Origin of the sequence: Pseudomonas sp. MEJ108, assembly GCF_030208985.1 — a bacterium.
Classification (GTDB): Bacteria; Pseudomonadota; Gammaproteobacteria; order Pseudomonadales; family Pseudomonadaceae; genus Aquipseudomonas; species Aquipseudomonas fragariae.
Map to the genome: position 1 here is coordinate 1 of NZ_JARVSW010000040.1, position 115,343 is coordinate 115,343.

Genomic DNA, 115,343 nt, shown 5'->3' on the forward strand with positions numbered 1-115,343 from the left:
AATACAGGGCTCAGGCGGCGAGCTAAAACTGTCCAACTTTCGGGGGGCAGTCCACTCCAGCGTGGGAATGCCTTTCGTGACGCTCCGCGTCACAGATCTACGCCGCGCCACCTGCTCAAGGTAGGACGCAGAGCGTCCAGAACGGCATGCCCACGCGGAGCATCGGCACAATGGTGTTCATGCGGACACCTGCAGGCGGATCAGAGCATCAGTTTGATGACGTGTTCGGAAGGGTCGCGGGACTTGCCGGATTTTTCGAGTTCCTGCAGGTAGTCTTCCCACAGCGAAGCCTGCCGTGTGGCCAGTTCGTACAGGTATTCCCAGGTAAACAGGCCGCTGTCATGGCCGTCATCGAAAGTGAGTTTCAGCGCATATTGCCCGGCGGGCTCGACCTTGGTCAGGCCGACTCCCAGTTTGCCGAATTGCAGGATCGGCCGGCCGTGGCCCTGAACTTCGGCAGAAGGGGAATGCACCCGCAGAAATTCGGCGGGCAAATGGTATTCCTCATCCGGCGCGTATTTCAGCGTCAGGGTCTTGGAGGCTTTATGCAGTTGGATGGCGGTTGGGAGCATTGAGAACAGCCTCAAGTTTTAAGCTGCAAGCTTCAAGCAGAAGCAAAAAAGCTGCAAGCGTGAACAACCGCTTGCAGCTTGCAGCTAATAGCTTGCAGCTTCAGAGAATATAACGCGACAGGTCTTCGTTTTCTGCCAGGTCACCCAAGTGACTATTGACGTATTCCGCGTCGATCTCGATCGGCGCTGCGTCAGGGCTGATGGCCAGGTCACCGGCGCTGAACGAGACTTCCTCGAGCAGGCGCTCAAGCAGCGTGTGCAGGCGGCGGGCGCCGATGTTCTCGGTCTTCTCGTTGACCTGCCAGGCGATCTCGGCCAGACGCTTGATGCCTTCAGGCTTGAACTCGATCTTCAGGCCTTCGGTCTTGAGCAGCTCGCGGTACTGTTCGGTCAACGACGCATGCGGCTCGCTGAGGATGCGCTCGAAGTCCTGCGGCGACAGCGCCTTGAGTTCGACGCGGATCGGCAGACGGCCTTGCAGCTCGGGGACCAGATCACTCGGCTTGCTCAAATGGAACGCGCCCGAGGCGATAAACAGGATGTGGTCGGTCTTGACCATGCCCAGTTTGGTGTTCACGGTGCAGCCTTCGATCAGCGGCAGCAGGTCGCGCTGCACGCCTTCACGGGACACGTCGACACCGCCCGAATTACCACGCTTGGCCACCTTGTCGATTTCGTCGATGAACACGATGCCGTGTTGTTCGACCGCTTCCAGCGCCTTGGCTTTCAGCTCTTCTTCATTGACCAGACGGCCCGCTTCTTCTTCGCGTACCAGCTTGAGCGCTTCCTTGACCTTGAGTTTGCGGCTCTTGGTCTTGCCCTTGCCCATGTTGGCAAACAGGCTCTGCAACTGATTGGTCATCTCCTCCATGCCAGGCGGCGCGGAGATATCGACACCAACGGCTTCGTTGATCTCGATCTCGATTTCCTTATCATCCAGCTGGCCTTCGCGCAGACGCTTGCGGAACAGCTGACGGGTATTGGAATCGCTGCTCTGCGCCGGGTCTTCGTTGAAGCCGACCCGGGCCGGTGGCAGCAGGGCGTCGAGAATGCGCTCTTCGGCAGCATCTTCGGCACGGTGACGCACCTTGACGATTTCCTGTTCGCGCAGCAGCTTGATCGCGGCATCGGCCAGATCACGGATGATCGACTCTACATCACGACCCACATAACCCACTTCGGTGAATTTGGTGGCTTCGACCTTGATGAACGGCGCGTTGGCGAGTTTGGCCAGACGACGGGCGATTTCGGTTTTGCCGACACCGGTCGGACCGATCATCAGAATGTTCTTGGGGGTTACTTCAACACGCAGCTCTTCCGGCAACTGCATGCGGCGCCAGCGATTGCGCAGGGCAATGGCCACGGCGCGCTTGGCATCGTCCTGGCCGATAATATGGCGGTTGAGTTCATGGACGATTTCGCGGGGAGTCATTGACATGGTTATTCACGGTCCTCTGGTACGGTCAAGTCGATGGGGCCGCAAGATGTGCGGCCCGGCAGCGGCTTAGCCGGCGAGGTCCTGCTCCTCAATGGTGATGTTGTGGTTGGTGAACACGCAAATGTCGCCGGCGATATGCAGGGAAGTCTCGGCAATTTCGCGGGCCGACAGGTCGGTCTTGAGCAGCAGGGCGCGTGCCGCGGCCTGAGCGAATGCGCCGCCGGAGCCCATGGCGATCAGTCCGTCCTCGGGCTCGACCACGTCACCGTTGCCGGTGATGATCAGCGAGGCGTCCTTGTTGGCGACGGCCAGCATGGCTTCGAGGCGGCTCAGTGAGCGATCGGTGCGCCAGTCCTTGGCCAGTTCGACGGCTGCACGAACCAGATGCCCCTGGTGTTTTTCCAGTTGGGCCTCGAAGCGTTCGAACAGCGTGAATGCATCGGCGGTCGCGCCAGCGAATCCGGCGATCACTTCACCGTGATACAGGCGGCGTACCTTTTTGGCGTTGCCTTTCATGACGGTGTTGCCCAGAGAAACCTGGCCGTCGCCAGCCATGACGACTTTACCGTGGCGGCGCACTGAAACGATGGTGGTCAAGGGAGAGTCTCCACACTGCGGGGCGAAAATGCCCTGATGCAAACTCATATGGGGGTGTGGGTGAGTATTTCAACCTTGGGGATGAATCGGGGGGGAATGACCGTATGATTCTTGTCCCAACCCTATAAGCGGACCGGGCGACGCTTCGTTTGTCCGCGATCTCCCGGTTTTTGTAGCGGACAGAAGGCCGTTTTGATTCTGCCCAACGGGCGTAGGAGCGGACTTGTCCGCGATGGGCTGCGAAGCGGCCCCCAAACAGGCTGCCTCGGCTGGGTCTGATACACCGATGCGGCTGGTTTTGCTGCCGGTTCCCGGCAGATCGCGGACAAGTCCGCTCCTACGCCCTTCGGGCAGAAGCTCCGTTCTCCGTACTCATCGAAAACACGCGATGAGCACGGAAACAGCGGCGCTTTGGCTAGCGGCTCTGGCGCTGTTGCAACAACAGGTTACTAAATCCGCCGCTTGCCAGTTGTTTCTGGGCAGTGGTCAGTTGTTCGCGGTTGCTGAACGGGCCGACCAGTACGCGATACCAGGTTTCATCCTTGACGGTGCCCGACTCGACGGTAGAGGTCTGGCCCAGCAGGATGATTTGCGCGCGGACCTTCTCGGCGTCAGCCTGTTTGCGGAACGAGCCCGCCTGCAGGAAGAACGTCGTCACCGCTGCCGGCTTGGTGGTCGCAACCGGTGGCGCCGGCGGAGGCGTCAGGCCGCTGAGGGCTGCCTGGGCACGTGCCGTGTCGATCTTGGCTGCCTGTTCCGGCGAGACCGGTGCTGTCGGTGCCACAGGCGGCGGGGTTTTCTCCGGCACGGCCTCGTTCGGCACGATCACTTCCGATTCCGGCAGCAATGTGTAGAAGTCGTACTTGGGTTTGACCGGCGCCGTAGGGCTTGGCGGTGTCTTGTTCGCTTCGGCGATCTTTGCAGCCTTGGCGTCTGCCCTGACCCGCTTGACGTCATCGCCACCGGGTTCGAGCTTCATCAAAAAGACCACGAATGCGCCCACGGTCAAGCCAATCGCCAGCCACAACCATCCTGGAATCGGCTTCTTCGCGGGTGCCTGGTAACGGCTGGCGCCCCGCTTGGGTGCCGGTTTCTTCTTCGCAACTGCCAACTTACATACGCTCCAGAGTTTCCAGACCCAACAGGTCCAGGCCTTGCTTGAGGGTGCGGCCGGTCAGTGCAGCCAGGCGCAGACGGCTCTGTTGCTGATCGGGGTTTTCCGCACCAAGGATCGGGCAGTTTTCGTAAAAGCTCGAAAACAGACCCGCAAGGTCATACAGGTAAGCACAAAGTACGTGCGGTGTGCCTTTTTCTGCGACGTTGTTCAGTGTTTCGGTGAACTGCGCCAGACGTGCGGCCAGTTCCTGTTCCTGCGGCGCTGCGAGGACGATCTGGCCCTTGCTGGCGTCAAACGCGCTGCCCAGCTTGCGGAACACGCCGGCCACACGGGTGTAGGCGTACAGCAGATAGGGCGCGGTGTTGCCTTCGAAACTGAGCATCTGATCGAAGTTGAAGCTGTAATCGCTGGCGCGGTGCTTGGACAGGTCGGCGTATTTCACCGCACTGATGCCCACGGCCTTGGCAATGCTGCGCAATTCCGCTTCGGCGACTTCCGGGTTCTTTTCCTTGACCAGCGTGTAGGCACGTTCTTCGGCTTCATCAAGCAGGTCGATGAGCTTGACCGTACCGCCATCACGGGTCTTGAACGGGCGGCCGTCGGCGCCGTTCATGGTGCCGAAGCCCATGTGTTCGAGCTGCATGCCGTCATGCACGAAACCGGCGCGGCGCGCCACTTCGAACACCTGCTGGAAGTGCAGGGCCTGACGCTGGTCGACGAAATACAGTACGCGATCGGCCTTGAGCACCTTGCTGCGATAGCGGATCGCTGCCAGGTCGGTGGTGGCATACAGATAACCGCCACCGGCCTTCTGCACGATGACCGGCAACGGCGTGTCATCGGCGGTGCGGAATTCTTCGAGAAACACGCATTGTGCGCCATTGCTCTCGACCAGCAGGCCCGTGGCTTTCAGGTCGTTGACGACATTGGCCAGGTCATCGTTATAGGCGCTTTCGCCCATCACGTCGGCCGGGGTCAGCTTGACGTTGAGGCGCTCGTAGGTCTCCTGGCAGTGCGACAGCGAGATGTCCTTGAAACGCGTCCACAGCGCCAGGCATTCGGCATCGCCGGCCTGCAGCTTGACCACCAGGCCACGGGCACGCTCGGCGAACTCTTCGGACTCGTCAAAGCGCTGCTTGGCGGCGCGGTAGAAGTTTTCCAGGTCGGACAGCTCGTCGCTGGTCGCCGGCTTTTCCTGCAGATAGGCCAGCAGCATGCCGAACTGGGTGCCCCAGTCGCCCACGTGGTTCTGGCGAATGACCGTGTCACCGAGAAACTCGAGAACGTTCGCTACGCCGTCGCCAATAATGGTCGAGCGCAGGTGCCCAACGTGCATTTCCTTGGCCAGATTGGGTGCCGACAGATCGACCACCACGCGCTGTGCAGCGCCCGCCTTGCGGACCGACAGTTTTTCCGGGTCGGCCAAGGCAGCGTCGAGGCGTGCGGCGAGCGCGGCGGTGTTCTGGAAGAAGTTCAGGAAGCCCGGCCCGGCAATTTCGACCTTGCTGATCTGCTCGTCGGCCGGGAGTGCGGCGATCAGTTTTTCAGCCAGATCGCGCGGTTTCATGCCGGCAGGCTTGGCGAGCATCATCGCGATATTGCTGGCGAAGTCGCCGTGCGTCTTGTCGCGGGCGTTTTCCACCTGAATCGCCGGCGTCAGCCCTTCTGGCAAGACGCCCTCGGTGACGAGACGGGTCAGGGCTTGTTGAATCAGCTGGCGAATCGTGTCTTTCATGGTGCTCTCTTCGACCGCAAGCGCGGTGGCGCTTCGATGCGCGGGTGGAAAAACTCTGCATTATCCGTTGCTCAAGCCTGCTTGCCAACGGCGTGACTTAATAAAGATCCACGGGATCCACATCCAGCGACCATCTGACCTGTCGACCGCTGGGCATTTGCTCCAGCGCGAGCAGCCAGGTGGCAAGCAATTTATGCAGTGGCGCGCGGGCGCTGGACTGCACCAGCAGTTGCGCGCGATAACGCCCGGCGCGGCGTTCCATCGGGGCCGGAACCGGGCCCAGCAGCTCTATGCCGCCCAGCGCCATTTGCGCAACCAGTTGCTCGGCATCGCTGCAGGCCTGATCGAGAAAGGCCTCGGCCTGTCCCGGCTTGTGCGCTTCGGCGCGCAGCAGTGCGAGGTGTGAAAACGGTGGCAGACCCGCTGAACGGCGCTCGCTCAAGGCCTGTTCGGCAAAGGCGAAATAACCCTGTTCGGTCAGCTGGATCAGCAACGGATGGTCGGCCAGGTGGGTCTGGATGATCACCTTGCCAGGCTCTTCGGCGCGCCCGGCACGGCCTGCCACCTGCACGATCAGTTGCGCCATGCGCTCGCTGGCGCGGAAGTCGCCGGAAAACAGCCCGCCGTCGGCGTCCAGAATCGAGACCAGGGTGACCCGGGGAAAGTGATGGCCCTTGGCGAGCATTTGCGTGCCGACCAGAATGCACGGCTGACCGCGCTGGATCGTCGTGAACAGCTGGTTCATGGCGTCCTTGCGCGACGTGCTGTCGCGATCGACACGCAGCACGGGGTAGTCCGGAAACAGAATCGCCAGGCGTTCTTCGGCGCGCTCGGTGCCGGCGCCTACCGGGCGCAAATCCACCTTGCCGCACGACGGGCACTGCCGCGGTACGCGCTCGACATACCCGCAGTGATGGCAGCGCAGTTCGCCCGAGCGCTGGTGCACGGTCATGCGTGCATCGCAGCGTTGGCAGCCGGACATCCAGCCGCAGTCGTGGCACAGCAAGGTTGGCGCAAAGCCGCGACGGTTGAGGAACACCAAAACCTGCTGGCCTGCCGCGAGCGTCTGGCCGATGGCCTGCTGCATGGGCCCGGAGATGCCGCTGTCCAGCGGTCGGCTCTTGACGTCCAGGCGCATGAAACGCGGCTGTTGTGCGCCGCCCGCGCGCTGATTCAGGCGCAACAGGCCATAGCGGCCGGTGTAGGCGTTGTGCAGGCTTTCCAGGGACGGCGTGGCCGAGCCCAGGACAATCGGAATGTTTTCCTGACGCGCCCGCACCAGTGCCAGATCGCGGGCGTGATAGCGCAGACCTTCCTGCTGTTTATAGGAACCGTCGTGTTCTTCGTCGATGATGATCAGGCCGGGGTTTTTCATCGGCGTGAACAGCGCCGAACGCGTGCCGATGATGATGTCCGCCTCGCCATCGCGAGCCGCCAGCCAGGCGTCCAGCCGTTCGCGGTCGTTGACCGCCGAGTGGACCAGCGCAATGCGCGCATTGAAGCGCTGCTCGAAGCGCGCCAGGGTCTGCGGGCCGAGGTTGATTTCCGGGATCAGCACCAGCGCCTGCTTGCCGGCTTCGAGGGTTTCGCGGATCAGTTGCAGATAGACTTCGGTCTTGCCGCTGCCGGTGACACCGGCCAGCAGAAACGCATGAAAGCTGTCGAATCCGGCGCGGATCGCTTCGTAAGCGGCGCGTTGTTCGGTGTTGAGTGGCAATTCAGGCTGGGCCAGCCAGTGTTCATGGCGTGCGCTGGGCGCATGGCTGCGGACCTCGACGTACACCAGCTCCTTGGCCAGCAACAGGTTGAGGCTGTCCCTGTTAAGCATTAGCTTGCTGAGCAGTTGATGCGCCACTCCGTGCGGGTGCTGGGCAAGGGTGGTCAGGGCTTCGCGCTGCTTGGGCGCGCGGGCGATGCGCGGATCGTCGACGCTGGCACCCGGGGCCACATGCCAGAAGCGCTCCTGGCGACTTTCGGCCAGTTCGCCCTGACGCAGCAGCACCGGCAAGGCCCAGCTCAGTGTGTCTCCGAGGCTGTGCTGGTAGTACTGCGAGGTCCACAGGCACAGCTTGAACAGTGCGGGCGGCAGCGGCGCTTCACTGTCGAGCAGGGCGATAGCCGGCTTCAGCTTGTCGGCGGGTACTTCGCTGTGATCGACCACTTCCACCAGAATGCCGATCATTTCCCGACGTCCGAACGGCACTCGCAGACGCATGCCCGGCTGCAAGGCGCTGCGCGACACGCCCGCGGGGGCGCGGTAGTCGAACAGGCGGCGAAGCGGCGAGGGCAGGGCAAGGCGCAGGATGGCGTCGGGCACGCGGTGTTTCCCTGTGGTGATAAGTGATGACGGATGCGCGATCTTAGCAGACGACCGGTGTGAAGGTTCGCTTGCGTCGTTGCAATTGTCTGGTACTATCCGCAGCCTATTTCCGTGCGGTATTCAACAATAGTGTTGGGTGGCGGCGCGTTAGACCGAGGAAGTACCGATGAAAGCTGATATCCATCCAGTTTACGAAGCCATTGACGCTACCTGCAGCTGCGGCAATGTCATCAAGACCCGTTCCACCCTGGCCGCTCCTCTGAGCCTGGACGTGTGCAACGAGTGCCACCCGTTCTACACCGGCAAGCAGAAGATGCTTGACGTTGGCGGCCGTGTCGACAAGTTCAAATCCCGTTTCGGTGCGTTCGGCGCAACCAAAGCGAAGTAAGACTGGCTGCCCTATGGGCATCTCCAGGCTGCTTGAAAAGGCGCTCCTTGTGGGCGTCTTTTTTATGCCCGCGATTTGGGTGTCCGCTGCGCAGGCCTTCTGCCCCGCACCTGCCTCGTTGCCGATTGCACAGGTGCAGCGTGTGGTCGACGGCGACACGTTAAAGCTGACCGATGGCCGCAGTGTGCGGATGATCGGGCTCAATACGCCTGAAACCGGCAGGAAAGGCCGGTCGGCCGAACCGTTTGCCGAGGCGGCGAAAAAGCGCTTGCAGACGCTGGTGAATGAAAGCGGCGGCAAGGTCAGGCTGCGTATCGGCCAGCAGGGCAAGGATCATTACGGTCGCACGCTGGCCAACGTCTATGACCGTAAGGGCGCCAACCTCGAGGCGCAGTTGCTGAGTGAAGGTCTGGGCTATCTGGTGGCCGTTGCGCCCAATGTCAGGCTGGTCGCTTGCCAGCAGGGCGCGGAGCGTCAGGCACGTCAGGCGCGGCTGGGTGTGTGGCGCAATTCGCCGGTGCAGTCCTCGACCCGGCTGAGCAAAGGCGGGTTCGCGATTGTGTCCGGTCAGGTCAGGCGTGTGCAGCGCAATCGCGGCGGTATCTGGATCGAGTTGCAGGGCTCGCTGGTCCTGCGTGTCGCGCCTGCCCACCTGAATGCGTTCGATACGGCGATGCTCCAGCGCCTCGAAGGGCAGCAGGTCGAAGCGCGTGGCTGGGTAGTCGACCGCTCCCGGCGCGCGGGCCTGAAAGCCGGGCAGTCCCGCTGGCTGCTGCCACTGACCCATCCCGCCATGCTGAGCCCTCCCCGCCGTTAGAAGCGCCCTCCAGGCCAGTGATCCGACGAGCGTGACCGAGTGTTCACGTATCAGGCCTCTAAGCCTGTGCCTATTGACAGCAGTGACTGGCCAGTCTTGTTAGGACTATGCATCTTGCGTATCCTCGGCGGTCCGTCTGTCCCACAGTAAAAAAAGCGGAATCCAATACATGTCAGATCTGAAAACTGCCGCGCTCGAATACCATGCCAATCCTCGTCCGGGGAAGCTGAGCGTCGAACTCACCAAGCCGACCGCAACCGCTCGTGACCTGGCTCTGGCCTACAGCCCTGGCGTTGCTGAACCCGTGCGTGAAATTGCCCGTGACCCCGAGCTGGCTTACAAGTACACCGGCAAAGGCAATCTGGTAGCAGTTATTTCTGATGGCACCGCGATTCTCGGCCTCGGCGATCTGGGGCCATTGGCTTCCAAGCCGGTCATGGAAGGTAAGGGCGTTCTGTTCAAGCGCTTCGCCGGTATCGACGTTTTCGATATCGAAGTCGATTCCGAAAGCCCGCAGGCGTTCATCGACACCGTCAAGCGTATCTCCATCACCTTCGGTGGCATCAACCTGGAAGACATCAAGGCGCCTGAGTGCTTTGAAATCGAGAAGGCGCTGATCGAACAGTGCGACATCCCGGTTTTCCATGATGACCAGCACGGCACCGCTATCGTGACGGCGGCCGGCATGATCAACGCACTGGAAATCGTCGGCAAGACCCTCGAATCGGCGAAGATCGTCTGCCTGGGCGCTGGCGCTGCAGCCATCTCCTGCATGAAGCTGCTGGTGAGCATGGGCGCGAAGATCGAAAACATCTTCATGGTCGACCGTACCGGCGTTATCCACTCCGGCCGTACCGACCTGAACCAGTACAAGGCTGCATTCGCTCACGCTACCGAGAAGCGCTCGCTGACCGATGCACTGGATGGCGCTGACGTATTCGTAGGCCTGTCCGGCCCTAACCTGCTGAGCGCTGAAAACCTCAAGCTGATGGCCAAGGACCCGATCGTGTTCGCTTGCTCGAACCCTGATCCGGAAATCTCCCCGGAACTGGCTCACGCCACGCGCAGCGATGTGATCATGGCCACTGGCCGTTCGGACTACCCGAACCAGGTCAACAACGTGCTGGGCTTCCCGTTCATCTTCCGTGGTGCTCTGGACGTTCGCGCCAAGCGCATCAACGAAGAAATGAAAATCGCTGCGGCCAACGCCTTGCGCGAACTGGCCAAGCTGCCTGTGCCACAGGAAGTCAGCGACGCCTACGGCGGCATCAAACTGGAATTCGGTCGTGAGTACATCATCCCGAAACCAATGGATACGCGCCTGCTGGGCCTGATCGCCGATGCAGTGGCCAAGGCCGCCATCGAAAGCGGCGTTGCCACCCTGCCTTATCCGAAGCACTACCCGCTGACCAGCGTGGATGACGTGTTCAAGGGCTGATCCCTGAGCCAATAAAAAACCCCTGCAGCGATGCAGGGGTTTTTTTATGCCTTGGATACCCTGCACTTGTGGGGCATTTTCGGGATTGAACTGGCCTCTTCGCGAGCAAGCTCGCTCCCACGGGACCTGCGTATAACCGTCAGGGCGGAGCATGGGCACGATGGTGATCTGACTGACGACTATCGTTCCTCACGCTCCAGCGTGGCAATGCCTTTCGTGACGCTCCGCGTCACAAGCCTGCGCAGTGCTATCAGAACAAATCGATTGGCGCGGACTCATCTGCCGGTAACGGGCTGCCCGGTGCACTGCTGCCGCCCAGTTCGTTGACGCTTGGCGGTGTGTCTTCGCTTTTGAACAGCTCGAAGAATGCGTTCGGCGTGCTTGGCGTAGCGGCGCGGCCACTCAATGGGTCGACGCGCAGGCTGAGAATGCCTGGCGGTTCGGCCTGTTGATGCGGCGGCTTGTCCTTGAGCGCAGCGCTCATGTAGTCCATCCAGATCGGCAGCGAGACCGTCCCGCCGAATTCGTGACGGCCAAGGCTTTCAGGCTGATCGAAACCACTCCACACCGTCGTCACGTAGTCTGCGTTATACCCGGAGAACCAGGCATCCTTGGAATCGTTGGTGGTACCGGTCTTGCCGGCGATGTCCGGTCTGTTCATGGACAGCGCGCGGCGCCCGGTGCCGCGCTTGATCACGTCCTGCAGCATGCTGTTCAGAATGTACGTGGTGCGGCCATCGACAATGCGCTCGGCAACGGCAGGCGCTTGCGGCTGGGCTGGTGCGCCCGGTGGACCCGCAACCACGCTCGGGCTGTCATGTACCGCAAAGGTCGAAGTATTGGGCGCGGTATTGACGTCATTGGCCGGAACGCTTGGCGGGTTGGCGACAAACAGGGTCTGGCCGTCACGGTTCTCGATGGTCTGGATCAGATAAGGGCTGACCTTGTAACCGCCGTTGGCGAAGGTCGCCCAGCCGGTGGCGATTTCCATCGGGGTCAGTGTCGCCGTACCCAGTGCCAGCGACAGGTTGCGCGGCAAGTCCTGCTTGGAGAAGCCGAAGCGGGTGATGTAGTCGATGGTGCTGTCGATGCCGAGGGCCTGAAGCAAGCGGATCGATACCAGGTTACGAGATTTGTACAGCGCCTCGCGCAGGCGGATCGGCCCGAGGAAGGTGTTGGTGTCATTTTTCGGACGCCATACCTTGTCCAGGTATTCGTCGACAAAGACGATAGGCGCGTCGTTCACCAGGCTGGAAGCGGTGTAGCCGTTATCCAGCGCCGCGCTGTAGATGAACGGCTTGAAGCTGGAGCCCGGTTGACGTTTGGCCTGCATGGCACGGTTGTAGTTGCTCTGCTCGAACGCGAAGCCGCCGACCAGCGCACGAATGGCACCGTTCTGCGGATCAAGCGATACTAGTGCGCTCTGCGCGACGGGAATTTGACTGAATTTCAGCGAGCCATCGTCCTGGCGCAGCAGACGAACCAGGTCGCCGACCTTGGCAACGTCACCCGGCTGCTTCGGATTGGCGCCCAGGCTGTTGGTATTCAGGTAAGGCCGCGCCCACTTCATGGTGGCCCAGTCTACGGTTTCTTCCTTCTCGCCGTTGTGGGTCAGAACGCGCAGACCGGTCTTGTCAACCTGGGTCACGATGCCGGGCTCGAGGCCGTTGATCATGCGCTGCCTGGTCAGTTCCTGTACCCAGTTGGCGCGGGTCATGCCCGGGAAACGGCTTTCCGGACCACGGTAGCCGTGGCGCTGGTCATAATCGATCAAGCCTTGCTGGATGGACTTGTTGGCGTGTTCCTGAAGGTCGCTCGGCACCGTCGTGGTGACGCGGAAGCCTTCTGTGTAGGCCTCGCTGCCATAGCGGCCGACCATTTCTGCCCGCGCCATTTCAGCGATGTACGGCGCATTCACTTCCGGCGTCGGCACGTGATAGCTGGCGTTGAGCGGTTCGTTCAGCGCTGCCTGGTAAGCGGCCTGGTCGATCTTGCCCAGACGATACATGCGGCCGAGGATCCAGTCGCGACGTTCCTTGGCACGGGTCGGGTTGGCCAACGGGTTGAAGCGTGACGGTGCCTTGGGCAGACCGGCAATCATGGCCATTTGCGCAAGGCTTACATCGCGAATCGATTTGCCATAGTAGACTTGCGCCGCTGCCTCGATCCCGTAGGCGCGGTTACCCAGATAAATCTTGTTGACGTACAGCTCGAGAATCTCGTCCTTGGTAAGTTGGCGCTCGATTTGCAAGGCCAACAGGATCTCGGTGGTTTTGCGCGAAAAGCTGCGCTCGCTGGTCAGGAAGAAGTTTTTCGCGACCTGCATGGTGATGGTACTGCCGCCTGACTGGATATGGCCGCTCTTGACCAGTTGAGTGGCGGCGCGCATCAGGCTGCCCGGGTCGACGCCGTAGTGGTTGGCGAAGTTGTCGTCTTCGGCCGACAGCAGTGCGTTGATGAAATTGGGCGGGATTTCCGCGAAGCGAATCGGCGTGCGGCGCATTTCACCGAACTCGGCAATCAGCTTGCCGTCGCTGGTGAACACGCGCAGGGGGATTTGCAGTTGAATGCTTCGCAGCGCGTCAACGGAGGGCAGGGTCGGGCTCAGGTAAAGAAACGCGCCGCTCAGGCCAAGCAACAGCGAGCAGAATACCGCGACGAGGGACCACCAGAAAAACTTCAGCAGGCGTATCAAGGCTTTTGGATTTCCAGAAAAAATAATGGGTTAAGCGCAGGCATTTACAAATGAACATGCCTTGAAGCTTTGTTAAATGAAAAAAACGCTGGGCATTATAAGCATTTTTCGTCCCCACGCGTGATTTGCGCTACTGTCAAGGCTGTCGACAGTGACGTTGGCCCGAAATAACTCCGTAAGTGACGGAAACTCATAGGAATCAGGTTGTGTTCGAACTCTTCAGTAAGAAGGCCAACACCCTTCTAGGGATCGATATTAGCTCCACCTCGGTAAAACTCCTGGAATTGAGTCGTTCCGGCACCCGTTACAAGGTCGAGTCTTACGCAGTAGAGCCGTTGCCGGCCAACGCTGTCGTCGAAAAGAACATTGCCGAACTCGAAGGGGTCGGGCAGGCGTTGTCTCGCGTGCTCGCCAAGGCCAAGACCAGCGTCAAGAACGTGGCGGTTGCCGTGGCCGGTTCGGCGGTGATCACCAAGACCATCGAGATGGACGCCGGTCTTTCCGACGATGACATGGAAAACCAGCTCAAGCTTGAAGCTGACCAGTACATCCCCTATCCGCTGGAAGAAGTCGCTATCGATTTCGAAGTGCAGGGCTATTCGGTGCGCAATCCCGAGCGCGTCGAGGTGTTGCTGGCTGCTTGCCGCAAGGAGAACGTCGAAGTGCGCGAGGCCGCCCTGGCGCTGGCCGGGCTGACCGCGCGCGTGGTCGATGTCGAGGCCTACGCGCTTGAGCGCTCGTTCGGACTGCTGGCCGCGCAACTGGGCAACGGTCATGACGAGCTGACGGTGGCCGTGGTCGATATCGGCGCCACCATGACCACCCTGAGCGTGCTGCATCATGGCCGGATCATTTATACCCGCGAGCAGCTGTTTGGCGGGCGCCAGCTGACTGACGAAATTCAGCGCCGCTACGGGCTCTCCATGGAGGAAGCCGGGCTTGCCAAGAAGCAGGGCGGCTTGCCCGACGACTACGTCAGCGAGGTGCTCGACCCCTTCAAGGAAGCGCTGGTGCAGCAGGTTTCCCGCTCCCTGCAGTTCTTCTTTGCGGCCGGTCAATACAACTCCGTGGATCACATCATGCTGGCAGGCGGCACGGCTTCGATTTCAGGGCTGGAGCATCTGATCCAGCGGCGCATCGGCACTCCGACCATGGTCGCCAACCCGTTTGCCGACATGGCCCTGAGTTCCAAGGTCAATGCCGGCGCCCTGGCCAGTGATGCGCCGGCGCTGATGATCGCGTGTGGCCTGGCGTTGAGGAGTTTCGACTGATGGCGCGGATCAACTTATTACCGTGGCGCGAAGAGCTTCGCGAAGAACGAAAGAAACGCTTCCTGACTGCCTTGGTCGGCGTGTTGGTGGTATCAGTCGGCATTCTGTTTCTGATCGATCGGTACGTCAGCAACGCCCTCGAGCATCAGATGGCGCGCAATGCGTTTCTGCAGACACAGATTGCCCAGCTCGATATCCGCATCAAGGAGATCAGTGATCTCAAGGCCCGTCGCAAGCAACTGCTCGAGCGCATGAAGATCATTCAGGACCTGCAAGGCAACCGCCCGATCACCGGGCGCGTCTTCGATCAACTGGCGCGGACCCTGCCGGATGGCGTCTATTACTCGCAGGTCAAAATGACCGACAAGCTGATCGCCATCAATGGTGCTGCCGAGTCGAACAACCGGGTTTCCGACCTGATGCGTAATCTTGAAGCTTCCGACTGGCTGGAAGCGCCGAGCCTGACCGAGGTCAAGGCCACGACCGCCGGTGCTGTGGATCAGGCCAACGTCTTTCAGTTGACCGTACGCCAGACCCAGCCACCGGTTGCCGCTGCCGCAGGAGCCAAGCCATGAATATGTCCGAATGGCTGGAAGGGCTGCGCAAGGTCGATCTGAGTGAACTGGACCTGAACAACCTCGGCTCATGGCCTGCGGCGATCAAGGCCATTGCCGGGGTGCTGGTCGCGGTCATGATTTTCGCTCTGGGCTATTTCTTCTTTATCCAGGATCTGGAAACCCAGCTGGAAAGCGCGCAGGGCAGCGAGGTGACGCTCAAGGAGCAGTTCTCCAACAAGGCCTTCCAGGCGGCCAACCTCGAGCCGTACAAGAAGCAGATGGAAGAAATGGAAAACACCTTCGGTGCCCTGCTGCGGCAATTGCCCAGCGACACCGAAGTGCCTGGGCTGCTTGAGGACATCACCCGCACCGGACTGGGAAGCGGGCTCGAGTTCGAGGAAATCAAGCTGCTGCCCGAGGCGGCCCAGCAGTTCTACATCGAGCTGCCGATACAGATCACCGTGGTCGGTGGTTATCACGACCTGGCGACCTTCGTCAGCGGCGTCGCCAGCCTGCCGCGCATCGTCACGCTGCATGATTTCGAAATCAAGCCGGTCGATCCCAAGGTGCCGACCAAGTTGCGCATGAGCATTCTGGCCAAGACCTACCGCTACAACGATGAAGGGCTGAAGAAATGAGGGCGGCGCGATTGCTGTGCGTCAGTGTGGTTCTGGCAGGGCTGGCCGGTTGCGGTAATGACAATGATTTTGCCGATCTTTCTGAATTCATGGATCAGGCCAGAGCCCGCCCGAGTGGCAACATCGAGCCGCTGCCCAAGTTTCGGCCGTATGAGGCGTTCACCTACAACGCCTCCACGCTGCGCAGTCCTTTTCAGCCGCCGGTCAAGATCGACCTGCTCAACCGCCAGAAGGGGTCACGGCTGGTGGCGCCGGACGAACACCGGGTCAAACAGTTCCTTGAAGGCTTCAATATCGAGTCGTTCGAGATGGTCGGCACGATGGGCAACGAGTCAGGGACATTCGCCCTGCTGCGCGGTGCCGGAGGTGTTCATCGCGTCAAGGTGGGCGACTACCTGGGGCGTAACAACGGCCGGGTAGTGTCGATCGGCGACGCGCAGGTTGATGTCATCGAAATTGTTCCTGATGGAGAGGGGGCGTGGCTGGAAAGGCCGCGCACGATCGCCCTCAAAGAACGCTCATGAAGTGGGCAAGGCCAAGTATGCACAGTAGCGCTCAACGGAAATTGATCATGACCCGGATTCTCTCGATTATCGGCGTGTCGTTATGCATCGCGATGCTGTCGCCGGTTCTCCAGGCTGCCAACCTCAAGACCCTGGATGTCGCCGCCCTGCCGGGTGACCGCATCGAGCTGAAGCTGGCATTCGACGCCCCGGTGCCTGCACCGCGCGGTTACACCACCTCGCAACCGGCGCGCATTGCGCTGGACCTGCCGGGTGTTACCAGCCAGCTGGCGACCAAAAGTCGTGACCTGGGCACCGGCAATGCGCGCAGTGTGGTCGTGGTACAGGCTCAGGACCGTACCCGGGTGATCATCAACCTGACCACGCTTTCGCCGTACAGCTCCCGCGTCGATGGCAACAACCTGTTCGTGGTCATCGGCCAGGGTGCCGGCGCCGCGCAAGCCTCCCAGCCGACCACCGCGATGGGCGCGCAACGGGTCGCGGTGCCACCGCCCACACCGGCATCCGCCAAGCCGTTCATCCCCGCTGGCGTCAAGGCCATCAGGAATGTCGACTTTCAGCGTGGCGAGCTGGGTGAAGGCAATGTGGTCATTGACCTGAGCAACCCCAGCATTGCCCCGGATATTCAGGAGCAGGGCGGCAAGATCCGCGTGGACTTCGCCAAGACCCAGCTGCCCGAACCGCTGCGCGTCCGCCTGGACGTCAAGGACTTCGCCACGCCGGTGCAGTTCGTCAGTGCTTCGGCGACAGGTGACAAGGCCAGCATTCTGATCGAGCCGTCGGGCGCCTTCGACTACTCGGCGTTCCAGACCGAAAACAAGCTGACGATCAGCGTGCGCCCGTTGACCAACGAGGATCTGGACCGCCGCGCTGCCGACAAGCCGGTGTACACCGGTGAAAAGCTGTCGCTGAACTTCCAGGACATCGATGTGCGTTCGGTGCTGCAGCTGATTGCCGACTTCACCAACCTCAATCTGGTGGCCAGTGATACGGTCCAGGGCGGTATCACCCTGCGTCTGCAGAATGTGCCATGGGATCAGGCGCTGGATCTGGTGCTGAAAACCAAGGGCCTGGACAAGCGCAAGGTTGGCAACGTTCTGCTGGTCGCACCAGCCGATGAAATTGCCGCCCGTGAGCGTCAGGAGCTGGAATCGCTCAAACAGATCGCCGAGCTGGCGCCCCTGCGCCGCGAACTGCTGCAGGTCAATTACGCCAAGGCAGCCGACATCGCCAAGCTGTTCCAGTCCGTGACCAGCGCCGAGTCCAAGGCCGACGAGCGCGGCTCGATCACGGTGGACGACCGGACCAACAACATCATTGCCTACCAGACCCAGGAACGACTCGACGAACTGCGTCGTATCGTGTCGCAACTGGACATCCCGGTACGCCAGGTGATGATCGAGGCGCGCATCGTCGAGGCCAACGTCGATTACAACAAGCAGCTCGGGGTACGCTGGGGCGGGTCTACCAACACCAGCGGCAGCGGCAAATGGACAACCTACGGGCTGGATAATAACGGCGACGAGGCCGGTAACACTGGCAGCAGTGTGACCTCCAACGTGCCGTTCGTGGACCTGGGCGCTGCTGATGCGACGACCGGCATAGGCCTGGGCTTCGTGACCAACAACACGCTGCTGGACCTTGAGCTGAGTGCCATGGAGAAAACCGGTAACGGTGAAATCGTCTCCCAGCCCAAGGTGGTCACTTCCGACAAGGAAACCGCCAAGATCCTCAAGGGCACGGAGATCCCGTATCAGGAATCCAGCTCCAGCGGTGCGACCACCGTGAGCTTCAAGGAAGCTTCCCTGTCGCTTGAAGTGACGCCGCAGATCACGCCGGACAACCGCATCATCATGGAAGTGAAGGTCACCAAGGACGAGCCGGACTACCTGAATGCGGTACTGGGCGTACCGCCCATCAAGAAGAACGAGGTCAACGCCAAGGTGCTGATTTCCGACGGCGAAACCATCGTCATCGGTGGTGTGTTCTCGAATACGCAAAGTAAAGTTGTCGATAAAGTGCCATTTCTTGGCGATGTACCGTATCTTGGCCGGCTTTTCAGGCGCGATGTGGTATCCGAGTCCAAATCCGAGCTGTTGGTATTTTTGACTCCGCGTATCATGAACAACCAGGCGATTTCTGTGAGTCGTTGATTTTGTGCGAAATTTAATACTTGTGGGGCCGATGGGTGCTGGCAAGAGCACCATCGGCCGTTTGCTTGCCAAAGAATTGCGACTGCCGTTCAAGGATTCCGACAAGGAAATCGAGCTGCGTACGGGCGCCAATATTCCCTGGATCTTCGACAAAGAAGGCGAACCGGGTTTTCGTGATCGCGAGCAGGCCATGATTGCCGAGCTGTGCGCCGCCGATGGCGTGGTTCTGGCGACCGGCGGTGGTGCGGTCATGCGCAGCGAAAATCGCCATGCACTGCGCGCCGGCGGGCGCGTGGTTTATCTGCACGCCTCGATCGAGCAACAGGTGGGGCGCACCGCGCGTGATCGCAATCGGCCTTTGCTGCGTACCGCCGATCCTGCCCGGGTACTGAGCGAGTTGCTGGCCATCCGTGACCCGTTTTATCGGGAAATCGCCGATATCGTGATTGAAACCGATGAGCGGCCGCCCCGAATGGTGGTTCTTGAGATACTGGCGCGACTGGCAGAGCTTCCTCCCCGTTAAAGCGCAGGCGAAAATGCGCTATTCTCGACGCCCGGAAAACAGCGACGGTGCATGGCCTTGCGTCATGACCTGCTGAAGCACAAACCGTCCAATCGGTAATCAATGTGGGGACACATGCAGACACTTAAGGTCGAGCTTGGTGAGCGTAGCTACCCGATCCATATTGGCGAAGGCCTGCTGGATCAGCCAGAGCTCCTGGCCCCGCATATCGTCGGGCGCCAGGTAGCTATCGTTTCCAACACGACAGTGGCACCGCTGTACCTGGAACGCCTGACGCAAACCCTGGCCGGTTACAACGTTCTGCCGATTGTTCTGCCCGATGGCGAGGCGTTCAAGAACTGGGAGACCCTGCAGACCATTTTCGATGGCCTGCTGACCGCCCGTCATGATCGTCGTACCACGGTCATCGCCTTGGGTGGCGGGGTGATCGGCGACATGGCCGGGTTCGCTGCCGCCTGCTATCAGCGTGGCGTGAACTTCATCCAGATCCCGACCACGCTGCTGTCTCAGGTGGACTCGTCGGTCGGCGGCAAGACCGGCATCAACCACCCGCTGGGCAAGAACATGGTCGGTGCCTTCTATCAGCCGAGTGTGGTGCTGATCGATACCGCATCGCTCAATACCCTGCCCGAGCGTGAGCTGTCCGCCGGGCTGGCGGAAGTCATCAAGTACGGCCTGATCTGCGACGAACCCTTTCTGACCTGGCTCGAAGAGCACGTCGATGCACTGCGCGGGCTGGACCAGGCGGCGCTGACCGTGGCCATCGAACGTTCCTGCGCCGCCAAGGCGCTGGTGGTCGGCGCCGATGAGCGCGAGTCCGGTGTTCGTGCGACATTGAACCTGGGTCACACATTCGGGCACGCCATCGAGACGCATATGGGCTATGGTGTCTGGCTGCATGGCGAGGCGGTTGCTGCCGGTACGGTCATGGCGCTGGAAATGTCCTCGCGCCTGGGCTGGATCAGCACGCAGGAGCGGGATCGCGGCATTCGCCTGTTTCAGCGTGCCGGGCTGCCGGTCGTGCCGCCGCAGGACATGACGCAAGACAATTTCCTCGAACACATGGCGATCGACAAGAAAGTCATCGACGGTCGCTTGCGTCTGGTGCTGTTGCGCCGGATGGGTGAAGCGGTTATCACGGACGAATATCCAAAAGAAGTATTACAGGCCACTCTGGTTGCGGATTATCGCGCCCTGGTGGATCAGCTCAGAGGTTAACGGAAACCCCATGACTAGTTTGCATGCCGACGAGGCCTTCCTCGGCCATTATCAGTTGAGTCATGACCCCTTTGCGGCGCGGGTACCTGGCTTCAAATTCTTTCCTGCCCAACGCAAGCCTGTGCTGGGTCAGCTTCATCATCTGGCGCGCTACAGCCAGTTGCTGCTGGCGGTCACCGGGCCTCAGGGCAGCGGCAAGACCCTGCTGCGCCAGGCGTTGGTGGCGAGTACCAACAAGCAGTCGGTGCAAAGTGTCGTGATTTCTGCGCGCGGTGCCGGCGATGCTGCGGGCGTGCTGCAGCAGGTCGCGCAGGCGCTGAGCGTCGCCCAGGCTGAAATGCAGTCGATCCTGTCGCAGGTCGTGCAGCTCGGGCTGACCGGTCAGGAAGTCTACCTGCTGGTTGACGATGCGGAACAACTTGGCGATTCGGCGCTCGAAGCGTTGCTGGGTCTTGCTGCGGGAACGCCTGAAGGGCGTCCGCATGTATTCCTGTTTGGAGAGCCATCGCTGCTCGATCGTCTCGATCAGATGTGTGCCGACCTGCAGGGCGATGTCGAAGGCGAACGCTTTCACGTCATCGAGCTGCAACCCTATACGGAAGAGGAAACCCGGGAGTATCTGGCTCAGCGTCTGGAGGGTGCAGGGCAGGGAATCGCGTTGTTCACCGCCGACCAGATCACCGATATTCATGAACAGTCCGATGGCTGGCCTGGCGCAATCAACCAGGTAGCCCGCGATTCAATGATCGAGGCGATGATCGCGAGTCGTTCCGCGGTCAAGCGTCCAAGTGTGGGGTTCAAAATGCCGAAAAAACACGTATTGGCCTTGGGTGCCGTTGTCATAGTGGCCGTGGCAGCAGCCGTGCTGATCCCGGGTCGCGGCGACAAGACGGGTACACCCGCCAATGCCCCGGCTTCCGCTCAGGCGCAGCTGCCGCTGGGCGAAGGCAAGCCAACTGCTCAACAATCGAACAACGGCAGCCCGGCCATCGAATTCGCTGGCAATTCCCAGCCGATGCCGTTGCCGATGAATGGCAACCAACCGGTGATGCGCGGTCCTCTGGCCGAAGCCGCCGGTTCCAGTGATTCCGACGAAGACGCCGTGCCGACAGGTTCGCCTGCCCAGCCGCCGACCGTGACCACTACTGCGCCTCCAGCCGGTGTTCCGGCAGGTCAGGCAGGTCAGGCCGCAGCGCAGACGCCTCGTTCGTCCATCCCTGCGCCGACACCTGCACCTGCACCTGCGCCAGCGGCCAAGCCGGCACCTGCGCAGACTCAGGTTGCTACGGCCAAGCCTGCCCCGGCTCCGGCTGCCAAACCGGCTGAAAAACCGGCAGCGGCCGCCGCCAAACCGGCTGCCGGCGGTAACTGGTACAGCAGCCAGGCACCAGGCCACTACGTGGTGCAGATTCTCGGCACCAGCTCCGAAGCGACGGCCCAGGCCTACGTTGCAGAGCAGGGTGGCGAGTATCGTTATTTCAAGAAAACCCTGCAGGGCAAGCCGCTGTACGTTGTGACGTACGGCAACTTTCCTGACCGCGCTGCCGCCCTGGCAGCCATCAAGGTATTGCCAGCCAAGGTTCAGGCTGGTAAACCTTGGCCTCGTACTGTCGCCAGCGTCCAACAAGAGCTCGGCGCCACTCGTTGAAGTCGCAGCGGCCCTACCCGGGCCGTTTGCCGACCTGCCTGACTTAACCCGCCTGCGCGCGCGGCCTATCGGCCCGCGCCTTGCGGCGTCTGCGTTACAAGCGCCTTACAGTCTCCCGTCGCGTCAGTCAGATTCATGAAGAAATACTTTGACTAGCACAGCGACCCGTTTTAAAACTTTCATAATTGCGACATTGATTATCAGCCAGTCGTCGTTAAATTTGTGAGCCCTTGTGTCGCTGTGTACAATGACCTCCGTTTTGCCTGTCCGAAGCTGGCGCACGTTCGGCGTGACAGGCAATTGGTTGAATTAAAAGGAAATTTGCCTCGCATAGAGGCAGCCTGGTGAGAAAGTGTCTATGAAAGCAGGTCTGTACCAACCAGATGAATTCAAGGATAACTGCGGCTTCGGCCTGATCGCTCATATGCAGGGCGAGCCCAGTCATCACCTGTTGCAGACGGCCGTTCAGGCCCTGACCTGCATGACCCACCGTGGCGGTATCAACGCCGACGGCAAGACCGGCGACGGTTGCGGTCTGTTGATTCAGAAGCCCGATGGCTTCCTGCGTGCGATTGCCAAGCAACACTTCGACGTCGATCTGCCCCGCCAATATGCTGTGGGCATGGTGTTCCTCAATCAGGACGACGCCAAGGCCGACGCCGCACGCGAAAACATGAACCGTGAAATCCTCGCCGAAGGCCTGGATCTGGTGGGCTGGCGTCAGGTGCCGATCGATACCAGCGTTCTGGGTCGCCTGGCGCTGGAGCGCCTGCCGAAAATCGAGCAGGTATTCATTGGCGGTGAGGGCCTGAGCGATCAGGAGTTCGCCATCAAACTGTTCAGTGCGCGTCGCCGCTCGTCGGTGTCCAACGCCGCCGATACCGATCACTACATCTGCAGCTTTTCGCACAAGACCATCATTTATAAAGGCCTGATGATGCCGGCCGACCTCACGGCCTTCTTCCCGGACCTGAGCGACGAGCGTCTGCAGACCGCTATCTGCGTGTTCCACCAGCGCTTTTCCACCAATACCCTGCCGAAATGGCCGCTGGCGCAGCCGTTCCGTTTTCTCGCCCACAACGGCGAGATCAACACCATCACCGGCAACCGCAACTGGGCGCAGGCGCGGCGCACCAAGTTCACCAACGATCTGATGGACCTGGACGAGCTGGGCCCGCTGGTCAACCGCGTGGGTTCTGACTCGTCGAGCATGGACAACATGCTCGAGCTGATGGTCACCGGCGGCATCGACCTGTTCCGTGGCGTGCGCATGATCATTCCGCCTGCGTGGCAGAACGTCGAGACCATGGACCCGGATCTGCGGGCGTTCTATGAGTACAACTCCATGCACATGGAGCCGTGGGACGGTCCTGCGGGCGTGGTCATGACCGAAGGTCGTCATGCGGTCTGCCTGCTCGACCGCAACGGCCTGCGCCCGGCGCGCTGGGTCACGACCAGGAACGGCTACATCACCCTGGCGTCGGAAATCGGCGTGTGGGATTACAAACCCGAAGATGTCATCGCCAAGGGCCGTGTCGGTCCGGGGCAGATCTTTGCCGTGGACACCGAAACCGGTCAGATCCTCGACACCGATGCCATCGACAACCGCCTCAAGTCGCGTCACCCGTACAAGCAATGGCTGCGCAAGAATGCCCTGCGCATTCAGGCCACCATGGAAGACAACGACCACGGTTCGGCTTTTTACGACAGCGAGCAGCTCAAGCAGTACATGAAAATGTACCAGGTCACGTTCGAAGAGCGTGATCAGGTACTGCGCCCACTGGGCGAGCAGGGGCAGGAAGCCGTAGGCTCGATGGGTGATGACACGCCAATGGCCGTGCTGTCGCGTCGTGTGCGCTCGCCTTACGATTACTTCCGTCAGCAATTCGCGCAGGTGACCAACCCGCCGATCGACCCGCTGCGCGAAGCCATCGTCATGTCGCTGGAAATCTGCCTCGGTGCCGAGCGCAATATTTTCCAGGAGTCGCCGGAGCACGCCTCGCGCGTGATTCTCAGCTCGCCGGTCATTTCGCCAGCCAAATGGCGCTCGCTGATGAACCTGGAGCGTCCAGGGTTCGAACGCCATATCATTGACCTGAACTACGATGAAAGCCTGGGCCTTGAAGCCGCTGTGCGCAACGTTGCCGATCAGGCCGAAGAGGCCGTGCGTTCCGGTCATACGCTGATCGTGCTGAGCGACCGACACATTGCGCCGGGCAAACTGCCGGTGCACGCCTCGCTGGCGGTCGGCGCGGTTCACCACCGTCTGACCGAACAGGGTCTGCGCTGCGACAGCAACATCCTGGTCGAAACCGCGACGGCGCGTGACCCGCACCATTTCGCCGTGTTGATCGGCTTCGGCGCCTCGGCGGTCTATCCGTTCCTGGCCTACGAAGTGCTGGGCGACCTGATCCGTACCGGCGAAGTGCTGGGCGATCTGTACGAAGTCTTCAAGAACTACCGCAAAGGCATCACCAAGGGCCTGCTCAAGATCCTCTCGAAGATGGGCATCTCGACCGTTGCGTCCTACCGTGGCGCACAATTGTTCGAAGCCATCGGTCTGTCCGAGGAAGTCTGCGACATGAGCTTCCGCGGCGTGCCGAGCCGCCTGAAGGGCGCGCGCTTCGTCGACATCGAAGCCGAACAGAAGGCGCTGGCTGCCGAAGCCTGGAGCCCGCGCAAGCCGATCCAGCAAGGCGGCCTGCTCAAGTTCGTGTTTGGTGGCGAATACCATGCCTACAACCCGGACGTGGTCAGCACCCTGCAGGCTGCCGTGCAGCAGGGTGACTACAGCAAGTTCAAGGAATACACCTCGCTGGTGGACCAGCGTCCGGTGTCGATGATTCGTGACCTGCTGCAGGTCAGGACAATCGATCAGCCGCTGAACATCGACGAAATCGAGCCGCTGAGCGAAATCCTCAAGCGCTTCGACTCGGCCGGTATTTCTCTGGGTGCCTTGTCGCCCGAGGCCCACGAAGCGCTGGCCGAGGCGATGAACCGCCTGGGCGCGCGCTCCAACTCCGGTGAGGGTGGCGAAGACCCGGCCCGTTACGGCACGGTGCGCAGTTCCAAGATCAAGCAGATTGCGACGGGCCGCTTTGGCGTCACGCCCGAGTATCTGGTCAATGCCGATGTGCTGCAGATCAAGGTCGCGCAGGGCGCCAAGCCGGGCGAGGGCGGGCAACTGCCGGGTGGCAAGGTCAATGGCCTGATCGCCAAGCTGCGTTATGCGGTACCGGGCGTGACGCTGATTTCGCCGCCGCCGCACCACGACATCTATTCCATCGAAGACTTGTCGCAGCTGATTTTTGACCTGAAACAGGTCAACCCGGCGGCGCTGGTGTCGGTCAAGCTGGTGGCAGAAGCGGGCGTCGGTACCATTGCCGCCGGTGTCGCCAAGGCCTATGCCGACCTGATCACCATTTCCGGTTACGACGGCGGCACCGGTGCATCGCCACTGACCTCGATCAAATACGCCGGCGCACCGTGGGAGCTGGGGCTGGCCGAAACCCACCAGACCCTGCGTGGCAACGACCTGCGCGGCAAGGTTCGGGTACAGACCGACGGTGGTCTGAAAACCGGCCTGGACGTGATCAAGGCCGCCATTCTCGGGGCCGAAAGCTTCGGTTTCGGCACCGCGCCGATGATCGCGCTGGGCTGCAAATACCTGCGTATCTGCCACCTGAACAACTGCGCCACCGGCGTAGCGACTCAGAACGAAAAGCTGCGCAAGGACCACTACATCGGCACTGTCGACATGGTGATCAACTTCTTCACCTACGTGGCAGAAGAAACCCGCGAGTGGCTGGCCAGGCTGGGTGTTCGCTCGCTGGAAGAGCTGATCGGCCGTACCGACCTGCTGGACATCCTGCCGGGCGAAACCGAGAAGCAGCAGCATCTGGACCTGACACCGTTGCTGGGCAGCGACCATATTCCGGCCGACAAACCGCAGTTCAGCCAGGTGGATCGCAACCCGCCGTTCGACAAGGGCCTGCTGGCCGAGAAGATGGTGGAGATGGCCAAGCCGGCCATCGAGTCGCTCAGCGGCGGCGACTACGAACTGGATATCTGCAACTGCGACCGTTCCATCGGCGCGCGCATCTCTGGTGAAATCGCCAGACTGCACGGCAATCAGGGCATGAACAAGGCACCTGTCACCTTCCGCTTCAAGGGCACTGCCGGTCAGAGCTTCGGCGTGTGGAACGCCGGTGGCCTGAACATGTACCTGGAAGGCGATGCCAACGACTACGTCGGCAAGGGCATGACCGCTGGCAAGCTGGTGATCGTGCCGCCCAAGGGCAGCCCGTTCAAGACCAACGAAAGCGCGATTATCGGCAACACCTGCCTGTACGGCGCAACTGGCGGCAAGCTGTTTGCGGCAGGTACGGCAGGCGAGCGTTTCGCCGTGCGTAACTCAGGTGCCCACACCGTCGTTGAAGGCACTGGCGATCATTGCTGCGAATACATGACGGGTGGTTTCGTCTGCGTACTGGGCAAGACCGGCTACAACTTCGGTTCCGGCATGACCGGCGGTTTCGCCTACGTGCTCGACATGGACAACACCTTCGTTGACCTCGTCAACCATGAACTGGTCGAGATCCAGCGTATCAGCGGCGAATCGATGGAGGCTTACCGCACTCACCTGCAAAGCGTCCTGAATGAATACGTCGCGGAAACCGACAGCGAATGGGGCCGCAATATCGCGGAAAACCTGGACGACTACCTGCGTCGTTTCTGGCTGGTCAAGCCCAAGGCTGCCAACCTGAAATCGCTGCTGTCCAGCACTCGGGCGAATCCGCAGTAAAAGCAGCTGCTAGCGGTTAGCTTCAAGCCGCAAGTTTGCCACCCTGTGAATTGAACTGAATTGATTTCTTGCAGCTTGAGCTTGTCGCTTGAAGCTGCCGCAAAGAGGCTCCAGAGAATGGCTGAACGTCTCAGTAACGACTTCCAGTTCATCGACGTCGGACGTAAAGACCCGAAGAAGAAACTGCTGCGTCAACGCAAGAAAGAGTTCGTGGAAATCTACGAGCCTTTCAAGCCCCAGCAGTCCGCCGATCAGGCGCACCGCTGCCTGGGTTGCGGCAACCCGTACTGCGAATGGAAGTGCCCGGTGCACAACTTCATTCCCAACTGGCTCAAGCTGGTCGCCGAGGGCAATATCCTCGCGGCTGCGGAATTGTCGCACCAGACCAACACCCTGCCGGAAGTCTGCGGCCGTGTGTGCCCGCAGGATCGCCTGTGTGAAGGTGCCTGCACACTGAACGACGGTTTCGGTGCGGTGACCATCGGTTCGGTCGAAAAGTACATTACCGATACCGCCTTTGCCATGGGCTGGCGTCCGGACATGTCCAAGGTCGTGCCGACCGGCAAGCGCGTCGCGATCATCGGCGCAGGGCCTGCGGGCCTGGGCTGTGCCGACGTGCTGGTGCGTGGCGGCGTAACCCCGGTGGTGTTCGACAAGAACCCGGAAATCGGCGGTCTGCTGACCTTCGGCATTCCGGAATTCAAGCTGGAGAAATCCGTGCTGAGCCATCGCCGTGAAGTGTTCACCGGCATGGGCATCGAATTCCGTCTCAACACCGAAGTCGGCAAGGATGTCACCATCGATCAACTGCTCGCAGAATACGATGCGGTGTTCATGGGCATGGGCACCTACACCTACATGAAAGGTGGCTTCCCCGGTGAGGATCTGCCGGGCGTGCACGATGCGCTCGACTTCCTGATCGCCAACGTCAATCGCAACCTGGGCTTTGAAAAGGCCCCGGAAGACTTCGTCGACATGAAGGGCAAGCGGGTCGTGGTTCTGGGCGGTGGCGATACGGCGATGGACTGCAACCGCACCTCGATCCGCCAGGGCGCCAAGTCAGTGACCTGCGCCTACCGTCGCGACGAAGAAAACATGCCTGGCTCGCGCAAGGAAGTGAAAAACGCCAAGGAAGAAGGCGTGAAGTTCCTCTACAACCGTCAGCCGATCGCCATCATCGGCGAGGGCAAGGTTGAAGGCGTGAAAGTGGTCGAGACGCGCCTGGGCGAACCGGATGCCCGTGGTCGTCGCAGTCCCGAGCCGATTCCGGGCTCCGAAGAGATTATCCCGGCAGAAGCCGTGGTCATCGCCTTCGGCTTCCGCCCAAGCCCGGCACCCTGGTTCGAGCAGTTCACCATCAGCACCGACAGCCAGGGCCGTGTCGTGGCCCCGGAACAGGCGCAGTACAAGCACCAGACCAGCAACCCGAAGATCTTCGCCGGTGGCGACATGGTGCGCGGCTCTGACTTGGTGGTGACCGCTATCTTCGAAGGCCGTAATGCGGCTGAAGGGATTCTGGATTACCTGGGCGTCTGAGCCTTGTGTTGCCGGGGTGTGTCGTTGCTGACGCGCACCCCGATAACAAGCGTCTACCCTTCATAGGCACTGTGCCAATGTCTCTGACATCCCGCCTTTCACTTCTTCCCTGAACTCGGTGCAACTCGCTCGGCAGGGCGGGTTTGAGATCTTTTGAAATAAATCCGATTCTCCGATCACGACCTGTCCGTAAGGGGCGTGATATTCGATTGTTAACGCTTGTTTCCGCCCCCGGTCACTGCCCCCGGAAAGCATTAGGCTCTTGCGCTTTCATCGGGAGGTCAATTGCCACACAGGCACTCCCGCCCTCCATGTCGCTATAAGGAAATAGCCGTGTTGAAAGCAGCACCCAGGGGCAAGCTTGCGCGCTCCACTGAACAGCAATCTCTCGGGCCGGACAGGTTCACGCCCAGTAGCATTGCCGTTCGCGAACACCGGAACCGGGAACGGGCAGACCGCATCATCGACCAGTTCGTCGAGCGCTTCACAGAAAAAGATTTTTTTCCGGATGACGGCGATGACGCCTTGTTTGCCTTGCTGGTTCAGTTGCCTGAATGGCCAGCAGACCTGTCGATCAGGATTCACAACGAAAGCGACGAAGTGCTCGCGGTTTTCCTGAAGGGCAGCGATGACAGCGTCGTTCAGAGCAGTATTCTCCTGACGCTAAACGCTGACGCTTATATTGCGCCGGATGATGTTCCGATCTCCGATGATGAGCCGCTGCTGCACTTGATCTTCGGCCAGTTGCCTGTGGGTTCTGACCTCGGGACGGGAGGTAACTTTCCGGGCAGCAACAGTGTCGCCGGACGAATAGTAACCCTGCGTGAGCAAATCGCCGGGTTGGCAAAAGACCAGAGGCCGCTGTTGTTCGATGCCCTTGTGGCGGCGAATGAGGACGTTTCAAAAAGCCAGCTGGATACCCGCACGCGTAACCCTCTTCTGCCCCTATGGGTTCGTCAGCAGGCTTTTCTGACTCCCGCGCTGGGCGTGCTGTGTGCCTTATGCCCAGAGGTTCCGGTAGCACGCCTCGAGGAATTGCTGGATCAGATGCCGTTGACGGAGCAGGAAGAAACCGGCTTTCTGGAGAGAACACTATTGCCGGACGCTTTTGGCGAAGCGCTGAACATTTCTCTGGATGAGTGGAGCAGCAGTCTGGCCATTGATGGTCTGGCGCGAACGCGCAGCTTCAATACCTATACGGATGAGCTGGCCCGCCGCCTTGCCAGTCAGCTGCTGACGGACACCCTGGGACGAGCACTGGTGATCATCGAGTACGGCATGAGCCTGTATGTCACGCCAGGCCCTGACGATACCAGCATCGTTTTGCTGCATGACGACTACGGCAATTACCGTGCACAGGACACCGGCAACGGTGAAATCACTTCATTCAAGGAGGGCACCGACAGCTTTTATCTGGCGATCAGTGCGCAATTGAAGGCCGAAGAACGAGCATTGCTGGGCATGCAGTTCGAACAGGACGTGAAGGGGTTTCGCGAGCTGCTGACCCGTCTTGCCATCAAGGAAAATCGCGGCTGGTTTGACCCCGGAAAGCCGACCGAAATCGAAAGCGGGTTTCTACCCGAGTGGTTCGCGGCCGCGGCCGATGTCGAAAAGCATCGCTGGAAAGCGGCGGTGCAGGATTACACTCAGGCATTGCTCGAAGCTCAGGCACCGGACCTGCTCGATCCTTCCGGATACGGAGAGCCCGAGCAGTTGCGCAACTACGCGCGTGAGAAACTTCGGGCGCGAATCCTGCTCGACCACGGGGTTGCAGTCGACCCTGACGCTGTCATTGTGCACACCGCGAGCATCGAGATTGACCCAGGCATTATCATCGATACGGATTACACCTACGTCGGTCCTTCAGAGATCGAGCCGAATGTTGAAACGCAGCAGCGCAGCCTGACGGAGCTGTCTCTGGAAAACATTGCCGTTACCGATATCAACTTTCTGCTCACCGGTCGCGCGTTTGACGATCATGGACAACTGATCAGCTTTTTGAGCGCCGGTTATCTGTTCAGCCTGATTCGTGATCTGAACGTCGGCGAAAACCATGTCCGATTCCTCAACACCGAGTTATTGACCTCGACAGCCGGGCAATGGCACCGCGAACGTTTCGCGAGCGTCATGCGCGCACAGATGCGTCTGGACGCCCTCGAAGCAAAAATGGCCGGAGACTTTCTTGGCGATGGAGGGCTCCCTCCCGAGTTGGCGAACAGAGGTTACAAATGGCTCGCCGCCGTACTGGATCACCCGTCTGAAGGTGGCGATCGTGCGGCGGTGGAGGGGCACCGCATTCAGGTCAGTCAGTTGTCGATCAATGGTGTGACATTGAGCGGCATGCTGCTGGTCGGCGCGGAGTCTCTTTCCAGCGTGGCCAGCCTGGTGCTGTTCACCCCGCAGGTGCCCGACGGTAAATGCTTCCGGGAAATGAGCGATGCGCAGGCACTTCAGCAGCAAGTACTGCTTGAGCCTGAATTGCTGGACTATCTGGTGAGCAGGGCTCCTCTGGCGTCCCGGGGCCATGTCAGGCACGTCCTGACCTCTGGCCGTGACACGCTGTTCATGGCGCTGCAGCCCTGCACCGGTAGTTTTCTCGATGCAGTTTACGAGTCTGAAGTCGCACGGGTGATTTCTGCTGTCGACGAACAGACCAATACCACATGGGAAACCAATTGGGAGAGCGCCTGGGAAATCACCAAGGCTGTTGGCGATATCGTGCTCACCTTCGCACCTTTCAAGGTGAGGCTGCCGATGGCCGCGCTGCGCAGTTTTTATGCCATATGGCAGGGCGTTGCCACAACGGCTGATGACAAGGCAAGCGCCCCGCTGTATTTCGTTCAGGCGGCGCTGCTACTGGCGGATGGATTGGCGCTGCCCAAGGGGCGACAGGTCAGGACGCCCGCAGCGACCTCCATTGGTCGCTCTGTGCTCGACCCGAGAACAGCCGTGGCAAGAATCCCCGGCGGTTTGAAATTACGCGATGACGGTTTTTACAAAGGCGTTTACGAAAAAAGCCGGGAAGACGCGCCGAGCCGTTTTTATGCCGTGCAACACGATAAGGCTTATGCCGTCAGGTACGACGCCGATTCCGCAGTCTGGCGGGTGATCGATCCGCGCCGGCCGGATGCGTATTACCAATTGCCGATTCAGCTCGACAGGCAAAATGTGTGGGTACACGCCTCGGCAGGTTTGCGCGGTGGCAAGAAGCATTCAAAACCCAAGTCCTCCAGTGGCTCGGGCAGTGATAGCGGATCGCCGGAAAACGGTAGCCGCGTCAGGAGGTATAAAGTTGATCTGGAGGGATTTTTTGAAAGTCGCAACTTCAAGAACGCTCAGAAAAACATCGAAGATGACCTCGTCGTTGCAGTCAGGAAGGCAACAGAGCGATTCGAACTGGACGGTAACGGCAGTCTGCATAAACATGGCAAAACAGGTTTTTCGCTCGATCTTCCCGGTGTTGGCAGGAGTACCGGCAGGGGAGCCTGGCGCTTGATACTCGAACCCGGTGAAAAGGGCATCATCAGGGCTGTCGACGTCAAGGATCCGCACAAATAGCTCAGACCTGCGCAGCGCAAACCGCTGAATTGGCTTGGCAAATCGCCTCGATAGACAAAAGGCACGGCTCTCGCCGTGCCTTTTGCGTCGAGCTCTGAGAAAATGCCGGCACTTTTATTGCGGATGCCGACATGACTGCCCTGAAGAACGACCGTTTCCTTCGCGCTTTGCTCAAGCAACCCGTAGACGTCACGCCGGTATGGATGATGCGTCAGGCAGGTCGTTACCTGCCGGAATACCGCGCCAGCCGCGCCAGTGCCGGGGATTTCATGAGCCTGTGCAAGAACCCGCAGTTCGCCTGTGAAGTCACCCTGCAGCCGCTGGATCGCTACCCGCTGGACGCGGCGATTCTGTTCTCCGACATCCTGACCATTCCTGATGCGATGGGCCAGGGGCTGTACTTCGAAACCGGCGAAGGCCCGCGTTTCAGGAAAACCGTGAGCACACTCGCTGACATCGAAGCACTGCCGATCCCCGATGCGCAGCAGGATCTGGGCTACGTGATGGATGCGGTCAGCACCATTCGCCGCGAACTCAACGGTCGTGTACCGCTGATCGGTTTCGCCGGCAGCCCGTGGACGCTGGCGACCTACATGGTCGAGGGCGGTTCGTCGAAGGACTTCCGCAAGTCCAAGGCCATGCTCTACGACAACCCGCAAGCCATGCACCTGCTGCTCGACAAGCTGGCGCAGTCAGTCACCTCCTACCTCAATGGCCAGATTCTGGCCGGTGCGCAGGCCGTGCAGATCTTCGACAGCTGGGGCGGCAGCCTGTCTTCGGCGGCGTATCAGGAGTTCTCGCTGGCCTACATGCGCAAGATCGTCAGCGGCCTGATCCGCGAAAACGACGGGCGCAAGGTGCCGGTCATCGTCTTCACCAAAGGCGGCGGTCTGTGGCTGGAAAGCATCGCCGACATCGGTGCAGACACCCTGGGGCTGGACTGGACCTGCGACATCGGCGAAGCGCGTCAGCGTGTCGGCAGCAAGGTTTCGCTGCAAGGCAACATGGACCCGACCGTACTCTACGCCCGCCCGGAAGCCATCCGCCAGGAAGTCGCACGCATCCTTGCCAGCTACGGCAGCGGCACCGGCCACGTCTTCAACCTCGGCCACGGCATCACCCCTGAAGTCGACCCGGCCAATGCCGGTGCGTTCATCAACGCGGTACACGAGTTGTCGGCGCAGTATCACGTGTAGTTGCCGGGCTGACGATGTTGGTTTTTGAGAGCTGAACCTATGGGAGAGGAATAGAAAAGACTATTCCTCTTGCTGATTCTCAGGGCTGATCGCTGGTCATCGGACGACGGTAGTGCTCTTAGGGACAAGGAGTGATAAATTGCCGGCAAGCAAGCCGGCAAAAATAGCCGGTTAAAAATTACCCAGCCCCTATAAATAGGGGCATTAGGTGGGGTTTAAAACCGGCAAATGGCATTCACACCGTACATTCCCCAAGACAAAGCGCCCGATGACTTGCAGGATCAGGTCGTCCAGATCATGCGGCTCGATGCGGCCCTCCACGCGAAAATTCCGGGCCCGCTGCGCTTGCCGATGATGAATCTGCTTCGGGTGGTGAATTCTTACTACAGCAACAAGATCGAGGGTAACTCCACGATTCCCGCCGACATTCTGCGTGCCGAGGATGCGCCTCAGGAGTTCAAGGGTGCAAAGGACCTGCAGGAGATCAAGCGTCACATTGAAGCCCAGCGTCGACTTACCGATGAGCCTATCAATCAGGTCGACGTGTGCACGAAGAGCGCTATCTCACGCATGCACCGCGAGTTCTATGTTGGCGTGCCCGAAGATATGCTGGATATTCAACTCAATGAGAAGGGCGATACCGTGCGTATGGTCCCCGGCGAATTCCGGCATCTGGGGGTTCGCGTCGGCAAGCACATCCCTCCAACCGTCGAGCAGATGCCCACATACCTCAACGATTTTGAGCGAATGTACCGCCTGGACTGGATTCACGGCCTTTCGGGCTTCTTTGCGGCTGCAGCGTCGCACCACAGGCTGATGTGGATTCACCCATTTATGGATGGCAACGGTCGCACCGGCCGCCTGTTCACGGATCAGTACCTCAAGGCAGCTGGCTTTGGTGGGTATGGTCTGTGGTCCATGAGCCGTGGATTTGCCCGCAACGTCACCGCCTACTACGAGATGCTTGGCGCCGCCGACCACCCGCGCAAAGGTGAGCTGGACGGGCGGGGTGAGCTTTCGGATAGTGGCCTGTTGCGCTGGACCCGTTTCTTCACGGAGACTGCCCTGGATCAGGTGCAATACTTCAGCGCGCAGCTTGAACCGGAAAGGCTTGACGAGCGGATCGACGTTTATTTCGAGATGCGCAGCCGTCGCGCGCTTTCGGACAGCAAGGGCGAGACTCTTCCTGAACTCCGTATAGAGGCCCGAGATGTCTATAAGGCGTTGCTCTACCAGGGCGATCAGCAGCGCGCTGATATTCAGGCCCGCTTGGGCGTCGGCGAGCGCACCACACGCAGTCTGTTGAGCCAGATGGCCAAAGAGGGATTGATAACGTTGGACGGCCGCAAGCCGGTAGCCCTGAACCTATCCCGGCACTCGATCGAGTTCCTGTTTCCCTACCTCTGGTAACCCTGTACGCACCAGGGTCATCCTTCCCTTTTCAGCGCCGACGACTACGTCGGCGCTTTCGCATCCGCAAAGCCCTCCCGCAGCGAACCGCTGCGTGGCAGGAATCGGCCCTGTCGCTCGCTTTGCGGTTTGCCGTCGGCATAGCTCAAGCGGCCGTTGACCCAAACACCGTCGATGCCCTGCGCCGCTCGCTGAGGGTCCTTGAAATCCGCCACGTCGCGCACGGTTTGCGGATTGAACAGCACCAGATCCGCCCAGTAGCCCTCGCGAATAAGGCCGCGCTCGTGCAGGGCGAAGCGCGCGGCCGACAGCCCGGTCATTTTGTGTACGGCGGTGTGCAACGCAAACAGCCCCTTGTCGCGGCTGAAATGCCCGAGCACCCTCGGGAACGCGCCCCACAGGCGCGGATGGGGAAACGGGTCTTCCGGAAGGCCATCGGAGCCGATCATCGCCAGAGGGTGAGACATGATGCGCTCGACATCGCTTTCATCCATGCCGTAGTACACCGCACCCGCAGGCTGCAACGTGCGTGCGGCGTCCAGCAATGACAGCCCCCAGTCGGCGGCAATGTCCTGCAGATCCCTGCCACCCTGATCCGGGTGCGGCGTAGACCAGGTGATGGTGATGCGAAATGCGTCAGTGACCTGTTTGAGGTCCAGCGTCGAAGAGCTGGCCGCATAGGGATAGCAGTCGCAACCTACCGGATGGTCCTGCGCGGCTTTTTCCAGGGCTGCCAGCAGTTGCGGGCTGCGTCCCCAGTTGCCGGCACCAGCGCATTTCATGTGCGAGATGATGACCGGTGAGCGCGCATGGCGGCCTATATCGAATGCTTCCGCCATGGCCTCCAGCACCGGCTCGAACTCGCTGCGCAGGTGGGTGGTGTAAATCGCGCCGAACGCGCTGAGCTCTTCCGCCAGTTGTTTGACCTCGCTGGTTTCGGCCGAGAACGCAGAGGCGTAGGCAAGGCCGGTCGATAACCCCAGCGCGCCGGCTTCCAGGCTGTCACGCAACTGTTCGCGCATCGCGGCAATTTCTTCCGGACTGGCGCTGCGCAACAAGTCATCCATGTGGTTGCTGCGCAAGGCGGTATGGCCGATCAGGGCCGCCACGTTCACCGCTGGCCTGGCGTTTTCAACCGCTGCGCGGTAGTCGGTGAAACGTGGATAGATGAACGCAGCGGCGTCGCCCAGCAGGTTCATCGGGTCGGGCGGATTGCCGCTCAGCGAGACCGGCGACGCGCTGATCCCGCAGTTGCCGACGATGACGGTCGTTACGCCCTGGCTGATTTTCGGCAGCATGTCGGGTTTGCGGATCACCACCGTATCGTCGTGGGTGTGGACATCGATAAACCCTGGGGCCAGCACGCGACCGGCCGCATCGACTTCTTCCCGGGCTTTGCCGTCGGTCAGACTGCCGATGCGCTGAATGCGCCCGTCGCTGATCGCCACATCGGCGCGTACCCCCGGTGTGTCACTGCCATCAATGACCAGTGCGTCGCGGATGATCAGGTCATAAAACATGGTTCAGTCTCCCAGCGGCAGGCCATCTTCGCCGCCACGGTATTCATCCAGCGCAAGCTTGATCCGGCGCAGCCGCTCCTGGTTGTCTTCAGGGCTCGACAGCGCCAGTTCAGTGGCCAGCACATCGATGGTCAGCAGCATGCCGTAACGCGCTGCGGTGGGTTTATAGATGAAATTGGTTTCAGCAATCTGTAACGGCAGCACGACCTCGGCCAGTTGTGCCAGCGGTGAATCAGGCAGGGTGATGGCCAGCACGCGGGCACCGTAGCTGCGCGCCAGGGTCACGGCGTCGAGCAGTTCCGGCGTGCGTCCGCTGAGCGAGCAGACAATCAGACTGTGTTGCGGGCCAAGCGTAGCGGCGACCATGCGCATCATCACCGGGTCGCGGCAGGCGGCCACCGGATAACCCAGGCGCACCAGCCGGGTTTGCAGTTCCTCGCTGCACAGGCTGGAGCAACCGCCCATGCCGAATGTGTGAATCATGCGTGCATCGGTGACGCAGGCGATGGCGGCGGCAAAGCGTGTTGCATCGAAGCCTGCCAGGTGCTGGCGCAGGGTGGCTTCGATGTCGTCGACAATCCGGGCGAAAAAGGCCGACTGCTCCGGCGCCGGTTGCGGATGCAAAAAGCGGCTGCCGACGCCGCTGGCCTGAGCCAGTTGCAGGCGCAAGTCGCGCAGATCCCGGCAACCGATGCTGCGCGCAAAACGTGACAGCGTCGCACTGCTGACCTCGGCGCGGCTGGCCAGCTCATCCAGACTGGCACTGGCCGCGAAGGCGATATCGCTGAGCAACAGCCTGGCGATTCGGCCTTCTCCCGCACTGAAGGAATCCTGACGGGCACGTATCTGGTACAGAATGTCCACTCAAAGCACCTGCGCCAGGCCCAGCGTCAGGGCGAAAGCGACGACGGAAATCAGCGTCTCCAAGACCGTCCAGGTCTTGAACGTTTGCGCAACGGTCATGTTGAAATACTCCTTGATAAGCCAGAACCCACCGTCGTTGACGTGGGAAAAGATCACCGAGCCTGCACCCGTCGCCAGCACCAGCAGTTCGGGGTGTGGATAACCCAGCCCCATCGCCACAGGTGCGACGATGCCCGATGCCGTGGTCATCGCCACCGTCGCCGAGCCGGTGGCAACGCGCATCAGTGCCGCGAACAGCCAGCCCATCAGCAGGGGCGACAGATGAAAGTCCTGCGCCAGGCCGACGATCTCATTGGTCACGCCGCTGTCGATCAGAATGCGGTTCAAGCCGCCACCGGCACCTACCAGCAACGTGATGCTGGCGGTCGGTGCCAGGCACTCGTTGGTGAATTTCAGGATAGAGTCGCGGTTGAAGCCCTGGGCTATGCCCAGCGTCCAGAAACTCAGCATGGTGGCCAGCAGCAGGGCAATCACCGAGTTACCGATGAACAGCAGAAAGCTGTTGAACGCGCTGCCTGGTGTACTGATCAGGTTGGCCCAGCCACCCAGCAGCATCAGCACCACTGGCAGCAGAATCGTGGCCATGGTCAGGCCGAAGCTGGGCAGCTTCTGGCGTGGCTCGCGGTCGAGAAACTGCTTGGCCAAAGGGTTTTCAGCCGGCAGGTGGATGCGCGGGACAATGAATTTGGCATACACCGGACCGGCGATGATGGCCGTGGGGATGCCGATCAGGATGGCGTAGAACAGCGTTTGTCCTACCGACGCCTGATACGCCTGCACCGCGAGCATCGCAGCAGGGTGCGGCGGCACCAGCGCATGCACCACCGAAAGACCGGCGACCATCGGCAGGCCGACCATCAGAATCGACACCCCGACACGCCGGGCTACGGTAAAGGCGATCGGCACCAGCAGAACGAAGCCGACTTCGAAGAACAGTGGCAAGCCCACCAGAAACGCAATGCAGACCATGGCCCAGTGCGCGTTACGTTCGCCAAAGCGATCGATCAGGGTGCGCGCCACCTGCTCGGCGCCGCCAGACTCGGCCATCATCTTGCCGAGCATGGTGCCCAGCGCCACGACCAGCGCGATATGCCCCAGCGTTTTGCCAACCCCCGCTTCATAAGAGGCGACCACGCCACTGGCCGGCATTCCCGCAACCAGTGCCAGACCGACCGAAACAAGCGTGATGACGATAAACGGATTGAGGCGGTAACGCGCGATCAGCACGATCAAGGCGATGATGGCGACAGCGGCGTAGACCAATAGCGAAATACCGGGTGACGGCGACATAGCGACGATTCCTTGCAAAGTGGGTAGGCGAGGGCGCAACACCAACAGCTGAAGCTGTCAGCCTGAAGGCGACTCGGGAGTACTCGGCAGGGATGACGCAATAAGGTGGAGCAGGGGCATTTCAGGGCGATCACAGGTATTCATTATTTTTATCTCTGTTTTCGTTATGAAAATAAATTACACGAAAATGAAATACAAACAAATATATGAAAATAATTTTCTTTTTTGGGTCGTGCCTCGCTAATGGGAGAGAGGCGCTGAGGCGCGGCCTACCGCTGCGTCAGCAATTGCTCCGCATAGCGCGCAACGACATGGCCGAAAGCAATAGAGGTATTAGCGGTGCCCGAGCGCAGGCTGTCTACAAGGTTAGCGAGTTCCGCATCGCTGGCGCTGGATATGAACTGTTCATCGAACACACCCGTGATGGCCTCCTGACGTCTTTTGGTCAGATACGCGATATCGAGTGCGAGCTTTTCGATCATCGTCGTGGCGGGAAGGTCGGTGTGGGATGTGCTCTGGATTTTCCCTGTCAGCAAGTAACGGAAGCGCTGTTCGCAATCGTCCTCTGTCGGAGAGATGTGCAGGTCTTCATCGAACCAGTTGCCCTTGTAGTGGCCGCAGTGCAACGGGCTTCCTGGTGTGGTCTCGCGCAGGCAGGACGCATGAAGATTGCTGAACTCCAGTGCCAATGGCAGATAATGATCCTGCGGTCTGAAATGTTCGATGTGACTGCTATCAAGTTCTATTTCCCTGCCGCAATAGCAGCATGAGAAGTTCTGCTCTTGCAGCAGGCGATCATGCAGGTCGCGTTTTTGCGGGTTCTGCAAGGTTGGATAAGTGGGCGTCCAGTCTTCGTTTGCACTGGCTTTCCATTCGGTGAATGACGCAGGCTCAGTTCCTTTGATGATGCGTCTCATCGTCCAATGATCTCCTTGCGTTTGAGTAGCGCCTCGGCACCCGCGAACTCTGGTAGATCGGGCGCCTTCTTCTTCAGTGCATCAAGCTGCGACCTGGCTTTTTCAAGCTCGTTGTTTTCCAGAGTGCTGAATAGCTGATCGAGCAACTCTTCAATTTCAGGCTCACGCTGAGGCACGCCCATGACTTCTTCCAGAATGCTGCTGGAGTCCAGGCCGTAGGTTGCTCTTGGGTGAGAGCCGTCATGGTTATTCAGCAGGATGACCTCGCCCGGTTGCAGGCTGCCGATGACCTGTGGCGAGTGGCTGGCAGCGATGAACTGAATGCTGGGAAATGCTTTTTTCAGCGCGGGTGCAATGGTGCGTTGCCAGCCGGGGTGAAGGTGGATGTCCAGTTCATCGATCACGATGATGCCGTTTGTCTTGCTTAGAACATCCTTCCCCATGTGCGGATTTAGCAGGCAGATACGGCGGGCAATATCGGCGAAGAGGGCGACCATTCCGCGTTGCCCGTCGCTCAGGTCGTTGAACGGGGTTTTTCGGTCATCAATGTCCACCATCAGCCCCCGCATTTCCATGTCGTACTCTATGCCCTTGGACTCCGGCAGTGCGCACTGGATAGCTGAATTGATCCAGGTGAGTTCGTCGGTGAGAATGCCAGGGAAACCCGTTCTGGCCAGTCTTTGAAAGCGCTCCAGTGTCTTGCCGATGAACCAGGTCTCGAAGTTTTTCAAGTTGGAAGCGGCATCGAACCAAGAGGTGTAGGCATCCAGTCTTGATGGTTTGCTCTGTGCAGCATGCTCAGCGGTTACACTCATCGTCAGCCAGCGTCGATTGGCTTGATAGACGGCGAATACAGGCAAATCCCCGTGAGTAGCGCCGTCGATGCTGATCAGATTTTCCGAAAATACGAGACTGTTCAGCGCGCTAAAATTTGTCTGAAGACTGCTGCGTTCTAGCGATACGTGCCATTCCTGATGCTCAAACGCGCCACCTTGGGCAGTCAACACAAGAGGATAGCTGCGCTCAAAACGAATCCTGTCTTCGAACTTTACTAACTCGAACCGAACATCGGACTCGGCTATCGATGGTTGATGGACGCCAATGCTTCCAAGTAGATTCCCGAAGCATCCCGCCACCCCCAGCAATAACGACGTCTTCCCACTGCCATTAACCCCCACCACCAGATTGAACCCAGGCTGGAAGTCGAAATGAGCATCTTCGTAGCAACGAAAATTCTGCAGGTGGAGGCGGTCGAGGCGCATGTCGGTTTCCTTTACCAGAACTGGCGGATGCGCCAGTGTACCTTGGCTAACCCTATGCGCCATCGCCCTATGTGTGACTAAACCTGCGACCCCAGCGGCTGCAACCTTGCCAACCTCAACGCCACACCAAGGGCGATCAGCAGCAACACGCCTATAAACACCCCGATACCGTTCCAGCCTGCGTAGTGCCAGAACACGCCGCCGCCGGTGCCGGCCACGCTCGAACCTGCGTAGTAACAGAACAGGTACAGGGACGCGGCCTGGCCTCTGGCGGTGGTGGCCCTGCGTCCGACCCAACTGCTGGCCACTGAATGTGCGCCGAAGAAGCCGAAGGTGAAGATCAGCACACCGACGATCACCAGTGGCAGTGGGGTGAACAGGGTCAGCAGCAGGCCGGCCAGCATCATCACGATCACGGCCCAGAGCACCTGTCGGCGGCCTAGGCGGTCAGCCAGCGAGCCGATCTTTGCTGAACTGTAGATGCCCGACAGGTACACCACGGAAAACACACCGACCACGGCCTGGCTCAGGTTGTAGGGGGCGCTCAGAAAGCGGTAGGCGATGTAGTTGAACAGCGTAACGAATGCGCCCATCAGCAGAAAACCGGTCAGAAACAGCAGCGGCAGGCCTGCATCGCGAAACTGCACGACAAAGCCGTCGAGCAGACTGCGAGGGTGCAGCGAGCGCGGGCGGAAGTTGCGTGACGCCGGCAGGATCTTCCAGAACACCGCTGCGGCGATCAACGCCAGCCCACCGATGACCAGCATCGCCGTGTGCCAGCTCACGTAATCAATCAGGACTCCGACGATCAATCGGCCGCTCATGCCGCCAACCGCACTGCCACCGATATACAGCCCCATCGCCAGGCCGAGGTGCAGGGGGTGTATTTCCTCGCTCAGGTAGGTCATCGCCACCGCTGCCAGTCCGCTCAATGACAGGCCTACCAGTGCCCGAGTGATGAGTACGCCCTCCCAACCGGGCATCAATGCACTGGCGATGGTGAACACCGATGCGCAGAACAACGCCATGACCATCACCGACTTGCGCCCGAGCCTGTCTGATATAGGCCCGGTGATCAGCAGGCCGATGGCGAGCATTGCCGTGGCAACTGACAGGATCAGGCTGCTCTGGGCTGCCGAGAGCGAAAACTCGCTGGACAGTGTCGGCATCATCGGCTGTACGCAATACAGCAGGGTGAAGGTCGAAAACCCGCCAGCGAACAACGCCAGAGCCGTGCGTTTGAAAAGTGGCGTGTTCTTTTCGATGTAGGTATCGCCCGGCAGTGTCGACGACTGTATGGACGAGGTGTTCAAGTCGGGGGTGGGCGGGGCAACGGCAGGGTTCACAAAGACCTCGGGGCACGGTTGAGCAGGCAATGAAAAAATCATATAGCTCGCTAATCATTCCATCCAATATATTGTTCGACCTGTTTGATATTTAAAACGACTTAATGGAGGCCGCATGGAATTGCGTCATCTGCGTTACTTCATCGCGGTTGCCGAGGAGCTGCATTTTGGCCGCGCAGCCCAGGCGCTGGGGATTTCGCAACCGCCGCTCAGCCAGCAGATTCAGACGCTGGAGCAGGAACTGGGCACGCGTCTTTTCGAACGCACCAACCGGCGTGTCGAGCTGAGCGAATCCGGGCGGCTGTTTCTCGACGAAGCACGGCTGGTGCTGGCACAGGTCGACAAGGCCACTGATGTTGCCCGGCGTGCGCAACTGGGTGAAATCGGCGAGCTGAAGATTGGCTTCACTTCGTCTGCGCCGTTTACGTCGAGCATCCCGCAGGCGATTTTTGCTTTCCGTCAGGCCTGCCCGGATGTGCACCTGACCCTGACCGAGATCACCAGTCAGGAAGTGGCGGCAGGTCTTGAGGACAAGACCATTCAGGTCGGCATCATGCGCCCGCTGGCATTGCCCGATTCACTGGTGGTGTTCGAATTGCTCAGTGAGCCGCTGGTGGCGATCATGCGTGCCGACCATCCGCTGGCGGCAGAAAGCGAGGAAGGGATCTACATGGCGGCACTGGCCGCCGAGCCGTTCGTGTTCTTCCCGCGCACTTATGGCAGCGGTATCTACGCGCAAGTCCTGAGCCTGGCGCGCGCGGCCGGGTTCAGCCCGCTGATCACCCAGGAAGCGGGCGAAGTGATGACCATCATCGGCCTGGTCGCAGCAGGCTTGGGCGTCACCGTACTGCCCGCGTCCTACCGGCGAATGCGCATCGACGGCGTGGTCTACCGCAATGTCCTCGACCCCGGCGCAACCAGCGCGGTGTGGCTGGTGCAACGCAAGGACGAACAATCGCCCATGGCCAGGGCGTTCACCGAGCTGTTAACGCGCAACGTAGGGTGATTCAAAGGCACGGATGATAGGACGCGGAGCGTCCAGAACGGCATGCGATGCGGAGCGTCGCACGATAGTTGAGATTCTGGCCGCAGGCCGTGGGGGCGCTTCGCAGCTGGTCTTAACTTCCCGAAGCTCCCACGTCCTCCTGGCTGAAGCCCGCTTGGTACTTAAAGATCGGACGCATAACGTCCAGAACGCCATTCCCACGCGTAGGGAAGGGTAGGTGTGTGGGCTGGCGCGTGAGGAACGACAGGCGGCTCAGAGAATACCCTTAGCCCCAACGCCTGAAGATCAGCGAGGTGTTCACGCCGCCAAACGCGAAGTTGTTGTTCATCACGTATTCGTTGCTCATGTGCCTGGGTTCGCCGACGATGTAGTCCAGTTCGCCGCACTGTGGGTCGATATCGACCAGGTTGAGCGTATGGATGTAGCGATCGCTGTTGAGCATTTCGATGCTGAACCATGATTCCAGCGCGCCGCAGGCTCCCAGCGTGTGACCGAGGAAGCTTTTTTGCGAGCTAAGTGGCATGCGCGGGCCGAACAGGCTGCTGGTGGCCAGGGTCTCGGCGATGTCGCCTTGTTCGGTGGCGGTGCCGTGACCGTTGACGTAACCGATGGCGTCGGGCGACAGGTTGGCGTCTTCGAGGGCCAGCTCCATCGCGCGGCGCATGGTGGTCTGCTCGGGGCGAGTGCTGTGCGCGCCGTCGGCGTTGCTGCCGAAGCCGACTATTTCGGCGTAGATGTGCGCCCCCCGTGCCTGGGCATGCTCAAGCTCTTCAAGCACCAGCATGCCGCCGCCTTCACCGATCACCAGGCCGTCGCGCCCGCTGTCGTAGGGGCGTGGTGTGGTGTGGGGCGCGTCATTCTTCAGGCTGGTGGCGTACAGCGCGTCGAAGACCATGGCCTCGGTCGGGCACAGCTCTTCGGCCCCGCCCGCCAGCATCAGCGGCAGACGGCCGAACTTGATTGCCTCATAGGCATAGCCGATGCCCTGACTGCCGCTGGTACAGGCGCTGGAGGTCGGAATCAGGCGTCCGGTCAGGCCGAAGAAGATACTGATGTTGGCGGCGGTGGTGTGCGGCATCATCCGCACATAGGAATTGGCGTTCAGGCCCACGGCCACCGAGTTGATCAGCATGTTGCCGAAGGCCTTGATCTCGTCGGTGCTGCCGGTGGACGAACCGCAGGCCGTGCCCATGCGCCCATCGCGAATGATCGGGTCATTCAGCAGCCCGGCGTCGATCAGGGCCTGCTCGGCAGCCGCCACGGCCAGGCGTGACACGCGGCCCATGCTGCGCAGTTGCTTGCGCGTCCAGTGCCCCGGCACGGCGAAATCGTCGATGGGACCAGCCAGGCGAGTATTGAGCTCGGCAAAGCGGTTCCACTCGTCCATCCGGCGAATGCCGCTGCGATTGGCCGTAAAGCGTGCATCGATAGTCGGCCAGTCGCTGCCTACCGAGGTGATGCCGGACATGCCGGTCACTACCACACGCTTCATCAGCACAGTCCCCCGTTGACGGCCAGAACCTGACGAGTGATGTAGCTCGCTTCGGTCGACATCAGAAAATTCACCGCACCCGCCACTTCCTCGGGCGTGCCCATGCGTTGTGCCGGAATCATTTTCAGCAGTTCGTCCACCGGCACGTTCTCGTCGAGCATGGCGGTATCGATCAGCCCCGGCGCGACGCAGTTGACGGTGATCTTGCGCTTGCCCAGTTCGATAGCCAGGGCCTTGGCAGCACCGATCAGCCCTGCCTTGGAAGCGCTGTAATTGACCTGGCCGCGGTTGCCGATCAGCCCGGAAACCGAAGTGATGCAGACGATGCGCCCTGCTGCACGACGGCGAATCATCGGCATCGTCAACGGGTGCAGGACGTTATAGAAGCCGTCCAGGTTGGTGCGCAGCACCTGATCCCAGTCATCGTCGCTGAGCGCCGGAAACGCGCCGTCGCGGGTCAGCCCGGCGTTGAGCACCACGCCGTAATAGGCGCCGTGCGTCTCCACGTCCTGTTCCAGAACGGCCTTGCAGGCGGCCCGGTCCGAGACATCGAATTGCAGCACGCGTGCCTGACGGCCCAGCGCAACGACTTCGGCCTGCACCGCTTCGGCTTCGCTGCGGCCGGTGCGGCAATGCAGGATCAGGTCGTATCCGGCCTGCGCCAGACGCAGGGCGATGGCGCGGCCAATGCCACGGCTGGAGCCGGTGACCAGTATCGATTCAGTCATGCCGGGGCTCCTTCAGCCAGGTAGTCAGCAGTATTGGGCGGGCAATATACATTGAGTCGGGCAAAAGCCTCGATACCCGGTCCGGTGAGGGTGCATTCGAACATGCCCATGCCGTTGTCGTCCTGCAGGGAGCGCACGGCATGGATGTGCAGTTCACTGCCCAGCGGGAAGCGCGTCACGTTGCAGTCGAACTTGCGACTGCCAAGCAGAAAACCCAGCTTGACCGCTTCGCCCTTGTTGCGCGCCTTGCAACCGGCATAGGCCGCGACGCTCTGCGCCATCAGCTCGATGCCCAGCCATGCCGGCAGGCTGCCGTCGGCTTGATTGAACAGGCCGTCGGCGCGTACGGTCAGGCGGGTTCGAATCTGCTCTTCGTCAAAGCTCAGCACCTGATCGATGAGAATCATGTCGCCGGCATGGGGGATGAGTTCGGCGAGCGGCCACTCGGTCATGGGGCATCTCCGATAATCAGGCTGATGTTGTTGCCACCGAAGGCAAACGAATTACTCATCATGTAACGAGCGTTTTCAGGTGTCAGGCGCGAGCCTGCGTGTGTCCAGTGCAGCGCAGGCAAGAGCGGATCGGCCTCGCCGTCCCACAGGTGCGGGGGCAGGGCCTGTTCGGTATTCTGCGGCGCCAGGCTCAGCCAGCAAAACGCCGCTTCCAGCGCGCCTGCCGCGCCCAGGGTGTGGCCGCTGAGCGGTTTGGTCGACGAGCAGGGCACGCCGTTCGGAAATACGCCCTGCACGGCCAGGCTCTCCATCGCGTCGTTGTGCGGCGTGGCGGTGCCATGCAGGTTCAGATAACCGATCTGTTCCGCCTCGAGTCGGGCATTGCGCAACGCTTGCAGCATGGCATCGCGCGCACCACGCCCGGTGGGTTCGGGGGCCGAGATGTGGTGAGCGTCGCAGCTGGCACCTGCGCCCAGCAGGGCAATCGAGTGCCTGCTGTCGGCTTCACGAGTCATCAGGAACAGCGCGGCCGCCTCGCCGATATTGATCCCGTTGCGGTTGCTGGAGAACGGGTTGCAGAGCTGCGGCGACATGGCCTCGAGTGCCGAGAATCCCTGCAGGGTCAGCCTGCACAGGCTGTCGACGCCGCCGCACAGCACGGCATCGCACAGGCCCATGTCCAGCGCCCGACGCGCACTGAGCAACGCCCGCGAGCTGGACGTGCAGGCTGTCGAAATGACGTAGGCCGGGCCGCTCAATTGCAGCCAGGCGGCGAGAAAATTCGCCGGTGCGCCCAGTTCCTGTTGCCGATAATCGTAATCGTCGGGGAAGGTCCGCTCACGCAGCCAGACGGCCATGCTCTCGCTCGCTTCATCAATGCCCGAGGTGCTGGTGCCGATGATCACGCCAATCCGTCCGGCGCCGAAGCGGGTGATAGCCTGGCTGATGTCATCCTCGATCTGCAGGGCGGCAGCCAGCAGCAACTGGTTATTGCGGCTGTGATGCAAATGCACGGCAGCCGGAATGGGCGGCAGTGCGGATTTGACCGCGCCGACCGGCAACGCACGTTCCGGCACCCAGCCGCTTTCGAACACCATGCCCGAGCTGTCGCCTGCGAACAGCCTGCGCGACACCTCTTCACGGCTGTCGCCCAGCGAGCAGATCAGGCCCAGCGCGTTGAGATAGGCAGTCATGGCAGGCTCTCATTGTTCAGCGGTGTCACCTTGTAGCTCAGCCGGTCCTTGAGGCGGACAGTGAACGCGTTGGCCGATTGATATTCGACCAGCCAGCGGTCATCCAGACGACGCTGCATTCCCTGGCGGTAAGCGGTCGGGTAGCGACCATGCATTTCCAGGTCCGGGGTCATGGCGAACATCAGCGCAGCGAACAGCTCGCGGGCTTCGGGATTGGGCGGCAGCAAACCATCGGCCTGCCATTTTCCGTCGATCAGCAACTGGCGCGCCTGGGGAATGCCCAGCGGGTCCATCATCGACCAGCGCAATCCGCCGTTTTCACGCTGGATGATCAGCAACCAGTCCTGATGCTGATCGGCCTGGCGACGCTCGATGTGCAGTTGCATCGGCAATTGCAGGGTCGGTGCGCTGGTCGGCAGCGGGGCTTGTGCCGCACAGCCGCCGAGCAGCAGGAAGGCTAAAAACAGTACGCGAATCATGATGCTCCCACTTCCAGGGGTTTGCGGGCCACGACATTGACCAGCGTTTCCTCACGCTGCCCGAACGGCCTGGGCTTTTGCAGTTTCAAGACTTCGAGCAGGCCGAAGTCCCTGGCGCGGCTCCACCACAGGTAAGGGTACGAAACATTCTGTGCATCGAACTCGAAACCCTGATCACGGATCATCTGCAGATACTGCGCCGCGCTTTTCTGAACATGCATCGGGTGGCGGAACAGCCAGCGAATCACCCAGGTGTCGATGTACGCCTCGGTCGACTCGGCGAACAGCAGATAACCGCCCGGTTTGAGCACGCGATAAAACTCGGCCAGCGCCCGTTCCTGATCGACCAGATGATGGAAAGTCTGGTGGTAGAACAGCAGATCGACGCTGGCGTCGGGTACTTGCAGGGCTGCGCAGTCGCTGCCGATCAGTTCGACCTCTACGCCTCTGGCCCGCGCCTCTTCACGACTCATGTCGAGGCTGTGCGGGTCGGCGTCGACACCGATGAGCCTGGAGGGCTGAAAAACCTTGTTCAGGTGCTGGAACGAGCGGCCTTGCCCGCACCCGGCGTCGAGCAACACCGGCGCAACCGGCGGCGCGCTGGCGAACAGGCTGCGCAAGTCGTCTATCGCCACGCGCAGCACGCGGTACTGCCAGATGTTGCTGCGCAGAAACCACAGGCCGAAGCGGGTTTCCTCGACATAACTGTCACTCAGGAACGGTCGATTCATGAGCCACTGCCCGCGCAGATTTCCGAGAGCGTGCGCAGGCGGCGCTTGGGCTCGCTGACAAACGGATTGCGTTCGTCCCAGGCATAACCGGCCAGAATCGAGCTGATCATGCGGCGGATGTCCGGAGCGCTGCCGGGGTAGAAGATCACGTTCTGGAACGTACCGTCGTACCAGCCTTCGACACAGGCGCGAAAGGTGTCGACGCCACGTTTCAATGGCACCGCGAACTCGCTTTCCCAATCCACGTTTTCGCCCTGCAACTGCCGGCTCAGCACGCCAGCCGCCATGCTTGCCGAACGCATGGCGATGGTCACGCCCGAAGAAAACACCGGGTCGAGGAATTCCGCCGCGTTGCCCAGCAGCGCAAAGCCCTTGCCGTGCAGGGTCTTGACGTTGGCCGAGTAGCCGCCGATGGTTCTCGCCGGCGTGTCCCAGACCGCGTTTTTCAGCACGCTGGCCAGTTGCGGTGTTTCAGCGATAAAGGTGCGCAGGCAGGCATCCAGATCCTCGGGCTTGTCCTTGAAGCGTTCAGCCGAGGCGACCACGCCTATCGAACAGCGGCCTTCGCTGAACGGAATCGACCAGAACCACACATCGCTGTGCTGCGGATGGATGCTGACGAGAATCTTGCGGCGGTCGAAGGGCGGGCTTTCGATGCGGTCTTGGATATGCGTGAACACCGCCTGGCGCACGGGGAAACCCGACGGCGCTTCCAGATCCAGCAAGCGCGGCAGCACGCGGCCATAACCGCTGGCGTCGAGCACGAAGCTGGCCTGCACGCTGTATTCGCTGCCGTCCTCGCGCCTCACACGCAAAACCGGCTGCGGGCCGTCGAAGTCGGCACTGACGATCTCTTCCTGATAGCGGATTTCCACGCCTTGCAGCGCGGCCTGATCGGCGAGCAGTTTGTCGAACTCGCTGCGCTGCACCTGAAAGGTCGTCGGCCTGCCGTTGCTGAACGTATCGCCGAAGTCGAAATCGCTGTATTGCTCGCCACGCGCGAAGGCTGCGCCATTCTTGGGCTGGAAACCGGCGGCCTGCACCGCCTCCAGCATTCCGGCTTCTTCGACGAAGTCCAGGCAATGGCACAGCAGGCTTTCACCGATGGAGAAGCGCGGAAACAGCTGACGCTCGATGATCAGCACGTCATGGCCCTGGCGTTTGAGCAGGGCAGCCGCTATTGAACCGGCCGGGCCGGCACCGATGACGACGACCTGACGAATTTCCCTATCAGTGATGGGCACAGGTATTCCTTTTCGGTTGGGCGGTGGCAGGGAGTGACGACAACGCTGCAAGACTCATGCGTGTTGCCCTTCAGTAGTGGCTGGCGAATGAAGCGCTTTACGCGGGCTGGCCCAGGGCGCCAGCAGGAAGCTGAACGCCAGCCCCAGACTGACCGACAGGCCGAAGTTGCTGATCGCCGGGGTGCTGGAAACGGCCAGCAGCCCGAACGACAGCCAGGTGGTGAGCGCCGCCAGCAGCGTGCCCAGCAGGCTGACCGCCGCGCCGCCTATCTGCTCGCGCATCAGGATGGCGTAATCGACGCTGATCGCCGTGACCAGCAGCAGGCCGAACAGGCTGAACAGGGTCAGCGGCTGACCGAGCCAGCCCAGGCTTGCGAGGCTGCACAGGGCCGCCAGCAGCGGCAGGGCGACGATGCGCAACGCACCACCGAAGCCAAACGGAGTGATCAGCAGCAGGACGATCAGTACGCACGACGCCAGCTTCAATTCCGCTGCACTGATCTGTGTGTGGGCAAACACCTCGTTGAGCTCACCCAGGCGGTCGACCAGTTGCACGCCCTCCAGCCCGATGGCCTGCACGCGCAGCAACGCCATGCTGTTCATGCCGCGCAGGCTGACGATACTGGCGACACCTTGATCGCCATTGTCATCGCGGGTCGGTCCCAGCCAGAGCGTGCGCCACGGCTCGCTCAGCGGGCCTTGAAGCGCCTGATCGACGTCTTGGGTCGGCAGTGCCTGTAATTGCGCCAGTTCAGCCTTCAAGGCGCTGGCCGGAACGCCAAGTTGCACCAGCGGTGCCCAGTATTGCGGCAATTTGCCCAGTGCATCGCGGGTGGCCTGTTGTTCGGCAGGCGAATCGAGCAACTGGTTGAGCGCCATGTAGCCTTGCAGCTTGTCCATGCTGACCAGTTGGTCGAGCCGTTGGGTCAGTTCGGACTGCCGATCCAGCAACTGCTGTTGGTCCTTGCCGCGCACCAGAAAAAACTGGCTGGTGGGCTGATAACCGGTGATCCGTGCGATGGCCTGGGCTTCATCGGTCAACGTCTGAGGCGCTGCCACCCACTGGCGGATATCGTTCTTGGTGGTCAGGTGCCAGAGCCCGCCGCCACAGAAGGCCAACAGCAGCACCAGCAGGATCGGTGTGCTGATGCGCAGCAACAAGGCGGCGCGGCAATCGAGCATCAATTGCGCCAGTTTCAGCGGCCACTGGGCAGGGCTGATCTCGACATTGGCGAGCAGCGCGGGCAGCAGGCACACCGCCGTCAGGTAGGCGCCGATCAGGCCGGCCGCCGAGAACACCGCAATTTGCGTGAGTGCCGGGAACGGCGTCCAGGCCAGCGCCAGGTAGCCGATGCAACTGGTGATCAGGCTCAGGCTCAGGCCCGGCAGGGTCAGGCGCAAGGCGGGCCAGCTGCGCCAGGGCTTGAGGCTCCAGCTCTTGGACAGGTAATGCAGCGGGTAATCCACCGCCACCCCGATCAGGCTCGAGCCCAGCACCAGCGTCATGACATGCATGCTGCCGAATAGCGCGACGCAGGCCACCGCGCCGAAGAGCATGCCAACCACCACCGGCACGAATGCCAGCAGCACGCTCCAGCGGCGGAAGGCGAGCAACAGCAGCAACAGGATACCGACCGTTGCGCCACCGCCGACCCAGGTGATTTCCCGGCTGGCCTGCTTCTGCCCGTCGGCAGCGTAAAGCAGCCCGCTGGCCGCGAGCAATTGCCCCCCCGCCTGACTGGCCTGCACCCGCGCTTGCGCCAGCAGGTCGGCAACCTGGCCGGGCAGGTGCATATCGAAGGCATCGGTTCGGGTGCGCGAACGCAGCAGTACCCAGCTTTTACCCTCGGCAGTGGCCACCAGCGCGCCGCTGGCCAGATCCGCCTCGACCGAGCCCTGTTTCGGCAGACCGTTCTGGATACGTCCGGTCAGCCCCAGCCAGTCATCCTGACCAGGCACCAGGCTGAACCCGGCAAACGGGTCGAACAGCGTCTGTACGCGCTGTTCGATGAAGGTTTTCGGGTCATCGATCAGCAGTGTGCGGTCCGCTGTCGGCAACATGGCGATGCGCCCTTGCAGCAACTGGGTGCGCAGCGCGGGCAGGTCGGCCTGCAGCGACCACTGGACCTTCTCGAACAGGCCGGTCGACTGCCATTGTTCAGCCAGGTTACGCGCCAGTTCGACGGCCTTTTGCCGATCGCTGTGGCCTACCAGCACCAGCATTTCGCGGTTGAGCGGTTCCTGCATGCGCTTTTCGGCGCTCACGACCAGTTCGTCGTTATCGGTGCCCGGCACCAGCTCCATCAGGTTGGCCGACAGCGGCGAGCGGTCGTGCCACTGCCAGCCAGCCAGCGCCAATACGCCCGCCAGAATCAGCAGGAACAGTCGCGGCAACAGCCGCTCAGTCTTTGAAGTCATTACGCTGCGCATCGGTCAGGGTCGTGGCACTGCTGCTGTCGATCATTTTCAGGACCGTGCTGTCGCCCTGGGTTTCCAGCAGCTCGATACGCTGCACCAGTTCGCCGCCGTCGATGTTGATCTGCTTGAACACTTGTTGCAGCAGCATCGAGCGTGGCGTCAGGGTGAGGTGCCAGGCAGTCGCTTCGCCCTTGAGCTGCAAGTCGAAATCCCGTTGCAGGCCGCTGCTGTCGCCTTGCAGGACCGCCAGAAACAGACGGTTCTGCTCGGAGCCGGCGTTCTTGTTCGGCACCGGCTTCCAGGTGCTGACATTGCCAGCGGTTTCACGACGGGCAATACCGTCGGCATTGATGCGGTAATCCTGCTTGAGCGGTGTTTCCAGCAGCCAGAGCAGCCCGAAATCCCTGGCGAGCACGAAGCGGCCCTTGCTGAGCAGCGGTTGCGGCAGGGCGCGCAGGTGTTTTTCCTGAACGAAACGACCCTGCACCACGGCAGGTTTGGCGAGCTGGTCGCTCAGTTGTTGCAGGTCGAAAGCCTGCGCCAGGGACGAAAGGCCCAGCAGACCCAGCAGAGTCAAGGTGCGAAGCGGGCGGTTCATGGCGAGGCGCTCTCTATTGTGCTCTCAAGGGCATTTTTCACGGCATCGATGAACACTTGCGGCGAAGCCAGTTGCATTTCCCGGCTCTGGCTGTCGACGGCGACCTGCACAGTACTGGCGCGGGTCAGGCGCTCACCGGTGTGTGCATCGGTGATCAGGTAATTGATTTTCAAGCGGTTCTCCCACTCCACCAGACTGGCGCGCACGTTCAGTGTCTGACCGAACACGGCGCTGCGCACATAGCGCAATTGCAGATCGATCACCGGCCAACCATAACCGGATTCGAGCATCTGCATGTAGTTATGGCCGATATGATCGAGCAACGCGCAACGCGCTACTTCGAGGTACTTCACGTAGTGCCCGTGCCAGACGATGTTCATCATGTCGACGTCGAAAAACGGCACGACGATTTCAGTGTCGATGTGCAGAAAACCCTTACTGCGCATGTAACCTCCTGTGGCGACCCGCGCTGATTTTACAACGCAGCCCCCGATCGCCGAGCGCGATCAGCTCATGAGCCCGATTCATCGGCAGACTTCCAGAATGGGTAGAAATTGAACCACTGCTGCGGCGCTTCCAGGCAATAGTGACCAAGACGCTCGGCATAACGCGTGGCCCACTGCTCGATGACCTGAGCGCGGTCGCTGCGCCGCCACTCGATGGCGTCGGCGAACGGTTCGAGAATCACTCGGTAGCCTTTCGCACCCTTGAGGCAGAAGAACAGGTTGACCGGGCACTTGAGCAGACCGGCCAGCAGCCAGGGGCCTTGCGGGAAGTTGGCCGGCTGACCGAGAAAGTCGACCCGCACATTGCGCCCGCCGTGCAGCGCGACGCGGTCACCGGCGATGGCCAGCCACTCGCCTTCGTCCAGGCGCTGGCTGAGCTGCAGCATGATGGCCGGATCCAGCTCGCTGACCTGAATCAGGCGCAGATGAGTCGCGCCGGCTTCGCCGAGCAGGCGATTGAAACGTTCGGCGTGCTTGGTGTGCACCAGCACGTTCATGGTGACCTTTTCGCCGAGTTCGGCCAGCGCACGGCACACTTCGAGGTTGCCCAGGTGCGCACCGACCAGCATCTGTCCGCGTTGGCCACGCAGGTTCTGGCGCAGCAGGGCCTGGTCGACGATCTCGATCTGATCGATACCCAGCCTGCCGTTCCACACGTCGAGCTTGTCGAGCAAGGCATCGGCAAATGCCATGAACTGCCCGAACACCCGGCGCTGGCCGGGCCGCAGTTCGGGCTTGCCGCTCCAGTCGGCCAGGTGCTGCTGGTATTGCCAGATGCTGTGCCGGGCACGTCGGCCGAAGACAAAGAAATACAGAACGATGCCATACAGCACCGGGCTGAGCAGGCGCCGGCCGAGTACCCGCATGCCCCAGGCGGTGAGCTTCATGAGCATGAAACTGCCGCGCTCCTGATGACTGGCCCAATGCTCCCTGGGCGACTTGTCGATGCTCATGGCCGCCACCGTCGCCACAGGATCATGGGCAGGCGTACCAGCATGCCGAAGAACAGTTTGGCGTGCATTTTCGAAATCAGAGCGTTGTCGTGAAACAGGCGGAAATGCGACAGGCCGTCCTGCGGGTAGTGAACCCGTGTCGGCAGCCAGCGCATCGGCTGGCCGCGCCAGGACAGGCGCACGAGAATTTCCGAGTCGAAATCCATGCGCCTGCCGATCTGCACGCGGTCGATCAGCGCCAGCACCGGCGCCAGCGGATAGAGGCGAAAGCCGCACATGGAGTCGCGAATGTGCAACGACAGGGTATTGATCCACACCCAGACGTGGGTCAGGTAGCGCGCATACAGACGGCCTTTGGGCACGCTCTCGTCGAACTGCGGATAGCCGCAGATCAGCGCATCCGGGTGCTGGCGTGACTGCTCCAGAAACAGCGGAATATCACTCAGATCATGCTGGCCATCGGCATCGACCTGCAACGCATGGCTGAAGCCCAGCCTGAGCGCCTCGCGGAACCCCGCCATCACCGCGCCGCCCTTGCCCTGATTGACCGGCAGGCGCAGCAGGTAGATAGCCTCGCCCTGTGCCAACTGCTGTAACACGGCTTCGCAGGCCGGGCTGCTGGCATCGTCGACCAGGATGCACGGCAACCCGGCGTTGCGCACGGCCTTGACCACGTTGGGCACGGCCAGCTCGTGGTCAAACACCGGAATGATCACGCAAGGCTTATGCATGGTCGTCCTCCAGGAGGATCCGGCCACTGGAGCAGGGCGCGTTGTCGGCGTTGCGAAAGGCGAAGTGCAGCTTGGAGCGTGCCGCATCGAAGCGCAGCGTCAGCGTGAGACGGTCGCCGGGGCGCACCAGCTGCTGGAATTTGAGCACCTCCATGCCGGCGAATCCGCATGGCAGGTCGAGCAGGCGCCGGCCCAGACTGATCGCCCAGTCGACCTGCACCACGCCCGGCAAAATCGGCGCCTTGGGAAAGTGGCCGCTGAAAAACGCCAGATCGGGCGGGACACTCAAGTGCAGGTGCAGCTCGCCTTCGACGTTCTGTTGCTCAAGCACTTCCGGTTGTTTCGAGCGCGGCGCCAGCAGCAGCGCCTCGACGTCTGCTTGAGGCAGCTTGCCCTGGGCGTTGAGCGGCATCTGCCGCAGCAGCCGCCAGCGACGCGGCAGGGCGATGGTTTCGCAATGCGGCTGCAGGTGCTGTCGCAAGGCTTCGGTGAGCGCCCGGCGGCCTTGATTGCGCAGGGCCAGCAAGCCCGCGGCGCTCAGCACCAGCAGCGCGCCCAGCGAGGCACGGTTTGCCTGCACCAAGCCAAGGCGTGCTTCACTCACCCACGGGTGAGCCGCGAGGGCCTGCTCGATCAGCGGCAAGGACACGCGCTTCTCTTCGAGTTTGACGATGCGGTCCAGCCTGCCCAGCAGTTCAAAGCGCCCGTCTGCGCCGATCAGCGCCGCATCGGCGGTCTGCTCGACATGGCCGGGCGGCAGATAGGGCGAGCTGATGCGCAGCGCACCTTGCGCATCCTGACTCAGCTCTACGCCGTCGAAGGCCTGCCAGCGCTGCCCGCCCTGACGCCAGGCGATGCCGCCGGTTTCCGAGCTGCCGAGAATTTCCGTCGGCCACTGGCCGAGGCGTTGCTGCAGGCTCTGTGCGGCGTCGGCCGGCAATGCACCACCGGAAGAGAACACCCGGCGCACGGCCGCAAGACTGTGCCAGTCGAGATTGTCGCCCATGCGTTTGAGCAGCGCGGGGCTGGCGACCCAGGCGAATGACGGGTATTCACGGCTGGCGCGTTGCAGGTCTTCGGCGAACGGCAACTGACGGCGCACGAACGGGCGTGCCGCGCACAGCGGCCACAGCAAACGAAACAGCAGCCCGTAAATATGTTGCGTCGCCACGCTGCCGATCATGCATGCCGAGCCGAGCTCCGCGCCCCACAGCTGTTCCAGCCCGCAGACTTCGTTGGCCAGTTGCCGCAGGCGCTTCTCGATCAGTTTGGGCTCGCCGCTGGAGCCTGAGGTGCACAGGCTCAGCCGGCATTGGTCGAGGTCCAGCGCTGCCGCCGGGAGGGGCGCGGCACGCAGATCGCTCAGCTGGGTGTCACCTGGCAGGTCGGTCAGCCAAAGGTCGACCTGATTCGCCCAGCGCTCGCGGGTCTGGCCCTGCAAGTCGGCGGGCAGCAACACATGCACGTCCGCGCGCCAGGCCGCGAACAACGCAATGGCCAGGTCGGCGGCATCTTCGAGGTGCACTGCAAGGTGGGTGATGCCACGCGCTTGCAGCCCAGCGGCCACGCTGAGCGCCTGATCACGAAACTGCGCGTGGTCCAGGGTCGGGGCCAGCGTCAGCAGCCGGTCGGGCAGCGCATCGAGCAGCAGGTGTTCCAGGTTCAACCAGTTCATGCGATCCATTTCATTTGCCGCCCGCAGAGGGTGGGCGGACGATCCATTCGACAGCGAACAACACGCCCATCAGGCCGTAGGAAATCAGGCCGGTGTACAGCGTCCACCATGACAACGGTGCCCACAGCGTCAGGATGGCTGACGTGAGGCCGTTGACGAGAAAGAACAGGCACCAAATCTGCGTGACTTTACGGGTGTAGCGAATACCGGCCTCAGGCAGATCGGGGCGGTTCAGGCGCGCCATCTTTTCCACGATCGGCGGGCCGTAGACAAGGCTTGAACCGAACAGACCGAGCATGAAGGTGCTGACCAGTACCGGATACCAGCGCAGCATCATGTGACTGTCGAGGGCGCCGAGCACCACGCAAAAGATCAGCGCGACAATCGCCATCGCCAGGCTGCCTTGCCTGCGCTCTCCGGTCAGGGCGCGCGCCAGCCACAGGCTGCCGAGCAGCAGCGCGAACTGCCAGGGGGCGAAATGCTCGGTCCCCCAATAGACGGCGAATGGATACAGCACGCCGGCCAGCACCAGAATCAGGCCAATCAGCCGCTTCATTCGGCGGTATTGACCAGTTTGTACACGGCTTCTACCACGTCCTTCACGGTTCTCACCGACTTGAACTCTTCAGCCGCAATCTTCTTGCCGGTCTTGCGTTTGATGTGATCGATCAGGTCCACGGCATCGATACTGTCGATCTCCAGGTCCTGATACAGGTTGGCTTCAAGCGTGACTCTCTCAGGCTCCAGTTCGAACAGTTCCACCATTGCGGCGCGCAGGATTTCGAAGATGTCTTCACGGGTTTGCATGTTCAATTCTCAGGCCGGTTGTCTGGCGCTGACGAAGGCCGCAAGGCTGTCGACGCTGGCGAAATGGTTACGGGTGTCCTTTGCATCGGCATCGATCCTGATGCCATAACGCTTCTGGATGGCCAGGCCCAATTCGAGTGCATCCACCGAGTCCAGTCCCAGTCCTTCGCCAAACAGCGTCATATCGTTGCCGATATCTTCCGGGGTGATGTCTTCGAGGCCCAGGGCATCGATGATCAACAATTTAATGTCCTGGTGCAGATCGCTCATCTGAGGCGAGCTCCTTGGTGAAATAGTCATGCAGGTAATCGTTGAGCTTGCGGGACGCCAGGGGCGGTGGGCCTAGCGCACTGAAGGCGGTTGGGTCTATATCGGCACCGACGCGCAAAGTGAAGTGCACGCGGCGTTGCGGAATGCGATACCAGGGCTCGGCCTTGGTCAGGGTGGTCGGCTGGACCTTGATCGTCACCGGGGTGATGACGCTCGCGCCACGCAGCGCAATGGCGGCCGCGCCGCGGTGAAAGACCGGCGGCTGACCTGGCTGGGTGCGCGTGCCTTCCGGGAAGATGATCAGTGTCTGGCCGCTTTGCAGGCGCTCTACGGCGGCGTCGAGCATGTCCATGCTGCCATCGTTGCTGATGTAACCGGTGGCGCGCACAGGGCCGCGGGTGAACGGGTTCTCCCACAGGCTGCGTTTGACGACGCAGTTGGCGTCCCGCACCAGCCCGATCAGGAACACCACATCGATCAGTGACGGGTGGTTGGCGATGATCATCTGTCCGGGGCGGCCAAGCTTTTCGGCGCCTTGCACGTCATAGGTCAGCACCCGCATGCGCGCCATGATGCGGATGAACAGCCAGAACAGGCGGCTGATGGTCCGCCGCGCGCGGCGTTGATGGCTGGCCACATTGCCAGGCAGGCAACCCAATACTGGAAAAACGAACAACCGCAGACACAAACCGCTCAACCCGAACAGGGCAAAGCTGATGCCTGTTGCCAACAGACGCCAGTAATAGGCGTCCCGACCTTTTTTCAGTGACTGCGTTGCCAGTTCCATAACCGGTTATTCCAAGGGTGCAGGCAGACGGATTGATCAGTGTGCAAGGCCCGCAGCAGGTTCAGGGCGTGAGGCCACTGAGTGCGCGTTGTGCCTTGCGTATCGGTGTTCAGAGACAGCTGCCACTCATTCCCCGGCGTCAGCAGCAAGCCGACCGCGTAGGGAAAGGGCACGTCATCAATCCATTGGGCATAGGCTTGCGGCGGCTGTTCTTCAGTCACCACAAGCAATACTGCTTCTGCTCCCTCGGCCAGCAATGCTGCGGCCTCGAATGCTCCATACTCCAGCCCGTCGCCTGTGGCGGCCAGGGCTGTCATCTCACTTGTTTCACCGCGCATGATCGACCACAGACCAATGACGGCGTTATGCACTGAAAGGCTGAACTGGGTCGGTGAAAGCGGCTCGCTGGCGGCCAGATCACGCAGGATTTCAAAGGTCCTCGGGGTTTCTCCGTGGCGCGAGACAAACACCAGCGGGACGCGCCCCAGCCCTTCAGTCAACGGCCAGCCGACAGCAAACGCCATTCTTGCCATACGGCCCAGGCGGCGGCGTTGCATCGCAGGAAGAAAAGACACGTCTGGCGCTGCGTCACTGGTTTCCAGCAACGTCGGATCGAGGCTCCACCGCTGCCAGTCTTCCGCGCTCGCCAGGCCCGGCGCCCAGGCTTGCCATCGTGCAATGTTGAAGGTGATCAAGGCTTCTCTTCCCGCCCCTGCGGGCTTGTTTCTCGCTACATCGATATCAGGTCGATATCAGCCTGGGTGCGGTAATTGACCGAGTGCGCGCATTATCCCGATGGGGCTCATTACTAGCAAATTTGTTACATAAAAACCGTTTACAGGCGTGTATTTTAAGGTTGAAGTCGTTTTTCTGTATGACAACCGGCTGACAACTGTTTTTGCGTTAAGCTCACCGTTGTCATATGCGCTGTCTAGACTCGACCTCCTCTTACGGTCGTTATCGGCCACTGCTGCTGTTTCTTCATCTTTCAAGGAATCCAAAGCATGCGTCGCGTGGTATTCAATCAGAAGGGCGGTGTCGGCAAATCGAGCATCGCCTGCAATCTGGCTGCAGTCAGCGCTCACGAAGGCTATCGGACGTTATTGATCGATCTCGATGCCCAGGCCAATTCGACTCAGTACCTCACCGGCCTCACCGGCCAGGACATCCCGATGGGGATCGCCGAGTTCTTCAAGAACACGCTGTCCGGCTCACCGGTCGCCAAGAAGAACCATGTCGATATCTACGAAACACCGTTCGACAACCTGCATGTGGTCACGGCGACTGCAGAGCTTGCTGACCTGCAGCCCAAGCTTGAGGCCAAGCACAAGATCAACAAGCTGCGCAAACTGCTCGACGAGTTGAGCGAAGATTACGAGCGTATTTATCTGGATACGCCTCCCGCGCTGAATTTTTATGCAGTTTCGGCGTTGATCGCGTCCGATCGGGTACTGATCCCTTTCGACTGCGACAGTTTCTCGCGACAGGCGCTGTACGGGCTGATGCGCGAGATCGAGGAACTGAAAGAGGACCACAACGAAGGTCTTCAGGTGGAAGGCATCATCGTCAACCAGTTCCAGCCCAGGGCCAGCCTGCCGCAGCAGATGCTCGACGAACTGATTGCCGAAGGCTTGCCGGTGCTGCCGGTCTACCTCAACGCCTCGGTAAAAATGCGCGAGTCGCATCAGGCCAACCTGCCGCTGATCCACCTCGACCCACGGCACAAACTGACCCAGCAGTTCATGGAACTGCATCACCTGCTCGAGACCAACGCCCATCCGTGATGGGCCACCGCGAGAGCAATCGTCATACGCAAGTCCGCTCTTGATTCTGGCCGAAGGCCGCAGGAGCGACCGGGGCGGCGATCCGCCTTGTTCGCGAAGGCTCGTCATGCAGAAGTCCGCTCTGGATTCTGGCCGAAGGCCGTAGGAGCGACCGGGGCGGCGATCCGCCTTGTTCGCGAAGGCTATATTCCTGACGCAGAAAATCCATCGACTATGACGCCCTCTTCGCGGACAAGTCCGCTCCTACAGGACACCGCAAACTCCCGTAGGAGCGATCGGGTCAGCGATCCGCCTTGTTCGCGAAGGCTCGTCATGCAGAAGTCCGCTCTTGATTCTGGCCGAAGGCCGTAGGAGCGAACTTGTTCGCGAAGGCTATATTCCTGACGCAGAAAATCCATCGACTGTGACGCCCTCTTCGCGGACAAGTCCGCTCCTACAGGGCACCGCAAACACCCGCAGGAGCGACCGGGGCGGCGATCCGCCTTGTTCGCGAAGGCTATATTCCTGACGCATAAAATCCATCGACTATGACGCCCTCTTCGCGGACAAGTCCGCTCCTACAGGGCACCGCAAACTCCCGGTTCGCTCCTAAGCCCTTTGACGGGCGTTCTACCGCGCAACTCTCGCTACGTCAGCGGCCTCAATACATCAGGCGTGAAGCTGCCGTCCTTCATCGAACGGGCCAGGTGTTCGGCATTGTGGCGGGCAGTGTTGGCCAGTTCTTCGGGGATGGTGATGGTCGCGTCCATGTCTGCCCGGACATGCTCCTGCGAGGTGGTCAGCGTATTGCTGCCGGTTGCGCAGCCACACTGCACCTCATGACCCTGCGTGGCGACCGCCACGAGTTCGTCGATGTAGGTGGGGTTGCCCTGGGCGATGAAGCCAATCTCCTTGCAGGCCGGGCACCACACCGGGTCTCCCATGCGCGCTACACGACGCCGCTCGATGACTTCGCTTGCCGATGCGGCCAGCACGAAGCCGCCGGTGGTGGTGAGATCGCCTTCCCTGACTATAAATGACATGGCGCTACTGCCTCTGGGTTACGGAAAACCTCAAGGCTAGGCGCAAACACGGATTCCGATAGCTCCCCTGGCCCTTTAAAGACCGGTCCTACGCAATTACCAGCCGGGCGTTTCGAGCCTGTTGCACGCGCAATGACGCGCTTGGCGAAACGCCCGTTCCTCTATCGTTACTCCAGCCGTAATGATTCGACGCGTTGCTTGATTGATGCCCGACCGCCATCGCTCTTAAGGTGGCCGACGACAGCAAAATCGTGGAGCGATCATGACAACAACAACTTTCCCCGACGCACGCTGGACACGTCGTCGCAGCGAGAAGCAGCGGCGTCTGGAGCAAGTGCGGGCGTTGGCCGACGGTGTGGTGTTGCCGACCGACAACATCGTCGCGGCGCTGGAGGCCTTGCTGGTTTCCGGTGATCGTGTGGTGCTTGAAGGCAACAACCAGAAGCAGGCGGACTTCCTCTCCCGCGCGCTGGCCAAAGTCGATCCGGGCAAGGTGCATGACCTGCACATGATCATGCCGAGCGTCGGCCGCGCCGAGCACCTGGACCTGTTCGAGCAGGGCATTGCGCGCAAGCTGGACTTCTCGTTCGCCGGTACGCAAAGCTTGCGCATCAGTCAGTTGCTGGAAGACGGCCTGCTGGAAATCGGTGCGATCCACACCTACATCGAACTCTATTCACGGCTGGTGGTGGACCTGATCCCCAACGTGGTGCTGGCGGCAGGCTTCATGGCCGACCGCGCCGGGAACATCTACACCGGACCCAGCACCGAAGACACCCCCGCACTCATCGAACCGGCGGCATTCAGCGACGGCATCGTCATTGTCCAGGTCAATCAACTGGTCGATGACGTCAGCGAGCTGCCACGCGTGGACATCCCGGCCTCGTGGGTCGACTTTGTGGTGGTCGCCGACAAGCCGTTCTATATCGAACCGCTGTTCACCCGCGACCCGCGCCATATCAAGCCGGTGCATGTGTTGATGGCGATGATGGCGATTCGCGGCATCTACGAGAAACACAACGTCCAGTCGTTGAACCACGGCATCGGTTTCAATACCGCCGCCATTGAGCTGATTCTGCCGACCTACGGCGAGTCGCTGGGCCTGAAGGGCAAGATCTGCCGCAACTGGACACTCAATCCGCACCCGACGCTGATCCCGGCCATCGAAAGCGGCTGGGTCGAGAGCGTGCATTGTTTCGGCACCGAGCTGGGCATGGAAAATTACATCGCCGCCCGCCCGGACGTGTTCTTCACCGGACGCGACGGCTCGCTGCGTTCCAACCGCCAGCTCTGCCAACTGGCCGGGCAGTACGCGGTGGACCTGTTCATCGGTGCAACCTTGCAGGTCGATGGCGACGGGCATTCCTCGACAGTCACCCGTGGTCGTCTGGCCGGCTTTGGTGGCGCGCCGAACATGGGCCATGACCCACGCGGCCGGCGTCATGCCACGCCCGCCTGGCTCGACATGCGTCAGCAGCACGATGACGGCCCGGCTGCCTACCTGGAGCGCGGCAAGAAACTGGTGGTGCAGATGGTCGAGACGTTCCAGGAGGGTGGCAAACCGACCTTCGTCGAAACCCTGGACGCCGTCGAGGTAGCGAAGAAAAGCGGCATGCCGCTGGCGCCGATCATGATCTACGGCGACGACGTGACCCACCTGCTGACCGAAGAAGGCATCGCCTATCTTTACAAGGCGCGCAGCCTTGAGGAACGCCAGGCGATGATCGCGGCGGTGGCCGGCGTGACCGTGATCGGTTTGCGCCACAACCCCAAGGACACCGCGCGCATGCGCCGTGAAGGGCTGATCGCGTTGCCCGAAGACCTCGGGATCCGCCGCACCGATGCCAGCCGTGAACTGCTGGCCGCCAAGAGCATTGCCGACCTGGTTCAGTGGTCCGGTGGCCTCTACAACCCGCCTGCCAAATTCAGGAGCTGGTAATGAGCGCACTTCAATGGACACCGCACCCTGCTTCGCTGGCCGAGCGACTGGCCGATCTGGCGGTCGACGCCTTGATCGACGAAGCCGACCTGTCACCCAAACCGGCTCTGGTAGACCGGCGTGGCAGCGGTGCGCACACCGATCTGCATCTGGGGCTGATGCATTCCTCGGCGCTGTCGTTGTGGCCGACCTTCAAGTGGATGGCTGACGCCGCCACGCAGTTCGGTGTCGTGGGTCAGCCATTGCGTGAGGCACTGGGCAGGCTGGGCCGTGAAGGCGAAGCCACGATGCTGCGCACCACCAGCGGGGTGAATACGCATCGCGGCGCGATCTGGGCGCTGGGCCTGCTGGTGACCGCTGCCGCGCTGGATGCTCAGGAGTGTGCGCCCGAAGCCGTCTGCGCGCGCGCTGCCGCTCTGGCACGGATCAAGGACCGCCAGGTGCTCACGCAGAACAGCCACGGTGATCAGGTGGTTCGTCGTTACGGCGTCATGGGTGCCAGGGAGCAGGCGCAGCAAGGGTTCCCGGCGGTCAGGCTGTTCGCCTTGCCGCAACTGCAACGTAGCCGTGCGGCAGGCAGCGGCGAGCAGAACGCCCGGCTGGACGCGCTGTTGGCGATCATGACTACGCTGGACGACACCTGCGTGCTGCATCGCGCCGGCATCGAAGGGCTGAATGCCATGCAGCAAGGCGCGCAGCGCGTGCTGGACGCTGGAGGCAGCGCCAGTCTGGCCGGCCGCCGTGCACTGAACGCGCTGGATCAGCACCTGCTGGCCCTCAATGCTTCGCCCGGTGGCGCGGCGGATCTGCTGGCTGGCTGCCTGTTCATCGATGGCCTTGAGCCTGCGCTCGGCCTTGTTTCGAGGAGTGCCTGAAATGGAAACCCTGTCTTTTGAATTTCCTGCCGGACAGCCGCCCAAGGGCCGTGCGCTGGTGGGTGTGGTGGGCTCCGGTGATCTGGAAGTGCTGCTGGAGCCCGGTAAGCCGGGCACCTTGTCGATTCAGGTGGTGACGTCGGTCAACGGTGCCGCGCTGCGCTGGCAGCATCTGTTCGAACGCATGTTCGACGGCCAGACCCCGCCTGCGCTGAGCATCGATATTCATGACTTCGGCGCGACGCCCGGCGTTGTGCGTCTGCGCCTGGAGCAAGGCTTCGAGGAGATCGGTCATGACTGATAACGCACGGTTGCTGAATCAGCACAGTTTCATCGAACTGGGTGCCCGACAGCGCGCCCGTGCCTTGCTGGATGCCGGCAGTTTCCGCGAACTGCTCGGTCCGTTCGATCGGGTCATGTCGCCGTGGCTGGCCATGCAGGGCGTGGTGCCTCAGGCGGATGATGGCGTGGTGGTCGCTAAAGGCACTGTCGATGGTCGGCCAGTGGTCATCGCCGCCATCGAAGGTTCTTTTCAGGGTGGCAGCATGGGCGAAGTCGGCGGTGCGAAGATGGCCGGTGCGCTGGAACTGGCCGCCGAAGACAACCGCAACGGCATTCCTACCGCCGCGATCGTGCTGCTGGAAACCGGTGGCGTGCGTTTGCAGGAAGCCAATCTGGGCCTGGCCGCGATTGCCGAAATTCATGCCGCGATAGTCGACCTGCGTCAGTACCAGCCGGTGATCGGTGTGTTGGCAGGCAGCGTCGGCTGCTTTGGCGGGATGTCCATCGCCGCAGGGCTGTGCAGTTACCTGCTGGTGACTCAGGAAGCACGTCTGGGCCTGAACGGTCCGCAGGTGATCGAGCAGGAAGCCGGCATCGAAGAATACGACTCCCGCGACCGTCCGTTCATCTGGAGCCTGACCGGTGGCGAGCAACGCTTTGCCAGCGCTCTGGTGGATGGTTTTGCTGCCGATGATGTCGCCGATGTGCGCCAGCAGGTCAGCGGCTGGCTCAAGCAGGGCGTGCCCGACACGCATCGCAGCAGTCAGTACCCACTGTTCCTGCAACGCTTGGCCAGCCTCGACACTGAACCGCAAATCGATCCGCAAAGCGTGCGCACCCTCTATCAAGGAGCCCGGTCATGAGTCATTCACAACGGGGTTTGAACTGGTTCAACGCCTTGAGCGCAGGTGCCCGTGAAGTCACTGGCCTGCCTGCCTCACTCAAGGTGGCGGATGGCGTACTGGGCGAACAGCCGGTGCGCTTTCTGGCCGTGATTGCCGATACCGACAACCGCTTTCCCCGGGCGCGTCAGGGCGAAGTCGGCCTGCTGGAAGGCTGGGGCCTGGCCAAAGCGGTGGACGAGGCTATCGAGCAGGATCGCGACCGCGCCGAAAAGCGCGCACTGATTGCCATCGTCGACGTCCCGAGCCAGGCCTACGGGCGTCGCGAGGAAGCGCTCGGTATCCATCAGGCACTGGCCGGGGCTGTGGACAGTTATGCGCGAGCACGTCTGGCCGGGCATCCGGTGATCGGCCTGTTGGTCGGCAAAGCGATGTCCGGCGCATTTCTGGCCCACGGCTATCAGGCCAATCGATTGATCGCGCTGCGTGATCCCGGCGTGATGGTGCATGCGATGGGCAAGGCCTCGGCAGCCCGCGTAACCCTGCGCAGCGTCGAGGATCTGGAAAAGCTCGCCGCCAGCATTCCGCCGATGGCTTACGACATTGACAGCTACGCCAGCCTCGGCCTGCTGTGGGAAACCCTGACGGTCAAGCAGATCGAACAGCCCGCTGCGGATGACCTGGTTCAGGTGCGCAACGTGCTGAGCAGTGCGATCAAGGACGTACAGGCCCGCGGCGTCGATCTGAGCAGCCGCCTCGGCGCGAGCAACCGTGCGGCGTCGGTCAATGTGCGCCAGTTGCTGCGGGCGCAATGGTGATCAGCAACACGGGTGCAGTGCTGCCCCATGATTTGTTGTGGGGCATGCCGCTGACTGCGTTGCCGGACGATGCGCCCCAATGGGCGGTCGAGGCCGTGCTGGCCGGGCAACCGGTGGTGGTTCGGCGCCAGGCAATGCCCGCCGGGCAGGTGGCGGTGGGCTTGCGCGGTCGCGGTCGGGAGCAGCGCTATGCCGCGAGTATGCCGTTGGCCGACGTCTGCCGAAGGGTCATGCCCGAGCAGTTGATCGACGCCCCGACCGAGATTCATCAGCAATGGCCGGCGTTGCAGGCGTTGCGCCAGATCCGTCCGGTCATGGAGGCGCTGGAGCTGGACTGGGGCGTCGGCGGCAGTGCCGGATTCGAGCTGGCCAGCGGTATTGCGGCGTTGCATCAGGACAGCGATCTGGACCTGATTCTGCGCACCCCCGGACGCTTGAATCGCCGCTGTGCCGCCGAGCTGGTCGAAGCGCTGGAAACCTCGGTCTGTCGGGTCGACGTCCAGCTGCAACTTGAGTCTGGTGCCGTGGCGCTGCGTGAGTGGGCGCGGCCAACGGGGCGGGTGCTGCTCAAGACCGCCACCGGCGCGCGGCTGGTTGCAGACCCGTGGCACCTGCGTCAGGTGTGCGCATGAGCAGCCTGTGGGTATTTCCCGGTCAGGGCGCGCAGCAAGCCGGCATGCTGCATCAGTTACCGGACGATGCCGTGGTGCGCGACTGCCTGCAGGAAGCCGCCGATGCGCTGGGTGAAGACGTGCTGGCGCTGGACACCGCCGAGGCACTGCAAGCCACGCGTGCCGTTCAGCTTTGCCTGCTGATCGCTGGCGTCGCATGCGCACGGGTGCTGCAGGCGCGTGATTGTGTGCCGGACTACCTGGCCGGGCTGTCCATCGGTGCTTATCCGGCAGCGGTGGTTTCGGGGGCGCTGGCCTTTGACGACGCCGTGCGCCTGGTCGCGTTGCGTGGCGAGCTGATGCAAAGCGCCTGGCCGCAGGGTTACGGCATGACCGCGCTCATCGGCCTGGACCAGACGCAGGTAGAAGCGCTGATCGGGCAGGTACACAGCGCGAATACACCGGTATTTCTCGCCAATATCAACGCCGACAACCAGATGGTGATCTCCGGCAGTGCCGAGGCGATGCATCAGGTCGGTCAGTTGGCCAAGGCTGCCGGAGCGGCAGCGGTCAAGCGTCTTGCGGTCAGCGTGCCGTCCCATTGCGCCTTGCTGGACGCTCCCGCGCAACAACTGGCCGAGGCCTTTTCAAGGGTCGCGCTGCAGGCACCCACGCTACGTTACCTCAGCGGCAGCACGGCGCGGCCGGTGCTGAGTGCCGAGAAGCTGCGTGACGACCTGGCCTTCAACATGTGCCGGGTCATCGACTGGCGCAGCACCGTGGAAACCGCCTGGGAGCGGGGCGTGCGCCTGCACATCGAATTGCCGCCCGGCAGTGTGCTGACCGGGCTGGCACGCAAAGTATTCCAGCAGGGCAGCGCGCTGGCTTTTCAGGCTGCGCGCCTGGACAGCCTGGTCGCGCTGTCGCGCGAGGAGGGTCGCCGCACCCCATAGAGCCGCCGTGCAGCTGCTACGAAGGACAAAAACAACAACTTCAGCAATGCAAACAGAGGAATAACAACAATGATTATCTACGGTGTTGCACTACTGGCCATCTGCACGCTTGCGGGCGTGATTCTCGGCGACATGCTCGGCGTTCTGCTGGGCGTGAAATCCAATGTGGGCGGGGTCGGGATCGCCATGATCCTGTTGATCTGCGCGCGCCTGTGGATGGAAAAACACGGCGGCATGAGCAAGGACTGCGAAATGGGCGTGGGTTTCTGGGGCGCGCTGTACATCCCGGTGGTGGTGGCGATGGCTGCGCAACAGAATGTCGTCACCGCGCTCAAAGGCGGGCCTGTTGCCGTTTTGGCCGCCGTCGGTTCGGTGGTGTTGTGTGCCTGCACCATTGCTTTGATCAGCCGTACCAACCGGGGCGAGCCATTGCCCAAGGAAGAGCCGCTGCTGACGCCTGAAATCGCCCCGGCCGGAGGTCGCTGATATGTGGGACCTCATCGAAAAGGGACTTGAACACAACGGCCTGATCACCGCCTTCGCCTTCGTCGGCATCATCATGTGGGTCTCGGTAGTGCTTTCCAGGCGCCTGACGTTCGGCCGGGTGCATGGTTCGGCCATTGCGATTGTCATCGGGCTGATTCTGGCCTGGGTCGGCGGCACCTTGACCGGCGGCCAGAAAGGGCTGGCCGATATCACGCTGTTCTCCGGCATCGGCCTGATGGGCGGGGCGATGCTGCGTGACTTTGCCATCGTGGCCACCGCCTTCGAAGTGCAGGCCACCGAAGCGCGCAAGGCCGGGCTGATCGGGGTAATCGCCTTGCTACTGGGCACGATTCTGCCGTTTATCGTCGGCGCGAGCATTGCCTGGATGTTCGGCTATCGCGATGCAATCAGCATGACCACCATCGGTGCAGGGGCGGTGACCTACATTGTCGGCCCAGTGACCGGTGCTGCGCTGGGTGCCACCTCCGATGTAATGGCGCTGTCGATTGCCACCGGCCTGATCAAGGCGATTCTGGTGATGGTCGGCACGCCGATGGCGGCGCGCTGGATGGGGCTGGACAATCCGCGCTCGGCGATGGTTTTCGGTGGTCTGGCGGGGACTGTCAGCGGCGTTACCGCAGGGCTGGCGGCAACCGACCGGCGTCTGGTGCCCTACGGCGCGCTGACCGCCACGTTCCACACCGGTCTCGGCTGTCTGCTCGGGCCATCGGTGCTGTACTTCATCGTGCGCGCCATCGTCGGCTAGGCTCTGTACTAAAAGTGGCTGCGCTCGGTGATGCTTCGTTAAAAACAGGCTCGGATGCGAGTCCAATCGGAATGCTCATTTACAACACGTAGAGTCCGTTCCTCGCCTGTTTTTGCCTCGCCTGACCTTCGCTCGCCGACTTTTCGTACAGAGCCTAGGTCAGGTGGTCTGTTCCAGCAGCCGGTGGGTGTACATCCGGCACTCGGCCAACAGCGCGAGCAGGTTGGGATCGCGCTGCTTGGACTTGAGAAAAACAATGCCGATGTGTTGCTGCATCCGGTAGCGGCTCTGCAACGGGATCAGGCGCACGCGGTTTTCATAGACCGCGGCGATTCTTCCCGGCAGCAGTGCATAGCCGACGCCGGAGCTGACCATGCTCAGCAGGGTGAAGATGTCATTGACCTGCATCGCCACCTTGGGCTCGAAACCGGCCTGCTGGAACACCCGGATCCCATCGCGGTGCGTGGCGAAGCCTTGGGTCAGGGTGATGAACGTCGCTTCGCGCAGGTCGCTCAGGTCCACTTCAGGGTGTTCGGCGAACGGTGAGTCGGTGGGGACGGCGAGAAAGATGTCGTCGGAAAACAGCGCCAGATGCTCGCAGTCCGGGTCATGGGTGCTTTCATCCAGCGACACCAGCATCGCATCGACTTCCATGTTCTTGAGCTTGTAGAGCAGGTCCATGTTCGAGCCCAGAATCAGGTCGATATTCAGCTCGCTACGGCGGATCTTCAGGCCCATGATCAGCTGCGGCACCGTCTTGACGGTCAGCGAGTACAACGCCCCCAGCCTGAACCGCGCCGCCGAGAAGCCTGCTGCCTGACGGGTCAGTTCCACCGTGGCGAGCACATCCTGGACCAGTTTCTGTGCACGTTCTTCCAGCACATACGCGCTTTCCAGCGGCGTCAGGTTGCGTCCCTCGTGCTTGAACAACGGGCAACGCAGCGCGCTTTCCAGCGAATGAATGGCGCGGTGCACGCTGACGTTACTGGTCTGCAACTCCTCCGCCGCCCGCGCCAGATTGCCGGTGCGCATGAAGGCCAGGAATATTTCCAGTTTCTTGAGCGTCAGTTCGTCATCGATCTGCATGTCGTGGCGCTTATGGTTGAGGTGCGCTGATTGTGCCCTGTAATGACAGATACGTTGCTCTTTGTTTCAATAACCGGGAGCGTCTGTCATCAGTATTTTCTCTAGGCGAGGGCAATAAGCGGATGTACTACGGAGAAAAATTCAACGCCTGGTCGCACCTGGTTGGCGCCGTACTGGCGGCCGTCGGTGCGATCTGGCTATTGGTCATGGCCAGCCTGCATGGCGATGTCTGGAAAGTGGTCAGCATGGCCATCTATGGTGTGTGTCTGGTGACGCTGTACAGCGTCTCGACGGTCTACCACAGCGTCAAGGGACGCTCGAAATCGATCATGCAGAAGGTCGACCACTTTTCGATCTACCTGATGATTGCCGGCAGCTACACCCCGTTCTGTCTCGTGACATTGCGCGGCGCGTGGGGCTGGACCCTGTTCGGCATTGTCTGGGGGCTGGCGCTGATCGGCATCCTGCAAGAGATAAAACCGCGCTCCGAAGCGCGAATCATGTCCATCGTGATTTACGCGGTGATGGGCTGGATCGTGCTGGTGGCCGTCAAGCCACTGCTGGCTGCGCTCGGTGTATCGGGTTTCATCTGGCTGGCCGGAGGCGGCGTGCTGTACACCGTCGGCATCCTGTTCTTCGCCTACGACCAGATCCGCCACTTTCACGGCATCTGGCACCTGTTCGTCATTGCCGGCAGTTTGATGCACTTTGTGGCGATCTGTTTTTATGTGCTGTGAAAGTGGCCAGGTTCAGGCCTCAATGGCTGTGTAAATGCAAATCCTTGTGGGAGCGAGCCGGTGTCTGACTCTGAGCGTGCAGCGCTTTTGAGGACGCATCAAATGATCAAAAATCGCCCCACAACTGCTGCGCCACGCTGAGCGCGACCACGGGAGCGGTTTCAGTGCGCAGCACGCGCGGGCCGAGGCGTGCGGCGTGGAAGCCGGCTTCTTGCGCCTGAGCGACTTCCGCATCGTTCAGACCGCCTTCCGGACCAATCAGAAAAGCCAGGCTGGCGGGCTTGTCGTGGCTGGTCAGGGGTTCGGCCACCGGGTGCAGGACCAGTTTCAGGTCGGCCTCGGTGTGCTTGATCCACTCGGCCAGCGGCATCGGCGCATGAATCACTGGCACCACGGAGCGGCCACATTGCTCACAGGCGCTAATTGCGATCTGCTGCCAGTGCGCCTGGCGCTTCTCGGCACGTTCGTCCTTGAGGCGCACCTCGCAGCGTTCGCTGACAATTGGCGTAATTTCGCTGACGCCCAGCTCGGTGGCTTTTTGAATGGCCCAGTCCATCCGCTCGCCGCGCGACAGGCCTTGACCGAGATGAATGCGCAGGCCTGACTCCACCTGCCCCGCGAAGCTTTCGGTGAGCTGCACATGCACGCGCTTCTTGCCGACTTCCAGCAACGTGCCGCGAAACTCCTGGCCCGACCCGTCGAACAGTTGCAGCGCGTCACCTTCGGTCATGCGCAGCACGCGGCTGATGTAATGCGCCTGGGCCTCAGGCAGTTCATGCTCGCCCAGACTCAGCGGCGTTTCAGTAAAAAAGCGCGACAGTCTCATGGTGTGTCTCGGTTCCGGTGTTCATTCTGTGAGGGTGTCGTCACCCGGCTCGCTCCCGCATGTGCAGCCAGGCCCCTGTAGGAGCGGACTTGTCCGCGAAGGCGTCAGTCATGACGCCGCAATTTCAGCCCTTAACCCGGATCGCGAAAGTCCGGATGAAAGTTCTCGCGCACGGCAACACTGACACTGCTGCGCGTCGCGATATCAATGCCTTCGCTGGCTACCTCGGCGAGGAAGTCGATCTGCTCCGGCGTAATCACGTACGGCGGCAGGAAATACACCACACTGCCCAGCGGGCGCAGCAGTGCGCCACGTTCCAGCGCATGCTGGAAGACCTTCATGCCGCGGCGTTCCTGCCACGGGTAGGCGGTCTTGGTCGCCTTGTCCTGAACCATTTCGATGGCGATGGCCATGCCGGTCTGACGCACTTCCGCGACGTGCGGGTGATCGACCAGATGCGCAGTGGCCGTCGCCATGCGTTGCGCCAGGGCCTTGTTGTTCTCGATGACGTTGTCCTGCTCGAAGATATCCAGGGTCGCCAGCGCCGCCGCACAGGCCAGCGGGTTACCGGTGTAACTGTGCGAGTGCAGAAACGCACGCAGGGTCGGGTAGTCGTCGTAGAACGCGTCGTACACATCGTCGGTGGTCAGGCAGGCGGCCAGCGGCAGGTAGCCACCGGTCAGCGCCTTGGACAGGCACAGGAAGTCCGGACGAATGCCGGCCTGTTCGCAGGCGAACATGGTCCCGGTACGGCCGAAACCGACAGCGATTTCGTCGTGGATCAGGTGTACGCCATAGCGGTCGCAGGCGTCGCGCAGCAGCTTGAGGTAGATCGGGTGATACATGCGCATGCCGCCCGCGCCCTGGATCAGCGGCTCGACGATCACCGCTGCAACGCTGGCGTGGTGCTCGGCGAGGGTCTGCTCCATGGCGGCGAACATGTTGCGCGAATGCTCTTCCCAGCTCATGCCGTCCGGGCGGTGGTAGCAATCGGGGCTCGGCACCTTGATGGTGTCGAGCAGCAGCGCCTTGTAGGTTTCGGTGAACAGCGGCACGTCACCGACTGACATCGCCGCCATGGTCTCGCCGTGGTAGCTGTTGGTCAGGGTGACGAAGCGTTTCTTGTCCGGCTGGCCGCGATTGAGCCAGTAGTGGAAGCTCATTTTCAGCGCGACTTCGATGCACGACGAGCCGTTATCGGCGTAGAAGCAGCGGGTCAGGCCGTCAGGCGTGAGTTTGACCAGCCGTTCGGACAGCTCGATCACCGGCTGATGGCTGAAACCGGCGAGGATCACGTGCTCCAGCTGGTCAACCTGATCCTTGATGCGCTGATTGATGCGCGGGTTGGCGTGTCCGAAAACGTTGACCCACCAGGAGCTGACAGCGTCCAGATAACGCTTGCCCTCGAAGTCTTCAAGCCATACGCCTTCACCACGCTTGATCGGTATCAACGGCAGATTTTCGTGGTCTTTCATCTGGGTGCAGGGGTGCCACAGGACCTTCAGGTCACGTTGCATCCACTGGTCATTGAGGCCCATTTTCAATCTCCGGGTAGCGACTCGCCTGATGCGAGGACGAACAATCGCGCAAGCCTATGCAATGCCCGGCTGCGGAACAACCTTTGATGCAGTTTTAACGGCCGATGGACATTGCTGGCGGCTATTTGATGGCTCGCGTATCCTGCGCAGCGAGTCGATGTGTCGGGCTGACTTGCCCTATCTTCCCTATGTTTTCTGGAGTTCGCCGAATGCTTTCTGGTTGGCTGCGCGCCTGTGCGCTGATAGTGGCAGGGTTGGTCAGCGTTTCGACGCTCGCCGATGAAAAACAACGAACCGCCATTGTCGTCGGTGGTGGTCTGGCAGGTTTGACTGCTGCCTATGAACTGCAGGCCAAAGGCTGGCAGGTGACGCTGCTGGAAGCCAAGCCGAGCCTGGGCGGACGCTCCGGTCTGGCGACCAGCGAGTGGATCGGCAACACCAAGGCTCAGCCTGTGCTGAACCGCTACCTGGACAGCTTCAAGCTGCCTACTGTGCCTGCGCCTGAATTCGTGCGCACGCCCAGCTACCTGATCGACGGGGTGTACTTCACCCAGGCTGACCTGGCCGTCAAACAGCCGGCGACCGCCGAAGCCATCAAGCGCTACAACGACACGCTGGATAACCTCGCGCGTTCGGTGGACGACCCGGAAAACCCGGCGTCCAACAGCACGCTGTTTGCGCTGGACCAGATCAACGTCGCCAACTGGCTGGACCGCCTGAACCTGCCTGTCACGGCGCGTCAGTTGATCAATCAGCAGATCCGTACCCGCTACGACGAGCCTTCGCGCCTGTCGCTGCTGTACCTCGCCCAGCAATCGCGGGTGTATCGCTCGGTCGACGAGCGTGACTTGCGTGCTGCACGTCTGCCCGGTGGCAGCGCGGTGCTGACCCAGGCGTTCGTCAAGCAACTCAAGACCGTCAAGACCAACTCGCCGGTGACGGCAGTCATTCAGGAAAAGGACAAGGTCACCGTCAAGGCTGGCGCGACCAGCTACACAGCCGACTACGCAGTCATGGCCGTGCCGTTGCGTTCGCTGGGCAAGATCCAGATGACGCCTGCACTGGACGCGCAGCACATGGGCGCGATCAAGAGCACCAACTACGGCTGGCGCGACCAGATCATGCTCAAGTTCAAGACCCCAGTCTGGGACAGCAAGGCGCGCATGTCCGGTGAAGTGTTCAGTAACACCGGTCTGGGCATGTTGTGGGTAGAGCCGGCGCTTAAAGGTGGCGCCAACGTGGTGATCAACCTGTCGGGCGACAACGCGCGCATCATGCAGGCCTTCGGTGACAAGCAGATGGTCGATCAGGTGTTGATCCGTCTGCATGCGTTCTACCCTGAAGCTCGCGGTGCGTACACCGGCTATGAAATCCGCCGCTACAGCGTCGATCCCTCCACTGGCGGTTCTTACCTGGCGTTCGGCCCCGGTCAGATCAGCAAGTACTGGCGTCTGTGGGAGCGGCCGATTCTGCGCGTAGCCTTTGCTGGCGAGCACACCGACACCTTGTACCCCGGCACCCTGGAAGGCGCCCTGCGCAGTGGTCAGCGTGCAGCCGGTCAGGTGCAGGATCTGGCCGCTGGCAAGTCGTTCGAACCGGTCAAGGTTGCGCCGCCGAAAGCTCCGGCCCCGGCTGCGCAGAAATCCGAAGGCAATTTCTTCAGCAATCTGTTCGGCGGTTCCTCCGACAAGCCGGCCGAACCTGCCAAGCCGCAGGCTGACAAGCCAGGCTTCTTCTCGCGCATATTCGGCGGTGGTGAGCAACCGGCGCCGGCACCTGCTCCGGTTGAGAAAGCGGTAGAGCCGGCTCCAGCGCCTGCACCGGCTGCCGCTCCGGCACCCGTGGTTGCGCCGGTTGTTCAGCCTGCCAAACCGCCGGTAAAAGCCGAGCCAGCGAAGAAGCCAGCGACCAAGGCTGAGCCTGCGAAGAAAGTGCAGAGCAAGGAAGCGGCCAGGAAAGAAGCGGCTAAAAAAGAGGCTGCGAAGAAGGAAGCGGCCAAAAAAGAGGCCGCGAAAAAGGCTCAGAGCAAACCGGCTCCAGCCAAGACCCCTGCTGACGCAGCGCCTGCAGACGCCAACAACTGACCAGCCGATGGCTGACTGAAAGGGATGCGGTTCATACCGCATCCCTTTTTTTATGCACGCTCGATTCGTTCTATCCCTGTGGGTTGACCTTGTCGGGCCTCGGCGTGCCGTTCATCGGCATCGAAACGCCGATGGTCATTGCAAAGTGTTACTGGCGGCCAATTATCGGGATGCTGCTGCAGCGAGGACAGCCTGACACCGCTGAACAGGGGTTCAGGTGTTGGGGAAAGCAACAGAATCGAAGTACGAGCTGCCCACCAGACCTATCGTATTGTTCGATACGTCCGAGCGAAATTTTGCGCTTTCATTCGATAGATAAAAAGCTAGTCTGGTAACACTTCTGACAAGGTACTGGTAATGCAGCTACGTAATTCATCCTCTCGCTACGGTCTGGTCAGCATGGTGCTGCACTGGGGTGTGGCTGCTGTCGTGTTTGGAATGTTTGCGCTGGGGCTGTGGATGGTCGGGCTGGATTACTACGATACGTGGCGCAAGGCGGGCCCTGATCTGCACAAGAGCATCGGCATCACGTTGTTTGCAGTCATGTTGATCCGTGTGGTCTGGCGCCTGCTCAGTCCGCCACCACCGCCGTTGACCAGCTACAGTAAGTTGACGCGCATCGGTGCCGCATTCGGCCATCTGTTTTTGTACGTCGCACTGTTTGCCGTGATGTTCGCCGGGTATCTCATCTCCACCGCCGACGGCGTGGGGATTCCGATATTCGGCCTGTTCGATGTGCCCGCGCTGGTTTCGGGCCTTCCTGATCAGGCAGAAACGGCTGGCTGGATTCACCTGTATCTGGCCTGGGTCATCGTGATATTCGCGGGGCTCCATGGTCTTGCTGCATTGAAACACCACTTCATCGATCGCGATGTGACCCTCAAGCGTATGCTGGGTCGTAATTGATTGTTCAACCAAAACGGGAATAAACGCATGTTGAAGAAGTCTCTCGCCGCTCTGGCTCTGGGTACCGCATTGTTGTCTGCTGGCCAGGCCATGGCTGCCGACTACGTTATCGACAAGGAAGGTCAACACGCATTCGTTGACTTCAAGATCAGCCACCTGGGCTACAGCTTCATCCACGGTACCTTCAAGGACTGGGACGGCACGTTCAGCTTCGATGCTGCCAAGCCTGAAGCCAGCAAGATCAATGTCGAGCTGAAAACCGCCAGCCTGTTCACCAACCACGCTGAGCGCGACAAGCACATCTCCAGCAAGGATTTCCTGGACGTTGCCAAATACCCGGAAGCCAAATTCGTTTCCACCGCAGTCAAATCGACTGGCGAGAAAACGGCTGACGTCACTGGCGACCTGACCCTGCACGGCGTGACCAAGCCAATCGTCATCAAGGCAACCTTCAACGGCGAAGGCAAGGATCCATGGGGTGGCTACCGTGCCGGCTTCAACGGTACTTCGACGCTGAACCTGAACGACTTCGGCATCAAGGGCCCAGGCCCTACGTCGCAGACGCTGGATCTGGACATCAGCTTCGAAGGCGTACAGAAGAAGTAATTGCACGCTTGATCGACAAAACGCCGACCCTTGGGTCGGCGTTTTTGTGGGTGCTGCCCAGGATCGAACGCGGAGCGTCCAAGGCTGCGCTACTACGCGGAGCGCTTATCTTCATATACAAGCCCTGAAAAGCTCGGAGGACGGCGCTTTCAGGTTTCTGCCCGCAGGGCGTGGGAGCGAACTTGTTCGCGAAAGGGCCTGTATATTCACCGAAAATGCATCGTCTGAGCTGAAGCCTTCGCGAACAAGTTCGCTCCTACGGCCTTCGGCCAGAATCAAAAACAGATTTACGTATACGCAGAGTGCGGGAGCGATCATCTCGCACGACGATCATCGATACAACAAACAAAAACGCCCCGAGCAAGTCGGGGCGTTTTTAGTGTTGCGTGGCTGTCAGCTGTCGCGGTTGCGGGTCAGCAGGGCCGGTTTTTCACCGCGTGGACGGCTCGGCAACTGGTCCAGTTGCTCGGCAGACGGGAAGCGGTCGATCTTGGATTCCTTGTGCACGATCTTCGGCTGAGGCTGGCCGTCGCGGGGTGCGCGTGCGACCGGCTCCTGACCTTCACGTGGCAAGGGTTGCTCTTCACGTGCCGGGCGACGGCCACGTGGCTGACCATCGCGCGAGCGTGGTGCCGATGAGCCCGAGCCGTTGCGCTTTGGTGCGCCACTGCCGGAGCCGTTGCGAGCGCCACCGGCAGGGCGACCCGGATTGGCCGGGCGAGCTGCGCCGCCAGCGGCCGGTGCGGCTGCGCCAGGCGCGGCGGCAGGGCGACGACCACGGTTCTGGCCTTTGCCCTGATAAGGACTGACGTAGTCAGCGCGGTTGCCGAAGTTGTCTACTTCGTCGTCACGGAACTCGTCCGGTGCACGATCGGCTGCCGGACGCGGTGTGGCGGGTTGCGATGCACGCTGTTCGCTGCGAGGCGTGCCCTCACGAGGTTTTTTTTCGCGTGGCTGCCTTGCAGGGCGTTCGCCAGTGGCGGATGCAGCGGCAGGTTTTTCCTTGCCTTTATCCTTGCCCTTGTCGCGACGACCACCGTTGTTCTTGTCGCCATCGCCACGTGCAGGACGTGCGCCACGCGAGTTGCGAACATCCGGACGCTCACGCACTTCCGGCTTCTCAGCCTCGACTGCGGTGATGTCGAAGCCCATCAGGTCGCCGTCGGCGATCTTCTGCTTGGTCATGCGCTCGATGCTTTTGAGCAGCTTCTCTTCGTCCGGCGCAACCAGCGAAATGGCTTCACCGGAGCGACCGGCACGGCCGGTACGACCGATACGGTGCACGTAGTCTTCGTCGACGTTGGGCAGCTCGAAGTTGACGACATGCGGCAACTGATCGATATCCAGGCCGCGTGCGGCGATATCGGTCGCGACCATGATGCGTACATCACCTGCCTTGAAGTCAGCCAGGGCCTTGGTACGGGCGTTCTGGCTCTTGTTGCCGTGGATCGCGACAGCCGCAAGGCCGTGCTTGTCCAGGTATTCGGCCAGACGGTTGGCGCCGTGCTTGGTGCGGGTGAAGACCAGCACCTGTTCCCAGGCACCGACGGTAATCAGGTGCGCCAGCAGCGAACGCTTGTGGTTGGCTGCCAGGCGGAAAACCCGTTGCTCGATACGCTCGACCGTGGTGTTCGGCGGCGTGACTTCGATGCGCTCGGGGTTGTGCAGCAGCTTGCCAGCCAACGACGTGATGTCATTGGAGAAGGTGGCCGAGAACAGCAGGTTCTGACGCTTGGCCGGCAGCCGCGCGAGGACCTTCTTGACGTCATGCACGAAGCCCATGTCGAGCATCCGGTCTGCTTCATCGAGCACCAGGATTTCGACGTGGGAGAGGTCGACACTGCCTTGGCCGGCCAGGTCGAGCAGGCGGCCGGGGCAGGCCACCAGGACGTCCACACCACGGGACATGGCCTGAACCTGCGGGTTCATGCCGACGCCGCCGAAGATGCAGGCGCTGACGAACTTCAGGTCGCGGGCATAGAGCTTGAAGCTCTCGTGCACCTGTGCGGCCAGTTCGCGGGTCGGGGTCAGGACCAGAACGCGCGGTTGACGCGGGCCGTGACGCTGGGATTTGTCCGGAACACCATTGGGAAACAGCCGCTCCAGAATAGGGAGGGCGAAACCGCCGGTTTTACCAGTACCGGTCTGTGCCGCAACCATCAGGTCGCGACCTTGCAACACGGCGGGAATGGCCCGCTGTTGCACGGGGGTAGGCTGGGTATAGCCGGCTGCCTCGATGGCGCGGACTAAAGCCTCGGAGAGACCGAGGGAAGCAAAGGACATGAGTAATCCTGTTCTGTTGGAGCTTAAGCTCAAGGGATGTCTTGCCTGGCGCGAATGGCGTGTAAAGACAACGCGATCCCGTCCGGTCCTGCCGGGTCTTCAGTGCATTCCGTGACGTCTGCGCTTGATGAAAATTGCGCTGTTGGCGTGAACGGATGACGATTGCAAGACCGGGCGTCCGGGCGTAAGCCTGGCGGGAAGGCTGGAGTATAACAGAGCGAGCGCAATACGCCGCTTTCCTGCTGCCCAACGGTGTATGAGGCCGCGATCCCCCGGAAACTGCCGGTCGGATCGCGGTGCCGCAGCCGTTTTCAGCGTGGCAGTTGCAGGTTGTTCCACACCGCCAGGCTCGGTTCCGCCTGGTTCAGGGTGTAGAAGTGCAGGCCGGGAGCGCCACCTTGCAGCAGTCGTTCGCACATCTGCGTGATGACTTCTTCGCCAAACGCCTGGATGCTTTGCACGTCATCGCCGTAGGCTTCCAGCTGTTTGCGAATCCAGCGCGGGATTTCCGCACCGCAGGCATCCGAGAAACGCGCCAGCTTGCTGTAGTTGGTGATCGGCATGATGCCCGGCACGATCGGAATGCTGACGCCCATCTTCTCGACACGCTCGACAAAGTTGAAATAGCTGTCGGCGTTGAAGAAGTACTGAGTGATCGCACTGTCGGCGCCGGCATTGGCCTTGTTGACGAAGTGCTTGAGGTCGTCTTCGAAATTGCGCGCCTGCGGATGCATTTCCGGGTAGGCGGCGACTTCGATGTGGAAGTGGCTGCCGCTTTCCTGGCGAATGAAGCTCACCAGGTCATTGGCGTGACGCAGTTCACCGCTGGCCATGCCCATGCCGGATGGCAGGTCGCCGCGCAGTGCCACGATGCGTTTGATGCCCGCATCCTTGTACTGCGCCAACAGGTTGCGCAGGTCATCCTTGCTGTCGCCTACGCAGGACAAATGCGGCGCAGCAGGGACTTTGATCTCGTTTTCCAGCTGCAGCACGGTATTGAGCGTGCGGTCGCGGGTCGAGCCACCGGCACCATAGGTGCAGGAGAAAAAATCGGGGTTGTACGTAGCGAGCTGACGAGCAACGGTCAGCAGCTTTTCATGTCCAGCGTCGGTCTTGGTAGGAAAGAACTCGAAGCTGAAGCGGCGTTCTTGAGACATGGGGGAGGAGGCCTCCAGCTTTTAGCTGCAAGCTACAAGCTGCAAGAGGGCTGTATGCCTGGCTCCGCAGCCTCATGCTTACCGCTCACGGCTGTGTAATAACGATAAAGAAACGAGCGTCAAGCTCAAGCTGCAAACAAGAGAAATGCACTTGCTTGCAGCTTGAAGCTTATCGCTTGCAGCTATCTATCAATAGCGATAAGCGTCTGGCTTGAACGGACCTTCGACGGTCACGCCGATGTAATCGGCCTGGGTCTTGGTCAGCTTGGTCACAACGCCACCGAAGCCGCGGACCATTTCCAGGGCCACTTCTTCGTCGAGTTTCTTCGGCAGTACTTCAACGGTCAGACGCTCGGCTTTCCTGGCCGGTGCCAGGTCGGCGTACTTCTGCTCGAAGAGGAAGATCTGCGCCAGAACCTGGTTGGCGAACGAGCCATCCATGATGCGGCTTGGGTGGCCAGTGGCGTTACCCAGGTTGACCAGACGGCCTTCGGCCAGCAGGATCAGGTAGTCGTCGTTCTGTGCGTCGAACGAGCCCGGGCCGGTACGATGGATCTTGTGAACCTGTGGCTTCACTTCTTCCCATGCCCAGTTCTTGCGCATGAAAGCGGTGTCGATTTCGTTGTCGAAGTGACCGATGTTGCACACCACAGCACGCTTTTTCAGCGCCTTGAGCATGTTGGAGTCGCAAACGTTGACGTTACCGGTGGTGGTCACGATCAGGTCGATCTTGCCCAGCAGCGCCTTGTCGATGCTCGCTTCGGTGCCGTCGTTTTCACCGTCGATGAACGGCGAGACCAGCTCGAAACCGTCCATGCAGGCCTGCATGGCGCAGATCGGGTCGACTTCGGTCACTTTGACGATCATGCCTTCCTGACGCAGGGACTGGGCCGAGCCCTTGCCCACGTCGCCGTAGCCGATCACCAGCGCCTGCTTGCCGGACAGCAAGTGGTCGGTGCCGCGCTTGATGGCGTCGTTCAGGCTGTGACGGCAGCCGTACTTGTTGTCGTTCTTGCTCTTGGTCACCGAGTCGTTGACGTTGATGGCCGGGATTTTCAGCTCGCCCTTGGCCAGCATGTCCAGCAGGCGGTGCACGCCCGTGGTGGTTTCTTCGGTGACGCCGTGGATCTTGTCCAGCATTGCCGGGTATTTCTTGTGGATGATCTCGGTCAGGTCGCCGCCGTCGTCGAGGATCATGTTGGCATCCCATGGCTGGCCATCCTTGAGGATGGTCTGCTCGATGCACCACTCGTATTCTTCTTCGGTTTCGCCTTTCCAGGCGAACACAGGAATGCCGGCAGCAGCGATGGCCGCAGCAGCCTGGTCCTGAGTCGAGAAAATGTTGCACGACGACCAGCGAACTTCGGCACCCAGGGCAACCAGGGTTTCGATCAGTACGGCGGTCTGAATGGTCATGTGGATGCAACCGAGAATCTTCGCGCCTTTCAGCGGCTGATCACCGGCGTATTTGCGACGCAGACCCATCAGGGCAGGCATTTCGGATTCGGCGATGATGGTTTCGCGGCGACCCCAGGCGGCCAGGGAAATATCGGCAACCTTGTAGTCATTGAATTCTGCGGGCGTCATTACAGCACTCATTGAGAGTCTCCATTCCATAAAAATGCGAATGGGCGCCGTTGTGCGTTTAAGGTTTGCCGGTCGAGGATCGTCCTGGCAAACAACGCCCCATCCGAGCCTGACAGGGAAAACCTGCTGCAGCGCCCCTCGGACAGGTGGCGGGAACGGTATCAAGTGTAGATGACCGTTTTGAAACGTTTGGCAGTATAGCGGTGCTCGCGATTCTTCCCAAGACTTTCTGTCGGTTTAAAGGCCATCCAATTGCCATCTGTCTGTAATAGGGTCGATGCACAGTCGCTATGACGCAGGCATGGGCGCGGGTCGCCGGCTCTGCCATCATGCAGCTATCCATCGGCCAGACGCTCAGGAGTGACCATGAATTTCCACACCCGCAAATGGGTAAAGCCCGAAGACCTCAACCCCAACGGCACGTTATTCGGTGGCAGCCTGCTGCGCTGGATCGATGAAGAGGCGGCGATCTACGCGATTGTTCAGCTGGGTAATCAGCGGGTGGTGACCAAGTACATCTCGGAAATCAACTTCGTCAGTGCCTCGCGTCAGGGCGACATCATCGAACTGGGCATCACCGCTACAGAGTTCGGCCGCACCTCGATCACCCTCAAATGCCAGGTACGCAACAAGATCACCCGCAAAAGCATTTTGACCGTCGAGAAGATCGTGTTCGTCAACCTCGACGAAGACGGCCAGCCTGCGCCGCATGGCCGGACTGAAATTCGCTACATCAAGGACCAGTTCGACGTAGAGGACTGATGCTCAGGTCGCTGAACACGCGGAGCATGGGCACGATAGTGTTCTTACGCAAACCTGCCGTGCCTGGGCACGACAGTTACAGAGTGATCGTTCCTCACGCTCCGCGTGGGAATGCCTTTCATGACGCTCCGCGTCATCCATAAAGCAGGGTTCAGCCCTTGGCCTGCAACTCGCACAACCACGCCAGACCTTCGCTGGTATCGCCTTTCGGGCGATATTCGCAACCGATCCAGCCGCTGTAGCCCAGTTCGTCGATGGCGTTGAACAGGTGCTCGTAGTTCAGTTCGCCCAGGTCCGGCTCGTTGCGATCCGGCACCCCGGCGATCTGGATGTGGCCGATGCCTGCAAAGTCACGACGCAGTTTGCTGGTCAGGTCGCCTTCGACGATCTGGCAGTGGTAGCAGTCGAACTGCACCTTCAGATTGTCGGCGCCCACCAGCTTGCAGATGTCCTGCGCCTGATCCTGACGGTTGAGGAAGAAGCCCGGCATGTCGCGGGTGTTGATCGGCTCGATCAGGATCGTGACGCCTGCGCTCTTGGCTTGCTCAGCCGCGAACGCCAGGTTCTCCAGATAGACCGCCTGATGACGCTCACGCAACCCTTCGTTAGGCAATAGACCGGCCATGACATGCACACGGTCATTGCCCAGCACCTGCGCATATTCCAGTGCCCGCTCGATACCGCTGCGAAATTCCGCTTCACGGCCCGGCAGGGTGGCAATGCCTCGCTCGCACGCGTCCCAGTCGCCCGGTGGAGCGTTGAACAGCGCCTGCACCAGACCGTTGTCGCTCAGGCGCTGCTTGAGCTCCTGCGGCGTGTAAGCATAAGGAAACAGGTACTCGACCGCGCCGAAACCGTCGGCAGCGGCTGCGGCAAAGCGCTCAAGAAAATCATGCTGCGGGTACAGCATGCTGAGGTTGGCGGCAAAACGAGGCATGTTAACTCCAGTCTTCAAAGGGTCAGACGAATGGCCAAAGCAGCAAGGTGATCACAAAGCCCAGTGTGCCGAGCAGCGTGACCAGTACGGTCCAGGTGCGCAAGCCGTCGGCGACGTTGAGGCCCGCCAGCTTGGTGAACATCCAGTAACCGGCATCGTTGATGTGCGACATGGCCAGGCCGCCACCGCCCATGGCCAGACACAGCAGCGCCAGGTGGTTGGCGCTCAGGTCCAGTGTGGCGATCAGCGGGCTGAGAATGCCTGCGGTGGTGACCAGCGCAACGGTGGTCGAGCCCTGAACGGCACGCAGCAGCAGGGTCAGCAGGAAGCCCAGCGCGAGTACCGGCAGACCGGTGTTGCGCAGCGCTTCGGAAACCACGGCACCTATGCCGGTGTCGACCAGCACCTTGCCGAATACGCCACCGGCGCCGGCAATCAGGATCACCATCGCGACACCCGGCAAGGCCGAGCCGATCACGTCGGACACCTGAGTACGGCTCCAGCCGCGACGCGAGCCCAGCAGCCAGGCGCACAGCAGGGTATCGATCAGCAGCGCAACCAGAGGCGCACCCAGTACGGTCAGCACCGCGCGCAGTGTGGACGTGGCTGGCAGCATGGTGGTGGCCAGCGTGCCCATCAGAATCAGCACGATCGGTAGCAGGATCAGCGCGATGATCAGTCCGAAACCCGGTGCGGGCGCGGGCGGCAGCTTGCTTGCCAAGCTGCTGGCGCTCTCTTCGACGCCCATTGTTCGGGTTTCGCTCGCTTCGCGCACAGCGGAATAATCGTTGCGCGCCCAGGCTTCCAGATCTTCGTTGGTGACATGCGGGCCATAGACTTCGGCGCGGATGTCATCGGTCATCGGGTAAGTCTTGCGGGTCATGCGCCCCGCGACGAAGTAGCCGATCATGCACAGCACGGCAACGATCGGGATGCCCAGCATCAGCACCCGGCCCAGGTCCGCGCCCAACTGGCTGGCGGCGGCAACAGCGCCAGGATGCGGCGGCAGAAACGCGTGCACGGCGAGCAGTGCAGCGCACATCGGCAGCGCGAAAATCAGCAGCGGCTTGCGTGCCGCACGCGCCACACCATAGGCCAGCGGCATGAGAATGATCACGCCGACCTCGAAGAACACCGGAATGCCGACCATGAAACCGGCAACGGTCAGCGCCAGAGGCGTGCGCTTGTTGCCGAAGCGGTTGATCAGGGTCTTGGCCAGTGCTTCGGCCCCGCCGGACAGCTCGATAATGCGCCCGATCATTGCGCCCAAGGCGATGATGATCGCGATATGGCCGAGCGTCTTGCCCATGCCGCCTTCAATGGTGGCGACCAGATCGGCCGGTTTAACACCGGCGACCAGCGCCACGATGATGCTGACCAGCATCAGGGCGACAAACGGCTGAAATTTGTACTTGAGCACCAGAAACAACAGCAGTGCGATGCCCGCACCGGCCACGACCATCAACATGAGCGGCGTCATGCCCGTGCACTCCGGTCAATGGCGGTAAAGACTGACAACGAAACAGCGGGGTAGGGATGAGTCATGCTCTCGATTCCTGTTGTTATTGTTTTCGACCGGGAGGCGCAGTGCGCCTCGCGATCACCGTGTGTTCGTTACCACCTGGCGCCGAACACCTGACGCAACTCTTCAAGTGCCGCCGGGTCCAGCGGGGCAGGTTTGGGGGTGCTCATCAGCCACAGACGGGCAGTCTCTTCCAGTTCCTCAAGGGCATAGCAGGCCTTGGCCACCGAGCTTTCCCAGACCACCGGGCCGAGGCGCTCCAGCATCACGCCGCGCACGCTGTTGGCCAGTTCCGCCACGCGCTCGGCGACTTTCGGCGAGCCTGGACGTTCGTAAGGGATCAACGGGATATGCCCGACCTTCATGACCTGATACGGCGTCAGCGGCGGCAGAATGTCGTCTTCCTGCCACACTCCGGCCAGGGTCAGGGCGACCAGATGCGTCGAGTGCGTGTGCACCACACCACCGACCTGCGGATTGCGGTCGTAGACCTCGCGGTGCAAGGCCAGGGTTTTGGACGGCTTGCTGCCAGACACCCATTCACCGGCCAGATTGACCTTGGCGATATCGGCCGGGTCCATGCGCCCCAGGCAGGCGTCGGTCGGGGTAATCAGCCAGCCGTCGTCGAGTCGTGCGCTGATGTTGCCGGCGCTGCCCACCGTATAGCCGCGGCCATACAGCAAACGGCCGACGTCGCAGATTTCCTGACGCAGTGCGTTTTCATCGATCATCAGGCAGCCCCCGCCAGTTGCTTGAGCGCCTTGGCGAAGAAGTCGCGCGCACCGAAGTTGCCGGATTTGAGGGCCAGGGCCAGCGGTTGTGCGCCGCTGCTCACTGTGGCGGGAACGCCTGGGTCGATCTGCGCGCCGATTTGCAGCAACTGCACGCCCAGTGCCTGAACCACGGCACCGGAGGTTTCGCCACCGGCAACCACGAAACGGCGCACGCCTGCGTCCAGCAGCCCTTTGGCGATTTCACCAAGTGCAGCTTCGACCATAGCGCCGGAGCGTTCGACGCCCAGTTCTTGCTGCACGGCTTTGACTTCGTCCGGAGTGCTGGTGGCGTAGATCAATACGGTCTGCCCGGCGTCTCTGGCAAAGGCCAGCGCCTGCTCGACCACTGGCTTGCCAGCGGCCAGCTCCAGCGGATTGATGCGCAGCGCAGGGCGATCGGCTTCCAGCCACGCCGCGACCTGACCATTGGTGGCGACCGATGCGCTACCCGCCAGTACCACTTCGCCGCCACTGATGGCGACCTGTTTGGCCGCATCGATATCGCGCAGCTTGCCCGCCTTGCGGAAGTTGCCCGGCAGGCCCAGCGCCAGCCCCGAGCCACCGGTCAGCAGCGGCAAGTCGGCGCAGGCTTCGCCGAGTGTGTACAGATCCGCATCCGACAAGGCATCGGCAATCGCCATGCTCACACCTTCGGCGCGCAGCTCGGCAATTCTGTTGCGCACGCCTTCGACGCCCTGGGCAATGCTGTCATAGCGCAACAGGCCGACCTTGTGGCGGGTCTGCGCTTGCAGCACACGCACCAGATTGGCGTCGGTCATCGGCGTCAGCGGGTGGTTCTGCATGCCCGATTCGCTGAGCAACTGGTCCTGCACGAACAGGTGACCACGGAAAATCGTGCGGCCGTTTTCCGGGAAGGCCGGGCAGGCGAGGGTGAAGTCGCTGCCCAGTTGCTCCAGCAGTGCTTCGCTGACCTGGCCGATGTTGCCCGCGGCAGTGGAATCGAAGGTCGAGCAGTACTTGAAGAAGATCTGCTCGCAGCCGCGCTCGCGCAGCCATTCCAGAGCCGCCAGGGATTCAGCCACCGCCTCGGCGCTGGGCGTGGTACGCGATTTCAGCGCGATGACAATCGCGTCGGCGTCCAGACCTGCAGCCATCTCGGCGCTGGGGATGCCAATGCTCTGCACGGTGCGCATGCCGCCCCGCACTAGCATGTTGGCCAGGTCGGTGGCGCCGGTGAAGTCATCGGCAATGCAGCCCAGCAGCGGGCGAGCGTTATTCAGGCTCATCAGGCGCTCCTCAGGCTTTTTCTGGCTTGGCTTTCGGCAACTCGATGCCCGGGAAAATCTTGATCACGGCCGAGTCATCCTCGCGACCGAAGCCGGCGCTGGATGCCTGCATGAACATCTGGTGCGCGGTGGCCGAGAGTGGCAGCGGGAATTTGCTGCTGCGTGCGGTATCCAGCACCAGGCCGAGGTCCTTGACGAAGATGTCCACGGCCGACAGCGGCGTGTAATCGGCATTGAGGATGTGCGGCACGCGGTTCTCGAACATCCACGAGTTACCGGCACTGTTGGTGATCACTTCATACAGCGCGTCAGCATCGACACCTTCGCGCAGGCCCAGGGCCATGGCTTCGGCACTGGCGGCGATGTGTACGCCCGCGAGCAGTTGATTGATGATTTTGACTTTCGAACCCAGACCGTGAACGTCGCCCAGGCGATAGACCTTACCGGCCATGCCGTTGAGGATGGCTTCTGCCTTGGCATAGGACTCGGCCGGGCCGGAGGTCATCATGGTCATCTGGCCAGCGGCCGCCTTGGCGGCACCGCCGGAGATCGGCGCATCGAGGTACAGCAGGTTCTGTGCAGCCAGACGCTCGCCCAGTTCGACGGCGAAGGTGGGCGCGACGGTGGCGCAACCTATGACCAGGCAGCCCGGACGCAGCGCGGCAATGGCGCCGTTTTCGCCAAACAGTACGGTTTCGGTCTGCTCGGCGTTGACCACGACTGTGATGATCACATCGCAGGCAGCGGCCATGCTGGCCGGAGAATCACAGGCCACCCCGCCTTCCTGGGAGAATGCTTCGGTCACGCTGGTGCGCACATCACAGGCATGCACAGTGAAGCCGCTACGCAGCAACGAGCGAGCAATGCCCAGACCCATCGCACCCAGGCCGATAACGCCAACGTTTTTGCCAGTCATGCAGTAATCCTCGAAGTCAGTGCCGATGCCTGTGAAGCCGACATTCGGACGTTATTGTTCTGATCTGTGAATCGGATAGTGAATCAATGAGTAAATAATGTGAAGTATTTTTATTTTTCACAAAATTTAACATCGATAGGCTTTTTCCATCGCGCACAAAAAAGCCCCTGTGCGGGGCTTGATTGAAAACCATGATGTTCGGCGTGCTGCGCCGTCTTTCACGAATCAGAATTTCGGCACTGGCGCGCTGGTGGCGTTTCGCAGTGAGCCGCTTTCCTGACGCACGACTTCTTTGGGCTTGTACGCGCAATAACCGGGGCGCGGCCCGACTTTCGGGTGGTTGCGGCAGGTGTCCGGGCGCTTGTCATAGATGGTGCACAGGCGGCTTTTGCGGTCCAGGTACAGGCAGTCGTTGTTGCTCATGCGCTGCAAGGTGAAGATCTCGGACTTCTGGTTGTAGCGCTCGACGATGCCTTCTTTCTGCAGACGCTTGGCGATGTTCTTCGCCGGGTCGCCGCGTTCGAACTCATCGACGATGCCGATGCGGATCAGGTCCTTGATCTTCACTTCTACCGGCAACGTGCAGCAACTGGACACGCAGCCCCCGCACATGTGGCTGGAGTATTTGGCCCAGGTGTCGATGCGATCGAGTTCTGCGGCGGCGATCAAGGTGGGTTTCATTTCAGGTCAGGCTTCCGGGTGTATCGGGGCGCGCGATCATACCGGTCTGCAGCGATTTGCAGAAATCAAAAATTGCCGAAGCGACTGTCGGTCAGGTGTGGGCAGGCAGTCGGCCGCAGAGTCCGCGCCTGCCGAGCGCAGTCGGTCAGCAGGCGCGGTGTCTCAGTGGGGGCTCAGGACTTGAGCTTGTCGTCGGCCCTGAACATGCTGCGGATGCCGCGAACAGCCTGGCGGATGCGGTCCTGGTTCTCGATCAGGGCGAAGCGCACGTGGTCGTCGCCGTACTCGCCGAAACCGATGCCCGGCGAGACACACACCTTGGCTTCGGCCAGCAGCTTCTTGGCGAACTCCAGCGAACCCAGGTGCGCATAGGCCTGTGGAATCTTCGCCCAGACGTACATCGAGGCCTTGGGGTTCTCGACCATCCAGCCCAGTTCGTGCAAGCCCTTGACCAGTACGTTGCGGCGTTGGCGATACTGCTCGGCAATGTCGAGCACGCATTGCTGATCGCCTTCCAGCGCGGCAATCGCCGCCACCTGCAGTGGCGTGAAGGTACCGTAGTCGTGGTAACTCTTGATCCGCGCCAGTGCATTCACCAGTTCGGGGTTGCCGACCATGAAACCAATCCGCCAGCCGGCCATGTTGTAGCTCTTGGACAGGGTGAAGAACTCGACGGCAATGTCCTTGGCACCCGGCACCTGCATGATCGACGGGGCTTTCCAGCCATCGTAGACGATGTCGGCGTACGCCAGGTCATGCACCACCAGCACGTCGTACTGTTTGGCCAGGGCCACCACGCGCTCGAAGAAATCCAGCTCCACACATTGCGCAGTCGGGTTGGACGGAAAGCCCAGAATCATCATCTTCGGCTTGGGAATCGAGCCGCGAATGGCTTTTTCCAGCTCGTCGAAGAAGTCCACGCCAGGCACCAGCGGCACCGATCGCACCTGGGCGCCGGCAATCACGGCACCGTAGATGTGGATCGGGTAACTGGGGTTGGGCACCAGCACCGTGTCGCCCTGGTCCAGTGTGGCGAGCATCAGGTGGGCCAGGCCTTCCTTGGAACCAATGGTCACGATTGCTTCGCTTTCAGGGTCGATGTCGACCTCGTAGCGTTTCTTGTACCAGTTGGAAATCGCCCGGCGCAGGCGTGGAATGCCGCGCGAGGTGGAGTAGCCGTGGGTGTCTTCGCGCTGGGCGACGGTGATCAGCTTGTCGACGATGTGCGGCGGTGTGGCCCCGTCGGGGTTGCCCATGCTCAGGTCGATAATGTCCTCACCGCGACGACGAGCAGCCATTTTCAGCTCGGCGGTGATGTTGAACACGTAAGGGGGGAGTCGATCGATGCGCGCAAAGCGGCGCGGCGAACCTTGGTCTGCCATGAGTATCTCGCGTACGTAAGCGCCCGGAACCGTCCGAGCGACGTGGCCACATGAGGCGGCCTGCCGAGGAAGATAGATGGGCTGATAGCCTTTTGTCCATCGGGATCTGCAACGCCGTGCCAAGACCGATATTCGGACCCCACCAAACCACCCGGCGGTGTAGAATCGGCGCTATTCATCGCCAGTCATCCCCGGCGGGTTTATGAGCTCAGGCCGAGTACACGGTGATCCCGTGGTGTTCGGTTTCTTCGCTGCCTGCGGTCACTGCCGCTGGTCCGCGACGTCAATAGAAGCTCACTCCCTTCCTGATTCAGCCTTATTTTTGCCGGAGTGCTCCAATGCCTGATTACCGCTCGAAAACCTCCACCCACGGCCGCAACATGGCCGGCGCCCGTGCCCTGTGGCGCGCCACGGGCATGAAGGACGAAGACTTCAAGAAACCGATCATTGCCATTGCCAACTCCTTCACCCAGTTCGTACCGGGCCACGTCCACCTCAAGGACATGGGCCAGCTGGTCGCGCGTGAAGTCGAACGCGCCGGTGGCGTGGCCAAGGAATTCAACACCATTGCGGTCGACGACGGCATCGCCATGGGCCACGACGGCATGCTCTATTCGCTGCCGAGCCGCGAGATCATTGCCGACTCGGTCGAGTACATGGTCAACGCGCATTGCGCCGACGCCATCGTGTGCATTTCCAACTGCGACAAGATCACCCCCGGCATGCTGATGGCGTCGTTGCGCCTGAACATTCCGGTGATCTTCGTCTCCGGCGGGCCGATGGAAGCGGGCAAGACCAAACTGGCCAGCCACGGCCTGGATCTGGTCGATGCGATGGTCATCGCCGCCGACTCGACGGCCAGTGACGAAAAAGTCGCCGAGTATGAGCGCAGCGCCTGTCCGACCTGCGGGTCGTGTTCCGGCATGTTCACCGCCAACTCGATGAACTGCCTGACCGAAGCGCTGGGCCTGGCCCTGCCGGGCAACGGTTCCGCACTCGCCACCCACAGCGACCGCGAGCAACTGTTCCTGCAGGCCGGCCGCACCATCGTTGACCTGTGCCGTCAGTACTACAAGGAAAACGATGATTCGGTGTTGCCGCGCAACATCGCCAACTTCAAGGCGTTCGAGAACGCCATGACGCTGGACATCGCCATGGGCGGTTCGACCAACACCATCCTGCACTTGCTGGCGGCGGCTCAGGAAGCCGAGATCGACTTCGACCTGCGTCACATCGATCGTCTGTCGCGCAAGGTGCCGCAGCTGTGCAAGGTCGCGCCGAACATCCAGAAGTACCACATGGAAGACGTGCACCGCGCGGGCGGGATCTTCAGCATCCTCGGCGAGCTGGCGCGTGGCGGCCTGCTGCACACCGACCTGCCGACCGTACACAGCAAGACCCTGGCCGAAGGCATCGCCAAATGGGACATCACCCAGACTGACGACGAAGCCGTGCACACCTTCTTCAAGGCAGGCCCGGCGGGCATCCCGACGCAGACCGCGTTCAGCCAGTCGACCCGTTGGGACAGCCTGGATGACGACCGTGAAAACGGCTGCATCCGTAGCGTCCAGCACGCCTATTCGCAGGAAGGTGGCCTGGCCGTGCTGTACGGCAACATCGCCCTGGACGGCTGCGTGGTGAAAACCGCCGGTGTCGACGAGTCGATCCACGTCTTCGAAGGCAATGCGAAGATCTTCGAAAGCCAGGACAGCGCGGTGCGCGGGATTCTTGCCGATGAAGTCAAAGCGGGCGACATTGTCATTATCCGCTACGAAGGCCCGAAAGGCGGTCCGGGCATGCAGGAAATGCTCTACCCGACGTCCTACCTGAAGTCCAAGGGGCTGGGCAAGGATTGCGCGCTGCTGACTGACGGCCGTTTCTCGGGCGGTACGTCCGGCCTGTCCATCGGCCACGCCTCGCCGGAAGCGGCGGCAGGTGGCGCGATTGGTCTGGTGCGTGACGGTGACAAGGTGCTGATCGACATCCCCAATCGCTCGATCAACCTGCTGATCGACGATGCCGAGATGGCCGAGCGTCGCGCCGAACAGGACAAGAAAGGCTGGAAGCCTGTCGAGTCGCGTCCGCGCAAAGTGACCACCGCCCTCAAGGCCTACGCCCTGCTGGCGACCAGCGCCGACAAGGGCGCGGTGCGTGACAAGGCGTTGCTGGACAAGCTGGTACCTTGATCCGCATCGGTAGAAGGTAAAAGCAAAAGCCCGGCAGAGATGCCGGGCTTTTTGCTGCGTTTGAAAAAGCAGCGCTTACTTGCGGTCCGCAATCACCCCGATCAGCACCAGCACCACCAGCAGCACCGGTGCCAGGCTGTAGTTGTTGAACTGGCTGAGGCCGCGCACTACCCACGGTGTGGCGTAGATCAGCGCCGCGCCGCTGCCCACGGCGCACAGCAGGGCGATGAGCGGGATGCGCAGGGCGCCGGTAATGCCGCTGATTCGCTGTTCCAGCCAGCCTTTGATGTCCGAGCCGAACAGCACCAGCAGGCAGCCCACCAGCGCGAGCGCGATTTCCGAGAGATTGCTGCGACTCCAGCGCGAAACGGTGGCGAGCAAGTCGAGTACGAAATCCATGCAGGGTCCTTAGATCAGAAAGTATTGCAGCAGGTCATTGAGGAACAGCTGGCCTTGTGGCGTGGCGATCAGGCGTGTCGGGTCCTGATGCAGCAAGCCCTTTTGTTCAGCCTGTCGACGCGCCTCGGCCAGCGAATCGAGGCTTAGACCGGTTCTTTCGCGAAATAACGCAGCGTCCACACCATTTGTCAGTCGCAGTGCGTTCATCAGGAATTCGAACGGCAATTCATCGAGCGGCAACAGCCTGGAACCGGCCTGAAACGGCTTGTCCGGGTTCAGGTAATCCTTGGGCAGCCGGGTTTTCCAAGTGCGTATGATGCGCCCGTCCGGGTGGCTCAGCTTGCCGTGTGCGCCTGCGCCGATGCCGATGAAATCACCGAACGCCCAATAGTTGAGGTTATGCCGCGCCGGTTTCCCGGGCTGTGCATACGCCGACACTTCGTACTGCGCGTAGCCATGAGTGGCCAGCAACTGCTGTCCGGTTTCCTGAATGTCCCAGAGAATGTCGTCTTCGGGCAGCACCGGTGGCTGATTCCAGAACACCGTGTTGGGCTCCAGGGTCAGTTGATACCAGGACAGGTGGGTCGGCGCGAGGGCAATGGCCTGGCGCAGATCGGCCAGTGCTTCGTCCTGGGATTGATCCGGCAGGCCGTGCATCAGGTCCAGGTTGAAGTTGTCGAAACCGGCCCGGCGCGCCATGTCGGCGGCGCGAATCGCTTCGTCGCCGTTGTGAATGCGGCCCAGCGCCTTGAGTTTGGATTCCTGAAAGCTCTGAATGCCGATCGACAACCGATTGATGCCCAGGCCGCGATAGGCGCTGAACTTGGCCTGTTCGAAGGTGCCGGGGTTGGCTTCCAGGGTGATCTCGATGTCGCTGGCAAAGCGGATGCGCTGTTCGACGCCTTGCAGCAGGCGCCCCAGCGCATCGGCGCTGAACAGGCTCGGCGTACCGCCACCAAAGAAGATCGATTGCAGCTCGCGGCCGTAGACGTGCGGCAGGTCAAGGTCGAGGTCGGCGAGCAGGGCGTCGACATATTCCTGTTCCGGCAGCACCGGGCTGGCGGTGTGCGAGTTGAAGTCGCAGTACGGGCATTTGCGCACGCACCACGGAATATGGATGTACAGCGACAACGGCGGCAGGTGCGGCAGTGCAGGGCGCGGGCTCTCCGACGAGAAGCCGCTCTCGCCGAGAAACAGCGGCTGCGCAGGCGAATCGTGGGTCATTGCAGACCCAGGCGTTGCCGCAACAGGACCATGGCGCGGGCGCGGTGGCTGAGCTGGTTTTTTTCGGTCGGGCCCAGTTCGGCGCTCGAGCAGTTGCGCTCCGGCACCCAGAACAGCGGGTCATAGCCGAAGCCGTGTTCGCCGCTGGCGGCGTGCAGGATGCGCCCGTGCCACAGCCCTTCACAGAGGATCGGCAATGGGTCGTCGGCGTGGCGTACCAGTGCCAATACGCACACGAACTGGGCACCACGCTGTTCGTCCGGCACGTCTTTAAGCGCCTCCAGCAGCTTGGCGTTGTTGGCGGCATCGCCCTGGCCATCGGCGTAGCGTGCTGAATAGATACCCGGCGCACCGCCAAGAAAGTCCACCGCCAGCCCCGAGTCATCGGCCAGCGCAGGCAGGCCGGACAGACGCGCGGCGTTACGCGCCTTGAGGATCGCGTTTTCGACAAAGGACAGGCCGGTTTCTTCCGGCTCCACCAGACTGAACTCGCTGACCGAGCGCAGCGTTACGCTGTCGCCGAGCATGGCCTGGAGTTCCTTGAGTTTGCCGCCATTGTGGCTGGCCAGTACGAGTTGTGTGAGGTTCATGGTTGGCCTGTCGTGGTGCTTGGAAACGGTCGATTAAACGGCAATCCTGTGGTCCGTCAGCCCGGGGCTGGTGACGCGATAGATACCGATCTCGCCGAGCAGATTAGGCCAGAGTTTGCTGGCCCAGCCGTGACGGTGCTGCTGATCGACCGCCAGCCTGTCGAGCACCTGCGCATCGCGCTCGCGGCACAGCTCTTCGAAGTCGCCGAAGGTGCAGAAGTGAATGTTCGGCGTGTTGTACCAGGTATACGGCAGGAATTCGGACACCGGCATGCGGCCCTTGCTCGCCAGATACCAGCGGCAGCGCCAGTGACCGAAATTCGGAAAGGTGATGATGCACTGGCGACCGACGCGCAGCATCTCGTCGAGGATGCGGTCCGGGTAATGCACCGCCTGCAGGGCCTGAGTCATGACCACGACATCGAAGCTGTTGCTGGCAAAGTTGCCCAGCCCCTTGTCGAGGTCCTGCTCGATAACGTTGATGCCCTTGGCAACACACTCGGCAATGTTGGCCGCGTCGTTTTCCAGCCCGTAGCCGGTGACCTGCTTGTGGTCACGCAGCCAGGTCAGCAATTCGCCGTCACCGCAGCCCAGGTCGAGCACGCGGCTGCCTGCGGGAATCCATTCCTGAATGATTTCCAGATCGGCTCTCATGGCGTCCTCACAACGAAATTCGGTTCATGTAATTACCGAAAGCCTGCAAGTAGCGCGGAATCGGGATCAGAAAGGCGTCGTGGCCCTGCGGTGCGTCGATTTCCAGGTAGCAGACGTCCTTGCGCGCGGCCATCAGCGCGTCCACCAGTTCCCGCGAGCGGGCCGGCGAGAAGCGCCAGTCGGTGGTGAACGACATCACGCAGAACCTGGCGGTGGCGTTGGCGAAGGTCTTGGCCAGGTCGTCGTTGAAGTTTGCCGCAGGGTCGAAGTAATCCAGTGCCTTGGTCATCAACAGGTAGGTATTGGCGTCGAAACGCCCGGAAAACTCTTCGCCCTGATAGCGCAGGTAGCTTTCGACCTGGAACTCGACGCTGTGAAAGTCGTAGTTGAGTTTTTCGCTCTTCAGGCCACGGCCGAATTTCTCGCCCATCGAGTCATCCGACAGGTAGGTGATGTGCCCGACCATTCGCGCCAGCATCAGGCCGCGCTTGGGAATCACGCCGCGTTCCTGGAACGAGCCACCGTGAAATTCCGGGTCGGTGAGAATGGCCTGGCGGGCCACCTCGTTGAACGCGATGTTCTGTGCCGACAGCTTGGGCGCCGAGGCGATTGCCAGGCAATGGCGTACGCGGTTCGGATAACTGATGGTCCATTGCAGCGCCTGCATGCCGCCCAGGCTGCCGCCAATCACCGCAGCCCAGGTGTCGATGCCGAGCAGATCGGCCAGCCGGGCCTGGCTGTTGACCCAGTCTTCCACGGTCACCACCGGGAAATTGGCGCCGAACGGCTTGCCGGTGTCCGGGTCAATGCTGCTCGGCCCGGTCGAGCCGTTGCAACCGCCCAGATTGTTGAGGCTGACGACGAAGAACTTAGTGGTGTCGATCGGCTTGCCGGGACCGATACAGCTGTCCCACCAACCGGGTTTGCGGTCGTCAGCGCTGTGGAAGCCTGCGGCATGGTGATGCCCGGACAGCGCATGACAGATCAGCACGGCATTGCTGCGTGCGGCGTTGAGTTGACCGTAGGTTTCGTAAATCAGGTCATAGGCTGGCAACGAACGCCCGCAGGCCAGCGCCAGAGGCTCGCTGAAATGCGCCGTTTGCGGCGTGACCAGTCCGACAGAATCGTGAGGGAATACCGTGGGCATCGACCCTGCTCTCGCATAAATGAGGCGTAAGTCTAAAGACCGCGGGGTGCAGCGGCAATAAGGGATATTGTGAGACGCAAATCAACGGCACGATAGTTAAGGCTGTTGTAGGAGCGAACTTGTTCGCGAAGGCGTTGCTTGGGTCGATATATCCTCTTTGGATGTACCTACCCCTTCGCGAACAAGTTCGCTCCTACGGCCTACGGCCAGAATCAAAAGCGGACTTGTGTGTAACGTCGAGCATTGGAACGTTGGAACAAGAGTGCTTACATCAACAACCGCAGCACATCCGGCATGTTGCTCATAGCGGCGAGGTTGTTGATGACCAGCATGTCCAGCAGTTTGAGCACCAGGAATGCGAGGATCGGCGAGATGTCCAGGCCGCCCAGGTTCGGGACGATCTTGCGGAACGGTGCCAGTGCCGGTTCGCAGATCTGGTTGACCAGTTCCGCGCCGGGGTTATGGCTGCCCGGTGCGACCCACGACAGAATCACGCTGATGATCAGGGCAAAGAAGAAGATCTTCAGGAACAGCGCGGTCACGCCGATGATCGACCACAGCAGCAGGTGCAGCGGGTCGCCCGTGGTGCCGAACATCAGCAGCAGGGTCAGGGCCATCAGGATCATCTGCACGATGATCGCCAGCACCAGCGACGACATGTCCAGCCCGAACAGGCTGGGGATGATGCGCCGCAGCGGCTTGAGCAGCGGCTGGGTGGCGCGCACGATGAACTGGCACAGCGGGTTGTAGAAGTTGGCCCGTACCAGTTGCAGGACAAAGCGCAACAGTACGATCAGCAGGTAAAGACTGCCAAGCGTCTGCAGGACGTAAATTGCAGCGGTGTTCAATCCGATCATCGATCTGCTCCAGAAAACCCGAAAATTATTTGCCCAGTTGTTCAGCCAGCTCGGCTGCACGATGGTCTGCGGCGGTCAGTGCCGTTTCCACGAGTGCCTCGAAGCCGCCCGCCTGAAATGCCTTGATAGCCGCCTCGGTGGTCCCGCCCGGCGAAGTGACGCGACGACGCAGTTCGCCCGCGCCTGCATCACTGCCAGTCGCGATCAGGGCCGAGCCCAGCGCTGTCTGCAGGGTCAGCTTTTTAGCGATGTCCTCCGGCAGACCCAGTTTTACGCCTGCCGCTGTCATCGCTTCCATCATCAGAAAGAAATACGCCGGGCCACTGCCGGAAACGGCCGTGACAGCGTCCATGTGTTTTTCCTGCTCGACCCAGACCGCGATGCCGACCGCGGCCAGCAACGCCTCGGCCTGCTCACGCTGCTCGGGCGTGACGTTATCGGTCGCGTACAGCCCGCTGGCACCCTGACGCAGCAGCGAGGGGGTATTGGGCATGCAGCGCACCACCGGCTGCTCGCCCAGCCATTGCGTCAGGCTGGCGCAGGTGATGCCGGCCGCGACCGAAACAATCAGCTGGTGAGGTTCGAGACTGGACTTCAAGGCCTGACAGACGGTTTTCATCATCTGCGGCTTGACTGCCAGTACCACCACGTCGACGCCCTTAATGGCTTCAGCGTTGTCAGCGAATACCTGGATGCCGTGATCGTTGGCAATGCGTTCGCGGGTTTCGGCACCCGGCGCACTGGCACTGATCAGTGCCGCCTCCACGCCCTGGGCGCGCAGGCCGCCGATCAGGCTGGCGGCCATGTTACCGGCACCGACGAAGGCAATACGGGTCTTGCTCATGAAGGGGTCCTTGTGAAGAGTTTATGGCTGGCCATAGTCGCGGGCGCCAAAAAGAGCGGTGCCGATGCGCACCCAGGTTGCGCCTTGTGCAATGGCGGCTTCCAGGTCGTGGCTCATGCCCATGGAAAGTGTGTCGAGCGCCAGGTTCAACTGCTCCTGCAGCGCGCGTACGGCGGCGAAGGATGCGTCCTGCGCCGCAGGATCGTCTGTGGGCTCGGGGATGGCCATCAGGCCGCGCAACCTGAGTCGCGGCAGGGCGATGATGGCAGCGGCCAGCGCAGGCAGGTCCTGAGGCGTACAGCCCGACTTGCTGGCCTCGCCACTGACGTTCACCTGAATGCAGATGTTCAGCGGTTCAAGCGCTTCGGGGCGTTGCTCGGACAGGCGTTGCGCGATTTTCAGGCGGTCCACGGAATGTACCCAGTCGAAGTTCTCGGCGATAGCTCGCGTCTTGTTCGATTGAATGGGGCCAATGAAGTGCCAGCACAAGGGCAGGTCGCTCAGTTCGAGCTGTTTGCCCAGCGCTTCCTGTAAATAATTTTCGCCAAAATCGCGCAAGCCTGCGTTGTAAGCTTCACGCAGGTCACTGGCAGGCTTGGTTTTACTCACCGCCAGCAGGCCGACGGACGCCGGATCGCGCTCGGCGGCAAGCGCTGCGTCGCGAATTCGCTGTTCGAGCGTTGAAATGTTAGCTGCTATCGTGGACATTGATTTGCGCCAGTCAGGCTAAGGTCTGCGGCATTCTATGTGATTGAGGAGCTGTATGGATATTACCGAGCTGTTGGCCTTCAGTGCCAAACAGGGCGCGTCGGACTTGCACCTCTCTGCAGGTCTGCCGCCGATGATCCGCGTCGACGGCGATGTGCGGCGTATCAACCTGCCCCCGCTGGACGCGAAGGAGGTCAAGGCGCTGATCTACGACATCATGAACGACAAGCAACGGCAGGATTTCGAAGAGCGGCTGGAAACCGACTTTTCCTTTGAAGTGCCGGGCGTGGCGCGGTTTCGGGTCAACGCCTTCAACCAGAACCGCGGTGCTGGCGCGGTATTCCGGACCATTCCCTCGAAAATCCTGAGCATGGAAGACTTGGGCATGGGCAATGTGTTTCGCAAGATTACCGACGTGGCGCGCGGCCTGATTCTGGTTACCGGGCCGACCGGCTCAGGCAAGTCGACCACCCTGGCGGCAATGATCGACTACCTCAATAACAATAAGCATCACCATATTCTGACCATCGAGGACCCGATCGAATTCGTCCACGAGTCGAAGAAGTGCCTGGTCAACCAGCGTGAGGTTCACCGCGACACGCTGGGCTTCTCGGAGGCGCTGCGCTCGGCGTTGCGTGAAGACCCGGACGTGATTCTGGTCGGTGAAATGCGTGACCTGGAGACCATCCGCCTGGCGCTGACCGCTGCTGAAACCGGCCACCTGGTATTCGGCACGCTGCACACCACGTCAGCCGCCAAGACCATCGACCGGATCGTCGACGTGTTTCCGGCTCAGGAAAAATCGATGATTCGCTCGATGCTCTCCGAATCGCTGCACGCCGTGGTCTCGCAGGCGTTGCTCAAGAAGGTCGGCGGCGGACGCGTGGCGGCGCACGAAATCATGATGGGCACCCCGGCGATCCGTAACCTGATCCGCGAGGACAAAGTGGCGCAGATGTATTCATCGATCCAGACGGGCGGCTCGATGGGCATGCAGACGCTGGACATGTGCCTGGCCGATCTGGTCAAGAAGGGGCTGATCACCCGCGAAAGCGCACGCGAACGTGCCAAGGTGCCGGACAACTTCTGATCGCAGGGACGCTGCAGGAACGAAAAAGGGGTCTTGAACGCGTTCAAGACCCCTTTTTCAGATGCAGCCTGCAGAGCGCAGATTCAGGCCAGGATCAGCGTTGAACCACGCGCATCTGCCCTGCCTGCTTGGGCAGCACACGCTTGGCAATCTTGTAGTGGCTGTTCCAATACGGTTTGTTCAGCGTATCGACAGTTACGGCCTTGCCACGGCGCGGCGCATGAACGAACTTGTTGTCGCCCAGGTAAATGGCCACATGGTTGATGTTGCGGCTCTTGATGTTGAAGAACAGCAGATCGCCGGGTTTCAGGTCCTTGCGATCCACCGTCTGACCATGACCCTGGGCCATGGCATTGGAGGTGCGCGGCAGGTCGACCTCACGGACATCCGTGTAGGCGTATTTGACCAGTCCGCTGCAGTCCAGGCCTTTGCCGGGCGTGGTGCCGCCCCAGCGATAAGGCGTGCCCACAGCCTGCAAGGCGCGTTTTACAACGGCGCTGCCTTGCTTGGCGGGGGCGGAAGCCTGCAAGGCCGCGACTTTCTTGGCGTTCTTGCGTGAAAGCGGCTTCTGGACGGCAGCGGTGGCGCCGTACTGAGTTCGGGTGGTGGTGGCTTCCTGGGGTGCATTGCGAGTCGCGAGTGCCGGTGAAGAGTGGCTTTTGGCGGTGTAGCCCGAGAAGCTCGCAGGAAGTTGTTGCTCACGATTGGTGGCGTGGGCGGCCAGAGGCATAAATAGGCAAATAGTTAGCCATGTCTTGAAAAAAGGACGCATTCGGCAGGGCTCATGGTGGTCAGCGCGCAACTTTATAACAGCTTTTTCAAAAAAACTGACCCCATTTGTCGAGCGCATCACAGTGGCATCATTGCGTTTTATGCGACAGACTCTTTCTTTTTTCGGGCTAATCCCTTTAGCGACAAGGGCTTGGCGGCATTAAACCGCCTCATGTGCCATACGTCGGAATAGGGAAACCAAGTCACAATTTTGTTATGTATTTTTTTCTATCAGCGCAAAGAGGGCAAAAATGAACGCCTATCGTTCAGACACACACAGCAAGGTCATGGGCTACCTGATGTGGATTTTCGGCTTCCTGGGAGCGCATCGCTTCTACTACGGCAAGCCGGTCACCGGGACCCTCTGGTTCTTCACGTTCGGTCTGTTTGGCATCGGCTGGCTGATCGACCTGTTCCTGATCCCGTCGATGGACCGTGACGCCGACCTGCGCTTTACCCCTGGCTCCACCGACTACAGCGTGGCGTGGGTGCTGCTGACCTTCCTCGGCCTGTTCGGCGTGCACCGCATGTACCAGGGCAAGTGGATCACCGGGATCATCTACCTGTTTACCGGCGGGTTGTTTCTGGTTGGCATCCTTTACGACTTCTGGACATTGAATGACCAGATCTCGATGAAGAACGCCCGACGCGGGTGAGGCTGGGACGAAGGGCTGACGCAGAGCGCGGCCCGGACACCTATCGTTCCTCACGCTCTGCGTGGGAATGCCTGTCGTGACGCTCCGCGTCACAAATCTGCGCCGCGCCGCATGCTCAAGACCGGACGCAGAGCGTCCAGAACGGCATGCCGACGCGGAGCGTCGCACGGTAGTCGAAACCCCTCGCGAACAAGTTCGCTCCCACGGCCTTCGGCCAGAATCAAAAGCGGACTTGTGTATAACGATGAGCGCTCTGTGCGGGAGCGAGAGCCCGGAGCGGGCTCAGCGGCTGTAGCTGATCCGTCCATCCACCAGTGTGTAGCGTACCGAGCCGGGCAGGCAGTGGCCGATGAAGGGGCAGTTTTCGCCTTTTGACAGCCAGGTCTCGCCGGCAACCGTCGAGGCGGCCGGGTCGAACAGGACGATGTCGGCAGGCGCTCCAGCGCTCAGCTTGCCGGCCGGCAGGCGCAGCGCGGCGGCCGGGCCGCTGCTCAGGCGGGCGATCAGGGTCGGCAGGTCCAGCAGGCCGTCATCCACCAGCGTCATGGCCAGCGGCAGCAGCAGTTCGACGCTGCTGATGCCCGGCTCCGTAGCGCCAAACGGTGCCAGCTTGGCATCGCGTTCATGCGGCTGGTGATGGCTGGAAATCGCCTGGATGACACCGCTCTTCACCGCTTCACGCAGGCCATCGCGGTCAGCGCGGGTGCGCAGCGGCGGCTGGACGTGATAGAGGCTGGAGAAATCGATCAGCGCCTCGTCAGTCAGAATCAACTGATACAGCGCCACATCCGCCGTCACCGGCAGACCGCGTGCCTGCGCCTGGGCGATCAGCGCTGCGCCACGGGCACTGGTCAGCTGGCTGAAGTGCGCGCGTACACCGCTCTGTTCGACCAGCAACAGGTCGCGAGCCAGCGCCACGGTTTCGGCCGTCTCGGGAATGCCCGCCAGGCCCAGGAAGCTGGCCGTCGGACCATCGTGCGCCAGACCGCCTTCGGCCAGATCACGATCCTGCGAGTTGAAAATCACCGTCAGGTCAAAGGTCGCCGCATATTCCAGCGCCCGGCACAGCGTGCGGGTGTTGCTGAAGCTGCTCAGACCGTTGCCGAAGGCTACGCAACCTGCGTCGCGCAGGGCGATCAGCTCTGCCAGCTGTTCGCCGTCCAGGCCCTTGCTCAGCGCTCCGATGGGGAACACCTTGCTGAATCCGGCCTCACGGGCGCGGTCGAGGATCAGCTCGGCCACCGCCGAGGTGTCGAGCACCGGTTTGGTACGTGGCGGGCAGCACAGGCTGGTCACGCCGCCTGCCACCGCCGCGCGGGTTTCGCTGGCGATGCTGCCCTTGCGACTGTAGCCAGGCTCGCGCAGGGATACGTTGAGGTCGACCAGGCCCGGTGCTGCGACCAGCCCGGTAGCGTCGATGGTCTGCGTGGGCTCGAAACCCGCCGGGGCCGAACCGATGGCGCTGAGTTTGCCTGCTTCGAGGTGCAGGTCAGTGATTTGATCCAGCCCGCTGACCGGGTCGATGACGCGAGCGCCGAGGATGCTGAGCTTCACTGGGCGTTCTCCTGTTCGAATTGGCGTTGTGCGTTTTGTCCGCTCATGGCCATGGACAGCACCGCCATGCGGATCGCAATACCGTAAGTCACTTGATTGAGAATCACCGAATGCGCGCCGTCGGCCACTGCCGATTCGATTTCCACGCCGCGGTTGATCGGGCCGGGGTGCATGACAATCGCATCCGGCTTCGCGGCTTCCAGACGCGCAGTGGTCAGGCCGAACAGGCGGTAGAACTCGCCTTCGCTGGGCAGCAGGCCACCGGTCATGCGTTCACGCTGCAGACGCAGCATGATGACCACGTCCACGTCCTTCAAACCTTCGTTGAGGTCGGTGTAGACCTTGACCCCGTATTGTTCGACGCCCACCGGCAGCAGGGTTTTCGGCCCGATCACGCGGATATCCGGGCAGCCCAGCGCCTTCAGCGCCAGCATATTTGAGCGTGCCACCCGTGAATGCAGGATGTCACCGACGATGGCCACCGACAGGTTCTCGAAACCGCCCTTGTGACGGCGGATGGTCAGCATGTCGAGCATGCCCTGGGTCGGGTGAGCATGGCGGCCGTCGCCGCCGTTGATGATCGCGACGTCCGGGCACACGTGCTCGGCAATGAAATGCGCCGCACCCGAGTCCGCGTGGCGCACGACGAACATGTCGGCGGCCATCGCTTCGAGGTTGCGCAAGGTGTCGAACAGCGTTTCACCCTTGCTGGTGGACGAGGTCGAGACGTTCAGCGTGATCACGTCGGCTGACAGGCGCTGGGCCGCCAGTTCAAAGGTGGTTCGGGTGCGCGTGGAGTTCTCGAAGAACACGTTGCACACAGTCTTGCCGCGCAACAACGGGACTTTCTTGACCGCCCGGGCGCCGACTTCGAGGAACGAGTCGGCGGTGTCGAGAATTTCGGTGAGCAGCTCGCGGGGCAAGCCGTCCAGAGACAGGAAATGGCGCAGCTGGCCCAGGTGGTTGAGCTGCAGCGGGCGCTTGGCGTCGAGAGGCGTCATCGCAATGGACTCTTAAAGGGCGGTGGAGAGGTCTTGAAGTTCGAGCGCCAGCGGCTCGGGGCCGGACAGCTTGATGCGTTCATTCGGTGCCAGCGACAGGGTGGCGCCGACCACGTTCGGACGTACCGGCAGTTCACCGGCGTCCAGGTCCAGCAGGCAGACCAGCGTGACACTGGCCGGGCGGCCGTAATCGAACAGTTCGTTGAGTGCAGCGCGGACGGTACGGCCGCTCATCAGCACGTCATCGATCAGCACCAGGTGCTGGCCTTCGATCTCGAACGGCAGTTCAGAAGGGCGCACTTGCGGATGCAGGCCGTTCTGGCTGAAATCATCGCGATAGAACGAAACGTCCAGGGTGCCCAGCGGAGCGGGGTTGTTCAGTGCCTTGAGCAGCGCCTGGGCAACCCAGACACCGCCAGTGCGGATGCCGATGAAACGAGGGTCGCTGATGCCGCGCTTGCTCAGGTGAGCGTTCAGGTCAGTGGCCATCTGACGAATCAGTTCGGCGGGATCGGGCAGGCTCATATTTGCTCCTTTGAGGCTCGGGCAGCGTCCTTCCCAGACTGTGTAAAAACTACTGCGCTTGGCAATACTGCGTTAAAAAACAGGCGAAAAATGCTCATTTAGAACACCTAGACTCCGCTTTTTCGCCTGTTTTTGCCTTGTCTTGCCTTCGCTCGTGACGTTTTTACACAGTCTGGTCCGTGGCGCGATGCTCAAGCGATAACGTGGAAACCGGGTATCTCGAAGCGATAAAGGCAGAAAAAGTCACACATTCAACAGTTCGGGGTGCTCGTCCAGCCAGCCTTGCAGCAAGAGTGCAGCGGCAATGGCATCCACCGGGTTGTCGCGATAGCTGCCTTTCTGGCCGCCGCGCGCCATGCGCTCGCCCTTGGCTTCGAAGGTGGTCAGGCGTTCATCATGGGTGTAGACCGTTACACCAAAGCGTCCGTTTAGCTTGCGCGAAAACTTTTCCGCGCGCGCGCTCATGTCGCTGGGCGTGCCGTCCATGTTCAACGGCAGGCCGACCACGATCGCATCAGGTTTCCACTCGTTGATCAGCGCCTGGACCTTGTCCCAGTCCGGCACGCCATTCTGCGCCTTGAGCGTACAGAGTTCACGCGCCTGACCGGTAATCGCCTGGCCGACCGCAACGCCGATCTGTTTGGTGCCGTAATCAATGCCCAGCAGCAGCCGTAAGGCGGCCATCAAGCGTGCCCTGCCTGGGTCGAGATCAGGTTGAGATTGATACCCAGGCGTCTGGCGGCAGCCTCCAGACGCTGGTCGCTGTCGACATCGAACAGGATGGCCGGGTCGAACGAGCAGGTCAGCCAGGCGTTGTCGGCCATTTCAGCATCCAGTTGACCGGCATCCCATCCCGCGTAGCCCAGAGTGATCACATTTTGATCAGGCCCGTAGCCATCGGCGATGGAGAACAGCACATCCTGCGAGGTCGACAAGGAAATCCCGCCCGGAAGATTGACCGTTGCCTGAAAGGTCTGGCCGCTGGGATGCAGGACAAAGCCCCGATCGGTCTGCACCGGCCCGCCGGTATGAATGACGATGTCCTGGCAGTGTCTCGGCGCCGGCAGTTCCGGTCGCAGTTGTTCGAGCACATCGGCCAGGGTCAGGCTTTGCGGGCGGTTGATCACCAGCCCCATGGCGCCATTGGCGTTGTGCTCGACAATGTAGGTCAAGGTCTGAGCAAAGTTCTCATCGTGCATGTGAGGCATGGCGATGAGGAAATGATGCTTGAGATAACTCGGAGAGACTTTTTTCATGAGCCCTAGTTTGGCGTTGCCTTGCCCGGCTGACAACTGACACGTGTGGGTGTCGAGCATCGGCTGGCAAAAAGTTCAGTTGCTTGACAGCTTGTCTCCGCGTGCAAATTTCCAGGTGCGAATGATCTCCAGTCGATCGATATCCGCCAGATCGCCGGTGAACGGCGCAAAAGGCGCCGCCAGACGCACGATCCGCTGTGCGGCCTGATCCAGCAAAGGCTGTCCTGAAGATTCGAGCACCAGCACTTCATACAACGAGCCGTCCCGATTGATTGACACAAGAAGTCGCAAATTACCGTAGATCTGCTTGCGTCGTGCTTCCTCAGGATAGTTCAGGTTTCCGACCCGCTCGACCTTCTTGCGCCAGTCATCCTTGTACCAGGCACCTTTGTCGCGCATGGTCGAGGCCGCATTGAGGCGATGGATCTTCGGGCGCTTGGCGTAAAGCTGCTGTTCGGTCGACAATTCGGCTTCCAGGCTGGCGATTTCGTTGCTCAGTTCCGAGCTGTCGAAGGTCGGTGCGGCCTTGGTGGTGGGCTCGGGTTTGACCTCATCGCGCTTGGCAACGGTTTTCTGCTGGCTGGGCGCGGTGGTCGCAACGGCCGTCTTTGGCGCTTCCTGTTTGACCACCGGCTTGCTGGCTGGCGGCGGCGTGACCTTGTTGACCTTGGTGTCCTGATAGGGCGCCAGCTCAGTGGTCTTGAGCGTTTCGGCCTTGTCCAGGGTGCCGCTGCCCTGTTGATCGTCTTGCGCCAGAAAGTCAGCCTGTTTGGGCTTTTCTTCGCTTTTGAAGGTGGCCAGGGTGATTTCCAGCGTCTGCGAGATCTGCTCCGGCTTTACATAGGTGAACCCCACGCCAAGGATCACCGCGAGGTGGATCAGCGCCGCGATCATCATGGTAAAACCCAGGCGATCGGCAGGGCGCACACCGGGGTTGGCGAGTTCCAGGGGGAGGTCGTTGTTGGCCATGGATGTCATTGGCGGTTCAGCATCTCGTCAGCCTGCATGTCAAAATCCGTGTCGTGTTACAGGTGGCGCATGATAACGCAATGTACCGCGCCGCTCTGCTGCGGATCGGACGAAGGGAATCGATCCGACGCCGTGGCGCACGGTGTTGCCCGTGGCCAGCGGCGTCAGCGGCTGATCAGCCCTTGCGCGCTTGCAGCTTCTTCTCGATCGCGTCCATCAGCAGGCCACCAATGTTGGTGCCGAAGGCGTTGTCGATCTCGCGGATGCAGGTCGGGCTGGTGACGTTGATTTCGGTCAGGTGCTCACCGATTACGTCGAGTCCGACGAACAGCAGGCCTTTTTCACGCAGGGTCGGGCCGATCTGTTCGGCGATCCAGTGGTCCTTGTCGCTCAATGGACGGGCCTCGCCACGTCCGCCTGCCGCCAGGTTGCCACGCGTTTCGCCGGCTGCCGGGATGCGCGCCAGGCAATACGGAACCGGTTCGCCATCGACCATCAGAATGCGCTTGTCGCCGTCCTTGATGGCGGGCAGGTAACCCTGCGCCATGATTTGCTGCGTGCCGTGGGCGGTCAGGGTTTCGAGGATCACTGACAGGTTCGGATCGCCCGCCCGATGGCGGAAGATCGACGCGCCGCCCATGCCGTCCAGCGGCTTGAGGATCACGTCGCCGTGCTGTTCGGCGAATTCGCGAATGATATCCGCGCGGCGGCTGACCAGCGTCGGCGGCGTGCACTGCGGAAACAGCGTGGCGAACAGCTTCTCGTTGCAGTCGCGCAGGCTCTGCGGCTTGTTGACCACCAGTACGCCGGCACGCTCGGCCTGCTCCAGCAGGTAGGTGGCGTAGACGAACTCCATGTCGAACGGCGGATCCTTGCGCATCAGGATCACGTCCAGATCGTCGAGACCTGCGTCGACTTCGGCTTCGAACTCGAACCACTTGGCCGGATCGGCAAACACCTTGAGCGGCTTCATGCGTGCGCGGGCCTGGCCGGCGTTCTGATACAGGTCTTTCTGTTCCATATAGAACAGTGACCAGCCGCGTTCCTGGGCGGCAAGCAGCATGGCCAGCGAGCTGTCCTTTTTATAGGAAATGCGCTCAATGGGGTCCATGACAATCCCTAGGCGAACGCTCATGGGCAATATCCTCTGATCGGTAAGGGCCGCAACGGCCGTAAAATTGGCATCAGGGTGGCGCTCCGATTGCTCCCGGTCAAGGGGCAGGCCTGCCGCGATGCACCAGGGTGCACTTTATGGATTGCGTCTGGAGAGTGTGCTAAAAAGGCTCGGCATCCGGTCTTCGGTCCCAGTCGATCAACGAAGCGATACGGTCAGGCTCCCAGTGCCTCGCAGAATGCGCAAAAATTCGCTGCGGCGATGGAAGAGCAGCTATGGAACAACACGCCTCCGCCCTGAAAGTCATGGTCATCGATGATTCGAAGACCATCCGCCGCACCGCCGAAACACTGCTCAAGAACGCAGGCTGTGAAGTCATCACTGCGATAGACGGTTTCGACGCGCTGGCCAAGATTGCCGATAACCACCCGCGAATCATATTCGTCGATATCATGATGCCGCGTCTGGACGGTTATCAGACCTGCGCGCTGATCAAGAACAACCGGGCATTCAAGTCGACGCCGGTCATCATGCTGTCCTCCAAGGACGGCCTGTTCGACAAGGCCAAGGGGCGGATTGTCGGGTCCGATCAGTTTTTGACCAAGCCTTTCAGCAAGGAAGAACTGCTCAGCGCGATCAAGGCTCATGTGCCGGGCTTCGTTGCAGCAGAACAACACATATCATGACGCCCGCGCCTGATGTAGCGCGCTCGTAATCTGACGGGGAACACCCATGGCTCGAATATTGATCGTCGATGACTCGCCGACTGAAATGTACAAACTCACCGGCATGCTGGAAAAGCACGGTCATGAAGTGCTCAAGGCCGAAAACGGCGCTGATGGCGTGGCCCTGGCCCGTCAGGAAAAGCCTGATGCCGTGCTGATGGACATCGTCATGCCGGGGCTCAACGGCTTTCAGGCCACACGCCAGCTGACCAAGGATCCTGACACCACCAATATTCCGGTGATCATGATCACCACCAAGGATCAGGAAACCGACAAGGTCTGGGGCAAACGCCAGGGCGCGCGGGATTACCTGACCAAGCCGGTGGACGAAGAAACCCTGATGAAAACCCTGAATGCGGTGCTGGCCGGCTGATCGCCGGAATCGCCATGGCCGAGCCGCGCACCGCTTTTGAACTGCTTCTGGATATGGATCGACGCTGTCGTTCGCTGGCGGCGGGCCTGCCGCTGCAGGAAGCCCATCAGCAGGACTGGGTCGGCATCGGCTTTCGTATGGGCGAGCAACGGTTTGTCGCGCCGATTGGCGAGATCGCCGAGATCCTTCACGAACCCCATCATGCGGTAATGCCCGGTGTGAAGTTCTGGGTGGCCGGTATTGCCAACTTGCGCGGTCGGTTGTTGCCACTCATGGATCTGTGCGGGTTTTTCGGCCACGAACTGGTGCCGGTGCGCAAACAGCGACGGGTGCTGGTGGTCGAGCACCATGATGTATTTGCCGGTCTGCTGGTCGATGAGGTGTTCGGCATGCAACGTTTCAGTCAGTTGAGCCTCATACCCCAGACCCCGCAGAACATGGATCAGCGTATGGTGCCGTTCCTGCGCGGGCAGTTTATCCGCGAGCAGGCGTGGCTGATCTTCAGCCCGTGGGCGCTGGTGCAGTCTGCGGATTTCATGGACCTGGCTTCCTAGCATGTCGGGCCTGGTGTGTTTCACAATTGATCCAGGCGGGGGCCTGATTAATGAGTAGTACAGACCGGTCAAGGGAAGGCGCAAGAAGCCGGACGCAGATTATTCTGCTGTTCGTGGCGCTTATCGTTTTCATCATGTTGCTGTTCGCCAACTTCGCCTACCTCAACACTCAGTCCAACTACGACAAACAGTACATCGGGCATGCCGGTGAGCTGCGCGTCCTGTCGCAACGCATCGCGAAAAATGCCACCGAAGCGGCTGCCGGCAAAACCCAGGCGTTCAAATTGCTGGCCGATGCGCGCAACGATTTCGACGTGCGCTGGGGCTACCTGAGAAAAGGCGACCCGGCCACCGGCCTGCCCGCGGCACCCGAGCTGATACGCGACGAATTGCGCACCGTGCAACGTGACTGGGAAGGGCTGCGCAAGAGCACCGACGTGATTCTGGCCAGTGAACAGACCGTCCTGTCGTTGCATCAGGTGGCGGCAACGCTGGCCGAAACCATTCCGCAATTGCAGGCCGAATACGAAAAAGTCGTCGAGAGCCTGCTGCAAAGCCGTGCTCCTGCCGCACAGGTGGTGGTTGCGCAACGTCAGGCGCTGCTCGCAGAACGGATTCTCGGCTCGGTCAATACCGTGCTGGCCGGTGATGAAACGGCTGTGCAGGCCGCCGATGCCTTTGGCCGCGACGCCAGCCAGTTCGGTCGTGTGCTCAACGGCATGCTGGAGGGCAACGCCACGCTGCGCATATCCCAGGTCGAGGACCGCGATGCGCGCGCGCGGCTGGCGGAGATCGCCGAACTGTTCGAATTCGTCTCAGGCTCGGTGGACGAGATTCTCGAGACTTCGCCCGAGCTGTATCAGGTGCGCGAGGCGTCGGGCAACATCTTCAACACCTCACAGACCCTGCTGGATGAAACCTCGGTACTCGCCAACAGCCTGGAAAACCTCGCCAAGCGCCGCACCGTGAACACCGTCGGCGGCTATGTGCTGGGCTTGCTGGCACTGGCGTCGATCATCCTCATCGGTCTGGTCATGGTGCGCGAGACCAATCGCCAGCTGCGCGAAACCGCGCAGAAAAGCGAACGCAACCAGACAGCGATCATGCGCCTGCTGGACGAGATCGAGAACCTCGCCGACGGCGACCTGACGGTCACGGCCTCGGTGACCGAGGACTTCACCGGGGCGATTGCCGACTCCATCAACTACTCCATCGACCAGTTGCGCGAGCTGGTGGTGACCATCAACCTGACCGCCGAGCAGGTGGCGGCTGCGGTGACCGAAACCCAGGCGACGGCCATGCAATTGTCGGCTGCCTCTGAGCACCAGGCGTTGCAGATCAGTGCCGCTTCGACGGCTATCAACGACATGGCCGCGTCCATCGATCAGGTTTCGACCAACGCCTCGGAGTCCTCGGCCGTGGCGGAGCGCTCCGTGACAATTGCCAATAAAGGCAACGAGGTCGTGCAAAACACCATTCACGGCATGGACAACATTCGTGAGCAGATTCAGGACACCTCCAAGCGCATCAAACGTCTGGGCGAGTCATCCCAGGAGATTGGCGACATCGTCAGCCTGATCGACGACATTGCCGACCAGACCAATATCCTGGCCTTGAACGCCGCCATTCAGGCGTCGATGGCCGGTGATGCCGGACGAGGGTTTGCCGTGGTGGCTGACGAAGTGCAGCGCCTGGCCGAGCGTTCGTCGTCTGCGACCAAGCAGATCGAAACGCTGGTCCGGGCCATCCAGAACGACACCAACGAGGCGGTTATCTCCATGGAGCAGACCACCAGCGAAGTGGTGCGCGGCGCCCGGCTGGCGCAGGACGCCGGGGTGGCGCTGGGGGAAATCGAAGGGGTGTCCAGGGTGCTGGCCGAACTGATCGAAAGTATCACCGACGCTGCCCACCAGCAGGCCGAGTCTGCCGGGCAGATTTCGCAGATCATGACCGTCATTCAGCAGACCACTTCGCAGACCACCTCGGGCACATCGGCCACCGCCGAAAGCATCGGCAACCTGGCAAAAATGGCCAGCGAAATGCGCCGCTCGGTATCGGGCTTTGCCCTGCCGTCATCGAAGAAAGCCGGATGATGTACCGCACATGAACAACCTTGATTGGGTAACGGACGGTACTCGTCATGGCTGATCGTCACGATTATGTAGCCCTTGAATGGCTGAAGGGCGAAATCGCCGAAACGCTGCGCCAGGCCCGTCAGGCGCTGGACCTGTTCATCGAAGACCCGGCCAACGCTGCGGCGATGGCCGAGTGCCTGAACCTGGTGCATCAGGTTCACGGCAGTCTGCAGATGATCGAGTTCTATGGCGCCGCGTTGCTGGCCGAGGAAATCGAGCAACTGGCGTTGGCGGTCCAGCAGAACCGCGTCAGCCATCCGATCGAGTCCGAGCAACTGCTGATCCAAGCCATGAGTCAGTTGCCGGTTTATCTGGAACGCATTCATTCCGCGCGCCGCGACCTGCCGTTGGTGGTCTTGCCACTGCTCAATGACCTGCGCAGCGCGCGGGGCGAAAGTCTGCTCTCGGAAACCAGCCTGTTCGCCCCGCAGCTGGTCGTCGTGCCGGCGCTTGATGACGAAGAGCTGGCGCGGCGCAATACCCCGGAATTGCCCAACCTGCTGCGCAAGCTGCGCCAGACCCTGCAGGCGGCGCTGGCCGGCCTGATGCGCGAGCAGGGCGTGCAGACCCAGCTCGGCTACATGGCCAAGGTCTTTGCCCGGCTTGAGCAGTTGTGCGAAGACGCGCCGCTCGGTGCGCTCTGGCGGATCGCCTCGGCACTGGTCGAAACCATGCTCAACGGCAACTTCACCAACAGCCCGGCGCTGCGCAGCCTGTTGAAGGATGCCGACAAGGAACTCAAGCGTCTGGCCGAGCAGGGCGTCACCGGCATCAATCAGCCCGCCCCCGAAGAGCTGTTGAAAAGCCTGCTGTTCTATATCGCCAAGTCCGACAGCCTGGCGCCGAAGATGCTCGACCTCAAGGACCAGTACGCGCTGGCCGACGCCTTGCCCGGCAACGACGTGGTCAACGAAGAGCGCGCCCGCATGGCCGGTCCGGACCGTGACGCCATGCGTTCGGTGATCGTGGCCTTGTGCGAAGGGCTGGTCAGGGTCAAGGAACGGCTCGACGTGTTCGTGCGCGGCGACCGTCAGCATGTCAGCGAGCTCAACGCGTTGCTGCCGCCGTTGCGGCAGATTGCCGATACTCTCGCGGTGCTGGGTTTCGGCCAGCCGCGCAAGGTGATCATCGACCAGCTTTCCGTCGTCATCGGTCTGGCGCAGGGGCAGCGCGAGCCCAGCGACGCGGCGCTGATGGATGTCGCGGGTGCCTTGCTCTACGTCGAATCGACCCTTGCCGGCATGGCGGGCAGTCACGAGCAGGTCAGTCGTGAGGAAAGCCGCCTGCCGACCACCGACCTGACGCAGATTCATCAACTGGTGATTCGCGAAGCCCGCACGGTGTTGCAGCAGGCCAAGGACGTGATCCTCGATTACATCGACGGCGCGTGGGACCGACAGCGCCTCGATCCGCTGTGCGCGCTGATCGTGCAGGTTCGTGGTGCGCTGGCGATGATCCCGCTGGCCCGTGCAGCCAGCCTGCTGGCCGCCTGCAACGAATACATTCAGGAACACCTGCTGGTGGACGAAACCCGTCCCACCTGGGTTCAGCTCGATTGCCTGGCCGACACCATCACCGGCATCGAGTATTACCTGGAGCGCATGCTCGAAGATCATCAGGCGCCGGGCGACCAGGTGCTCGACATGGCCCAGCAGAGTCTGGCACGACTGGGCTATACGCCCGCTGCGGACACCCTCGACGTGCCATTGCTCGAAGAGGTCATCACTCAGGACGAGTTGCTGGAACTGGATGACCGCAAGGCGCTGGTCAGCCCCACGCAAACCATTGCTCAGGTCCTCGCCAGCCCGGTCTCGGCCGTCAACCCGCCCGCCCGCAACGTCCCCGCCAGCCTGTTGCCGCCCTCGGCCGGGGAAGAGGCGGTGGACGACGAGTTGCGCGATGTGTTTCTCGAAGAGGCCGACGAGGTGCTCGACGCGCTGCGCGAGTACCTGCCGCGCTGGTTCACCTCGCTCGGCAGCGACGGCCATTGGGACAGCACGGCGCTGACCGAAGTGCGTCGTGCGTTTCATACCCTCAAGGGCAGCGGCCGGATGGTGCGTGCGCTGATTCTCAGCGAACTGGCCTGGGCGGTGGAAAACCTGCTCAACCGGGTGCTGGAAGGCGACGTGTTGCCGGGCCTCGAAGTGCAGCAACTGATGACCGAAGTGCAGGCGCTGCTGCCGTCGGTCATCCGCGACTTTGCCGAAGGTGCACAGTGTCAGCGCGATGATGTCGACCTGCTGGCGGCTCGTGCCCATGCGTTGGCCAACGGGCTGGAGCCACCGATGCTGCCAGCCGCGGATGATCATGCGCCAGGCCAGCCTGTTGCCGACGAACCGCTCGATCCACAGTTGCTGGAGATTTTTCGTCAGGAAGCGCTCGGCCATCTGAATACCCTCGGTCGCTTCCTCGACAACGCCGAACAATCAGCGTCGCCGGCGATCAGCGACGCCGTGCTGCGTGCGCTGCATACGCTCAAGGGCAGCGCGCACATGGCCGGAGTGCTGCCGATTGCCGAACTGGCCAGCCCGCTCGATCAGCTGGTGCGTGAATACAAGGCCAACCTCATCGATATTGGCTCACCGGAACTTGCCCTGCTGCGCAGCGCCGAACCCTTGCTGCACAAGGGCCTCGAACAACTGGACAGCACGCCGCTGGCCGATATCCCGGGGGCCGCGCCGCTGATCGAGGCCGCCCTGGCGATGCTCAACGACCGCCTCACCGTGGTGCTGCGCGAGTCGGACAGCGGCCTGCGGATCAAGCGCAACCCCACGCTGCTCGCCGGTTTTCTGGCCGAGGGCATGGACATCGTGCTGGATGCGGAGAACCTGCTGCAGCGCTGGCGGCAGCACCCCGGCGAACGCCAGGAACTGAGCGCGCTGCTCGACGAACTGACCACCCTCGGTCATGGCGCGCACCTGGCCGACCTGCCGCAGGTCGATGAGCTGTGCGAAGCCTTGCTCGACCTCTATGGTGCGGTCGAGGAAAGCAGTCTGGCGGTCAGCGAGCGGTTTTTCGATGTGGCAGAAAATGCTCACGAAGCGCTGATCAACATGCTCGATCAGGTGGCGGCCGGCCAGGATGTCGAGCCGCGTCCCGAATGCGTGCGCGCCTTGAACCAGTTGCTGGATCAGGCGCTTGACCCGTCGGCGACCGGGCTGGTCAAGAGCGACGGCCATCGTACCTTGAGCGTTACCGAGCTCAACGCCGCCACCGCGCAGCTGGCCAGCGAGGCCGGACACACTGAAGTTGCCGGGCCGGACGACGAAATCGTCGAGATATTTCTGGAAGAGGCCGTCGATATCCTCGACAGCGCCGGGCAGGCGTTGCAGCGCTGGCTGGCCGATCCGGAAAACCCTGCGCCGCTGGCCTCCCTGCAACGCGACCTGCACACCCTCAAGGGCGGTGCGCGGATGGCTGAGGTAGCCGAAGTGGGCGACCTGGCCCACGAACTGGAAAACCTCTACGAAGGCTTGATCGACCGGCGCTTCAACCATTCTCCGACGCTGGCCGCGCTGCTGAACGAGAGCCACGACCATCTGGCGATTCTGCTCGAGCAATTGTATCGGCAGGAAGCGCTCAGCGACCCTTCGGCTTTGATCGAAGCGCTGCGCAGCTGCCGCACGCTCGAGAGCGCCGGACCCGAGGTGCAAGCCTCGCCTGCCGCCCATGAAGATCTTCCCGAGCATGACGCCGAGCTGCGTGAAGTCTTCCTCGAGGAAGGTTTCGACATCATGGAAAGCTCCGGTGCGGCGTTGGCTCGCTGGCAGGCCGATCCGCACAACATGCTGGAAGTCGAAAACCTGCTGCGCGACCTGCACACCCTCAAGGGCGGCGCGCGGATGGTGGAAATTGCTCCGATAGGCGACCTCGCCCACGAGCTGGAGACGCTTTACGAGGGGCTTTCCGCCGGGAGCCTGCAGCCTGCGCCGTTGATGATCGGCCTGTTGCAGAGCGGCCAGGATGTGCTGGCCGACATGCTCGATGCCGTGCGCAATGAAAAACCGCTGCCTGACGCCTCCTTGCTGATCGAGAGCATTCGCAGGCTGGCCACCGATGAGCCGTCGGGCGCACAGCTGGCTGCGCAGGACCCGGAAGTCCATCCGGAGTCTGTCGTAGCCGTGGCCCCGGTCGCCGAGGGCGAGGTCGAGCGCAGTGGCCCGGAAATGGTCAAGGTGCCTGCCGAGCAACTGGAAGACCTGGTCAACCTGGCCGGCGAAACCTCCATTTTCCGCGGACGTATCGAACAGCAGATCATTGATTCACAGATCGCCCTGGTAGAGATGGAAACCACCATCGAGCGGATGCGCGATCAGTTGCGTCGTCTGGACATGGAAACCCAGGGGCGCATTCTCAGCCGTGAGCAGGTCCAGGCCGAGCGGTTGGGCTATGAAGAGTTCGACCCGCTGGAAATGGACCGTCATTCGCAGTTGCAGCAGTTGTCACGCGCCCTGTTCGAATCGGCGTCCGACCTGATGGACCTCAAGGAAACCCTCGGCGCGCGCGCCCGCGACGCGGAAACGCTGCTGTCGCAACAGGCCAGGGTCAACACTCAGCTTCAGGAAGGCCTGATGCGTACGCGCATGGTGCCGTTCGAGCGACTGGTGCCGCGCCTGCGTCGCGTGGTGCGCCAGGTGGCCTCGGAACTGCACAAGAAGGTCCATTTCGAGGTGGGCAACGCCGACGGTGAAATGGACCGCAACGTGCTGGAACGAATGGTCGCGCCACTCGAGCACATGCTGCGCAACGCCGTTGATCACGGGCTTGAAAGCACTGAAAAACGCATCGCCGCCGGTAAGCCGGAACAAGGCCATATCAGTCTGGAACTGATGTACGAAGGCGGCGATATGGTCATCGAATTGAGCGATGACGGTTCCGGTGTCGACCTCGCTGCGGTACGCCGCAAGGCCATCAAGCGCGGCATGATCCATCCGGATGCCGATCTGTCCGACCATGAAGTGTTGCCGTTCATTCTGCAGGCGGGGTTTTCCACCAGCGAGATCATCACCCAGATTTCCGGCCGTGGCGTGGGCATGGATGTGGTGCACGCCGAGGTCAAGCAACTGGGCGGTTCGATGGTCATCGACTCGGTGCCGGGCAAGGGCACGCGCTTCCGTATTC

The 115,343-nt window shown here is 61.3% G+C and carries 101 protein-coding genes and 1 riboswitch (1 of these 102 running past the window's edge); of the genes, 40 read left to right on the top strand and 61 right to left on the bottom strand.

The window, feature by feature from the left end:
* Positions 1–200: 200 nt before the first annotated feature.
* The 6 genes from QRN50_RS17450 to QRN50_RS17475 all read right to left on the bottom strand — a co-directional run bounded on the left by QRN50_RS17450 (position 201) and on the right by QRN50_RS17475 (position 7,776).
* Complete coding sequence (locus tag QRN50_RS17450; RefSeq protein WP_003403059.1) at positions 201–572, bottom strand: gamma-butyrobetaine hydroxylase family protein; 372 nt, start codon at positions 570–572, stop codon at positions 201–203.
* 100 nt (positions 573–672) lie between these two features.
* On the bottom strand, positions 673–2,010 hold the full coding sequence (gene hslU, locus QRN50_RS17455) for an ATP-dependent protease ATPase subunit HslU (protein WP_003316641.1): 1,338 nt from the start codon (positions 2,008–2,010) through the stop codon (positions 673–675).
* A 66-nt stretch (positions 2,011–2,076) separates the two neighbouring features.
* Positions 2,077–2,607, bottom strand: coding sequence for an ATP-dependent protease subunit HslV (hslV, locus tag QRN50_RS17460; protein WP_003392345.1), 531 nt, complete (start codon positions 2,605–2,607; stop codon positions 2,077–2,079).
* A gap of 415 nt (positions 2,608–3,022) precedes the next feature.
* A complete protein-coding gene (locus tag QRN50_RS17465; protein ID WP_003403056.1) occupies positions 3,023–3,718 on the bottom strand; it encodes an SPOR domain-containing protein in 696 nt (231 codons plus the stop codon).
* Position 3,719: 1 nt separating this feature from the next.
* Entirely contained in the window at positions 3,720–5,459 is a 1,740-nt protein-coding gene (gene argS / locus QRN50_RS17470) for an arginine--tRNA ligase (protein WP_003403053.1), read from the bottom strand.
* Between the two features lie 97 nt (positions 5,460–5,556).
* Entirely contained in the window at positions 5,557–7,776 is a 2,220-nt protein-coding gene (locus tag QRN50_RS17475) for a primosomal protein N' (RefSeq protein WP_003403050.1), read from the bottom strand.
* A 169-nt stretch (positions 7,777–7,945) separates the two neighbouring features.
* On the opposite strand from QRN50_RS17475, the gene rpmE reads away from it, so the two are divergent.
* From rpmE to QRN50_RS17490, 3 genes are all read left to right on the top strand, one after another.
* Positions 7,946–8,167 (top strand): 50S ribosomal protein L31, encoded by a 222-nt coding sequence (rpmE, locus tag QRN50_RS17480; protein ID WP_003403048.1) that lies wholly within the window; start codon positions 7,946–7,948, stop codon positions 8,165–8,167.
* Between the two features lie 13 nt (positions 8,168–8,180).
* On the top strand, positions 8,181–8,984 hold the full coding sequence (locus tag QRN50_RS17485) for a thermonuclease family protein (RefSeq protein ID WP_024650769.1): 804 nt from the start codon (positions 8,181–8,183) through the stop codon (positions 8,982–8,984).
* Positions 8,985–9,153: 169 nt separating this feature from the next.
* On the top strand, positions 9,154–10,422 hold the full coding sequence (locus QRN50_RS17490; RefSeq protein WP_011266374.1) for a malic enzyme-like NAD(P)-binding protein: 1,269 nt from the start codon (positions 9,154–9,156) through the stop codon (positions 10,420–10,422).
* 250 nt (positions 10,423–10,672) lie between these two features.
* On the opposite strand, the gene QRN50_RS17495 is transcribed toward QRN50_RS17490, so the two are convergent.
* Positions 10,673–13,114 (bottom strand): penicillin-binding protein 1A, encoded by a 2,442-nt coding sequence (locus tag QRN50_RS17495; protein ID WP_370661161.1) that lies wholly within the window; start codon positions 13,112–13,114, stop codon positions 10,673–10,675.
* A 209-nt stretch (positions 13,115–13,323) separates the two neighbouring features.
* Here QRN50_RS17495 and QRN50_RS17500 point away from each other — a divergent pair, with 209 nt between their 5' ends.
* The 13 genes from QRN50_RS17500 to QRN50_RS17560 all read left to right on the top strand — a co-directional run bounded on the left by QRN50_RS17500 (position 13,324) and on the right by QRN50_RS17560 (position 34,153).
* Positions 13,324–14,388: a pilus assembly protein PilM gene (locus tag QRN50_RS17500; RefSeq protein ID WP_003403040.1), complete on the top strand. Its 1,065-nt coding sequence runs from the start codon at positions 13,324–13,326 to the stop codon at positions 14,386–14,388.
* Positions 14,388–14,963: a PilN domain-containing protein gene (locus QRN50_RS17505; protein ID WP_003403038.1), complete on the top strand. Its 576-nt coding sequence runs from the start codon at positions 14,388–14,390 to the stop codon at positions 14,961–14,963. The genes QRN50_RS17500 and QRN50_RS17505 overlap by 1 nt, the downstream gene beginning before the upstream one ends.
* On the top strand, positions 14,960–15,583 hold the full coding sequence (gene pilO / locus QRN50_RS17510) for a type 4a pilus biogenesis protein PilO (protein ID WP_003403037.1): 624 nt from the start codon (positions 14,960–14,962) through the stop codon (positions 15,581–15,583). The genes QRN50_RS17505 and pilO overlap by 4 nt, the downstream gene beginning before the upstream one ends.
* A complete protein-coding gene (pilP, locus tag QRN50_RS17515; RefSeq protein WP_024651857.1) occupies positions 15,580–16,107 on the top strand; it encodes a type 4a pilus biogenesis lipoprotein PilP in 528 nt (175 codons plus the stop codon). Before pilO ends, pilP begins: the two co-directional genes overlap by 4 nt.
* A 47-nt stretch (positions 16,108–16,154) precedes the next feature.
* The gene (locus tag QRN50_RS17520; protein ID WP_003403035.1) at positions 16,155–18,260 is read left to right on the top strand and encodes a type IV pilus secretin PilQ; all 2,106 of its coding nucleotides are present in this window, start codon (positions 16,155–16,157) and stop codon (positions 18,258–18,260) included.
* Positions 18,261–18,264: 4 nt separating this feature from the next.
* Positions 18,265–18,783: a shikimate kinase AroK gene (gene aroK / locus QRN50_RS17525; protein ID WP_011266378.1), complete on the top strand. Its 519-nt coding sequence runs from the start codon at positions 18,265–18,267 to the stop codon at positions 18,781–18,783.
* 114 nt (positions 18,784–18,897) lie between these two features.
* A complete protein-coding gene (aroB, locus tag QRN50_RS17530) occupies positions 18,898–20,001 on the top strand; it encodes a 3-dehydroquinate synthase (protein ID WP_096127307.1) in 1,104 nt (367 codons plus the stop codon).
* Positions 20,002–20,011: 10 nt separating this feature from the next.
* Positions 20,012–21,649 carry an SPOR domain-containing protein gene (locus QRN50_RS17535; protein ID WP_096127306.1) on the top strand — a complete coding sequence of 546 codons (1,638 nt, stop codon included), beginning with the start codon at positions 20,012–20,014 and terminating at the stop codon, positions 21,647–21,649.
* Between the two features lie 358 nt (positions 21,650–22,007).
* Entirely contained in the window at positions 22,008–26,453 is a 4,446-nt protein-coding gene (gene gltB / locus QRN50_RS17540) for a glutamate synthase large subunit (RefSeq protein ID WP_053275636.1), read from the top strand.
* A 117-nt stretch (positions 26,454–26,570) separates the two neighbouring features.
* Positions 26,571–27,989, top strand: a complete 1,419-nt coding sequence (locus tag QRN50_RS17545; RefSeq protein ID WP_003403026.1) for a glutamate synthase small subunit GltD family protein — start codon at positions 26,571–26,573, stop codon at positions 27,987–27,989.
* A 333-nt stretch (positions 27,990–28,322) separates the two neighbouring features.
* Entirely contained in the window at positions 28,323–31,547 is a 3,225-nt protein-coding gene (locus QRN50_RS17550) for a dermonecrotic toxin domain-containing protein (protein WP_060405926.1), read from the top strand.
* A gap of 131 nt (positions 31,548–31,678) precedes the next feature.
* The gene (hemE, locus tag QRN50_RS17555; RefSeq protein WP_003403024.1) at positions 31,679–32,743 is read left to right on the top strand and encodes a uroporphyrinogen decarboxylase; all 1,065 of its coding nucleotides are present in this window, start codon (positions 31,679–31,681) and stop codon (positions 32,741–32,743) included.
* A 228-nt stretch (positions 32,744–32,971) separates the two neighbouring features.
* Positions 32,972–34,153, top strand: coding sequence for a Fic family protein (locus tag QRN50_RS17560; protein WP_003403023.1), 1,182 nt, complete (start codon positions 32,972–32,974; stop codon positions 34,151–34,153).
* Between the two features lie 44 nt (positions 34,154–34,197).
* Here QRN50_RS17560 and QRN50_RS17565 read toward each other — a convergent pair whose 3' ends face one another.
* The 6 genes from QRN50_RS17565 to QRN50_RS17590 all read right to left on the bottom strand — a co-directional run bounded on the left by QRN50_RS17565 (position 34,198) and on the right by QRN50_RS17590 (position 41,412).
* Positions 34,198–35,673, bottom strand: a complete 1,476-nt coding sequence (locus QRN50_RS17565; protein WP_096127305.1) for an N-acyl-D-amino-acid deacylase family protein — start codon at positions 35,671–35,673, stop codon at positions 34,198–34,200.
* Positions 35,674–35,676: 3 nt separating this feature from the next.
* Positions 35,677–36,537: a MurR/RpiR family transcriptional regulator gene (locus QRN50_RS17570; protein ID WP_060405928.1), complete on the bottom strand. Its 861-nt coding sequence runs from the start codon at positions 36,535–36,537 to the stop codon at positions 35,677–35,679.
* A complete protein-coding gene (locus QRN50_RS17575; protein WP_060405929.1) occupies positions 36,538–37,887 on the bottom strand; it encodes a GntP family permease in 1,350 nt (449 codons plus the stop codon).
* A 269-nt stretch (positions 37,888–38,156) separates the two neighbouring features.
* On the bottom strand, positions 38,157–38,804 hold the full coding sequence (locus tag QRN50_RS17580; protein WP_011266385.1) for a retron system putative HNH endonuclease: 648 nt from the start codon (positions 38,802–38,804) through the stop codon (positions 38,157–38,159).
* Complete coding sequence (locus tag QRN50_RS17585) at positions 38,801–40,066, bottom strand: AAA family ATPase (RefSeq protein WP_032620174.1); 1,266 nt, start codon at positions 40,064–40,066, stop codon at positions 38,801–38,803. Before QRN50_RS17585 ends, QRN50_RS17580 begins: the two co-directional genes overlap by 4 nt.
* Positions 40,067–40,143: 77 nt before the next feature.
* The gene (locus QRN50_RS17590; RefSeq protein WP_080397953.1) at positions 40,144–41,412 is read right to left on the bottom strand and encodes an MFS transporter; all 1,269 of its coding nucleotides are present in this window, start codon (positions 41,410–41,412) and stop codon (positions 40,144–40,146) included.
* A 115-nt stretch (positions 41,413–41,527) separates the two neighbouring features.
* Here QRN50_RS17590 and QRN50_RS17595 point away from each other — a divergent pair, with 115 nt between their 5' ends.
* Entirely contained in the window at positions 41,528–42,418 is an 891-nt protein-coding gene (locus tag QRN50_RS17595) for a LysR family transcriptional regulator (RefSeq protein ID WP_011266388.1), read from the top strand.
* A gap of 265 nt (positions 42,419–42,683) precedes the next feature.
* Here the strand turns inward: QRN50_RS17595 and QRN50_RS17600 are convergent, their stop codons facing one another.
* From QRN50_RS17600 to QRN50_RS17685, 18 genes are all read right to left on the bottom strand, one after another.
* Positions 42,684–43,910: a beta-ketoacyl-ACP synthase gene (locus QRN50_RS17600; RefSeq protein WP_011266389.1), complete on the bottom strand. Its 1,227-nt coding sequence runs from the start codon at positions 43,908–43,910 to the stop codon at positions 42,684–42,686.
* On the bottom strand, positions 43,910–44,638 hold the full coding sequence (gene fabG, locus QRN50_RS17605) for a 3-oxoacyl-ACP reductase FabG (RefSeq protein ID WP_060405930.1): 729 nt from the start codon (positions 44,636–44,638) through the stop codon (positions 43,910–43,912). The genes QRN50_RS17600 and fabG overlap by 1 nt, the downstream gene beginning before the upstream one ends.
* Positions 44,635–45,090 (bottom strand): hotdog family protein, encoded by a 456-nt coding sequence (locus QRN50_RS17610; protein WP_003346295.1) that lies wholly within the window; start codon positions 45,088–45,090, stop codon positions 44,635–44,637. Before QRN50_RS17610 ends, fabG begins: the two co-directional genes overlap by 4 nt.
* Complete coding sequence (locus QRN50_RS17615) at positions 45,087–46,283, bottom strand: beta-ketoacyl-[acyl-carrier-protein] synthase family protein (RefSeq protein ID WP_060405931.1); 1,197 nt, start codon at positions 46,281–46,283, stop codon at positions 45,087–45,089. Before QRN50_RS17615 ends, QRN50_RS17610 begins: the two co-directional genes overlap by 4 nt.
* A complete protein-coding gene (locus tag QRN50_RS17620; protein ID WP_011266392.1) occupies positions 46,280–46,762 on the bottom strand; it encodes a lipoprotein in 483 nt (160 codons plus the stop codon). Before QRN50_RS17620 ends, QRN50_RS17615 begins: the two co-directional genes overlap by 4 nt.
* Positions 46,759–47,493: a class I SAM-dependent methyltransferase gene (locus QRN50_RS17625; protein WP_096127304.1), complete on the bottom strand. Its 735-nt coding sequence runs from the start codon at positions 47,491–47,493 to the stop codon at positions 46,759–46,761. The genes QRN50_RS17620 and QRN50_RS17625 overlap by 4 nt, the downstream gene beginning before the upstream one ends.
* Positions 47,490–48,737 (bottom strand): NAD(P)/FAD-dependent oxidoreductase, encoded by a 1,248-nt coding sequence (locus QRN50_RS17630; RefSeq protein ID WP_096127303.1) that lies wholly within the window; start codon positions 48,735–48,737, stop codon positions 47,490–47,492. Before QRN50_RS17630 ends, QRN50_RS17625 begins: the two co-directional genes overlap by 4 nt.
* Before the next feature lie 54 nt (positions 48,738–48,791).
* A complete protein-coding gene (locus QRN50_RS17635) occupies positions 48,792–51,155 on the bottom strand; it encodes an MMPL family transporter (RefSeq protein ID WP_024641102.1) in 2,364 nt (787 codons plus the stop codon).
* A complete protein-coding gene (locus tag QRN50_RS17640; RefSeq protein ID WP_024641101.1) occupies positions 51,139–51,753 on the bottom strand; it encodes an outer membrane lipoprotein carrier protein LolA in 615 nt (204 codons plus the stop codon). Before QRN50_RS17640 ends, QRN50_RS17635 begins: the two co-directional genes overlap by 17 nt.
* Complete coding sequence (locus QRN50_RS17645; protein ID WP_003316680.1) at positions 51,750–52,199, bottom strand: acyl-CoA thioesterase; 450 nt, start codon at positions 52,197–52,199, stop codon at positions 51,750–51,752. The genes QRN50_RS17640 and QRN50_RS17645 overlap by 4 nt, the downstream gene beginning before the upstream one ends.
* A 65-nt stretch (positions 52,200–52,264) precedes the next feature.
* Entirely contained in the window at positions 52,265–53,212 is a 948-nt protein-coding gene (locus tag QRN50_RS17650) for a lysophospholipid acyltransferase family protein (RefSeq protein ID WP_011266397.1), read from the bottom strand.
* On the bottom strand, positions 53,209–53,943 hold the full coding sequence (locus QRN50_RS17655) for a glycosyltransferase family 2 protein (protein ID WP_060405933.1): 735 nt from the start codon (positions 53,941–53,943) through the stop codon (positions 53,209–53,211). Before QRN50_RS17655 ends, QRN50_RS17650 begins: the two co-directional genes overlap by 4 nt.
* Complete coding sequence (locus QRN50_RS17660; protein WP_024641100.1) at positions 53,936–55,618, bottom strand: acyl-CoA synthetase family protein; 1,683 nt, start codon at positions 55,616–55,618, stop codon at positions 53,936–53,938. The genes QRN50_RS17655 and QRN50_RS17660 overlap by 8 nt, the downstream gene beginning before the upstream one ends.
* A gap of 10 nt (positions 55,619–55,628) precedes the next feature.
* Positions 55,629–56,174 carry a COG4648 family protein gene (locus QRN50_RS17665; protein ID WP_011266400.1) on the bottom strand — a complete coding sequence of 182 codons (546 nt, stop codon included), beginning with the start codon at positions 56,172–56,174 and terminating at the stop codon, positions 55,629–55,631.
* The gene (locus QRN50_RS17670) at positions 56,171–56,425 is read right to left on the bottom strand and encodes an acyl carrier protein (RefSeq protein WP_011266401.1); all 255 of its coding nucleotides are present in this window, start codon (positions 56,423–56,425) and stop codon (positions 56,171–56,173) included. The genes QRN50_RS17665 and QRN50_RS17670 overlap by 4 nt, the downstream gene beginning before the upstream one ends.
* A 9-nt stretch (positions 56,426–56,434) precedes the next feature.
* On the bottom strand, positions 56,435–56,695 hold the full coding sequence (locus QRN50_RS17675) for a phosphopantetheine-binding protein (RefSeq protein ID WP_003316688.1): 261 nt from the start codon (positions 56,693–56,695) through the stop codon (positions 56,435–56,437).
* Positions 56,670–57,482, bottom strand: coding sequence for a lysophospholipid acyltransferase family protein (locus QRN50_RS17680; RefSeq protein WP_003402969.1), 813 nt, complete (start codon positions 57,480–57,482; stop codon positions 56,670–56,672). Before QRN50_RS17680 ends, QRN50_RS17675 begins: the two co-directional genes overlap by 26 nt.
* Positions 57,458–58,177: a beta-ketoacyl synthase chain length factor gene (locus QRN50_RS17685; protein WP_024641099.1), complete on the bottom strand. Its 720-nt coding sequence runs from the start codon at positions 58,175–58,177 to the stop codon at positions 57,458–57,460. The genes QRN50_RS17680 and QRN50_RS17685 overlap by 25 nt, the downstream gene beginning before the upstream one ends.
* 309 nt (positions 58,178–58,486) lie before the next feature.
* Between QRN50_RS17685 and QRN50_RS17690 the strand changes: the two genes are divergently transcribed.
* The gene (locus QRN50_RS17690) at positions 58,487–59,266 is read left to right on the top strand and encodes a ParA family protein (protein WP_011266403.1); all 780 of its coding nucleotides are present in this window, start codon (positions 58,487–58,489) and stop codon (positions 59,264–59,266) included.
* Positions 59,267–59,892: 626 nt separating this feature from the next.
* Here QRN50_RS17690 and QRN50_RS17695 read toward each other — a convergent pair.
* Complete coding sequence (locus QRN50_RS17695) at positions 59,893–60,288, bottom strand: PAAR domain-containing protein (RefSeq protein ID WP_024660832.1); 396 nt, start codon at positions 60,286–60,288, stop codon at positions 59,893–59,895.
* Between the two features lie 262 nt (positions 60,289–60,550).
* On the opposite strand from QRN50_RS17695, the gene mdcA reads away from it, so the two are divergent.
* The 9 genes from mdcA to madM all read left to right on the top strand — a co-directional run bounded on the left by mdcA (position 60,551) and on the right by madM (position 67,860).
* The gene (mdcA, locus tag QRN50_RS17700; RefSeq protein WP_096127302.1) at positions 60,551–62,227 is read left to right on the top strand and encodes a malonate decarboxylase subunit alpha; all 1,677 of its coding nucleotides are present in this window, start codon (positions 60,551–60,553) and stop codon (positions 62,225–62,227) included.
* On the top strand, positions 62,227–63,102 hold the full coding sequence (locus tag QRN50_RS17705; protein WP_096127301.1) for a triphosphoribosyl-dephospho-CoA synthase: 876 nt from the start codon (positions 62,227–62,229) through the stop codon (positions 63,100–63,102). Before mdcA ends, QRN50_RS17705 begins: the two co-directional genes overlap by 1 nt.
* 1 nt (position 63,103) lies before the next feature.
* Complete coding sequence (locus QRN50_RS17710; RefSeq protein ID WP_003346322.1) at positions 63,104–63,403, top strand: malonate decarboxylase subunit delta; 300 nt, start codon at positions 63,104–63,106, stop codon at positions 63,401–63,403.
* Positions 63,396–64,247, top strand: a complete 852-nt coding sequence (locus QRN50_RS17715; protein WP_024640821.1) for a biotin-independent malonate decarboxylase subunit beta — start codon at positions 63,396–63,398, stop codon at positions 64,245–64,247. Before QRN50_RS17710 ends, QRN50_RS17715 begins: the two co-directional genes overlap by 8 nt.
* Positions 64,244–65,044: a biotin-independent malonate decarboxylase subunit gamma gene (mdcE, locus tag QRN50_RS17720; protein WP_003402951.1), complete on the top strand. Its 801-nt coding sequence runs from the start codon at positions 64,244–64,246 to the stop codon at positions 65,042–65,044. Before QRN50_RS17715 ends, mdcE begins: the two co-directional genes overlap by 4 nt.
* A complete protein-coding gene (locus QRN50_RS17725; protein WP_024660831.1) occupies positions 65,038–65,676 on the top strand; it encodes a malonate decarboxylase holo-ACP synthase in 639 nt (212 codons plus the stop codon). Before mdcE ends, QRN50_RS17725 begins: the two co-directional genes overlap by 7 nt.
* On the top strand, positions 65,673–66,608 hold the full coding sequence (mdcH, locus tag QRN50_RS17730) for a malonate decarboxylase subunit epsilon (protein ID WP_024660830.1): 936 nt from the start codon (positions 65,673–65,675) through the stop codon (positions 66,606–66,608). Before QRN50_RS17725 ends, mdcH begins: the two co-directional genes overlap by 4 nt.
* Positions 66,609–66,677: 69 nt before the next feature.
* Positions 66,678–67,094 (top strand): malonate transporter subunit MadL, encoded by a 417-nt coding sequence (madL, locus tag QRN50_RS17735; RefSeq protein WP_003402948.1) that lies wholly within the window; start codon positions 66,678–66,680, stop codon positions 67,092–67,094.
* A 1-nt stretch (position 67,095) separates the two neighbouring features.
* A complete protein-coding gene (madM, locus tag QRN50_RS17740; protein WP_003402947.1) occupies positions 67,096–67,860 on the top strand; it encodes a malonate transporter subunit MadM in 765 nt (254 codons plus the stop codon).
* A 159-nt stretch (positions 67,861–68,019) separates the two neighbouring features.
* On the opposite strand, the gene QRN50_RS17745 is transcribed toward madM, so the two are convergent.
* Positions 68,020–68,946, bottom strand: a complete 927-nt coding sequence (locus QRN50_RS17745) for a LysR family transcriptional regulator (protein ID WP_024660828.1) — start codon at positions 68,944–68,946, stop codon at positions 68,020–68,022.
* A 122-nt stretch (positions 68,947–69,068) separates the two neighbouring features.
* Here QRN50_RS17745 and trhA point away from each other — a divergent pair, with 122 nt between their 5' ends.
* A complete protein-coding gene (gene trhA / locus QRN50_RS17750; protein ID WP_011266412.1) occupies positions 69,069–69,683 on the top strand; it encodes a PAQR family membrane homeostasis protein TrhA in 615 nt (204 codons plus the stop codon).
* A gap of 106 nt (positions 69,684–69,789) precedes the next feature.
* Here trhA and QRN50_RS17755 read toward each other — a convergent pair whose 3' ends face one another.
* On the bottom strand, positions 69,790–70,509 hold the full coding sequence (locus QRN50_RS17755) for a 16S rRNA (uracil(1498)-N(3))-methyltransferase (RefSeq protein ID WP_096127022.1): 720 nt from the start codon (positions 70,507–70,509) through the stop codon (positions 69,790–69,792).
* A 131-nt stretch (positions 70,510–70,640) separates the two neighbouring features.
* Positions 70,641–72,047, bottom strand: coding sequence for an adenosylmethionine--8-amino-7-oxononanoate transaminase (locus tag QRN50_RS17760; protein ID WP_003402943.1), 1,407 nt, complete (start codon positions 72,045–72,047; stop codon positions 70,641–70,643).
* A 209-nt stretch (positions 72,048–72,256) separates the two neighbouring features.
* Here QRN50_RS17760 and QRN50_RS17765 point away from each other — a divergent pair, with 209 nt between their 5' ends.
* From QRN50_RS17765 to QRN50_RS17775, 3 genes are all read left to right on the top strand, one after another.
* Complete coding sequence (locus tag QRN50_RS17765; protein ID WP_032655109.1) at positions 72,257–74,131, top strand: flavin monoamine oxidase family protein; 1,875 nt, start codon at positions 72,257–72,259, stop codon at positions 74,129–74,131.
* A gap of 357 nt (positions 74,132–74,488) precedes the next feature.
* On the top strand, positions 74,489–75,037 hold the full coding sequence (locus QRN50_RS17770) for a cytochrome b (protein ID WP_011266415.1): 549 nt from the start codon (positions 74,489–74,491) through the stop codon (positions 75,035–75,037).
* A 27-nt stretch (positions 75,038–75,064) separates the two neighbouring features.
* The gene (locus tag QRN50_RS17775) at positions 75,065–75,643 is read left to right on the top strand and encodes a YceI family protein (RefSeq protein ID WP_002551707.1); all 579 of its coding nucleotides are present in this window, start codon (positions 75,065–75,067) and stop codon (positions 75,641–75,643) included.
* A gap of 393 nt (positions 75,644–76,036) precedes the next feature.
* On the opposite strand, the gene rhlE2 is transcribed toward QRN50_RS17775, so the two are convergent.
* The 3 genes from rhlE2 to ahcY all read right to left on the bottom strand — a co-directional run bounded on the left by rhlE2 (position 76,037) and on the right by ahcY (position 80,682).
* The gene (gene rhlE2, locus QRN50_RS17780; protein WP_003316710.1) at positions 76,037–77,926 is read right to left on the bottom strand and encodes an RNA helicase RhlE2; all 1,890 of its coding nucleotides are present in this window, start codon (positions 77,924–77,926) and stop codon (positions 76,037–76,039) included.
* Positions 77,927–78,237: 311 nt separating this feature from the next.
* Complete coding sequence (metF, locus tag QRN50_RS17785; protein ID WP_003346344.1) at positions 78,238–79,083, bottom strand: methylenetetrahydrofolate reductase [NAD(P)H]; 846 nt, start codon at positions 79,081–79,083, stop codon at positions 78,238–78,240.
* A gap of 189 nt (positions 79,084–79,272) precedes the next feature.
* A complete protein-coding gene (gene ahcY, locus QRN50_RS17790) occupies positions 79,273–80,682 on the bottom strand; it encodes an adenosylhomocysteinase (RefSeq protein WP_003316712.1) in 1,410 nt (469 codons plus the stop codon).
* A gap of 23 nt (positions 80,683–80,705) precedes the next feature.
* Positions 80,706–80,816, bottom strand: a riboswitch (S-adenosyl-L-homocysteine riboswitch).
* A gap of 220 nt (positions 80,817–81,036) precedes the next feature.
* Between ahcY and QRN50_RS17795 the strand changes: the two genes are divergently transcribed.
* Complete coding sequence (locus QRN50_RS17795) at positions 81,037–81,432, top strand: acyl-CoA thioesterase (protein WP_002551711.1); 396 nt, start codon at positions 81,037–81,039, stop codon at positions 81,430–81,432.
* A gap of 151 nt (positions 81,433–81,583) precedes the next feature.
* Here the strand turns inward: QRN50_RS17795 and otnI are convergent, their stop codons facing one another.
* From otnI to alaC, 7 genes are all read right to left on the bottom strand, one after another.
* Entirely contained in the window at positions 81,584–82,369 is a 786-nt protein-coding gene (otnI, locus tag QRN50_RS17800; protein ID WP_096126589.1) for a 2-oxo-tetronate isomerase, read from the bottom strand.
* A gap of 22 nt (positions 82,370–82,391) precedes the next feature.
* Positions 82,392–83,849: a GntT/GntP/DsdX family permease gene (locus QRN50_RS17805; protein WP_024640357.1), complete on the bottom strand. Its 1,458-nt coding sequence runs from the start codon at positions 83,847–83,849 to the stop codon at positions 82,392–82,394.
* Between the two features lie 134 nt (positions 83,850–83,983).
* On the bottom strand, positions 83,984–84,622 hold the full coding sequence (gene otnC, locus QRN50_RS17810) for a 3-oxo-tetronate 4-phosphate decarboxylase (protein ID WP_058398792.1): 639 nt from the start codon (positions 84,620–84,622) through the stop codon (positions 83,984–83,986).
* A complete protein-coding gene (otnK, locus tag QRN50_RS17815; protein WP_032655120.1) occupies positions 84,622–85,911 on the bottom strand; it encodes a 3-oxo-tetronate kinase in 1,290 nt (429 codons plus the stop codon). Before otnK ends, otnC begins: the two co-directional genes overlap by 1 nt.
* Before the next feature lie 10 nt (positions 85,912–85,921).
* A complete protein-coding gene (gene ltnD, locus QRN50_RS17820) occupies positions 85,922–86,827 on the bottom strand; it encodes an L-threonate dehydrogenase (RefSeq protein ID WP_024641864.1) in 906 nt (301 codons plus the stop codon).
* A gap of 225 nt (positions 86,828–87,052) precedes the next feature.
* Positions 87,053–87,508 carry a YkgJ family cysteine cluster protein gene (locus QRN50_RS17825; protein ID WP_002551717.1) on the bottom strand — a complete coding sequence of 152 codons (456 nt, stop codon included), beginning with the start codon at positions 87,506–87,508 and terminating at the stop codon, positions 87,053–87,055.
* A 173-nt stretch (positions 87,509–87,681) separates the two neighbouring features.
* Positions 87,682–88,890, bottom strand: a complete 1,209-nt coding sequence (gene alaC / locus QRN50_RS17830) for an alanine transaminase (RefSeq protein WP_003404530.1) — start codon at positions 88,888–88,890, stop codon at positions 87,682–87,684.
* Positions 88,891–89,228: 338 nt separating this feature from the next.
* Here alaC and ilvD point away from each other — a divergent pair, with 338 nt between their 5' ends.
* Positions 89,229–91,076, top strand: a complete 1,848-nt coding sequence (ilvD, locus tag QRN50_RS17835) for a dihydroxy-acid dehydratase (RefSeq protein ID WP_024640355.1) — start codon at positions 89,229–89,231, stop codon at positions 91,074–91,076.
* Between the two features lie 75 nt (positions 91,077–91,151).
* Here the strand turns inward: ilvD and QRN50_RS17840 are convergent, their stop codons facing one another.
* The 8 genes from QRN50_RS17840 to QRN50_RS17875 all read right to left on the bottom strand — a co-directional run bounded on the left by QRN50_RS17840 (position 91,152) and on the right by QRN50_RS17875 (position 97,499).
* Positions 91,152–91,475: a DUF3392 domain-containing protein gene (locus QRN50_RS17840; RefSeq protein ID WP_002551720.1), complete on the bottom strand. Its 324-nt coding sequence runs from the start codon at positions 91,473–91,475 to the stop codon at positions 91,152–91,154.
* 9 nt (positions 91,476–91,484) lie between these two features.
* A complete protein-coding gene (gene hemW / locus QRN50_RS17845) occupies positions 91,485–92,699 on the bottom strand; it encodes a radical SAM family heme chaperone HemW (RefSeq protein WP_024640354.1) in 1,215 nt (404 codons plus the stop codon).
* The gene (gene rdgB, locus QRN50_RS17850) at positions 92,696–93,289 is read right to left on the bottom strand and encodes an RdgB/HAM1 family non-canonical purine NTP pyrophosphatase (RefSeq protein ID WP_011266424.1); all 594 of its coding nucleotides are present in this window, start codon (positions 93,287–93,289) and stop codon (positions 92,696–92,698) included. The genes hemW and rdgB overlap by 4 nt, the downstream gene beginning before the upstream one ends.
* 33 nt (positions 93,290–93,322) lie before the next feature.
* Positions 93,323–93,943, bottom strand: a complete 621-nt coding sequence (metW, locus tag QRN50_RS17855; RefSeq protein WP_003316724.1) for a methionine biosynthesis protein MetW — start codon at positions 93,941–93,943, stop codon at positions 93,323–93,325.
* A 7-nt stretch (positions 93,944–93,950) separates the two neighbouring features.
* Positions 93,951–95,090, bottom strand: a complete 1,140-nt coding sequence (metX, locus tag QRN50_RS17860; RefSeq protein ID WP_011266425.1) for a homoserine O-succinyltransferase MetX — start codon at positions 95,088–95,090, stop codon at positions 93,951–93,953.
* 266 nt (positions 95,091–95,356) lie between these two features.
* Positions 95,357–95,947: a YggT family protein gene (locus QRN50_RS17865; protein WP_003404543.1), complete on the bottom strand. Its 591-nt coding sequence runs from the start codon at positions 95,945–95,947 to the stop codon at positions 95,357–95,359.
* A 25-nt stretch (positions 95,948–95,972) separates the two neighbouring features.
* Positions 95,973–96,791 carry a pyrroline-5-carboxylate reductase gene (proC, locus tag QRN50_RS17870; protein WP_003404546.1) on the bottom strand — a complete coding sequence of 273 codons (819 nt, stop codon included), beginning with the start codon at positions 96,789–96,791 and terminating at the stop codon, positions 95,973–95,975.
* A 21-nt stretch (positions 96,792–96,812) separates the two neighbouring features.
* A complete protein-coding gene (locus QRN50_RS17875) occupies positions 96,813–97,499 on the bottom strand; it encodes a YggS family pyridoxal phosphate-dependent enzyme (protein ID WP_003404548.1) in 687 nt (228 codons plus the stop codon).
* Positions 97,500–97,554: 55 nt separating this feature from the next.
* On the opposite strand from QRN50_RS17875, the gene QRN50_RS17880 reads away from it, so the two are divergent.
* Positions 97,555–98,589, top strand: coding sequence for a type IV pilus twitching motility protein PilT (locus tag QRN50_RS17880; protein ID WP_003404551.1), 1,035 nt, complete (start codon positions 97,555–97,557; stop codon positions 98,587–98,589).
* A gap of 94 nt (positions 98,590–98,683) precedes the next feature.
* On the opposite strand, the gene QRN50_RS17885 is transcribed toward QRN50_RS17880, so the two are convergent.
* Entirely contained in the window at positions 98,684–99,361 is a 678-nt protein-coding gene (locus QRN50_RS17885; protein WP_050427262.1) for a C40 family peptidase, read from the bottom strand.
* Positions 99,362–99,611: 250 nt separating this feature from the next.
* Between QRN50_RS17885 and QRN50_RS17890 the strand changes: the two genes are divergently transcribed.
* Entirely contained in the window at positions 99,612–100,016 is a 405-nt protein-coding gene (locus tag QRN50_RS17890) for an NINE protein (protein WP_003404557.1), read from the top strand.
* Between the two features lie 282 nt (positions 100,017–100,298).
* Here QRN50_RS17890 and QRN50_RS17895 read toward each other — a convergent pair whose 3' ends face one another.
* The 7 genes from QRN50_RS17895 to gshB form a co-directional block, all read right to left on the bottom strand.
* Positions 100,299–101,570 (bottom strand): dihydroorotase, encoded by a 1,272-nt coding sequence (locus QRN50_RS17895; RefSeq protein WP_011266429.1) that lies wholly within the window; start codon positions 101,568–101,570, stop codon positions 100,299–100,301.
* Positions 101,567–102,571 (bottom strand): aspartate carbamoyltransferase catalytic subunit, encoded by a 1,005-nt coding sequence (locus QRN50_RS17900; RefSeq protein ID WP_003316734.1) that lies wholly within the window; start codon positions 102,569–102,571, stop codon positions 101,567–101,569. The genes QRN50_RS17895 and QRN50_RS17900 overlap by 4 nt, the downstream gene beginning before the upstream one ends.
* A 12-nt stretch (positions 102,572–102,583) precedes the next feature.
* Positions 102,584–103,096: a bifunctional pyr operon transcriptional regulator/uracil phosphoribosyltransferase PyrR gene (gene pyrR / locus QRN50_RS17905; RefSeq protein ID WP_003366144.1), complete on the bottom strand. Its 513-nt coding sequence runs from the start codon at positions 103,094–103,096 to the stop codon at positions 102,584–102,586.
* 243 nt (positions 103,097–103,339) lie between these two features.
* Positions 103,340–103,780 (bottom strand): Holliday junction resolvase RuvX, encoded by a 441-nt coding sequence (ruvX, locus tag QRN50_RS17910; RefSeq protein WP_002551734.1) that lies wholly within the window; start codon positions 103,778–103,780, stop codon positions 103,340–103,342.
* On the bottom strand, positions 103,780–104,352 hold the full coding sequence (locus QRN50_RS17915; protein ID WP_011266431.1) for a YqgE/AlgH family protein: 573 nt from the start codon (positions 104,350–104,352) through the stop codon (positions 103,780–103,782). The genes ruvX and QRN50_RS17915 overlap by 1 nt, the downstream gene beginning before the upstream one ends.
* A gap of 75 nt (positions 104,353–104,427) precedes the next feature.
* Positions 104,428–105,330 carry an energy transducer TonB gene (locus QRN50_RS17920; protein ID WP_058822900.1) on the bottom strand — a complete coding sequence of 301 codons (903 nt, stop codon included), beginning with the start codon at positions 105,328–105,330 and terminating at the stop codon, positions 104,428–104,430.
* Between the two features lie 166 nt (positions 105,331–105,496).
* Positions 105,497–106,456 (bottom strand): glutathione synthase, encoded by a 960-nt coding sequence (gene gshB / locus QRN50_RS17925; RefSeq protein ID WP_058398796.1) that lies wholly within the window; start codon positions 106,454–106,456, stop codon positions 105,497–105,499.
* A 254-nt stretch (positions 106,457–106,710) separates the two neighbouring features.
* Between gshB and pilG the strand changes: the two genes are divergently transcribed.
* The 5 genes in view from pilG to QRN50_RS17950 are tightly spaced (at most 50 nt apart) and all read left to right on the top strand, a layout consistent with a single transcriptional unit that may run on beyond the window.
* On the top strand, positions 106,711–107,121 hold the full coding sequence (gene pilG, locus QRN50_RS17930) for a twitching motility response regulator PilG (RefSeq protein ID WP_002551738.1): 411 nt from the start codon (positions 106,711–106,713) through the stop codon (positions 107,119–107,121).
* Positions 107,122–107,167: 46 nt separating this feature from the next.
* Positions 107,168–107,533, top strand: coding sequence for a twitching motility response regulator PilH (gene pilH / locus QRN50_RS17935; protein ID WP_003404569.1), 366 nt, complete (start codon positions 107,168–107,170; stop codon positions 107,531–107,533).
* Between the two features lie 14 nt (positions 107,534–107,547).
* The gene (locus QRN50_RS17940) at positions 107,548–108,087 is read left to right on the top strand and encodes a chemotaxis protein CheW (RefSeq protein ID WP_096126590.1); all 540 of its coding nucleotides are present in this window, start codon (positions 107,548–107,550) and stop codon (positions 108,085–108,087) included.
* A 50-nt stretch (positions 108,088–108,137) separates the two neighbouring features.
* Positions 108,138–110,180, top strand: a complete 2,043-nt coding sequence (locus QRN50_RS17945) for a methyl-accepting chemotaxis protein (protein ID WP_011266434.1) — start codon at positions 108,138–108,140, stop codon at positions 110,178–110,180.
* 47 nt (positions 110,181–110,227) lie between these two features.
* A protein-coding gene (locus tag QRN50_RS17950) for an Hpt domain-containing protein (RefSeq protein WP_096126591.1) crosses the window boundary here: on the top strand, positions 110,228–115,343 show its 5' portion. 863 nt of this gene lie beyond the right edge of the window; the window shows 5,116 of its 5,979 coding nt (coding positions 1–5,116); its start codon is at positions 110,228–110,230; its stop codon lies beyond the right edge, outside the window.

Bases quoted from the DNA above. Each gene is read 5' to 3' on its own strand.
- QRN50_RS17450 (WP_003403059.1), bottom strand. From the start codon at position 572: ATGCTCCCAACCGCCATCCAACTGCATAAAGCCTCCAAGACCCTGACG.
- hslU (WP_003316641.1), bottom strand. From the start codon at position 2,010: ATGTCAATGACTCCCCGCGAAATCGTCCATGAACTCAACCGCCATATT.
- argS (WP_003403053.1), bottom strand. From the start codon at position 5,459: ATGAAAGACACGATTCGCCAGCTGATTCAACAAGCCCTGACCCGTCTC.
- rpmE (WP_003403048.1), top strand. From the start codon at position 7,946: ATGAAAGCTGATATCCATCCAGTTTACGAAGCCATTGACGCTACCTGC.
- QRN50_RS17485 (WP_024650769.1), top strand. From the start codon at position 8,181: ATGGGCATCTCCAGGCTGCTTGAAAAGGCGCTCCTTGTGGGCGTCTTT.
- QRN50_RS17490 (WP_011266374.1), top strand. From the start codon at position 9,154: ATGTCAGATCTGAAAACTGCCGCGCTCGAATACCATGCCAATCCTCGT.
- QRN50_RS17505 (WP_003403038.1), top strand. From the start codon at position 14,388: ATGGCGCGGATCAACTTATTACCGTGGCGCGAAGAGCTTCGCGAAGAA.
- pilO (WP_003403037.1), top strand. From the start codon at position 14,960: ATGAATATGTCCGAATGGCTGGAAGGGCTGCGCAAGGTCGATCTGAGT.
- pilP (WP_024651857.1), top strand. From the start codon at position 15,580: ATGAGGGCGGCGCGATTGCTGTGCGTCAGTGTGGTTCTGGCAGGGCTG.
- QRN50_RS17520 (WP_003403035.1), top strand. From the start codon at position 16,155: ATGACCCGGATTCTCTCGATTATCGGCGTGTCGTTATGCATCGCGATG.
- aroB (WP_096127307.1), top strand. From the start codon at position 18,898: ATGCAGACACTTAAGGTCGAGCTTGGTGAGCGTAGCTACCCGATCCAT.
- QRN50_RS17535 (WP_096127306.1), top strand. From the start codon at position 20,012: ATGACTAGTTTGCATGCCGACGAGGCCTTCCTCGGCCATTATCAGTTG.
- gltB (WP_053275636.1), top strand. From the start codon at position 22,008: ATGAAAGCAGGTCTGTACCAACCAGATGAATTCAAGGATAACTGCGGC.
- QRN50_RS17545 (WP_003403026.1), top strand. From the start codon at position 26,571: ATGGCTGAACGTCTCAGTAACGACTTCCAGTTCATCGACGTCGGACGT.
- hemE (WP_003403024.1), top strand. From the start codon at position 31,679: ATGACTGCCCTGAAGAACGACCGTTTCCTTCGCGCTTTGCTCAAGCAA.
- QRN50_RS17560 (WP_003403023.1), top strand. From the start codon at position 32,972: ATGGCATTCACACCGTACATTCCCCAAGACAAAGCGCCCGATGACTTG.
- QRN50_RS17565 (WP_096127305.1), bottom strand. From the start codon at position 35,673: ATGTTTTATGACCTGATCATCCGCGACGCACTGGTCATTGATGGCAGT.
- QRN50_RS17575 (WP_060405929.1), bottom strand. From the start codon at position 37,887: ATGTCGCCGTCACCCGGTATTTCGCTATTGGTCTACGCCGCTGTCGCC.
- QRN50_RS17580 (WP_011266385.1), bottom strand. From the start codon at position 38,804: ATGAGACGCATCATCAAAGGAACTGAGCCTGCGTCATTCACCGAATGG.
- QRN50_RS17585 (WP_032620174.1), bottom strand. From the start codon at position 40,066: ATGCGCCTCGACCGCCTCCACCTGCAGAATTTTCGTTGCTACGAAGAT.
- QRN50_RS17595 (WP_011266388.1), top strand. From the start codon at position 41,528: ATGGAATTGCGTCATCTGCGTTACTTCATCGCGGTTGCCGAGGAGCTG.
- QRN50_RS17600 (WP_011266389.1), bottom strand. From the start codon at position 43,910: ATGAAGCGTGTGGTAGTGACCGGCATGTCCGGCATCACCTCGGTAGGC.
- fabG (WP_060405930.1), bottom strand. From the start codon at position 44,638: ATGACTGAATCGATACTGGTCACCGGCTCCAGCCGTGGCATTGGCCGC.
- QRN50_RS17610 (WP_003346295.1), bottom strand. From the start codon at position 45,090: ATGACCGAGTGGCCGCTCGCCGAACTCATCCCCCATGCCGGCGACATG.
- QRN50_RS17615 (WP_060405931.1), bottom strand. From the start codon at position 46,283: ATGACTGCCTATCTCAACGCGCTGGGCCTGATCTGCTCGCTGGGCGAC.
- QRN50_RS17620 (WP_011266392.1), bottom strand. From the start codon at position 46,762: ATGATTCGCGTACTGTTTTTAGCCTTCCTGCTGCTCGGCGGCTGTGCG.
- QRN50_RS17625 (WP_096127304.1), bottom strand. From the start codon at position 47,493: ATGAATCGACCGTTCCTGAGTGACAGTTATGTCGAGGAAACCCGCTTC.
- QRN50_RS17635 (WP_024641102.1), bottom strand. From the start codon at position 51,155: ATGACTTCAAAGACTGAGCGGCTGTTGCCGCGACTGTTCCTGCTGATT.
- QRN50_RS17640 (WP_024641101.1), bottom strand. From the start codon at position 51,753: ATGAACCGCCCGCTTCGCACCTTGACTCTGCTGGGTCTGCTGGGCCTT.
- QRN50_RS17645 (WP_003316680.1), bottom strand. From the start codon at position 52,199: ATGCGCAGTAAGGGTTTTCTGCACATCGACACTGAAATCGTCGTGCCG.
- QRN50_RS17650 (WP_011266397.1), bottom strand. From the start codon at position 53,212: ATGAGCATCGACAAGTCGCCCAGGGAGCATTGGGCCAGTCATCAGGAG.
- QRN50_RS17655 (WP_060405933.1), bottom strand. From the start codon at position 53,943: ATGCATAAGCCTTGCGTGATCATTCCGGTGTTTGACCACGAGCTGGCC.
- QRN50_RS17660 (WP_024641100.1), bottom strand. From the start codon at position 55,618: ATGAACTGGTTGAACCTGGAACACCTGCTGCTCGATGCGCTGCCCGAC.
- QRN50_RS17665 (WP_011266400.1), bottom strand. From the start codon at position 56,174: ATGAAGCGGCTGATTGGCCTGATTCTGGTGCTGGCCGGCGTGCTGTAT.
- QRN50_RS17670 (WP_011266401.1), bottom strand. From the start codon at position 56,425: ATGCAAACCCGTGAAGACATCTTCGAAATCCTGCGCGCCGCAATGGTG.
- QRN50_RS17675 (WP_003316688.1), bottom strand. From the start codon at position 56,695: ATGAGCGATCTGCACCAGGACATTAAATTGTTGATCATCGATGCCCTG.
- QRN50_RS17680 (WP_003402969.1), bottom strand. From the start codon at position 57,482: ATGGAACTGGCAACGCAGTCACTGAAAAAAGGTCGGGACGCCTATTAC.
- QRN50_RS17690 (WP_011266403.1), top strand. From the start codon at position 58,487: ATGCGTCGCGTGGTATTCAATCAGAAGGGCGGTGTCGGCAAATCGAGC.
- QRN50_RS17695 (WP_024660832.1), bottom strand. From the start codon at position 60,288: ATGTCATTTATAGTCAGGGAAGGCGATCTCACCACCACCGGCGGCTTC.
- mdcA (WP_096127302.1), top strand. From the start codon at position 60,551: ATGACAACAACAACTTTCCCCGACGCACGCTGGACACGTCGTCGCAGC.
- QRN50_RS17705 (WP_096127301.1), top strand. From the start codon at position 62,227: ATGAGCGCACTTCAATGGACACCGCACCCTGCTTCGCTGGCCGAGCGA.
- QRN50_RS17710 (WP_003346322.1), top strand. From the start codon at position 63,104: ATGGAAACCCTGTCTTTTGAATTTCCTGCCGGACAGCCGCCCAAGGGC.
- QRN50_RS17715 (WP_024640821.1), top strand. From the start codon at position 63,396: ATGACTGATAACGCACGGTTGCTGAATCAGCACAGTTTCATCGAACTG.
- mdcE (WP_003402951.1), top strand. From the start codon at position 64,244: ATGAGTCATTCACAACGGGGTTTGAACTGGTTCAACGCCTTGAGCGCA.
- QRN50_RS17725 (WP_024660831.1), top strand. From the start codon at position 65,038: ATGGTGATCAGCAACACGGGTGCAGTGCTGCCCCATGATTTGTTGTGG.
- mdcH (WP_024660830.1), top strand. From the start codon at position 65,673: ATGAGCAGCCTGTGGGTATTTCCCGGTCAGGGCGCGCAGCAAGCCGGC.
- madL (WP_003402948.1), top strand. From the start codon at position 66,678: ATGATTATCTACGGTGTTGCACTACTGGCCATCTGCACGCTTGCGGGC.
- madM (WP_003402947.1), top strand. From the start codon at position 67,096: ATGTGGGACCTCATCGAAAAGGGACTTGAACACAACGGCCTGATCACC.
- QRN50_RS17745 (WP_024660828.1), bottom strand. From the start codon at position 68,946: ATGCAGATCGATGACGAACTGACGCTCAAGAAACTGGAAATATTCCTG.
- trhA (WP_011266412.1), top strand. From the start codon at position 69,069: ATGTACTACGGAGAAAAATTCAACGCCTGGTCGCACCTGGTTGGCGCC.
- QRN50_RS17755 (WP_096127022.1), bottom strand. From the start codon at position 70,509: ATGAGACTGTCGCGCTTTTTTACTGAAACGCCGCTGAGTCTGGGCGAG.
- QRN50_RS17760 (WP_003402943.1), bottom strand. From the start codon at position 72,047: ATGGGCCTCAATGACCAGTGGATGCAACGTGACCTGAAGGTCCTGTGG.
- QRN50_RS17765 (WP_032655109.1), top strand. From the start codon at position 72,257: ATGCTTTCTGGTTGGCTGCGCGCCTGTGCGCTGATAGTGGCAGGGTTG.
- QRN50_RS17770 (WP_011266415.1), top strand. From the start codon at position 74,489: ATGCAGCTACGTAATTCATCCTCTCGCTACGGTCTGGTCAGCATGGTG.
- QRN50_RS17775 (WP_002551707.1), top strand. From the start codon at position 75,065: ATGTTGAAGAAGTCTCTCGCCGCTCTGGCTCTGGGTACCGCATTGTTG.
- rhlE2 (WP_003316710.1), bottom strand. From the start codon at position 77,926: ATGTCCTTTGCTTCCCTCGGTCTCTCCGAGGCTTTAGTCCGCGCCATC.
- metF (WP_003346344.1), bottom strand. From the start codon at position 79,083: ATGTCTCAAGAACGCCGCTTCAGCTTCGAGTTCTTTCCTACCAAGACC.
- ahcY (WP_003316712.1), bottom strand. From the start codon at position 80,682: ATGAGTGCTGTAATGACGCCCGCAGAATTCAATGACTACAAGGTTGCC.
- QRN50_RS17795 (WP_002551711.1), top strand. From the start codon at position 81,037: ATGAATTTCCACACCCGCAAATGGGTAAAGCCCGAAGACCTCAACCCC.
- otnI (WP_096126589.1), bottom strand. From the start codon at position 82,369: ATGCCTCGTTTTGCCGCCAACCTCAGCATGCTGTACCCGCAGCATGAT.
- QRN50_RS17805 (WP_024640357.1), bottom strand. From the start codon at position 83,849: ATGACGCCGCTCATGTTGATGGTCGTGGCCGGTGCGGGCATCGCACTG.
- otnC (WP_058398792.1), bottom strand. From the start codon at position 84,622: ATGATCGATGAAAACGCACTGCGTCAGGAAATCTGCGACGTCGGCCGT.
- otnK (WP_032655120.1), bottom strand. From the start codon at position 85,911: ATGAGCCTGAATAACGCTCGCCCGCTGCTGGGCTGCATTGCCGATGAC.
- ltnD (WP_024641864.1), bottom strand. From the start codon at position 86,827: ATGACTGGCAAAAACGTTGGCGTTATCGGCCTGGGTGCGATGGGTCTG.
- QRN50_RS17825 (WP_002551717.1), bottom strand. From the start codon at position 87,508: ATGAAACCCACCTTGATCGCCGCCGCAGAACTCGATCGCATCGACACC.
- alaC (WP_003404530.1), bottom strand. From the start codon at position 88,890: ATGGCAGACCAAGGTTCGCCGCGCCGCTTTGCGCGCATCGATCGACTC.
- ilvD (WP_024640355.1), top strand. From the start codon at position 89,229: ATGCCTGATTACCGCTCGAAAACCTCCACCCACGGCCGCAACATGGCC.
- QRN50_RS17840 (WP_002551720.1), bottom strand. From the start codon at position 91,475: ATGGATTTCGTACTCGACTTGCTCGCCACCGTTTCGCGCTGGAGTCGC.
- hemW (WP_024640354.1), bottom strand. From the start codon at position 92,699: ATGACCCACGATTCGCCTGCGCAGCCGCTGTTTCTCGGCGAGAGCGGC.
- rdgB (WP_011266424.1), bottom strand. From the start codon at position 93,289: ATGAACCTCACACAACTCGTACTGGCCAGCCACAATGGCGGCAAACTC.
- metW (WP_003316724.1), bottom strand. From the start codon at position 93,943: ATGAGAGCCGATCTGGAAATCATTCAGGAATGGATTCCCGCAGGCAGC.
- metX (WP_011266425.1), bottom strand. From the start codon at position 95,090: ATGCCCACGGTATTCCCTCACGATTCTGTCGGACTGGTCACGCCGCAA.
- QRN50_RS17865 (WP_003404543.1), bottom strand. From the start codon at position 95,947: ATGATCGGATTGAACACCGCTGCAATTTACGTCCTGCAGACGCTTGGC.
- proC (WP_003404546.1), bottom strand. From the start codon at position 96,791: ATGAGCAAGACCCGTATTGCCTTCGTCGGTGCCGGTAACATGGCCGCC.
- QRN50_RS17875 (WP_003404548.1), bottom strand. From the start codon at position 97,499: ATGTCCACGATAGCAGCTAACATTTCAACGCTCGAACAGCGAATTCGC.
- QRN50_RS17880 (WP_003404551.1), top strand. From the start codon at position 97,555: ATGGATATTACCGAGCTGTTGGCCTTCAGTGCCAAACAGGGCGCGTCG.
- QRN50_RS17885 (WP_050427262.1), bottom strand. From the start codon at position 99,361: ATGCGTCCTTTTTTCAAGACATGGCTAACTATTTGCCTATTTATGCCT.
- QRN50_RS17890 (WP_003404557.1), top strand. From the start codon at position 99,612: ATGAACGCCTATCGTTCAGACACACACAGCAAGGTCATGGGCTACCTG.
- QRN50_RS17900 (WP_003316734.1), bottom strand. From the start codon at position 102,571: ATGACGCCTCTCGACGCCAAGCGCCCGCTGCAGCTCAACCACCTGGGC.
- pyrR (WP_003366144.1), bottom strand. From the start codon at position 103,096: ATGAGCCTGCCCGATCCCGCCGAACTGATTCGTCAGATGGCCACTGAC.
- ruvX (WP_002551734.1), bottom strand. From the start codon at position 103,780: ATGGCCGCCTTACGGCTGCTGCTGGGCATTGATTACGGCACCAAACAG.
- QRN50_RS17915 (WP_011266431.1), bottom strand. From the start codon at position 104,352: ATGAAAAAAGTCTCTCCGAGTTATCTCAAGCATCATTTCCTCATCGCC.
- QRN50_RS17920 (WP_058822900.1), bottom strand. From the start codon at position 105,330: ATGACATCCATGGCCAACAACGACCTCCCCCTGGAACTCGCCAACCCC.
- gshB (WP_058398796.1), bottom strand. From the start codon at position 106,456: ATGAGCGTTCGCCTAGGGATTGTCATGGACCCCATTGAGCGCATTTCC.
- pilG (WP_002551738.1), top strand. From the start codon at position 106,711: ATGGAACAACACGCCTCCGCCCTGAAAGTCATGGTCATCGATGATTCG.
- pilH (WP_003404569.1), top strand. From the start codon at position 107,168: ATGGCTCGAATATTGATCGTCGATGACTCGCCGACTGAAATGTACAAA.
- QRN50_RS17940 (WP_096126590.1), top strand. From the start codon at position 107,548: ATGGCCGAGCCGCGCACCGCTTTTGAACTGCTTCTGGATATGGATCGA.
- QRN50_RS17945 (WP_011266434.1), top strand. From the start codon at position 108,138: ATGAGTAGTACAGACCGGTCAAGGGAAGGCGCAAGAAGCCGGACGCAG.